Source organism: Burkholderia sp. AU39826, from assembly GCF_020419965.1.
Taxonomy (GTDB): Bacteria; Pseudomonadota; Gammaproteobacteria; order Burkholderiales; family Burkholderiaceae; genus Burkholderia; species Burkholderia semiarida.
In genome coordinates, this window is the sequence record NZ_JAIZQG010000003.1 from 56,950 (window position 1) to 169,672 (window position 112,723).

Annotated in this window: 104 protein-coding genes and 2 pseudogenes (1 of these 106 cut by a window edge); 48 read left to right on the plus strand and 58 right to left on the minus strand. The window is 67.3% G+C overall.

From position 1 onward, the window contains the following. Both hpnA and LGM42_RS09260 read left to right on the plus strand, forming a co-directional pair. Nucleotides 1-295 carry the 3' end of a hopanoid-associated sugar epimerase gene (gene hpnA / locus LGM42_RS09255; RefSeq protein WP_226232064.1) on the plus strand. It extends 713 nt beyond the left edge of the window, so 295 of the gene's 1,008 nt are visible here — the last part of the coding sequence; the start codon falls outside the window, past its left edge; the stop codon is at nucleotides 293-295. A gap of 108 nt (nucleotides 296-403) precedes the next feature. After that, complete coding sequence (locus LGM42_RS09260) at nucleotides 404-1,807, plus strand: phage tail protein (RefSeq protein ID WP_226232065.1); 1,404 nt, start codon at nucleotides 404-406, stop codon at nucleotides 1,805-1,807. A 122-nt stretch (nucleotides 1,808-1,929) separates the two neighbouring features. Here the strand turns inward: LGM42_RS09260 and LGM42_RS09265 are convergent, their stop codons facing one another. Beyond that, on the minus strand, nucleotides 1,930-3,117 hold the full coding sequence (locus LGM42_RS09265; protein WP_060317820.1) for a glycosyltransferase: 1,188 nt from the start codon (nucleotides 3,115-3,117) through the stop codon (nucleotides 1,930-1,932). A 402-nt stretch (nucleotides 3,118-3,519) separates the two neighbouring features. On the opposite strand from LGM42_RS09265, the gene ispH reads away from it, so the two are divergent. Both ispH and hpnH read left to right on the plus strand, forming a co-directional pair. Beyond that, complete coding sequence (ispH, locus tag LGM42_RS09270) at nucleotides 3,520-4,461, plus strand: 4-hydroxy-3-methylbut-2-enyl diphosphate reductase (RefSeq protein WP_059581714.1); 942 nt, start codon at nucleotides 3,520-3,522, stop codon at nucleotides 4,459-4,461. A gap of 12 nt (nucleotides 4,462-4,473) precedes the next feature. Next, complete coding sequence (gene hpnH, locus LGM42_RS09275) at nucleotides 4,474-5,634, plus strand: adenosyl-hopene transferase HpnH (protein ID WP_006480287.1); 1,161 nt, start codon at nucleotides 4,474-4,476, stop codon at nucleotides 5,632-5,634. 150 nt (nucleotides 5,635-5,784) lie between these two features. On the opposite strand, the gene LGM42_RS09280 is transcribed toward hpnH, so the two are convergent. The 3 genes from LGM42_RS09280 to LGM42_RS09290 form a co-directional block, all read right to left on the minus strand. After that, nucleotides 5,785-6,045: a hypothetical protein gene (locus LGM42_RS09280; protein WP_059581711.1), complete on the minus strand. Its 261-nt coding sequence runs from the start codon at nucleotides 6,043-6,045 to the stop codon at nucleotides 5,785-5,787. 200 nt (nucleotides 6,046-6,245) lie between these two features. Further along, nucleotides 6,246-6,725, minus strand: coding sequence for a hypothetical protein (locus tag LGM42_RS09285; RefSeq protein WP_226232066.1), 480 nt, complete (start codon nucleotides 6,723-6,725; stop codon nucleotides 6,246-6,248). A gap of 223 nt (nucleotides 6,726-6,948) precedes the next feature. After that, nucleotides 6,949-7,326: a hypothetical protein gene (locus tag LGM42_RS09290; RefSeq protein ID WP_059644398.1), complete on the minus strand. Its 378-nt coding sequence runs from the start codon at nucleotides 7,324-7,326 to the stop codon at nucleotides 6,949-6,951. A 488-nt stretch (nucleotides 7,327-7,814) separates the two neighbouring features. Here LGM42_RS09290 and LGM42_RS09295 point away from each other — a divergent pair, with 488 nt between their 5' ends. Together LGM42_RS09295 and LGM42_RS09300 are read left to right on the plus strand one after the other, a co-directional pair. Next, a complete protein-coding gene (locus LGM42_RS09295; protein ID WP_059581700.1) occupies nucleotides 7,815-8,168 on the plus strand; it encodes a DOPA 4,5-dioxygenase family protein in 354 nt (117 codons plus the stop codon). 120 nt (nucleotides 8,169-8,288) lie between these two features. Continuing rightward, a complete protein-coding gene (locus tag LGM42_RS09300) occupies nucleotides 8,289-8,714 on the plus strand; it encodes a nuclear transport factor 2 family protein (protein ID WP_226232067.1) in 426 nt (141 codons plus the stop codon). Between the two features lie 58 nt (nucleotides 8,715-8,772). Here the strand turns inward: LGM42_RS09300 and trhA are convergent, their stop codons facing one another. The 3 genes from trhA to LGM42_RS09315 all read right to left on the minus strand — a co-directional run bounded on the left by trhA (nucleotide 8,773) and on the right by LGM42_RS09315 (nucleotide 11,895). Next, nucleotides 8,773-9,393: a PAQR family membrane homeostasis protein TrhA gene (gene trhA / locus LGM42_RS09305; protein WP_050013387.1), complete on the minus strand. Its 621-nt coding sequence runs from the start codon at nucleotides 9,391-9,393 to the stop codon at nucleotides 8,773-8,775. Nucleotides 9,394-9,597: 204 nt separating this feature from the next. After that, on the minus strand, nucleotides 9,598-9,804 hold the full coding sequence (locus tag LGM42_RS09310) for a YbdD/YjiX family protein (protein ID WP_027781714.1): 207 nt from the start codon (nucleotides 9,802-9,804) through the stop codon (nucleotides 9,598-9,600). 12 nt (nucleotides 9,805-9,816) lie between these two features. Continuing rightward, nucleotides 9,817-11,895, minus strand: coding sequence for a carbon starvation CstA family protein (locus tag LGM42_RS09315; RefSeq protein WP_059581690.1), 2,079 nt, complete (start codon nucleotides 11,893-11,895; stop codon nucleotides 9,817-9,819). Nucleotides 11,896-12,164: 269 nt separating this feature from the next. Between LGM42_RS09315 and LGM42_RS09320 the strand changes: the two are divergent. From LGM42_RS09320 to LGM42_RS09355, 8 genes and pseudogenes are all read left to right on the plus strand, one after another. After that, nucleotides 12,165-12,557: pseudogene (locus LGM42_RS09320) on the plus strand (diaminopimelate epimerase); the annotation flags it as partial. 77 nt (nucleotides 12,558-12,634) lie between these two features. Continuing rightward, entirely contained in the window at nucleotides 12,635-13,519 is an 885-nt protein-coding gene (locus tag LGM42_RS09325) for an RNA polymerase sigma-70 factor (RefSeq protein WP_059581688.1), read from the plus strand. Nucleotides 13,520-13,711: 192 nt separating this feature from the next. Then, nucleotides 13,712-14,191: a carboxymuconolactone decarboxylase family protein gene (locus LGM42_RS09330; protein WP_059581685.1), complete on the plus strand. Its 480-nt coding sequence runs from the start codon at nucleotides 13,712-13,714 to the stop codon at nucleotides 14,189-14,191. Nucleotides 14,192-14,264: 73 nt separating this feature from the next. Then, nucleotides 14,265-14,669: a cupin domain-containing protein gene (locus LGM42_RS09335; RefSeq protein ID WP_226232069.1), complete on the plus strand. Its 405-nt coding sequence runs from the start codon at nucleotides 14,265-14,267 to the stop codon at nucleotides 14,667-14,669. A gap of 109 nt (nucleotides 14,670-14,778) precedes the next feature. Then, on the plus strand, nucleotides 14,779-15,792 hold the full coding sequence (locus LGM42_RS09340; protein WP_226232070.1) for a LysR family transcriptional regulator: 1,014 nt from the start codon (nucleotides 14,779-14,781) through the stop codon (nucleotides 15,790-15,792). Nucleotides 15,793-15,997: 205 nt separating this feature from the next. Continuing rightward, a complete protein-coding gene (locus tag LGM42_RS09345) occupies nucleotides 15,998-16,753 on the plus strand; it encodes an SDR family oxidoreductase (protein ID WP_226232071.1) in 756 nt (251 codons plus the stop codon). Between the two features lie 20 nt (nucleotides 16,754-16,773). Next, nucleotides 16,774-17,289 carry an Ohr family peroxiredoxin gene (locus tag LGM42_RS09350; RefSeq protein WP_060317946.1) on the plus strand — a complete coding sequence of 172 codons (516 nt, stop codon included), beginning with the start codon at nucleotides 16,774-16,776 and terminating at the stop codon, nucleotides 17,287-17,289. Nucleotides 17,290-17,329: 40 nt separating this feature from the next. Further along, the gene (locus tag LGM42_RS09355; RefSeq protein WP_226232072.1) at nucleotides 17,330-18,082 is read left to right on the plus strand and encodes an SDR family NAD(P)-dependent oxidoreductase; all 753 of its coding nucleotides are present in this window, start codon (nucleotides 17,330-17,332) and stop codon (nucleotides 18,080-18,082) included. Between the two features lie 61 nt (nucleotides 18,083-18,143). Here the strand turns inward: LGM42_RS09355 and LGM42_RS09360 are convergent, their stop codons facing one another. Continuing rightward, nucleotides 18,144-18,572, minus strand: coding sequence for a PRC-barrel domain-containing protein (locus LGM42_RS09360; protein WP_059581669.1), 429 nt, complete (start codon nucleotides 18,570-18,572; stop codon nucleotides 18,144-18,146). A 372-nt stretch (nucleotides 18,573-18,944) separates the two neighbouring features. Further along, on the minus strand, nucleotides 18,945-20,075 hold the full coding sequence (locus LGM42_RS09365) for a 3-deoxy-7-phosphoheptulonate synthase (RefSeq protein ID WP_059644416.1): 1,131 nt from the start codon (nucleotides 20,073-20,075) through the stop codon (nucleotides 18,945-18,947). Between the two features lie 350 nt (nucleotides 20,076-20,425). Between LGM42_RS09365 and LGM42_RS09370 the strand changes: the two genes are divergently transcribed. Continuing rightward, on the plus strand, nucleotides 20,426-20,980 hold the full coding sequence (locus LGM42_RS09370; RefSeq protein WP_226232073.1) for a hypothetical protein: 555 nt from the start codon (nucleotides 20,426-20,428) through the stop codon (nucleotides 20,978-20,980). A 55-nt stretch (nucleotides 20,981-21,035) separates the two neighbouring features. Beyond that, nucleotides 21,036-22,301, plus strand: coding sequence for a hypothetical protein (locus LGM42_RS09375; RefSeq protein ID WP_226232226.1), 1,266 nt, complete (start codon nucleotides 21,036-21,038; stop codon nucleotides 22,299-22,301). Nucleotides 22,302-22,344: 43 nt separating this feature from the next. Here the strand turns inward: LGM42_RS09375 and LGM42_RS09380 are convergent, their stop codons facing one another. Beyond that, the gene (locus LGM42_RS09380) at nucleotides 22,345-23,052 is read right to left on the minus strand and encodes a YceH family protein (protein ID WP_059644423.1); all 708 of its coding nucleotides are present in this window, start codon (nucleotides 23,050-23,052) and stop codon (nucleotides 22,345-22,347) included. Between the two features lie 406 nt (nucleotides 23,053-23,458). Between LGM42_RS09380 and LGM42_RS09385 the strand changes: the two genes are divergently transcribed. After that, nucleotides 23,459-24,220 carry an SDR family oxidoreductase gene (locus LGM42_RS09385; RefSeq protein ID WP_226232074.1) on the plus strand — a complete coding sequence of 254 codons (762 nt, stop codon included), beginning with the start codon at nucleotides 23,459-23,461 and terminating at the stop codon, nucleotides 24,218-24,220. 17 nt (nucleotides 24,221-24,237) lie between these two features. Here the strand turns inward: LGM42_RS09385 and LGM42_RS09390 are convergent, their stop codons facing one another. The 3 genes from LGM42_RS09390 to LGM42_RS09400 are packed head-to-tail and all read right to left on the minus strand — an operon-like array spanning nucleotide 24,238 to nucleotide 26,668. After that, on the minus strand, nucleotides 24,238-24,942 hold the full coding sequence (locus LGM42_RS09390; RefSeq protein ID WP_226232075.1) for an MOSC domain-containing protein: 705 nt from the start codon (nucleotides 24,940-24,942) through the stop codon (nucleotides 24,238-24,240). Then, nucleotides 24,939-25,835: a dihydrodipicolinate synthase family protein gene (locus LGM42_RS09395; RefSeq protein ID WP_060317785.1), complete on the minus strand. Its 897-nt coding sequence runs from the start codon at nucleotides 25,833-25,835 to the stop codon at nucleotides 24,939-24,941. Before LGM42_RS09395 ends, LGM42_RS09390 begins: the two co-directional genes overlap by 4 nt. 50 nt (nucleotides 25,836-25,885) lie before the next feature. Then, on the minus strand, nucleotides 25,886-26,668 hold the full coding sequence (locus LGM42_RS09400; protein WP_059644435.1) for an aldolase: 783 nt from the start codon (nucleotides 26,666-26,668) through the stop codon (nucleotides 25,886-25,888). A gap of 146 nt (nucleotides 26,669-26,814) precedes the next feature. Between LGM42_RS09400 and LGM42_RS09405 the strand changes: the two genes are divergently transcribed. Beyond that, on the plus strand, nucleotides 26,815-27,357 hold the full coding sequence (locus LGM42_RS09405) for a helix-turn-helix domain-containing protein (RefSeq protein WP_060317781.1): 543 nt from the start codon (nucleotides 26,815-26,817) through the stop codon (nucleotides 27,355-27,357). 31 nt (nucleotides 27,358-27,388) lie between these two features. After that, nucleotides 27,389-28,126: a histidine utilization repressor gene (hutC, locus tag LGM42_RS09410; RefSeq protein WP_059581643.1), complete on the plus strand. Its 738-nt coding sequence runs from the start codon at nucleotides 27,389-27,391 to the stop codon at nucleotides 28,124-28,126. Between the two features lie 66 nt (nucleotides 28,127-28,192). On the opposite strand, the gene LGM42_RS09415 is transcribed toward hutC, so the two are convergent. The 4 genes from LGM42_RS09415 to LGM42_RS09430 form a co-directional block, all read right to left on the minus strand. Further along, on the minus strand, nucleotides 28,193-29,050 hold the full coding sequence (locus tag LGM42_RS09415; protein WP_060317778.1) for a phytanoyl-CoA dioxygenase family protein: 858 nt from the start codon (nucleotides 29,048-29,050) through the stop codon (nucleotides 28,193-28,195). A 549-nt stretch (nucleotides 29,051-29,599) separates the two neighbouring features. Continuing rightward, nucleotides 29,600-29,998, minus strand: coding sequence for a PIN domain-containing protein (locus tag LGM42_RS09420; protein WP_060317775.1), 399 nt, complete (start codon nucleotides 29,996-29,998; stop codon nucleotides 29,600-29,602). After that, on the minus strand, nucleotides 29,995-30,240 hold the full coding sequence (locus LGM42_RS09425; RefSeq protein WP_060317772.1) for an AbrB/MazE/SpoVT family DNA-binding domain-containing protein: 246 nt from the start codon (nucleotides 30,238-30,240) through the stop codon (nucleotides 29,995-29,997). The genes LGM42_RS09420 and LGM42_RS09425 overlap by 4 nt, the downstream gene beginning before the upstream one ends. 25 nt (nucleotides 30,241-30,265) lie before the next feature. Continuing rightward, complete coding sequence (locus LGM42_RS09430; protein ID WP_226232076.1) at nucleotides 30,266-30,469, minus strand: hypothetical protein; 204 nt, start codon at nucleotides 30,467-30,469, stop codon at nucleotides 30,266-30,268. Nucleotides 30,470-30,656: 187 nt separating this feature from the next. Between LGM42_RS09430 and LGM42_RS09435 the strand changes: the two genes are divergently transcribed. After that, on the plus strand, nucleotides 30,657-31,520 hold the full coding sequence (locus LGM42_RS09435) for a LysR family transcriptional regulator (RefSeq protein WP_226232077.1): 864 nt from the start codon (nucleotides 30,657-30,659) through the stop codon (nucleotides 31,518-31,520). Between the two features lie 218 nt (nucleotides 31,521-31,738). Here the strand turns inward: LGM42_RS09435 and LGM42_RS09440 are convergent, their stop codons facing one another. The 3 genes from LGM42_RS09440 to LGM42_RS09450 form a co-directional block, all read right to left on the minus strand. Then, complete coding sequence (locus LGM42_RS09440; protein WP_060317937.1) at nucleotides 31,739-32,212, minus strand: nuclear transport factor 2 family protein; 474 nt, start codon at nucleotides 32,210-32,212, stop codon at nucleotides 31,739-31,741. Nucleotides 32,213-32,266: 54 nt separating this feature from the next. Then, nucleotides 32,267-33,451: an amidohydrolase family protein gene (locus LGM42_RS09445; RefSeq protein ID WP_226232078.1), complete on the minus strand. Its 1,185-nt coding sequence runs from the start codon at nucleotides 33,449-33,451 to the stop codon at nucleotides 32,267-32,269. 67 nt (nucleotides 33,452-33,518) lie between these two features. Next, a complete protein-coding gene (locus LGM42_RS09450) occupies nucleotides 33,519-34,718 on the minus strand; it encodes an amidohydrolase family protein (RefSeq protein ID WP_226232079.1) in 1,200 nt (399 codons plus the stop codon). A 464-nt stretch (nucleotides 34,719-35,182) separates the two neighbouring features. Here LGM42_RS09450 and LGM42_RS09455 point away from each other — a divergent pair, with 464 nt between their 5' ends. Next, nucleotides 35,183-35,830: a glycine zipper 2TM domain-containing protein gene (locus LGM42_RS09455; protein WP_226232080.1), complete on the plus strand. Its 648-nt coding sequence runs from the start codon at nucleotides 35,183-35,185 to the stop codon at nucleotides 35,828-35,830. Nucleotides 35,831-36,110: 280 nt separating this feature from the next. Further along, a complete protein-coding gene (locus LGM42_RS09460) occupies nucleotides 36,111-36,620 on the plus strand; it encodes a GNAT family N-acetyltransferase (RefSeq protein ID WP_059582180.1) in 510 nt (169 codons plus the stop codon). Nucleotides 36,621-36,684: 64 nt separating this feature from the next. On the opposite strand, the gene LGM42_RS09465 is transcribed toward LGM42_RS09460, so the two are convergent. Continuing rightward, nucleotides 36,685-38,682, minus strand: a complete 1,998-nt coding sequence (locus LGM42_RS09465; RefSeq protein ID WP_060317759.1) for a glycoside hydrolase family 28 protein — start codon at nucleotides 38,680-38,682, stop codon at nucleotides 36,685-36,687. A 261-nt stretch (nucleotides 38,683-38,943) separates the two neighbouring features. Beyond that, nucleotides 38,944-39,519, minus strand: coding sequence for a CS1 type fimbrial major subunit (locus tag LGM42_RS09470; RefSeq protein ID WP_060317756.1), 576 nt, complete (start codon nucleotides 39,517-39,519; stop codon nucleotides 38,944-38,946). Nucleotides 39,520-40,000: 481 nt separating this feature from the next. Here LGM42_RS09470 and LGM42_RS09475 point away from each other — a divergent pair, with 481 nt between their 5' ends. Continuing rightward, nucleotides 40,001-41,362 carry an aspartate aminotransferase family protein gene (locus tag LGM42_RS09475; protein ID WP_060317750.1) on the plus strand — a complete coding sequence of 454 codons (1,362 nt, stop codon included), beginning with the start codon at nucleotides 40,001-40,003 and terminating at the stop codon, nucleotides 41,360-41,362. Between the two features lie 129 nt (nucleotides 41,363-41,491). On the opposite strand, the gene LGM42_RS09480 is transcribed toward LGM42_RS09475, so the two are convergent. Together LGM42_RS09480 and LGM42_RS09485 are read right to left on the minus strand one after the other, a co-directional pair. Then, nucleotides 41,492-42,676, minus strand: coding sequence for a M20 aminoacylase family protein (locus LGM42_RS09480; RefSeq protein WP_060317934.1), 1,185 nt, complete (start codon nucleotides 42,674-42,676; stop codon nucleotides 41,492-41,494). A 29-nt stretch (nucleotides 42,677-42,705) separates the two neighbouring features. Beyond that, nucleotides 42,706-43,938, minus strand: a complete 1,233-nt coding sequence (locus LGM42_RS09485) for a diaminopropionate ammonia-lyase (RefSeq protein ID WP_060968191.1) — start codon at nucleotides 43,936-43,938, stop codon at nucleotides 42,706-42,708. 179 nt (nucleotides 43,939-44,117) lie between these two features. Here LGM42_RS09485 and LGM42_RS09490 point away from each other — a divergent pair, with 179 nt between their 5' ends. Next, complete coding sequence (locus LGM42_RS09490) at nucleotides 44,118-44,594, plus strand: Lrp/AsnC family transcriptional regulator (protein ID WP_060317742.1); 477 nt, start codon at nucleotides 44,118-44,120, stop codon at nucleotides 44,592-44,594. Nucleotides 44,595-44,657: 63 nt separating this feature from the next. Here the strand turns inward: LGM42_RS09490 and LGM42_RS09495 are convergent, their stop codons facing one another. From LGM42_RS09495 to LGM42_RS09525, 7 genes are all read right to left on the minus strand, one after another. Next, nucleotides 44,658-46,382: a tannase/feruloyl esterase family alpha/beta hydrolase gene (locus tag LGM42_RS09495; RefSeq protein WP_226232081.1), complete on the minus strand. Its 1,725-nt coding sequence runs from the start codon at nucleotides 46,380-46,382 to the stop codon at nucleotides 44,658-44,660. 33 nt (nucleotides 46,383-46,415) lie between these two features. Further along, the gene (locus LGM42_RS09500) at nucleotides 46,416-47,555 is read right to left on the minus strand and encodes a porin (protein WP_226232082.1); all 1,140 of its coding nucleotides are present in this window, start codon (nucleotides 47,553-47,555) and stop codon (nucleotides 46,416-46,418) included. 68 nt (nucleotides 47,556-47,623) lie between these two features. Beyond that, nucleotides 47,624-48,829: a 3-(3-hydroxy-phenyl)propionate transporter MhpT gene (gene mhpT, locus LGM42_RS09505; RefSeq protein WP_060011188.1), complete on the minus strand. Its 1,206-nt coding sequence runs from the start codon at nucleotides 48,827-48,829 to the stop codon at nucleotides 47,624-47,626. A 215-nt stretch (nucleotides 48,830-49,044) separates the two neighbouring features. Next, complete coding sequence (locus tag LGM42_RS09510; protein WP_413227409.1) at nucleotides 49,045-50,952, minus strand: feruloyl-CoA synthase; 1,908 nt, start codon at nucleotides 50,950-50,952, stop codon at nucleotides 49,045-49,047. Beyond that, entirely contained in the window at nucleotides 50,949-52,397 is a 1,449-nt protein-coding gene (locus LGM42_RS09515; protein WP_226232084.1) for an aldehyde dehydrogenase, read from the minus strand. The genes LGM42_RS09510 and LGM42_RS09515 overlap by 4 nt, the downstream gene beginning before the upstream one ends. A gap of 70 nt (nucleotides 52,398-52,467) precedes the next feature. Next, a complete protein-coding gene (locus LGM42_RS09520; RefSeq protein ID WP_059581593.1) occupies nucleotides 52,468-53,298 on the minus strand; it encodes a p-hydroxycinnamoyl CoA hydratase/lyase in 831 nt (276 codons plus the stop codon). 229 nt (nucleotides 53,299-53,527) lie between these two features. After that, the gene (locus LGM42_RS09525) at nucleotides 53,528-54,067 is read right to left on the minus strand and encodes a MarR family winged helix-turn-helix transcriptional regulator (protein ID WP_081083365.1); all 540 of its coding nucleotides are present in this window, start codon (nucleotides 54,065-54,067) and stop codon (nucleotides 53,528-53,530) included. A gap of 366 nt (nucleotides 54,068-54,433) precedes the next feature. On the opposite strand from LGM42_RS09525, the gene LGM42_RS09530 reads away from it, so the two are divergent. Then, entirely contained in the window at nucleotides 54,434-54,751 is a 318-nt protein-coding gene (locus LGM42_RS09530; protein ID WP_226232085.1) for a hypothetical protein, read from the plus strand. A 73-nt stretch (nucleotides 54,752-54,824) separates the two neighbouring features. Here the strand turns inward: LGM42_RS09530 and LGM42_RS09535 are convergent, their stop codons facing one another. From LGM42_RS09535 to LGM42_RS09565, 7 genes are all read right to left on the minus strand, one after another. Beyond that, on the minus strand, nucleotides 54,825-55,727 hold the full coding sequence (locus LGM42_RS09535; RefSeq protein WP_226232086.1) for an SMP-30/gluconolactonase/LRE family protein: 903 nt from the start codon (nucleotides 55,725-55,727) through the stop codon (nucleotides 54,825-54,827). Nucleotides 55,728-55,777: 50 nt separating this feature from the next. Then, nucleotides 55,778-56,803: an L-arabinose ABC transporter permease AraH gene (gene araH / locus LGM42_RS09540; protein WP_059581586.1), complete on the minus strand. Its 1,026-nt coding sequence runs from the start codon at nucleotides 56,801-56,803 to the stop codon at nucleotides 55,778-55,780. A gap of 30 nt (nucleotides 56,804-56,833) precedes the next feature. Beyond that, nucleotides 56,834-58,384: an L-arabinose ABC transporter ATP-binding protein AraG gene (gene araG / locus LGM42_RS09545; RefSeq protein WP_059581583.1), complete on the minus strand. Its 1,551-nt coding sequence runs from the start codon at nucleotides 58,382-58,384 to the stop codon at nucleotides 56,834-56,836. A gap of 20 nt (nucleotides 58,385-58,404) precedes the next feature. After that, on the minus strand, nucleotides 58,405-59,418 hold the full coding sequence (locus LGM42_RS09550) for an arabinose ABC transporter substrate-binding protein (RefSeq protein ID WP_059581581.1): 1,014 nt from the start codon (nucleotides 59,416-59,418) through the stop codon (nucleotides 58,405-58,407). Between the two features lie 91 nt (nucleotides 59,419-59,509). Further along, nucleotides 59,510-60,439: a Gfo/Idh/MocA family protein gene (locus LGM42_RS09555; RefSeq protein WP_059581578.1), complete on the minus strand. Its 930-nt coding sequence runs from the start codon at nucleotides 60,437-60,439 to the stop codon at nucleotides 59,510-59,512. 25 nt (nucleotides 60,440-60,464) lie between these two features. Continuing rightward, a complete protein-coding gene (locus LGM42_RS09560) occupies nucleotides 60,465-61,394 on the minus strand; it encodes a dihydrodipicolinate synthase family protein (protein ID WP_059581575.1) in 930 nt (309 codons plus the stop codon). Between the two features lie 115 nt (nucleotides 61,395-61,509). Further along, on the minus strand, nucleotides 61,510-63,261 hold the full coding sequence (locus tag LGM42_RS09565; RefSeq protein ID WP_059581572.1) for an IlvD/Edd family dehydratase: 1,752 nt from the start codon (nucleotides 63,259-63,261) through the stop codon (nucleotides 61,510-61,512). A gap of 114 nt (nucleotides 63,262-63,375) precedes the next feature. Between LGM42_RS09565 and LGM42_RS09570 the strand changes: the two genes are divergently transcribed. Continuing rightward, complete coding sequence (locus tag LGM42_RS09570; protein WP_060317723.1) at nucleotides 63,376-64,326, plus strand: LysR family transcriptional regulator; 951 nt, start codon at nucleotides 63,376-63,378, stop codon at nucleotides 64,324-64,326. An 18-nt stretch (nucleotides 64,327-64,344) separates the two neighbouring features. Here the strand turns inward: LGM42_RS09570 and LGM42_RS09575 are convergent, their stop codons facing one another. Beyond that, nucleotides 64,345-64,821 (minus strand): OsmC family protein, encoded by a 477-nt coding sequence (locus LGM42_RS09575; protein WP_226232087.1) that lies wholly within the window; start codon nucleotides 64,819-64,821, stop codon nucleotides 64,345-64,347. A gap of 130 nt (nucleotides 64,822-64,951) precedes the next feature. Here LGM42_RS09575 and LGM42_RS09580 point away from each other — a divergent pair, with 130 nt between their 5' ends. Next, complete coding sequence (locus LGM42_RS09580; protein WP_226232088.1) at nucleotides 64,952-65,593, plus strand: GntR family transcriptional regulator; 642 nt, start codon at nucleotides 64,952-64,954, stop codon at nucleotides 65,591-65,593. 26 nt (nucleotides 65,594-65,619) lie between these two features. On the opposite strand, the gene LGM42_RS09585 is transcribed toward LGM42_RS09580, so the two are convergent. Then, nucleotides 65,620-66,645 carry a LacI family DNA-binding transcriptional regulator gene (locus LGM42_RS09585; RefSeq protein WP_226232089.1) on the minus strand — a complete coding sequence of 342 codons (1,026 nt, stop codon included), beginning with the start codon at nucleotides 66,643-66,645 and terminating at the stop codon, nucleotides 65,620-65,622. Nucleotides 66,646-66,834: 189 nt separating this feature from the next. On the opposite strand from LGM42_RS09585, the gene LGM42_RS09590 reads away from it, so the two are divergent. The 5 genes from LGM42_RS09590 to LGM42_RS09610 all read left to right on the plus strand — a co-directional run bounded on the left by LGM42_RS09590 (nucleotide 66,835) and on the right by LGM42_RS09610 (nucleotide 73,182). Continuing rightward, nucleotides 66,835-67,983: an ABC transporter ATP-binding protein gene (locus LGM42_RS09590; RefSeq protein ID WP_226232090.1), complete on the plus strand. Its 1,149-nt coding sequence runs from the start codon at nucleotides 66,835-66,837 to the stop codon at nucleotides 67,981-67,983. 9 nt (nucleotides 67,984-67,992) lie between these two features. Beyond that, entirely contained in the window at nucleotides 67,993-69,984 is a 1,992-nt protein-coding gene (locus LGM42_RS09595) for a beta-galactosidase (protein WP_226232091.1), read from the plus strand. 66 nt (nucleotides 69,985-70,050) lie between these two features. Continuing rightward, nucleotides 70,051-71,310 carry an ABC transporter substrate-binding protein gene (locus LGM42_RS09600; protein ID WP_226232092.1) on the plus strand — a complete coding sequence of 420 codons (1,260 nt, stop codon included), beginning with the start codon at nucleotides 70,051-70,053 and terminating at the stop codon, nucleotides 71,308-71,310. A 54-nt stretch (nucleotides 71,311-71,364) separates the two neighbouring features. Beyond that, nucleotides 71,365-72,309, plus strand: coding sequence for a carbohydrate ABC transporter permease (locus LGM42_RS09605; RefSeq protein ID WP_226232093.1), 945 nt, complete (start codon nucleotides 71,365-71,367; stop codon nucleotides 72,307-72,309). A gap of 21 nt (nucleotides 72,310-72,330) precedes the next feature. Next, complete coding sequence (locus LGM42_RS09610) at nucleotides 72,331-73,182, plus strand: carbohydrate ABC transporter permease (RefSeq protein ID WP_006482683.1); 852 nt, start codon at nucleotides 72,331-72,333, stop codon at nucleotides 73,180-73,182. A 246-nt stretch (nucleotides 73,183-73,428) separates the two neighbouring features. Here LGM42_RS09610 and LGM42_RS09615 read toward each other — a convergent pair whose 3' ends face one another. Further along, complete coding sequence (locus tag LGM42_RS09615) at nucleotides 73,429-73,812, minus strand: hypothetical protein (protein WP_060011169.1); 384 nt, start codon at nucleotides 73,810-73,812, stop codon at nucleotides 73,429-73,431. Nucleotides 73,813-73,984: 172 nt separating this feature from the next. Further along, the gene (locus LGM42_RS09620) at nucleotides 73,985-75,412 is read right to left on the minus strand and encodes a DEAD/DEAH box helicase (RefSeq protein ID WP_226232094.1); all 1,428 of its coding nucleotides are present in this window, start codon (nucleotides 75,410-75,412) and stop codon (nucleotides 73,985-73,987) included. 51 nt (nucleotides 75,413-75,463) lie between these two features. Here LGM42_RS09620 and LGM42_RS09625 point away from each other — a divergent pair. The 7 genes and pseudogenes from LGM42_RS09625 to LGM42_RS09655 all read left to right on the plus strand — a co-directional run. Continuing rightward, nucleotides 75,464-75,760, plus strand: a pseudogene (locus LGM42_RS09625) (hypothetical protein); the annotation flags it as partial. A gap of 25 nt (nucleotides 75,761-75,785) precedes the next feature. Further along, a complete protein-coding gene (locus LGM42_RS09630; RefSeq protein ID WP_059581533.1) occupies nucleotides 75,786-76,190 on the plus strand; it encodes a GlcG/HbpS family heme-binding protein in 405 nt (134 codons plus the stop codon). Between the two features lie 39 nt (nucleotides 76,191-76,229). Beyond that, a complete protein-coding gene (locus tag LGM42_RS09635) occupies nucleotides 76,230-78,404 on the plus strand; it encodes a malate synthase G (protein WP_226232095.1) in 2,175 nt (724 codons plus the stop codon). 573 nt (nucleotides 78,405-78,977) lie between these two features. Then, nucleotides 78,978-80,546, plus strand: coding sequence for a sensor domain-containing diguanylate cyclase (locus LGM42_RS09640; protein WP_059581528.1), 1,569 nt, complete (start codon nucleotides 78,978-78,980; stop codon nucleotides 80,544-80,546). Between the two features lie 207 nt (nucleotides 80,547-80,753). Further along, nucleotides 80,754-82,139: a cache domain-containing protein gene (locus tag LGM42_RS09645; RefSeq protein ID WP_226232096.1), complete on the plus strand. Its 1,386-nt coding sequence runs from the start codon at nucleotides 80,754-80,756 to the stop codon at nucleotides 82,137-82,139. 31 nt (nucleotides 82,140-82,170) lie between these two features. Continuing rightward, entirely contained in the window at nucleotides 82,171-82,815 is a 645-nt protein-coding gene (locus LGM42_RS09650; protein ID WP_059581523.1) for a response regulator, read from the plus strand. Nucleotides 82,816-83,162: 347 nt separating this feature from the next. Then, entirely contained in the window at nucleotides 83,163-83,381 is a 219-nt protein-coding gene (locus LGM42_RS09655; protein WP_081083364.1) for a hypothetical protein, read from the plus strand. A gap of 253 nt (nucleotides 83,382-83,634) precedes the next feature. Here the strand turns inward: LGM42_RS09655 and LGM42_RS09660 are convergent, their stop codons facing one another. After that, nucleotides 83,635-84,231, minus strand: coding sequence for a phospholipid-binding protein MlaC (locus LGM42_RS09660; RefSeq protein ID WP_059581520.1), 597 nt, complete (start codon nucleotides 84,229-84,231; stop codon nucleotides 83,635-83,637). 327 nt (nucleotides 84,232-84,558) lie between these two features. On the opposite strand from LGM42_RS09660, the gene LGM42_RS09665 reads away from it, so the two are divergent. Together LGM42_RS09665 and LGM42_RS09670 are read left to right on the plus strand one after the other, a co-directional pair. Beyond that, nucleotides 84,559-87,192, plus strand: a complete 2,634-nt coding sequence (locus LGM42_RS09665) for an MMPL family transporter (protein WP_226232097.1) — start codon at nucleotides 84,559-84,561, stop codon at nucleotides 87,190-87,192. Beyond that, a complete protein-coding gene (locus LGM42_RS09670) occupies nucleotides 87,185-88,189 on the plus strand; it encodes a VacJ family lipoprotein (protein WP_060317685.1) in 1,005 nt (334 codons plus the stop codon). The genes LGM42_RS09665 and LGM42_RS09670 overlap by 8 nt, the downstream gene beginning before the upstream one ends. Nucleotides 88,190-88,671: 482 nt before the next feature. On the opposite strand, the gene LGM42_RS09675 is transcribed toward LGM42_RS09670, so the two are convergent. The 7 genes from LGM42_RS09675 to LGM42_RS09705 all read right to left on the minus strand — a co-directional run bounded on the left by LGM42_RS09675 (nucleotide 88,672) and on the right by LGM42_RS09705 (nucleotide 95,662). Next, nucleotides 88,672-89,265: an N-acetylmuramoyl-L-alanine amidase gene (locus tag LGM42_RS09675; protein WP_226232098.1), complete on the minus strand. Its 594-nt coding sequence runs from the start codon at nucleotides 89,263-89,265 to the stop codon at nucleotides 88,672-88,674. Nucleotides 89,266-89,279: 14 nt separating this feature from the next. Continuing rightward, nucleotides 89,280-89,762, minus strand: coding sequence for an Hcp family type VI secretion system effector (locus LGM42_RS09680; RefSeq protein WP_226232099.1), 483 nt, complete (start codon nucleotides 89,760-89,762; stop codon nucleotides 89,280-89,282). Nucleotides 89,763-90,258: 496 nt separating this feature from the next. Then, nucleotides 90,259-90,915, minus strand: a complete 657-nt coding sequence (locus tag LGM42_RS09685) for a phosphorylase (protein ID WP_059581508.1) — start codon at nucleotides 90,913-90,915, stop codon at nucleotides 90,259-90,261. A 54-nt stretch (nucleotides 90,916-90,969) separates the two neighbouring features. Further along, nucleotides 90,970-92,943, minus strand: a complete 1,974-nt coding sequence (gene shc, locus LGM42_RS09690; RefSeq protein WP_060317681.1) for a squalene--hopene cyclase — start codon at nucleotides 92,941-92,943, stop codon at nucleotides 90,970-90,972. Nucleotides 92,944-92,955: 12 nt separating this feature from the next. Next, nucleotides 92,956-94,209, minus strand: coding sequence for a hydroxysqualene dehydroxylase HpnE (hpnE, locus tag LGM42_RS09695; protein ID WP_226232101.1), 1,254 nt, complete (start codon nucleotides 94,207-94,209; stop codon nucleotides 92,956-92,958). 13 nt (nucleotides 94,210-94,222) lie between these two features. After that, complete coding sequence (gene hpnD, locus LGM42_RS09700; RefSeq protein WP_226232102.1) at nucleotides 94,223-95,071, minus strand: presqualene diphosphate synthase HpnD; 849 nt, start codon at nucleotides 95,069-95,071, stop codon at nucleotides 94,223-94,225. Between the two features lie 258 nt (nucleotides 95,072-95,329). Continuing rightward, entirely contained in the window at nucleotides 95,330-95,662 is a 333-nt protein-coding gene (locus tag LGM42_RS09705) for a hypothetical protein (RefSeq protein ID WP_059581495.1), read from the minus strand. Nucleotides 95,663-95,867: 205 nt separating this feature from the next. Here LGM42_RS09705 and LGM42_RS09710 point away from each other — a divergent pair, with 205 nt between their 5' ends. Beyond that, nucleotides 95,868-96,752, plus strand: a complete 885-nt coding sequence (locus LGM42_RS09710) for an alpha/beta fold hydrolase (protein ID WP_226232103.1) — start codon at nucleotides 95,868-95,870, stop codon at nucleotides 96,750-96,752. A gap of 15 nt (nucleotides 96,753-96,767) precedes the next feature. Here the strand turns inward: LGM42_RS09710 and LGM42_RS09715 are convergent, their stop codons facing one another. From LGM42_RS09715 to LGM42_RS09725, 3 genes are read right to left on the minus strand one after another with little or no spacing between them, the layout of a single operon-like run. Continuing rightward, complete coding sequence (locus LGM42_RS09715) at nucleotides 96,768-97,709, minus strand: GGDEF domain-containing protein (RefSeq protein WP_059581488.1); 942 nt, start codon at nucleotides 97,707-97,709, stop codon at nucleotides 96,768-96,770. Next, complete coding sequence (locus tag LGM42_RS09720; RefSeq protein ID WP_059581485.1) at nucleotides 97,706-98,332, minus strand: chemotaxis protein CheC; 627 nt, start codon at nucleotides 98,330-98,332, stop codon at nucleotides 97,706-97,708. Before LGM42_RS09720 ends, LGM42_RS09715 begins: the two co-directional genes overlap by 4 nt. Beyond that, entirely contained in the window at nucleotides 98,325-98,693 is a 369-nt protein-coding gene (locus LGM42_RS09725; protein WP_011548759.1) for a response regulator, read from the minus strand. Before LGM42_RS09725 ends, LGM42_RS09720 begins: the two co-directional genes overlap by 8 nt. Nucleotides 98,694-99,166: 473 nt before the next feature. Between LGM42_RS09725 and LGM42_RS09730 the strand changes: the two genes are divergently transcribed. Next, nucleotides 99,167-101,416: a hybrid sensor histidine kinase/response regulator gene (locus tag LGM42_RS09730; protein ID WP_059644560.1), complete on the plus strand. Its 2,250-nt coding sequence runs from the start codon at nucleotides 99,167-99,169 to the stop codon at nucleotides 101,414-101,416. A gap of 62 nt (nucleotides 101,417-101,478) precedes the next feature. Here LGM42_RS09730 and LGM42_RS09735 read toward each other — a convergent pair whose 3' ends face one another. Then, nucleotides 101,479-102,033, minus strand: coding sequence for an NADPH-dependent FMN reductase (locus LGM42_RS09735; RefSeq protein WP_059581481.1), 555 nt, complete (start codon nucleotides 102,031-102,033; stop codon nucleotides 101,479-101,481). Nucleotides 102,034-102,403: 370 nt separating this feature from the next. Here LGM42_RS09735 and LGM42_RS09740 point away from each other — a divergent pair, with 370 nt between their 5' ends. Together LGM42_RS09740 and LGM42_RS09745 are read left to right on the plus strand one after the other, a co-directional pair. Then, nucleotides 102,404-103,003, plus strand: a complete 600-nt coding sequence (locus tag LGM42_RS09740; RefSeq protein WP_059581479.1) for an RNA polymerase factor sigma-70 — start codon at nucleotides 102,404-102,406, stop codon at nucleotides 103,001-103,003. Continuing rightward, nucleotides 102,981-103,196, plus strand: coding sequence for a zf-HC2 domain-containing protein (locus LGM42_RS09745; protein ID WP_089465883.1), 216 nt, complete (start codon nucleotides 102,981-102,983; stop codon nucleotides 103,194-103,196). The genes LGM42_RS09740 and LGM42_RS09745 overlap by 23 nt, the downstream gene beginning before the upstream one ends. A 153-nt stretch (nucleotides 103,197-103,349) precedes the next feature. Here the strand turns inward: LGM42_RS09745 and arsC are convergent, their stop codons facing one another. Further along, the gene (gene arsC, locus LGM42_RS09750; RefSeq protein ID WP_060317925.1) at nucleotides 103,350-103,706 is read right to left on the minus strand and encodes an arsenate reductase (glutaredoxin); all 357 of its coding nucleotides are present in this window, start codon (nucleotides 103,704-103,706) and stop codon (nucleotides 103,350-103,352) included. A gap of 1,098 nt (nucleotides 103,707-104,804) precedes the next feature. Here arsC and parA point away from each other — a divergent pair. Together parA and LGM42_RS09760 are read left to right on the plus strand one after the other, a co-directional pair. Beyond that, the gene (parA, locus tag LGM42_RS09755) at nucleotides 104,805-105,467 is read left to right on the plus strand and encodes a ParA family partition ATPase (RefSeq protein ID WP_059581476.1); all 663 of its coding nucleotides are present in this window, start codon (nucleotides 104,805-104,807) and stop codon (nucleotides 105,465-105,467) included. Between the two features lie 23 nt (nucleotides 105,468-105,490). After that, entirely contained in the window at nucleotides 105,491-106,552 is a 1,062-nt protein-coding gene (locus tag LGM42_RS09760; protein WP_226232104.1) for a ParB/RepB/Spo0J family partition protein, read from the plus strand. Nucleotides 106,553-106,644: 92 nt separating this feature from the next. Here the strand turns inward: LGM42_RS09760 and LGM42_RS09765 are convergent, their stop codons facing one another. Next, nucleotides 106,645-108,012: a replication initiation protein gene (locus tag LGM42_RS09765; protein ID WP_059581471.1), complete on the minus strand. Its 1,368-nt coding sequence runs from the start codon at nucleotides 108,010-108,012 to the stop codon at nucleotides 106,645-106,647. A 1,822-nt stretch (nucleotides 108,013-109,834) separates the two neighbouring features. Here LGM42_RS09765 and LGM42_RS09770 point away from each other — a divergent pair. Next, nucleotides 109,835-111,016, plus strand: coding sequence for a DNA-binding protein (locus LGM42_RS09770; protein WP_059581468.1), 1,182 nt, complete (start codon nucleotides 109,835-109,837; stop codon nucleotides 111,014-111,016). Nucleotides 111,017-111,152: 136 nt separating this feature from the next. Here LGM42_RS09770 and LGM42_RS09775 read toward each other — a convergent pair whose 3' ends face one another. Continuing rightward, a complete protein-coding gene (locus LGM42_RS09775; RefSeq protein ID WP_226232105.1) occupies nucleotides 111,153-112,172 on the minus strand; it encodes a tyrosine-type recombinase/integrase in 1,020 nt (339 codons plus the stop codon). A 102-nt stretch (nucleotides 112,173-112,274) separates the two neighbouring features. Continuing rightward, entirely contained in the window at nucleotides 112,275-112,652 is a 378-nt protein-coding gene (locus LGM42_RS09780; protein ID WP_059581462.1) for a DUF2471 family protein, read from the minus strand. Nucleotides 112,653-112,723: the final 71 nt, after the last annotated feature.

Here is a 112,723-nt window from a genome sequence, read left to right on the forward strand (position 1 = left end):
GAACCTGCCGCTGCAGCAGATGCTCGCGGACATCGCGCAGATGACGGGCCGCAAGGCGCCGACGATCGCGCTGCCGCGCTGGCCGCTGTATCCGCTCGCGGTGGGCGCCGAAGCGGTCGCGAAGTTCACGAAGAAGGAGCCGTTCGTCACCGTGGACGGGCTGCGGATGTCGAAGAACAAGATGTATTTCACGTCCGCGAAGGCCGAGCGCGAGCTCGGCTACCGGGCGCGCCAGTATCGCGAAGGGCTGCGCGATGCGCTCGACTGGTTCGGCTCGGCGGGCTACCTGAAGTAACACAAAGCGGCGCACCTCGCGCCGCTTTGCGCACTTTGTTACACGTCGCGCACGGACCGGCATCGGCGCAGCGGTTAAAATCGCGGGTCTTACGCAGAGAAGACACGCATGAACCTCAACGATCAGATCGCTTCGCTCGCCACGGGCGTCGATCAGCTCCTCCACGATCACCACGCCGCACAGCAGGCGGCACGCAGCGCGGAAGCCTTCGCGCGCGCCGCCGCGGCGGAAGCCCGGGCTGCCGCCGAGCGCCACGCGGCGGCGGAAGCCGAAGCGAAGGCCGCCGCGCAGCGCCACACGGCCGCCGCCGCCGATGCCGAAGCCGCGCAGCGGCGCCATGCCGATGCCACCGCCGTCGCCGAGGCGGCCGCCCAACGTCATACCGATGCCGCCGCGCAAGCCGAAGCCGCTTCGCAGCGCCATGCGGAAGCCACCGCGCTGACCGAAGCGCTCGCGCAACGTCACGCGGATGCCGAGGCCGCATCGCAGCGGCACGCGGCGGCGATCGCCGAAGCCGAGGCCGCCGCGCAGCGTCATCACGCTGCCGCGACCGAAGCCGAAGCGGCCGCGCAACGTCATGCGGCGGCGACCGCCGAAGCCGAAGCCGCCGCGAAGCGCCACGCGGAAGCGACCGCCGAAGCCGAGGCCGCCGCACAGCGCCACCGGGCCGCGATCGCCGAGGCCGAGGCGCTCGCCCAGCGTCACACGCAGGCGCTCGCCGACACGCAGGCCGCCGCCCGGCGTCACGCCGAAGCGACCGCCGAGGCCGAAGCCGTCACGCAGCGCCACGCCGAGGCGATCGCCCAGGCCGAAGCCGCCGCGCAACGCCACGCCGAGGCCACCGCCGAAGCCGAAGCCATCACGCAGCGCCATACCGAGGCGATCGCCCAGGCCGAAGCGGCCGCGCAGCACCACGCGAAGGCCATCGCCGACGCCGAGGCGCTGGTCGAGGCCGTGGTCCAGGAAGCCGCGACGAGCGCAGCGGCAACCGCCGTGGCGGCTGAAGTCGTCGAGCCGGCGGTGGCGCCGCCAGCGTCCGTGAACGCGGCCGCGTCGGCCGTGGCTGAAACGGTCGGGACGGTCGAAGTGGTCGAAGCAGCCGGCGCGCCGGCCGATGCCGAGACGGCACCGATTCCGACCACACAAGCCGAAACCGCGGTTGAAGCCGAAGCCGCCGCGCCGGCCGACAAGGCGACGCTGCACGTGTCGCGCCCGTCCCAGAACGAACTCACGCTATCCATCAACGGCCAGTCGATCACGCTGCATCCCGAGCAACTGGGCCAGTTGATCGAGGAGCTCGCGCATGCACGCGCGTCGATGCAGCCGGAGCCGCCGCCCGGCATTCCGGCCGGCTGGCGTTTCGTGACGACGAAGAACCCGATGATGGCCGTGCAGAAGCAGGCGAACGGCGACCGCCTGCTGGTCGCGCGCCACACGGGCTACGGCTGGGTGCCGTTCACGTTCTCGCCGGACGTCGTGATCCAGATGTACATGATGCTGACGCAGCGGTAAGCGCCGGCATCGGCCGGCAACCGGCCGGAAAACACACAGCCCGAATCGGCTTGCGTCGATCCGGGCTGTGTGTTTTCAGGGGGCCGGTTTATCGGTACGGCGGCGGCATCCGCCGGCGTGGGTCAGCGCTCCACCGGCGCCTGCACGCGCGCTTTCCACTGGCCGCCCTTGCCGCGCCAGTAACGCCACGCGGACGCGAACGTCGCGCCGACGTAGAACAGCGCGACGAGCGGCAGCGCGGGCGCCCACAGCGGCGAGCGCCGGTAGTAGCGCAGCATCGGCGCATACGCGGCGCACATCGACGCCCACGCGAGCCAGGCCGGCCATGCGCGCGCGCCGTAGGCCAGCGCGGCGACGGGCGGCACCAGATAGATGATCGTCATCCCGAGCAGCGTGCCGGCCAGCAGCAGCGGCGAATAGTGCAACTGCGTGAACGCGGTGCGCGCGATCATGTTCCAGATGTCGCGCCAGCTGTCGTACGGGCGCAGCGACACGCTGCGATCGGCGAGATCGAGCCGGATCGGATGGCGGCCGCCGCCGCGATGCTTGATCTGCGCGGCAAGGCTGCAGTCGTCGATCAGCGCGCCGCGAATCGATTCGATGCCGCCCGCTTCCTCGAGCGCCGTGCGCTTCACGAGCATGCAGCCGCCCGCGGCGCCGGCCGTCCGGTTGCGCGGGTTGTTGATCCACGAGAACGGGTACAGCTTCGCAAAGAAGAACACGAACGCCGGAATCAACGCCTTTTCCCAGAACGAGTCGCAGCGCAGCCGCACCATCAGCGACACGAGATCGCGATTTTCGGCCTGCGCGCGCGTGACGAGCTGCGCGACGGCGTCGGGCGGATGACCGATGTCGGCATCCGTCAGCAACAGGTAGTCGGCCGGCAGGCCAAGCGTCTGCACGGCCGCGATCCCCTGCGATTGCGCCCACACCTTGCCCGACCAGCCGGCCGGCAGCGGCTTCGCGCTCAACACCGTCAGCCGGTCGGCGCGGTTGATCGCGAGCGCGGCCGCGCGGGCCGCGTCGGCGGTGCCGTCGTCGCTGTGGTCGTCGACGATGATCAGATGAAAGTCGCCCGGATAGTCCTGCTCGAGCAGCGAAGTCGCCGCGCGGGCGATCACGTCGGCTTCGTTGCGCGCCGGCACGACGGCCACGACGGCCGGCCAGCCGGCCTCGGCCGCCGCGCCGCGGGCGTCGGGCGGCAGCGGCCGCGCGGGCTGCGCGCGCCAGAAGCCGCCGCGCGCGACGAGCAGCACGATCCAGATCACCAGCGACAGGCCGGACACCAGGAAGGCGATCGCGAGCATCATCGGCCTGCCCCCTGCCGGGCACCGGCGCGTGCGACATCAATAAGGGTCTGGAACAAAACACCCGGCACCGCAGGGGCGGACGGGCAATACGCGTAAGAATCGACGGTCATCGAATGGCCTTGAAATGAGCGCGATGGCGGGCAGCCGGAGCGGCCGCCCGCGAAACCGCGCAGTTTACCGGGTTCCGCGCGCGCCAGCGCCGACGCGGCTCTCCCGCAATTGCAACGGTGTCGATACGGCACCGAAGCAAGGACGGCCCGATAGGGTTAAAATGCGCGATTAATTCGGGGTTCCGGGGCCTGGCCGGCCGGTTCGTTCCTGCCTTCATAACATCAAGCCGGGGCGAGCAAGCGCGTGCCAGCGCCTCGAACCCCGGCGTCTGTCGTCGGAGTTCGCTCACCTATGCGAGTCATCCTTGCCCAGCCCCGCGGCTTTTGTGCGGGGGTTGTCCGTGCGATCGAGATCGTCGATCGCGCGCTGCAACAGCACGGTGCGCCGGTCTATGTGCGTCACGAGATCGTGCATAACCGGCATGTCGTCGAAAATCTGCGTAATAAAGGGGCACGATTCGTTGAGGAGCTCGACGAGGTGCCGCACGGCGCTGTCGCGATCTTCAGCGCGCACGGTGTCGCCCAGACGGTCGAGCGCGACGCGCAAACGCGCGGGCTCGACGTGCTCGACGCGACCTGCCCGCTCGTCACGAAAGTGCACGTGCAGGGCCGCCAGTACGTCGCGGCGGGCCGCCGGCTGATCCTGATCGGCCACGCGGGCCACCCGGAAGTCGAGGGCACGATCGGCCAGATTCCGGCCGAGGTGATCCTCGTGCAGAGCGAGGCCGAAGTCGATACGCTGACGTTGCCCGTCGACACGCCGGTCGCGTACATCACGCAGACCACGCTGTCGGTGGACGACACGCGCGGCATCATCGAAGCGCTGCAGCGCCGGTTCACCGACCTCGTCGGCCCGGACACGCGCGACATCTGCTATGCCACGCAGAATCGCCAGGCCGCCGTGCGCGAGCTGAGCGAACAGGTTGACGTGCTGCTCGTCGTCGGTGCGACGAACAGCTCGAACTCGAACCGCCTGCGCGAGATCGGCACCGAAAGCGGTGTGCCGAGCTATCTCGTCGCCGACGGCTCGGAAGTGAAGGCCGAATGGTTCGCGGGCGTGCAGACGGTCGGCCTGACCGCCGGCGCGTCGGCGCCCGAGGAAATGGTCGAGGATGTAATCGGCGCGCTGCGCGCGCTGGGGCCCGTCGAGGTCGCGACGATGGCGGGCCGTGAAGAAAAAGTCGAATTCAAGTTGCCGGCGAAGCTCACGCAAGCTGTCGCCCGCGAAGTTTAAGGAGGACATCCCTTGTCTATTCCGCTGCTCCAGCAAGTCCGTGTCGGCGCCTACATCGTGCGCCAGCACCTGTCCGGCAACAAACGCTATCCGCTCGCGCTGATGCTCGAGCCGCTGTTCCGCTGCAACCTCGCGTGCAACGGCTGCGGCAAGATCGATTATCCGGATCCGATCCTGAACCAGCGTCTTTCCGTCGAGGAATGCCTGCAGGCCGTCGACGAGTGCGGCGCGCCCGTCGTGTCGATCGCCGGCGGCGAGCCGCTGCTCCACAAGGAGATGCCGGAAATCGTCAAGGGCATCATGAAGCGCAAGAAGTTCGTGTACCTGTGCACGAACGCGCTGCTGATGGAAAAGAAGATGGACGACTACCAGCCGAGCCCGTATTTCGTCTGGTCGGTCCACCTCGACGGCGACAAGGACATGCACGACCATTCCGTGTCGCAGGAAGGCGTGTACGACAAGGCGGTCGCGGCGATCAAGGAAGCGAAGCGCCGCGGCTTCCGCGTGAACATCAACTGCACGCTGTTCAACGATGCGATCCCCGAGCGCGTCGCGAAGTTCTTCGACACGCTGGGCCCGATCGGCGTCGACGGCATCACCGTGTCGCCGGGCTACGCGTACGAGCGCGCGCCGGATCAGCAGCACTTCCTGAACCGCGACAAGACGAAGAACCTGTTCCGCGAAATCCTGAAGCGCGGCGAAGGCGGCAAGCGCTGGTCGTTCAGCCAGTCGTCGCTGTTCCTCGACTTCCTGGCCGGCAACCAGACGTACAAGTGCACGCCGTGGGGCAACCCGGCGCGTACGGTGTTCGGCTGGCAGAAGCCGTGCTACCTGGTCGGCGAAGGTTACGTGAAGACCTTCAAGGAGCTGATGGAAACGACGGAGTGGGACAACTACGGCGTCGGCAACTACGAGAAGTGCGCGGACTGCATGGTCCACTGTGGCTTCGAGGCCACGGCCGTGATGGACACGATCTCGAACCCGCTGAAGGCGCTGCGCGTGAGCCGCAAGGGCATCAAGACCGACGGCCCGTTCGCACCGGACATCTCGATCGCGAAGCAGCGTCCGGCCGAGTACGTGTTCTCGCGCCACGTCGAGATCAAGCTCGAGGAAATCCAGCGCGCCGGCAAGGGCAAGCTGCAGAAGCCGGCGAAGTCGGCAACGGCCGCTTAAGCGCGTTTCGCCGCGCGGCGGTTCGCGCCGTCGCAGCGGCCACGCATCGAAGCAGCGCCACGGAGTTCGCTCCGTGGCGCTTTTGTTTTGTCGGACGCCGTGTGACGCGTGGCGCTTGCACGTGTACGTGCGGGGGCGAACGTCCGTTGCCTAGCTTCGCGACTCCGCCGCGGCGATCAGTTGCCACGCGGTCGGCCCCGGATCGAGCAGCGGATCGGACGGCGGGTCGAGATCGTGCCGATGCGCTTCCTCCGACGGCAATCTCTGTGATTTCGCGATGCCGATTTCGTCGCCGCAGACGGTGCATCGGTAGATGCCCGCCACCGTCACCTCGCTGCCCGGCGGCAGATTCTCGCTGAATGCGCGGCCACTTCCGCACGTGAAGTAGCCGCCGCTCCTGTATAGCGCCATCGCTCCTCCTGACCGAAAACGAATGCGTTCGCGTCGACACGCATGATCGCGGCGTTCGCCGCGAACGTCGCGAACGTCGCGAACGTCGCGAACATGGATCGTCGTCGCCCGGCCACACCGGGTTCCAGTCATGTCATTAGACGGCGCGCGGCCGCGCGATGGAATCGGACACGTATGAAACGCGGCCGTCGGCCAGCCGTTCAATGCAGAATGGCCGGCTCCCGCATCTTCGTCGCGGCCTGCGCGACCAACCCCGGCTGTTCGGCGGAAGCGAACGTGCAGACATAACGCCACAGCTCCGCCAGCCGATGCCGCGTGAGCGTCGCGACGCACGCGTCGTTCGCGGCGAGCACGCGTTCGAGCACCGCGCATTCGTCGGCGTGGAGCGTCCATGCACCGCCTTGCGCGGCGCGCGCCGCGCTTGCGTCCAGCACGCGCTCCGCGTCGACGCACAGGGCGATGGTCGCATCGGGGGAGACCGCATCGTCGAGCGCGAGGAAGACCAGATACACGCTCGTGCGCAGCCGCATCAGCAGCGCTTCGCTACCGTGCTCGCCGCGCAGCGCGACCAGCGCCATGTGGCATTTCAGCGAGATGTCGCGTGCATGCGCGAGCGGCAGCGGCAGCAGCCATTCGCGCGTCAACGGCGGATGGCGCCGGCCTTTTCGGGCAGCCTTCATGATTCGCCCTCGCTCGCGCATGCGTCGTTCGCCGCCGCCCCCGGCCACGCGCTGCGGCACGCGCGCGCGCAGCGGCCCGCGTCGCGCAGGGCGTGCGCCCGACGTCGCACGCCGCGCACATCGGCGCGCCGCCGCGTCGCGCACGCTTGCGGCAGCCTGCGTATCGCCAGCTCACGCAACACGCCGAACAATCGGTTCGGGCACGCCATGTCCGTCTCCCGCATCAAAACGTGTTGTCGCCCTTCAGGTAGTACGCGGTTTTCACGAAGAACGCCTTCACCGGATGGCCGCTCTGCGCGTCGCGGGCCGCCCGCGCTTCCATCGCGGCCTTCTCGTCGCGCCACCGGTCGGGCATCGGGTTGTTCACGCGCTCGAGCGCACGCTGCATCGCGAGCGGATAGTTCTGGTTGCCGGCCGTCGTCGCGCGATAGCCGGCGCGCGTCATCTGCATGAGCTGCGCATCGGTTTCGGCACGCGCCGCCGACCAGGTCAACGGCGCGGCATGCGGCATGTCGCCAGCGCCGATCGACTGCGCGAAGCTCACGGCGGGCAGCGCAACGAGTGCGCAGGAAAGAACGGCAACGGGAACGAGGGATCGCATAATGGCCTCCAGATGGTTGTCCCCGCATCGATCCAGCATCGATGCGTTGAAATCATCGTATGTCGGGCCGCATCCCGGTTGAATAGCCGAATCCGCAATTGTTATTTTCAGCCGCGCATTCGGCGCATGAGCCGCGTCATTCGCGAATCCATTCGAAACGGAATTTCTTTATTTCATTCAACGATCTGATCGGATTCTTACCGGCGATCCGGCTCGGCGCACATTCCGCTCTTTCAATTTCCGAAATGACGTGTTGCCGGCGCGATGCCGGCCGGCGCGCCTGCAGACAAGGCTTTGGCGTGATGTCGCGCACGCGGATACCGCCGAAACGATTTCATCCGATCAGCCGATTCTTCTGATGCAGGACAAATCGTCCGCGTCGGCCTGCCGGATCGGGACACGACGCATGCCGCAAGGACGCGCGATAATCACGCATCGGCCGTTTCGCACGGCATGTCAGGTGTTTTCATTTTTTATCGAATCTCTCCATGGTCGCTCTCGACATTACCGCCATCGACAGTTGGCACGCGCACGTCTATTTCGATGCGGCGAGCCGCGACGCGGCCTGGGCGTTTCGCCAGGTCGTCGACGCGCGGTTCGGCGCGGTCATCGAACTCGGCCGCTTTCACGAACGCCTCGTCGGCCCGCATCCGGCGTGGTCGTACCAGATCGCGTTCGGCGCCGCGCGATTCGACGACATCGTGCCGTGGCTCGTGCTGAACCACGGCGCGCTCGACATCTTCGTGCATCCGAATACCGGCGACGACCTGCGCGACCATCGCGATTGCGCGATGTGGATCGGCAAGTCGTATACGCTGAATCTCGACGCGCTGGCCGGCTAACGGCCGGCGCGCCCTGCCGCCTTCGCCGCGGCGAGGCATTCACGTTTCGGGTCGTCGTGAAACGTCTGGCGGCGGCGCGCCTCTACAGTGGTTTCCGTGATCGACTTCCGGAAACCCGCGATGACACCCGCAGACGCCCACGCCGACGCCCGGCGCATCCATGAAGACTGGCACGCCGCCGTCGTCGCCCGCGACCTCGACGCGCTGATGTCGCTGTATGCCGACGACGCGGTGCTCGAAACGCCGCTCGTCGTCGCCACGCGGCCCGCGCACAGCTCGGGCGTGCTGCACGGCAAGGCCGCGATCGGCGCCTTCCTCGCGGCCGGCCTGCGCGATCCGGACAACCGGCTCGGGCGCTGGTACCGGACCGGGCTGTTCTTCTCGAACGGCCGCCAGCTCGTCTGGGAGTACCCGCGCGCAACGCCGGACGGCGACCAGGTGGATCTGGTCGAAGTGATGGATCTGCGCGACGGGCTGATCGCGCATCATCGTGTGTATTGGGGATGGGCCGGGTTCAACGCGCTGCGGGCCGCCTCGCGCCCGTAACGCATGCTCGGGCCGGCTCGCCACGCGCGGGCATCACCTGCCCGACGCTCCATGCCGCTCACGCGACATACATCGCGACACTGACGAACTGGCACAGGCTGCCGGCCAGCACGAAAAGGTGCCAGATACCGTGCCCGTGGCGGATGCGTTCGTCGTTGATGAAGAAGTAGATTCCCGCGCTGTAGATCACGCCGCCGGCCACGAGCCACGCGGTGCCCACGGGCGGCAGCGCATGAATCAGCGGACGCACGGCGACGAGCGCGAGCCAGCCCATCAGCACGTACAGGATCATCGACAGCAGGCGCGTGCGGCGCCCGAGCGTCAGCTCCTGCACGATGCCGAACACGGCGAGCCCCCAGCTCACGCCGAACAGCGACCAGCCCCACGGGCCGCGCAGCGTGACCAGCGTGAACGGCGTGTAGCTGCCGGCGATCAGCAGGTAGATCGCGGCATGGTCGCATTTCTGCAGGATCGCCTTCAGGCGCGGGTTGCGCACGCTGTGATACGCCGTCGAGATTGCGTAGAGCAGGATCAGCATCGCGCCGTACACGCTGAAGCTCACCACCTTGTACGGGTCCCCTTCGAGCGCGCCCATCGTCACGAGCGCCACGAGGCCGGCTACCGACAGCACCGCGCCGACGAGATGGGAAATGCTGTTGAAACGCTCACCGACATGCACGACGTGTTCTCCTGCGGTCCATCGGGAAAAGAGGGAGCCCTATGATACCGGCGGCCGGATAGCCCGTGCTGCGCCCGGGCAAACGGCGTGCAAGCGCCATGCGCCGCGCGCCGCCGGCCGGCGCAAAAAAAAACGCCGCGACATCCATCGCGGCGCTTCCGTTTCGATACCGAACCGATTCGTCAGGTCATTGCAACGGCCGGTTCAGCAACACTTCCCTGCTCCCGACCCGTACCGCGCATTCTGACGCTCGCGAAAGAATTCCTCGTACGTCATCGGCTCGCGGTCCGGATGGGTTTCGCGCATGTGCGCGACGTAGGTGTCGTAGTCGGGCAGGCCGACCATCAGCCGCAACGCCTGCCCGAGGTAACGCCCCGCGCTGCGCAGGTCGCTGCCGAGATCGGTAAACATCGCGGCCTCCCGTTATCGTCCGCTGCCGAGCGCCTGCGCGGCCGGCATTGCTTCGTACGGCGTCTCGCGCACGGTCGGCTTCGATTCGCGGCGCGCGCGCAGCACGGCGAGCAGGCCGTACACCGCGATGCTCACGACGACGAAGATGAACAGCCCGGCCAGCGCCGCATCGATGTAGTCGTTGAAGATGATCCGCTTCATCTGCGCGATCGACTTCGCCGGCGCGAGCACCTTGCCTTCGTCCACAGCGGCCTGCAGCTTCGCGGCGTGCGCGAGGAAGCTGACCTTCGGGTTCGCGTCGAAAATCTTCTGCCAGCCGGCCGTCAGCGTGCAGATCAGGAGCCACGCGGTCGGTACGATCGTCACCCACGCATAGCGCTCGCGCTTCATCTTGAACAGCACGACGGTGCCGAGCACCAGCGCGATCGCGGCGAGCATCTGGTTGGAGATGCCGAACAGCGGCCACAGCGTGTTGATGCCGCCGAGCGGATCGACCACGCCCTGGTACAGGAAGTAGCCCCATGCGGCCACGCACAGCCCGGTGGCGACCAGGTTCGCGGGCAGCGACTCGGTGCGCTTGAGCGCCGGGTGGAACGTGCCGAGCAGATCCTGCAGCATGAAGCGGCCCGCACGCGTGCCCGCGTCGACGGCCGTCAGGATGAACAGCGCCTCGAACAGGATCGCGAAGTGATACCAGAACGCCATCATCGCTTCGCCGCCGATCACCTGGTGCAGGATGTGCGCCATGCCGACGGCCAGCGTCGGCGCGCCGCCCGCGCGCGCGATGATCGTCGTTTCGCCGACGGCCTTCGCGGTTTGCGTGAGCATGTCGGGCGTCAGCACGAAGCCCCATTGCGTGACGGTGTTCGCGACCGCTTCCGGCGTCGAACCGAGCACGGCCGCCGGCGCGTTCATCGCGAAGTAGATGCCCGGCTCGATCACGCACGCGGCGACCAGCGCCATGATCGCGACGAACGATTCCATCAGCATCGCGCCGTAACCGATGAAGCGCGCGTTGGTTTCGTTGTCGATCAGCTTCGGCGTCGTGCCCGACGAGATCAGCGCGTGGAAGCCCGATACGGCGCCGCACGCGATCGTGATGAACAGGAACGGGAACAGGTTGCCCGACCACACCGGGCCCGTGCCGTCGACGAACTTCGTCAGCGCGGGCATCTTCAGTTCCGGTGCGACGACCAGGATGCCGATCGCGAGGCCGAGGATCGTGCCGATCTTCAGGAACGTCGACAGGTAGTCGCGCGGCGCGAGCAGCAGCCACACCGGCAGCACCGATGCGACGAAGCCGTAGCCGATGAGAATCCACGTGAGCTGCGTGCCGCTGAACGTGAACCATGCGGCAACCGTGGGCGAGGCGGCCACGTTCTGGCCGAACGCGATCGCCGCCATCAGCCCGATGAAGCCGATGATCGACACTTCGCCGATGCGGCCCGGGCGGATGTAGCGCGTGTAGACGCCCATGAACAGCGCGATCGGAATCGTCGCGGCGACGGTGAACGTGCCCCACGGCGAATTCGTCAGCGCCTTCACGACGATCAGCGCGAGCACCGCGAGGATGATCACCATGATCAGGAACGCGCCGAACAGCGCGATCACGCCGGGCACCGTGCCGAGTTCCATCTTGACGAGGTCGCCGAGCGAGCGGCCGTCGCGGCGCGTCGAGATGAACAGCACGATGAAGTCCTGCACGGCGCCCGCGAACACGACGCCGGCCAGGATCCACAGCATGCCGGGCGTATAGCCCATCTGCGCGGCGAGCACGGGGCCGACCAGCGGCCCGGCGCCGGCGATCGCGGCGAAGTGATGGCCGAACAGCACGTACTTGTTGGTCGGCACGTAGTCGAGGCCGTCGTTGTACTTGACCGCCGGCGTCATGCGCAGCCCGTCGAGCTGCATGACCTTGCTGGCGATGAAACGGCTGTAGAAGCGATACGCGATCAGATACACGCAGACTGCGGCGATCACGATCCAGAGGGCACTGACGCGCTCGCCGTGTGCGAGTGCGATCGTGCCGAATGCGAACGCGCCGAGCAGCGCGACCGCGATCCAGAGCAGGGTACTGGAAGCCCGATTCATGGCGTCTCCTGGTCTCCAATGTGTTTTTGAGTGGATGCGGCCCGAAAGCCGAACCCGCGTGACGTCGATGCGTCGTGCCGCAGCCTCGCAGAGGCCGCGGCGATGGGCCGTAGTATTCCGCGCGACGGGGGCCGCTTACAAGCGGATAACTACGTATGAGGATCTACGTAGAATTACGTAGTCGCTGTCACATACCCGCCGTCAGGCCACGATTGCTCACGACCGGCGAGCCACGTACAGTATTCGCCTGCCCCCATTCCGGAACCGCCATGCCGATTGCATTTCAGAAGATGAACGCGAATGATGATGACTTCGTCATCGTCGACCTGCGTGGTCAAGGGCACGATCCCGCGCATCGCGTCGATCGCGATCTCGTGCGACGCATCGGCGGTCGGCATCGCGGCATCGGCTCCAACCCGCTCGCGGTTGGGTCGGATTGCGACGATGCGGCCGCCCGCGTCGCGTTCCGGAACCCCGACGGCTCGGCGCTCGATACCTGCGGCAGCGCGACGCGCGGTGTCGCGTGGAAAAAGCTGATGCGGGAAACCGGCGCGGCGTCGGTCGTGCTGCGCACGAATCGCGGGCGCCTGCACTGTTCCCACGATACAGACGGGTTGATCGAGGTCGAAATGGGCGCGCCGCGGCTCGGCTGGCAGGACGTGACGGTTCGATGGAACAGCGCCGGTGGCGTGTTCCTGAGCGGGCACGTGACGTTCGGGTTCAACGGGGCGTGGCTGTGATGACCGACGACGCACAAACCTTCCACGCGTTGCGCCCGCGCCTGCAGAAGATCGCGTACCGGATGCTCGGCTCGATCGCGGACGCCGAGGACATCGTGCAGGACGTGTGGCTGCGCTGGCACGACGCGGCGCGCGAGCGCATCGAGAACGCCGAGGCCTGGCTCGTCGCGGTCACGACGCGGACGTCGATCGACCGCCTGCGCGCGGCGAAGCTCCGGCGCGAGCACTACACGGGCATCTGGCTGCCCGAGCCGGAACTGGGCGAATCGCCTGCCACGCCGGAGGAAATGACCGAGCGCGCGAACGACGTATCGGTCGCGTACCTGCTGCTGCTCGAACGGCTGACGCCGGAAGCGCGCGCGGCGTTCCTGCTGCGCGAAGTGTTCGATGCCGACTACGACGAGATAGCCGATGCGATCGGCAAATCCGAAGCCGCGTGCCGGCAGCTCGTCAGCCGCGCGAAGGCCCAGTTGCGCGACGACGACAGGCCGCGCCACGTCGTGCCGCGCGAAAAGCACCGGCAATTGCTGCAGAGCTTTTCGCACGCGCTCGCGCAAGGCGATTTCCCGTCGATCCAGGCGCTCCTCGCCGAAGACGCGATGCTGATCGGCGATGGCGGCGGCAAGGTCCAGAGTTTCCCGAAACCGCTGGTCGGCGGTCGCCGTATCGCTCAACTGTTCTATGCGACGTGGTTGCGCTGCGGCAGCGGTGTCGAGATGCGGCCGGTCGTGCTGAACGGCGAATGGGCGATGCTGCGCTTCATCGCAGGGCAACTCGAAGCGGCGATGTCGTTCGAGACCGACGGCGCGCGCATCGGCCGGATTCTCGTGCAGCGCAACCCCGACAAGCTCGCGCGGATCGCGGCCGCCTGCGCGGCCGGCTGACGCGCGCGTCCCCGCGCCGGCGCCGGCCGCGCCCGCCGTCGAGCGCGGATTGATGCAGCGCGCGCAACACGATGCGTCCCTGTGCGTGGCTACCGCGTACCGGCGCACCCTCCTAAGATGATTTCGCGCGGCGCCCTGCCGCCCACGACACCCGCACCACGCGGGCCAGCCTCTTCGTCGCCAGGAGAAATCATGACGCAGCGTCTCAACTACATGCATCAATCGCCCGAGCTGTTCAAGCAGTTCCTCGAACTCAGCAATTTGCTGCGCGGCAGCGCGATCGAGGAATCGATCCGCGATCTCGTATCGGCCCGTGCGTCGCAGCTCAACGGCTGCGCGTTCTGCCTCGACATGCACGTGAAGGAAGCGCGCCTTCACGGCGAGCGCGAGCTGCGCCTGCACCATCTGGCGACGTGGCGCGAATCGACGCTGTTCTCGCCGCGCGAGCGGGCCGCGCTGGCCTGGACCGAAATACTGACGAAGCTCCCCGAGCACGGCGTGCCGGACGACGTCTACGATCGCGTGCGCGGCCAGTTCTCCGAAAAGGAATTGTCGGACCTGACGTTCGAAGTGATGGCGATCAACGGCTGGAACCGCGCGAATGTGGCGTTCCGCACCGCTCCGGGTTCGGCCGACAAGGCTTACGGCCTCGACAAGGCCAATCTCGCCTGACGCCCTCGCCCGGTCGCGGGCGCCCTTCTTCGCCGCCGGCGGCCTGCCGGCGGCGGTCACTGGAATACATCCGATGATTCGCTTGAAACATGCCGTCACATCCGCGCTCCTGGTCGCGGCCGCCACCGCCGGCGCCGCCCATGCGGCGCCCTCGGCCATCGTCACGACGCTGATGACGAAGCCGCTCGACGACTATCCGGGCAAGGAAGCCCAGATGATCTCGGTCGAATACCCGCCCGGCGCGGTCGACCCGGTTCACCGCCACCACGCCGACGCGTTCGTCTATGTCGTCGAAGGCTCGATCGTGATGCAGGTGAAGGGCGGCGAGCCCGTCACGCTGAAACCGGGCCAGACCTTCTACGAGGGCCCGAACGACCTGCACACGGTCGGACGCAACGCGAGCCAGACCCGGCCCGCGAAGTTCATCGTGCTGTTGTTGAAGGACAAGGGCGCGCCCGTGCTCGTGCCGGAAAAATAGCCGGCTCGCACGCCGCCGCGACCTTTTTGAAAAAATGCGGCGGGCGGTGTCACAGGCGGCAGCGCTGAAACGTCTAGTCGCATACGGACACCACGATTCCAGCGCCACCATGCCCGACACCTCCATCCGCCGCCCCGATGCCGACGACCCGTTCGCGCGCAGCTTCTCGACCTGCTACGCCGGTGTGGTCACGTTCCTGGCCGTCGTCACCGAGGGCAGCTTCGCGCGCGCCGCCGACCGCCTCGGCGTCGGCCGCTCGTCGGTCAGCCGCCACGTGCAGCGGCTCGAGGACCGGCTCGACGCACGCCTGTTCCAGCGCACCACCCGCAGCATGTCGCTGACGCGCGAAGGCGAGCTTTTCTACGAAAACTGCCGGCCCGGCATCGAGCATCTGGCGCAGGCGCTCGAGGACATGCGCGAGCTGCGCAGCGGGCCGCCCAGCGGGCACCTGCGCATCGGCGCGACGCCGGGCTTCGGCCGCAAGGTCATCGCGCCGCTGCTGCGCGACTTCCATGCGCAGTATCCGGACATCACGCTCGAACTGCTGCTGAACGACCGGCCCGTCGATTTCTCCGCCGACCGCATCGACGTCGCGTTTCGCGACGGCCGCATGGAGGACAGCGCGATCGTCGCGCGCCGGCTGATTCCGATGCAGATGATCGTCTGCGCGTCGCCGTCGTACGCGCATCAGCACGGCTTGCCGCGCCACGTCGACGATCTCGGGCGGCATCGCTGCATCAACCTGCGCACCGCATCGGGCCGCGTGACGGAATGGGAATTCAGGATCGACGGCGTGACGCAGCAGCGCCAGATCGCCGCGCATCACACGTTCAACGACATCGATCTCGTCGTGCAGGCGGCGCTCGACGGGCTCGGCATCGCGCAGTTGCCCGCGTACCAGGTGTGCGACCTGCTCGCCGACGGCCGGCTGGTGAGCTGTCTCGGCCAGCACGCGCCGGACGACGGCGGCCACTATCTCTGTTACCTGAGCCGCAAGCACCTGCCCACGCGGATCCGCGTGTTCATCGACTACATGATCGAACAGACGCGTGCGCGCGAACTGCACTGCCCGGCGACGATGACGACCATGACGACGACGGCGCCGCTGGAGGCGGTCGATTGATGCATTCGCGGCAACATGGTGAGGGCTTGCAGGACACTGGCGGATCGCGCGGCGCATGCCTACGATGCGGGCTGTTCGGCAGGCACGCGCATATGGCGCGGCGCCGCTCGGCAAGGCGGCGGCCCAATCGCGCGAACGCGATCGGCGCCGGTTTCGGCAGGTTCAAGCGGCGCGCATGTCGCGCGCCCGTTCAAGGAGAGCAATCGTGAAGATCGTCGTCATTGGTGGTACCGGCCTCATCGGCAGCAAGGTCGTCAGGAACCTGATCGCACGCGGCCACGACGCGGTGGCCGCAGCGCCGTCGACGGGCGTCGATACGATCACGGGTGCGGGGCTGGACGACGCGCTCGCCGGCGCGGAGGTCGTGGTCGATCTCGCGAATTCGCCGTCGTTCGAGGAAGCGGCCGTGAAGGCATTCTTCGAGGCGTCGGGACGCAACCTGTTCGCCGCGGAGCGTGCGGCCGGCGTGCGCCATCACGTCGCGTTGTCGGTCGTCGGCACCGACCGGTTGCAACAGAGCGCGTATTTCCGCGGCAAGATCGTTCAGGAAAACCTGATCCGCGAAGCGGGCGTGCCGTACACCATCGTGCGCTCGACGCAGTTCTTCGAATTCGTCGGCGCGATCGCGCAGGCTGGCGCGCAAGGCGACACGGTCCGCTTGACCACCGCGCACTTCCAGCCGATCGCATCGGACGACGTCGCGGCCGCCGTGACCGATTTCGCGCTCGATGCGCCGCGCAACGGCATCGTCGAGATCGGCGGCCCCGAGCGCGTGCGGATCGCCGATCTGGTCGAGCGTTTCCTGTCGGCCACGCACGACGCGCGCACGGTGACGCGGGATGCGGGCGCCGACTACTTCGGCGCGGTGCTGCAGGACGACACGCTCGTGCCGGCGCCCGGCGTGCGCCTCGGCGCGACGACCTTCGACGCGTGGTTCCGGCAGCATGCGCTCGCGCGCTGACCACCGCCGGATCGCACACCATGACGCCGCTGCGCCCGCCGCCGCTGTCGCTGCTCGACCGGTATCGCGGCCGAGAACCGCAGACGCTGTACTCGACGACGGTCACCGTCACGGGCGGCGAGGCCGAGCACGGCCGCGCATCGGGCGTCGCGCGTTCCGACGACGGGCGCCTGGAGGTCGCGCTGCGCCTGCCGTCCGCACTGGGCGGGCCCGGCGACGGCCCGAACCCGGAGCAACTGTTCGCCGCGAGCTATGCGGCGTGTTTTCACGGCGCGCTGAGCCTGCTGGCCGCACGGGCGGGCGTAGCGATCGCCGGCGCGTCGGTGTCCGCATCGATCGACTTCTGCCGCGATCCGATGGACGGGTTGTTCATGCTGAACGCGAACATTCGCGTGCGGCTGCCGGGCGTCGAACGCACGTTGGCGGAAGAACTCGTCCGCAATACGGAGCGTTTCTGTCCGTATACGAAGATGGCGCACGAGGGCATCAGCCACATCGTGGCGCTTGCGCCGGCGGACGACGCGCCCGAACGCTAGACGGCGCGAACGTTCCACCCATCGTTTTCACGAGGAAGTCATGCAGTCATTCGACAACAAGGTGGTCCTCATTACCGGCGGCGGCGCCGGCATCGGGCGGGCGGCGGCCGTCGCGTTCGCACGCGAAGGGGCGCGCGTCGTCATCACGGGCCGCCGCGAAGAGGCGCTTTCCGCCGCCGCGCGCAGCGCGCCGGGCATCGACTACGTGGTCGCGGACGCCGGCAATCCGGCCGACGCCACGCGCACGATCGACGAAACGGTCGCACTGGCGGGGCGGCTCGACGTGCTGGTCAACAATGCGGGCGCGGGGGCGATCCTGCCGCTCGAGTCGGCGACCTTCGACGCGATCAGCGCGATCTTCCGCGTCAATACGCTCGGGCCGTCGATGCTCGCGACCGCCGCGCTGCCGCATCTGAAAGCGGCGCGCGGCAGCATCGTCAACGTGTCGAGCACGTTCGGACACAAGGCAGCGGCGCTGTTGTCGCACTATGCGGCGAGCAAGGCCGCGCTCGAGCATCTGACGCGCTGCTGGGCGCTCGAGCTCGCATCGGCGGGCGTGCGCGTGAACGCCGTTGCGGCGGGCCCGACGGAAACGGACTTCCTATCGGAACGGATGAAGCTGTCGGAAACCGACATCGAAGCGATCAAGGCGCAGGAGCGCGCGCGCATTCCGCTCGGCCGGCGTGGCGAGCCCGCGGACGTCGCGAGCTGGATCGTGTCGCTCGCGTCGCCGCAGGCGGCATGGATGACGGGGCAGGTAATCACGGTCGACGGCGGGCTCGACGCAACCTGACCGTCGCCGGAACGCGCGTCACCCGTCGCGACGGGCGACGCGTGACGCGCGAGATGGCGGATCAGTGCTTTTCGTCGACCTTCTTCGGCTTCGGCGGCGACGGCACCTTCGCGTACTGGAACGCCGGCGTGGCCTTCAGCGCCTCCTTCGTCGCGCCGGGCAGGTAGATGTTGCCGTTGCGCACGTCGAGCGACGCGATCGGCACCGCGACGTCATGCGCGGCCACGCCGAGGAAGCCGCCGGCCGACACGATCGCGGCGGACACCGAGCCGTCCGGCGCGACGATCAGGTCGCGCACCTTGCCGACCTTCTGGTTGTCGTCGTTGTATACGGTCTTGCCAAGCACGCTCTTCTTCACGCTCCAGCCTTCGAGCAGCGCCTGCGACTGCTCGACGGTCACGCTGATCGGCTGCGCGCCCGCGATCTGCGCGTGCGCGCTGACGCTCGAGGCGAGGACGGTTGCTGCGATGAGGGTCTTGTAGAACTTCATGTTTCATGCACTCCGGTGCGGTTGTTGTGGATTCCGGGCGCGAAGCGGGCGCAACGGCTGATCGGTGGGCGCCCCGCGGATGGCCGCCCCGCGCTTCGTCGGTCGCGTGACGGCCGGCCGCACCGCCACTGCGCGTGTGCGTGGCGGACCGGCGTGGCCGGACTGCGGCGAGCAACACGTCTTTCATGGTAGCGGCATTCGCCGGATCGTGCGTTCACGATGCAACACGGCAGATGGGGCAAGCCGGATCCGGATCAACGATCGTGCGGACAAGTGGAGCGAGCGGCCCCGAAAAATGGCGCCGCGGCCTGCCGATCGGGACAACCTCACGGATGAATATCCAGCCTTCGCGGCGCATCGGACCACGCGGCGTCACGCATTGCGCGAATACACTCGCCGGTGCCGCACGGCGTCGGCCAGCACGTCGAGCACAGGCTCCGTCTGCGTCCAGCTCAGGCACGCATCGGTGATCGACACGCCGTACTTGAGCGGCACGCCGGGCTTCAGGTCCTGTCGGCCGGCTTCGAGATGGCTCTCCACCATCACGCCGACGATCCGATGCTCGCCCTGCCCCAACTGCCGCGCGAGATCCTGCGCCACCTCGATCTGCCGCTCGTGCGACTTGTTCGAGTTCGCATGCGAGCAATCGACCATCACCTGTTCGCGCAATCCGGCCTTGCGCAGCACCGCGCAGCTTGCTTCGACGTGCTCGGCGTCATAGTTCGGGCCGTTCTTGCCGCCGCGCAGGATCACGTGCGCATCGTCGTTGCCGCGCGTCTCGAAGATCGCGGCCATCCCCATCTTTGTCATCCCCATGAACGCATGGCTCGCGGCCGCGGCGACGATCGCGTCCGACGCGACCTGCACGCCGCCGTCGGTGCCGTTCTTGAAACCGATCGGGCAGCTCAGCCCCGACGCCAGCTGACGGTGGCTCTGGCTCTCGGTGGTGCGCGCGCCGATCGCGCCCCACGCGATCAGGTCGGCGATGTACTGCGGGCTCAGCAGGTCGAGGAATTCGGTCGACGCCGGCAGGCCGAGCGCGTTGATGTCGAGCAACAGTTGCCGCGCGGCGCGCAGCCCTTCGTTGATGCGGAAGCTGCCATCCAGGCGCGGATCGTTGATGTAGCCCTTCCAGCCGACCGTCGTGCGCGGCTTCTCGAAGTAGACGCGCATCGTGATCAGCAGGTCGTCCTTCAACGCGTCGGCGGCCGCCTTCAGCCGGCGTGCGTAATCGAGCGCCTGGTCGTGATCGTGGATCGAGCACGGGCCGACGACGAGCAGCAGGCGATCGTCGCGGCCGTGCAGGATGTCGCCGATCGCGCGGCGCGTGTCCTCGACGAGCGTCTGCGTGGCGGCCGGCACCGGCAGTTCGTCGAGCAGCAGCGCGGGCGAAATCAGCGGGCGCACCGCGCCGATGCGCACGTCGTCGATGCGCGTGGTGTCCTGCGTCGCGTCGGCGCTGCCTACCTCGCGATCGTGGGAAGGATTGTCGAGGTTCTGCATGGTGATTCTCCGGGGGACGTCTGTCTGGAATGATGGGCAGGCTCGATTATGGCACTCGCGCGAGACGGTAGCGGCTTGCGGCGGGGGAAGGCGGGCGGCCGCCGCGGGAAGGCGGCCGACGTCAAAACGGGGCAAAAAAGGCGTGTCGCAAGGGTTCGCCCGCCGTCCGCCGCGTTGCGCGGCGTGGTGACGAGCAAGGCGGCCTGGCCGTTCGGCCGAGTGTTCGCGTGCGGACGAAGTACCGTACGATCGCAACTGTCCGGTAGCGAAGCGGCCCGTCGGATGACGTCCGCCGCTTCGCGTACCGCTTGCCTGCGACCACGCGTTCCCTGCCCGACCGACACATCACGATGACCGTCTCCGAATTGCTCCGCGCCATCCGCCGACCCTATGCCGATCTGCTCGCGAAAGCGGCCACGCAACCGGCGGTCGTCGTCGAACCGGCCTACCGGCGGGACGACGGCACGCTGGCCACCGAAGGTCCGCTCGCGCTGCCGTGCCGCGCCGATACCATCGCCGCCGAAGGCGAATCGGTCGGCGAGCCCGCGATGGTCGACTCGGCCACGCAACTGGATTTCGAGCCGTTCGCGTTCGAGCTCGAAACGGCGGCCGTGTCGATCCGCCCGTTCGTCTGGGACTGGGCCGCGGTCGAAGCCAACGGTCTCGACGAAACCGCTGCCAACGACGCCTTCAAGACGTGGTTCCTCGCGTGGTTCGACGGGGACGACGAGAACACGCCAGCCGAGGATGGATTGCACGGCATCGTTCACTACCTGTCGGAACCGGTTCGCACGGAACAGGGCTGGCGCATCCACGCGGATCTCGGTTCCGCGCCGGAGACGGCCGTCGAGGATCTGCTGTTCCGGCTCGTCGATGCCGGCGCGACGCGGATCAGTGTCGGTTGACATGCATCTTCATCATTCACGCACCGTCATGAAAACCATCCTGTCGTCGCACGTGATGCGCCCGTTGATCCGAAGCGCGTGTGCGCTGATCGCGCTGCACGCGAGCTTTGCCCATGCCGCGCCGCGCACCGTCTATGAAGGAACGCTGCAAGGCGCCGGGCCCGTCGTGATGGAACTCGACGATCGCCCGGCCGCGGACGGCTCGATCACGGGCCGCTATTTCTATGCGCAGTTCGGCGTCGATATTCCGCTGCGAGGCAAGCCCGCGCAACTGGTCGAGCCGCTCGTGCGTTCGCAATTGCCGGACGATGTGCGCAGCGCGTCGAAATACAGCGGGCAGCCCGATTTCGATCACAGGGCGGCCACCTGGCAGGGCACGCGGGACAAAGATGGCTATCGCGGCCGTTGGATCGATGCGCGCTCGGGCAAGACGCGGCCCTTCGCGTTGCGCCGCGTGGCTGCATACGATCCCGACGCGGTTGCACCCGGCCCCGTCGAAGCGATTGGCGCGCTCGTGGCGGGCGGTATCGGCAGCGGCGTCGCGCGCAGTGAGGACATCGACATGCAGCACGCGCCTTATGCCACATTGAAGCTTGCCGGGCACGCGCAGCCGGTCGGCTCCGAAGTGGGCGACGGTACGGTTGCGTACCGAATGTGGCGCGACCCGCGCACGGTGCTCGCGTATCCGCGCCTGAGCCGCCATCCCGACCCGGCCGTGATGGCGCGGACCAATCGTCTGCTCGAACAGCGGCACTGGCAAATGAATCTCGCTGCGCTCGAATGCGCGTCGACGCGCTATACCGACGACGGGCCGGCCGCCGGAACGCTGGGCAGCTACGACGACGAGAGCGTGACGGTCACGTGGCTGTCGCGGGCGGCGCTGGGGATCGTGGAAGCCGGCAGCACGTACTGCGGCGGCGCGCACCCGGACAATCACTACGATCCGGTCACGTTCGACCTGCTGCGCGGCACGTATCTCGACTGGAATCGCGTGATCGACGCGGCTGCGCCGGCCGAAGACCATGAATCGGCAACGAGCGCCGCGCTGGCGAAGTTCATTGCGCGGCTGCGCGACGGAACCTCACCGGGCACACAATCGACGGACGGCGAAGGCGATTCGCTATCGTGCGCCGACGTGTTCCCGCAATATCTGGCATTCGAACTCGATGCGCCCGGGAAGCTGTCGTTCGTCGTATCCGGGATCGGTCACGCAATGGGCGCCTGCCTCGGGCCTCAGCTCGACGCGCCTTTTGCCGCGCTCGCGCCGATCCTGAGACCGGGCGGTGCGCGTTACCTCGTCCCGGGCGTCAAGCTGAAGTAACGCGGCGGTGCGCACGCTCCGCCGTCATGGCATCGGCAGACGATCAGCCCGCGTCGCCCGGCGCGTCTGCGTCGATGCCGAGTTCGCTCGCCATCCGCTGAACCAGCGCATTCAGTCGCGCCACTTCGTCCGCCAGGCGCTTCTGCTCGGCCTTCAGCGCTTCGAATTCGGAAGGCGGCACCGAATCCGCGCCGCCTGCATCCGCGCTCGCGAAGTCGGCCATGTTCACTTCGCCGCACATCAGGTGCATCCAGCGGTTCTCGCGCGCGCCCGGTGCACGCGGCAGGCGGACGACGAGCGGCTGCGCGCGCGCGGCGAGTTCGTCGAGGAACGCCTCGACCGACGAGATATCCGCGAAGCCGTGCAGGCGCGCGCTGTTCAGGCGCAACTCCGCGGCCGTCTGCGGGCCGCGCAGCAGCAGGATCGTCAGCAGCGCGATCGCCTGGCTCGGGATGCCGAGCACGCGGTTCATGTTGTGCTCGAAACGCGGCACGCGGCTGCTGCTGCCCTCCATCACGAGGCTCAGGTGCTTCAGCCCGTCGAGCGCGGTCGTGACTTCGTCCTCGCTCACGTTCATCACGGGCGAGCGCGCGGTTTTCTGGTTGCAGCCGGCGGTCAGCGCGTTCAGCGACAGCGGATAGGTATCCGGCACCGTGTGCTGTTTCTCGACGAGCACGCCGAGAATGCGGGCCTCGAGGGGCGTGAGTTCGCGAAGGGCGCGGGGCGTGGGCGTATCCGGCGTGGTGTTCATGGGTGGCGTCGCAGCGTGCAGCAGGTGAAGGGAACGGTCGCGGCCCGCGCGGCATCGCGCACGGGCGAGGCATATGATAGCTCGCGACGCGTGTCCCGGCGCCGCTCGCCGCCCCCGCGTGCGCGCGTGCCGCAGCGGGCTTTCGTCCGACGTGGCGGTGCGCCCGATGGCACGCGGCGCCACGCGGCGATGCATGCGCGCGCCGCACCGCCGATTCATCGTCCACGCGCGCCCGGGGCGTTTGCGCGATGCGCATGCCGGCGCTACGATATGCGTTCATCCCGATACTCGCGGCGCCGCGCGCGACCGTCTTCGCACGCCACACCACGCATGACTCGCCGAACGCGCCGCCGCCGTGCCGCGCGCCGCTCGTCACTCCTGCTCATCCCCTCACCGGTTCACCACCATGACTGCATCTTCTTCCGCACACGTGCGCGCCATCGTCACCGGACACACACGCGGCGTCGGCGCAGCGCTCGCCGAACAACTGCTGCAGGAAGGCATCGTCGTGCTCGGCGTGTCGCGCAGCCGTCATCCGTCGCTCGCGTCGCAAGCCGGCGACCGCTTCGCCGAAGTCGAACTCGATCTGTCGGACACGACGGCCGTCGCCACCTGGCTGGCCGGCGACACGCTGCGCGGCTTCGTCGACGGCGCGTCGCTCGTGCTGCTGTTCAACAACGCGGGCATCGTCGATCCGATCGGCCCGCTCGCCGCGCAGGACCCGACGATCGTCGCCCGCGCGGTCGGGCTGAACGTCGCCGCGCCGCTGATGCTGTCGGCCGCGCTCGTGCAAGCCGCAACGGCCTCGACCGAATGCCGGATCGTGCATCTGTCGAGCGGCGCGGCCCGCAACGCGTATGCGGGCTGGAGCGTCTACTGCGCGACCAAGGCCGCGCTCGATCACCATGCGCGCGCCGTCGCGCTCGATGCGAACGGCGCGCTGCGCATCTGCAGCGTCGCGCCGGGCGTCGTCGATACCGGCATGCAGGCCACGATCCGCGCGACCGGCGAAGATCGCTTCCCGATGCGCGGGAAATTCGACCAGTTGAAGTCGAGCGGTGCGCTCGCCACGCCCGAAGCGACCGCCCGACAACTGATCGGCTATGCGTTGAGCGACGCATTCGGTGCCGAGCCGACGGCCGACGTGCGCAACCTGCCGACGAAGTAAGCGCCGGACGCGGCCCATCATCCTTCGAGCCGCTTCGTCCAGTCTTCGACCTGCCGCTCCGTGCGGCGCCTGTCGAGCATCTTGCGCCAGCCGGGCGGCAGCAACGGCACGTCGCACAGCGCATCGAGCGCCGCCATGTCGAGCGTGCGCCGATACAGCACGTCGAGCACCGCCGACAGCGGCCATTGCGGGTAGCGGCGCTCATGCAGCGCCAGCACATCGCCCGGTGCGACCCAGCCTTCCTGCAGCACGCGGTAATACCAGCCGGTCCGGCCGCTTTGCTGCACGAGCGCCGCCATGCGCGGATGATCGAAGCGCGCGTTGAGCTTCCAGCACGGCTGTCGCGACTGCGAGACCTGAAGCACCGAGCCGCCCAGCGTGAACACGTCGCCGAGACACACGTCGTGCTCGGTGATGCCGCGCGTCGACAGGTTCTCGCCGAACGCACCCGGCCGGGCGAGCACGTCGCGCGCGCCAATCTGCGCGGCCCACCACGCATAGTGATCGTGCGCATAGTGGTGGACGGCCTTGTCGGGGCCGCCGTGATGCCGCGTATCGGCCTGCGCGTCGCCGGCAAACCCGAGCGCGCCCAGCCACAGACGCGCCTCCGTCGGCTGCTTGTCGATCGCGCTCGCGTACGGTGTGCCGGCAAGCGGCCGGCTCGCGCCGATCCGCACCGCGCCGATGGCGACCGCGATCGCCGGCCGTGCGTCGTCGCTCATCCCGCCACACCGTCCGGCAGCGTCGCGAGCAGGCGCTCGAGCTCGCGCGTGCGTGCCTCGCCGAGCGGCAGCAGCGGCCGTCTCGGTTCGCCCGCGTCGAAGCCGCGCAGCCTCAGCCCGGCCTTCACGGTCACCGGCAACCCGCCGTTGACGATGAACTGCAGCAACGGCAACTGCGCGTGAAAGACCGATCTGGCGCGCGCGAGATCGCCTGCGCGCATCGCATCGAACAACGCGAGCGGCAACGCGGCATTCAGGTTCGGCGCAGCCGTGCACCATCCGGCCGCGCCGGCGGCCAGCGCGGCAAGCGCCATCGGATTGCTGCCGTTGTAGAACGGGATCGTCCCGTCGCTCAATTGCGCGAGCCGATGCATCCGGCCGATGTCGCCGGTGCTTTCCTTGACCATCGTCACGTTGTCGACGGCCCGGCAGATCGTCACGATCAGGTCGGGCGACATGTCGACGCCGCTCGTCGCCGGGTTGTTGTACAGCATGACCGGGATGCCGATTGCGTCGCCGATCGCGCGATAGTGCGCGACGATCTCGTCGTTGCCGAGCTTCCAGTACGACACCGGCAGCACCATCACCGCATCGGCGCCGGCCTGTTCGGCGAAGCGGGCACGGCGCACCGCGCCCGCCGTGGTGAGATCGGAAATCCCGACGACGGTCGGCACGCGCCGGCGCACCGCGTCAATCGACGCGGCGGCGACGGCCTCCCATTCGGCGTCGGACAGGTACGCGCTTTCGCCGGTGCTGCCCAACGGCGCGATCGCGTGAACGCCGTCGGCGATCAGGCGTTCGATCAGCGCGTCGAGCGCTTTGAGATCGACGCCGCCGTCGGCGGAGAACGGCGTGACCGGGTAGGCAATGATGCCTTTCAGCAGGATGGACACGATAGGTATTCCTCAATGATGATCTGACGGAGTTGAAGCGATGCACCGATTCACGCGACGCAATCCCGATGCGTACGCAACGCGCGGCGCGCGTAGTAGTCGAACGTCACCGCATCGCGTTTCGGCTTCGAGATCCAGTCGTGCGCTTCACGCGCCAGCGCCGGCGGTACCGGCCTGATCTCGCCGGCCGACATCGCGAGCAGTTGCAGCTTCGCCGCGCGCTCGATCAGCAGCGCGAGGATGCAGGCCTCCTCGATCGTCTTGCCGACCACGAGCTGGCCGTGATGCGCGAGCAGGATCGCGCGCTTGTCGCCCAGCGCCTTCGAGATGATCTCGCCCTCCTCGTTGCCGACCGGCACGCCCGGCCAGTCCTTCAGGAACGCGCAATCGTCGTACAGCGGGCAGGTGTCCATGTGCGACACCACGAGCGGCTGCTCGAGCATCGACAGCGCCGCGACATGCGCCGGGTGCGTGTGGATGATGCAGTTCACGTCCGGGCGCTCGCGATAGATCCACGTATGGAACCGGTTGGCCGGGTTCGGAATGCCTTCGCCGTCGACGACGTCGAGATCCTCGTTGACGCGCAGCAGGTTCGCGGCCGAGATCTCGTCGAAGCCGAGCCCGAGCCGCTGCGTGTAGTACGTGCCGGCCGCGTCCGCGCGGCAGGTGATCTGCCCGGCCAGACCCGAGTCGTGGCCCGCGTCGAACAAGATCCGGCACGTGAGCGCGAGCTTTTGCCGCGCGGACCAGCCGCTGTCGCCCACCTCGTTTTCGAGCCGCCGCTCCGCCAGCGCGACCAGCGCTTCCTTCGTCAAATTCAGCGTTTCCGCCATGTTCGCCTCCTGAATGAACCGGGCCTGCCGCGCCGCTCGCGACCGTCTCCCGGGGTGTCCCACGCGATACGCATGACACACGATACACCGAATGACACATTGTGTCATGCGTTACAATCGGTTTTTCGAAGGACACCTGGCGCACCATGACGATTCGCCTGAAACTGCTGAGAAAACAGAAGGGCTGGACGCTCGACGTGCTGGCCGACGAAACCGGTCTCACGAAGAGCTACCTGTCGAAGGTCGAACGCGGCCTGAGCATGCCGTCGATCGCGGTCGCGCTGAAGCTGTCGAAGGCGCTGAACGTCGACGTCGAGCAACTGTTCTCGGAAAGCCGCAACCGCGAACTGATCACGGTCACGCGCGCCGGCGAGCGCACCGCGATGGGCGCGGCGGCCGACAGCCATGCGCACCGCTTCGAGAGCATCGCGGCCGGCGTCGCACCGAAGAAGATGCTGCCGTTCGTCGTGCATCCGCCGCACGAATTCCTCGCGTCGACGTTCCGCGAGCACGAAGGCGAGGAATTCCTGTTCGTGCACAAGGGCCGCGTCGAAATCGAATTTCCGAACGAGACGGTGCAACTCAGGGCCGGCGATTCAGTCTATTTCAACGCGCTCATCCCGCACCGCACGCGCAGCCTCGGCACCGCGCAGGCGGAGATCCTGGTCATCGTCAGCCACGACGACTAGCCTCGTCCCTTCTTCGCGCAAGGATCTTCCGATGGTCACCAAGGCCACCGCACCGTTCCAGCAGATCAAGACGCTCGTTCGCCAGAACGTCGAGTCCGGCGACTGGCGCCCCGGCGACCGCATTCCGTCCGAGCTCGATCTCGCCGCGCAGTTCGGCGTCGCGCGCATGACGGTCAACCGCGCGCTGCGCGAGCTGACCGAGGAAGGCGTGCTCAAGCGCATCGCGGGCGTCGGAACCTTCGTCGCCGAGGTGAAGCCGCAGTCGAACCTGCTGATGATCGCGCATATCCGCGACGAGATTCGCGCGCGCGGCCACGAGTACCGCTGCCGCGTGCTCAGCCAGTCGCGCGAGCCCGCGTCGTTCGACGTCGCGGCCGCGTTCGGCCTGCCGGTCAACACGCCGGTCTTTCACGTGGTGTGCGTGCACGAGGAAAACGGCCGCCCGATCCAGCTCGAGGACCGCTACGTGAACCCGGCCGCCGCGCCCGGCTTCATCGATCAGGATTTCCAGACCGAGCCGCCGTCCGAGTATCTGTACAACAACGTGTCGCACGACGAACTGGAAATCGAGCACGTCGTCGACGCATCGCTGCCGACCGGCGAACAGGCGCGGCTGCTCGACATGCGCGCCGACGAGCCGTGCCTCACGCTCACGCGCCGCACGTGGACGGACGGGCTGCCCGTCACGTTCGTGCACTTCCTGCATCCGGGCAACCGCTACCGGCTCGGGTCGCGCTTCAAGCCGGGCGCGGGGCGCCACCCGACCTGATCGCTTGTCGCACGCCCCAGACGCACGGCGGCCGTTTCGTCACGAAACGGCCGCCGCGTTCGTTATCTACACTGCTCCGATCGCACCCACCTGCCCCGCGTCGCGCGACCACACGACCGGAAACAACGGGTGATCGAGCGGCGCGCCGGCGGCCAGTTGCGCCGCGAGCCCCGGGAAATCGGGCGAGGTTTTCCAGCGGCGCGGCGCGTGACGGATGTCGTCGCCGACGAAGCGCAGTGAAAACGCGCGCCGGCGGTTCTGCGTGCCGCCCGACGCATGCAGCGTGAGCATCCGGAAGCACACCATGTCGCCGGGTTCGAGCGCCCAGCGGCGGATCGGAAAGGCGGCGCGATCGGCTTCGATGTCGGGCAGGTCGGCGAGGCTGCCTTCCGGGAACCACTTCGCCTCCTTGTCCATGAACGTGCGCGGCATCAGCCACGGGCCGCGGTGCGAGCCGGCGACGAATTCCAGCGTCGATTCGAGCGGCACCGGGTCGACCGGAATCCACATGCTGACGTTGTCGTCGCCTTCGATGTTGTAGTACGGCTGATCCTGATGCCACGGCGTGCGCTGCCGCGTGCCGGGCTCCTTCACGAGCAGGTGGTCGTGATGCAGCCGCACGGTGTCCGTGCCCATCAGCGCGGCGGCGACAGACGGGGCCGGCGAGCGCGCGATGAAGTCGCGATACGCGTCGTTGTGCTGCCAGTTGCAGAAATCCTCGAAGAACCAGCCCGGATCGTCGGGCCGGCTCGCGACTTTCGCGCGTTCGCTCGGCTGCGCGAGGTTCGCGTCGATGCCAGCCCGCAGCGCAGCCACTTCGTCGGGGGAAAAGATGCCTTTGATGCAGACCGCGCCTTCCTCGCGGAACGCGGCGATCAGTTCGGGCGTCACGGCTTGCGCGACGCGATCCGGGATACTCGTCATGGTGTGCCTGTCGGTCGAATGAGTGGCGGGGTCACTGTGCCGAAGTCAGTTGCCTTGCGCCGTAGGTGTCGACACGAGCGGCGCGAACGCCGGCGCGGTAACGAGGAGCGTTGCGGTGCGGGTCATGGCGTGTCCTTGAAAGTCTCGACGCGGCGGGCGACGCCGGCGTCCGGTGGAGGCGCTGCGACGGGATGCCGGCGCTGGGCGCGAAAGACGGGGGCTTCGATGAAACTGCGATGCAGTCTAGACTGCTAAATTTTCGAGCGCAAGCGGGGAAGAACGGGGCGAAGCGAACCGAGGGCAAGCAGCGACCGGAGTGGTAGGACGGCGCTCGATCCACAGCGCCAATGCCGGGATATTCGGGTGTTTACCCTGTACCGCGCACGCTCGTCACGGAGATGGCCTTTTCGGATATCCGTGGCGCGGCGATGTCGATACGAATGATCGGCGCGAAGGGGGTTCAGCGCGGTATTGACGCCGCGCCCTATACCGCCTGGCAGGCCGCTTGGTACGGCCGCAGCGTATTGCGCCTTTCGGCGTGGGCGACGACTACTTGATCAACTGCATTCCGGCGACCTTCGAGGCCGTCACGTCGAATGTAGCCGTATATTCGCACTCGGCTGCGAACCCCGAGCGCTCAATCAGACAATCCGAGAAGTCCGCCTTCGCGGACGCCGCGAAAACACGAAGCGCCTTTCGCACCGTATCGGCACCTTCCACCATGAGTTCCTTCGTGCCGATCATCGAGTCGATGATGTCCTTCATCTGCTCGCGCTCGACGCCGTAGCAGCGCCCGAGCACCCACACGACCTCGACCAAGGCGACCTGTGAAACATACCCCGGCCGCTCAGCCGACAGGGACTCCATCAGCGCCGTCGCCTTCTTCGATTGCACGACATCGTCCTGAGCGAAGTAGCGGACCAGCACGTTCGTATCCAGTCCGATCATCGCCCGGATGCTCCCTGCTCGGCGATGGCCCGATTCATGTCCTCGATCGATACCGGTTTCGCGGGCTTCTTCACGATTCCTTTGAGCGACGCAAGCGAGTGCGTGGCCGGAATGAGTTCATACCGGCCCGTTGCCTCGTTGAAGCTGAATTCAATCCGGTCTCCAGACTTCAAACCAAGCTGATTGCGCACGTCCACGGGAATCGTGACCTGCCCCTTTGAAGTGATCGTTGCTGCCGTCATGATGGCACCTCCTTGACTCCTTACTTTACGGTAAGGAAAGTCGCAAAGCAAGGGCCGTGCTGCCGCCTGTCCGCGCGCCGCGCTCGAGCAGCATCCGCCCTTCGCCCGCGTCGCCGCGGTCGGCCGCGCTGCGCATTCGGCCTTCCAGCGCGCCGCCGGCGGCGGCCACCGCCGACGTGAGCGCGGTCAATGCAAACGAGCCGATGATCGCGATCCGTTTGAACAACATCCGGTTTCCTCCTGGCGTGCCGGCGCTCGCCGACGCGCGGCCGATACGACGGGTCGAGCGCCCCGAGAACGCCGCGAAATACCGCGCCCAGGTCGGGCGAAACCGCGATTGCCCGCGCCGTCCGGTCATGTTAAAAGTCGTCGCACGCATTTGGAAATGAAATGCTCTTATCCATATAAGTGCAGAAATGAATAGACCCCTGTTCGACATCGATCTGCTGCGCGCGCTCGTGATGGTCGCCGATTGCGGCAGTTTCACGACGGCGTCCGCACGGCTGCATTCGACGCAGTCGACGGTCAGCCAGAAGGTGCGCCGGCTCGAGGAAATTGCCGGCCACCGCCTGCTCGACCGCGGCACGCGCGACGTGCGGCCGACCGACGCGGGCGTGACGGTGCTCAGCTACGCGCGGCGCATGCTCGCGCTGAACGACGAGATGCTGGAAGCGCTGTCGGGCGCGACGGTCGCGCTGACGATCCGGCTCGGCGTGCCCGACGATTTCGCGGCGGGCCGCACGACGCACGCGCTCGCGGCGTTCAGGCGCGAGCATCCGCAGGTCAAGCTCGAAGTGACGTGCGGGCTGAGCCGCGACATCAGCGCCGCGTACGATCGCGGGGAACTCGACCTCGTGCTGATCAAGCAGCGGCGCGACAGCCGCGAGGCCGTCGTGCGCTGGCCGGAGAAGCTGCGCTGGATCGACAGCGCGAAGCATCCGTCGATCGATCTCGACCCGGTACCGCTCGTCGTGTTCCCGCCGCGCGGGCTCTATCGCGACGACATGATCAAGGCGATCGAGGAGCGCGGCCGCCGCTGGCGGATCAGCTTCACGACGTCGAGCCTGAGCGGCATCCAGGCGGCCGTCGCGGACGGGCTCGGCATCAGCGTGCTGCCCGCGCGCGTCGTGACGGACGAGCATGTGGTGCTGACCGCGAAGCAGGGCTTCGCGCCGATCGAGCACATGGACATCGCGATCCTGCACCGGCCGACGGCCGACCCGATGGTCGGCGCGCTGACGAAGACGCTCGCGAAGATGCTGGAACTCGAAGGACGCTAGGGTCTGTTTACATCCGGAACGCCCATGCGAATGCCCGAAATCGCTCGTCCCCAAGGGGACTTCCTTGCGGGGCGCAGGCAAGGAGGAAGGAGCGCCGTTTGGCCGAGCCAAACAAGTGACGCGCGACGCCGCCATGCGGGCGATTTCGGGCATTCCCCTGGAATGATTTTTGAATTTGGGGTGGCCACGAGAATGGCCCCTGGGCAACGCGGATCGCGTCAGAACATCGTGTTGCCGTTCGCTGCCTGCTCGGGCACCGGCTGGTTGACGTCCCAGTGTTCGACGATCTTGCCGTGCTCGAGCCGGAAGATGTCGATGATCGCGCTGCCGCGCGTGCCGGGTTCGCGCACCGCGTGCACGTGCAGGATCACGTAATCGCCGTCGACGAACGCGCGCTTGATCTCGCTGTGCGACTGCGGATATGTGTCGCGCAGAAAGGCGACGAACTTGCGGAAACCGTCGCGGCCGTCGGCCGCGTTCGGATTGTGCTGCACGTAGCAATCGCCGACGTACGCGAGCGCGGCGTCCGCGTCCTTCTCGTTCAGCCCTTTCTCGTAGAACGCGAGCACCGCGCGCCGGTTGGCTTCCTGCTGCGCGTCGGCCGGGCCGGCCGCCACCGCATGCGCGGCGCTCACGGCGAACAGGGCCGCCGCCATCCATCGTGCGGCCCGTGCCGCGGTCGTGCGTCGCATCGTCATCTCCCGAAATCCGGCCGAAAGCCCGATCATACCGGCGCGACGCGGCGCTCAGACCAGCGCGCCGTCGCGCGCGACGACCTTCCCGGACGATACGACGAGGCGCCGCACCGGCCGCGCGACGACGGCCTGGGCGAACGTCAGCGCATCGACGAGCACGACGTCCGCGCGATTGCCCGGCTGCAGCCCGTAATCCGCGAAGCCGCAGCCGCGTGCCGCGCCGTGTGTCACGCAGTCGAGCGCGACTTCGAGCGCATCGTCGCGGCGGAAATCGTTGCGCATGCCGATCAGCATCGCGCGTTCGAGCATGTCGGGCGAACCGTACGGCGTCCACGTATCGCGCACGCCGTCGTTGCCGCCGATCACGGTCACGCCCGCCGCACGGCACGCGGCCACCGGCGGCACCGGCACCGCCGCCGGCGCGGTCGTGACGATCGCGACGCCGAGCGCCGCCATCCGCGCGAGCAGCGCATCGCGCTCGCGTTCGGCGATATCGCCAAGGCAAAAGCCATGGCTGATCACGACCTTCCCGTGCATCCCGTGCGCGGCCGTGCGCTGCAGGATCAGGTCGAGCGAGTACGCGCCCATCGAGCCGCGCTCGTGCAGATGGATATCGAGCCCGCGGCCGTGGCGCGCGGCGATCGCGAACAGCACGTCCACCGCCTCCACCGGATCGCCTTCGATCGCGCACGGATCGAGCCCGCCGAGCAGGTCCGCGCCGGCGTCGAGTGCGTCGGACAGCAGCGCATCGGTGCCCGGCCGCTGGAGCACGCCCGATTGCGGAAACGCGACGATCTGGATCTCGACCTGCCCGCGCAGCGTCTCGCGCGTCGCGAGCACGCCGTGCAGATGGCGCAGCCCGGCTTCGGTATCGACGTCGACGTGCGTGCGGATGCGCGTCGTGCCGGCCGCGAGAAACGCGCGCGCCAGCGCCAGCGAGGCGGCGCCCGCGTCGTGGCCGCTCGTCGCGCGATAGTGGCGCTCGTTCTCGATGCGATCGACGAGGCGCGGCCCGACCTGGTTGCGATACCACGGCATCCCCCAGTGGGTCTTGTCGAGGTGCGTGTGGCCTTCGACGAGGCCGGGCAGCGCCAACGCGAGCGCGCCGTCCTCGATCGCGCAGCCGGCGGGCGCGTCGAGCGACGGACCGACGCGCGCGATACGATCGCCTTCGATCAGGATATCGACCGCGGCGTCGGCGCGCGTGCGCACATTGCGGATCAGCAGGTTCGTCATGTCGGCTCCGGTCGGGTCGGTCGGTGCAAGGCGGACACGGCGGGTGCCGCGCCGCCGGTCGGGCCGGTCAATGCGCGAAGCGCAGCGACGGCGTGAGCGGTGCGCCCGTATCGCTTTCGCCGCGGCGGAATACCCAGCGTTCGGCCGGCACGCCCGCGACGGCCGCCGCCGCATTCGGCGCGCGCACCGCGACGAAGCTCGCGTCGCAGCCGACCGCGATTCCGTAGTTCTCCTTGCCGATCACGCGAGCGCCGGCGTGTGTCGCCATGTCGAGCGCGATGCCGAGCGCTTCGTCGGTGTAGAAACCGGAGCGGTAGCCGACCATCATCGCGCGCTGCAGCATGTCGCCGTTGCCGTACGGCCACCACGCGTCGCGGATGTTGTCGTTGCCTGCGAACACGTGCACGCCCGCGTCGCGCAGCCGTCGCACCGGCGGGAACGCGCAGTCGCCCGGCGCATTCGTCAGGATCGACACGCCGGCTTCGGCCAGTGCCGCGGCGGTGCGCTGCACGTCGTCGTCGCTCACCTGGCCGAGCGCGTACGCATGGCTCACGTTCACGCGCCCGCCGAGCCCGGCTGCGCGCGTGCGCGCCGCGATCCGCAGCAGTTGCGCGATGCCCGTTTCGCCCGGCTCGTGCAGATGGATGTCGATCTTCGCGCCGCGCTTCTCGGCGATGCCGAACACGATGTCGAGCTGGCCGTCCGCGTCGCCGTCGAGCGTCGTCGGGTCGATCCCGCCGACCACGTCCGCGCCTTCGCGCACGGCTGCGTCGAGTATCTCGGCAGTGCCCGGGCACGTGATCACGCCGGCCTGCGGAAACGCGACCAGTTCGATGTCGACGACGCCGCGCCATCGTTCGCGCGCGGCCATCACGGCGTGCAGGTTCGACAGGCCGGTCGTCGCATCGACGTCAACGTGGCTGCGCATCGCGATCGTGCCGAACGCGGCGGCCTGCGCGATCAGCGCGTTCGCACGCTCGACGATCGGCGGCGCGGCCGCGAGCTGGCGCTTCTCGACCGCGAGCCGCTCGCGCAGCGAGCCGACCGGTTCGTGCGGCACCCAGCGATCGCCGACGAAGCTCTTGTCGAGATGGATATGGCCGTCGACGAAACCGGGCAGCACGACGCGGCCGTCGAGGTCGATCGTCTGCGCGCCGGGCGCGGCGGCGCAATCGGCGCCGATCGCGGCGAAGCGGCCGTCACGGACGACGAAGTTGACGGGCTGGCCGCCGGCGTCGACGGCGTTGAGGAAGAGTCGTTCGGTCATGGCTTGATAGGTGGAGCGGTCGCGGCGCGACACCGGCGCGGACAGGGGGAGGAACCGCGGCCGGCGCGGCGCGACCGTTGGCAAGGAATCCGGCCACGATATCGGACGCCGCTGCGCGAGGCCAATTAAATGTCGCGATGCCGCGCATTCGATTTCCCGATGCGCGGCGCGCAGGGCCGCCGGGCCGAGCGCGGGACAGGTTACGCCGGCCGTGGAAACGGCTGGAATGTCGGCGGCCGCGCATGGGCCGCATCGCCCACCCGCGGGTGCCGGGAAGCCGCGTCGCGCCGTTGCGCGCGGGGGCTTCGACGCGCCGCCCAGCCGGCGATTTACGCGGCAACAGACTTTACACGTTGTTACCCGGCCGCACCGGACGCGCATCCGCCCATTCCTTATACTCACGCCGAGTTCGCCACCCATGACGGGAATCCATCGGCGGACACGTTGCCGATGCAGGAAACATCATGATGCGCATGCCTTCCACGAAGACCGTTCTGTTCGCCTCGCTCGTCGCCGTGGCGGCGCTTCCGCTCACCGCCTGTGTCGCGCCGGGCTACTACGGCGCGCAGCCCGGCTATCCGCAGCAGCAATACGCGACGCCCGGCTATGCGCAGCCCGCGTATTCGCAACCGGGTTACGTGCAGCAGCAACCGGCGTATCCGAATCAGGCGCCGCAACCGTACGATCAATACGGCAACCCGTCGCAGTACGGATCGCAGCCTTACGACCAGTACGTCAATCAGCAACAGCAATACGCGAACCCGTACGGCACGCAGTACGGCACCGTGTCGAACATCCAGCCGGTCAGCAGCTCGGTCGGCCCGTCGGGCGTGGCCGGCACCGTCGTCGGTGCGCTGGTCGGCGGCCTCGTGGGCAACCAGTTCGGCCGTGGTCACGGCCGCGATGCGGCAACCGTGATCGGCGCGCTCGGCGGGGCGGTGGCCGGCAACCAGATCGGCCAGCAGATGGGCGCCGCGCAAGGCCCGAGCAGCTACCGGATCGACGTGCGGGTCAGCGACGGCTCGATGCGCTCGTTCGACGTGCAGTCGCCGGGCAACCTGCGTCCGGGCGACCGCGTGCAGATCAACGGCAATCAGCTGTCGCGCTATTGATGCCGCCGGCGGGCGCGTGAGCCGATCGCGCGCACGTCGTTTGTTTGACGTCGTGCGCCAGACCGGCGCGACGGCGCATGCGCTTGACGCGCTCCCGCCTTGATGGCGGTACGACGTACCGCCATCACTGTCTTGTCCGTTCACGATCGTGCGCGCCACGCGCGCGACGCACCGCACATCGCCACGCGGCATCCGGATTCCTATTAGGATAAGCACGATGCATCCCGCGACCGCGGCAGCGGCGCGCCGGCATGCGCGCCCTCGACCGGAATACCCCCCGATGACGATCACGATCCGCCTGCTTGACGCCGCCGACGCGGCGCAGTTCCAGACCGTCCGCCTGCGTGCGGTCGACACCGCGCCCACGTCCTTCCTGCCGACGCTCGACGAAGAATCGCAGGTGCCGGTCGACGAATTCGCGAAGCGCCTCACGCCGACGCAGGTTCAGGCCGTGTTCGGTGCGTTCGACGGCGACACGCTCGTCGGCATCACCGGCGTACGCCGCGACGCACGCACGAAGATCGCGCACAAGGCGACGATCTGGGGCGTGTACGTCGACGCCGCGTATCGCGGGCAACGCATCGCGCACGCGCTGCTCGACAGCGCGACCGCGCATGCGGCTCAGGCGTGGGGATGCAGCCAGTTGATGCTGTGCGTGAACGAGGTCAACCGTACCGCGGAGCGACTGTATGCGTCGCAGGGGTTCGTGCGGTTCGGCACGGAGCCGCGCTCGATGTTCGTCGATGGACGCTTCTACGACGAGCACTACATGATCAAGACGCTGGCGTAACCTGATGGCGTTCGCGTGCGGGCACCGGCCGGTTGCACGCGAACGCCGCGGCGCGTTGCCTTTCTCACCGCTTGTCGGTGATCGTCGTGTCGACGACTTGCCCGGCGATCGTCACGTTCGTCAGCGCCATGGCGCTCACGTTGAACGCGTAGATCGGCCCCGGCGACGTGACCGTCGGCGTGCCTGACGCCACCGGCGTGCCGAAGTCGCAGTTGCTGATCGTCACGCCGGAGATCGGCTGCACGGCCGGCGCCGGCGGCGTACCGTTGTAGTCGAACGCGACCGGCCCCTGCGCGACGATCGCCTGGAAGCACGATGCGGTCACGCCGTTCAGCGTCACGTTGCTCGCCGTCACGTCGGCGATCGTCACGTTCTGTACGACCGGCGGCCGCGTGCGCACCGCGTCGTTCGCCGGCTGGTAGTCGCAGTCGAACGTGACGATGCCGCCCTGCGCGGCCGACGGGTTGCCGGCCGACGGCGTGACCACGCCGAGCGGCACGCTCGCGTTGATCGGACTGCCGGCGAGCAGCGCACTGCCGTAGCCGCCGCCCTTCAGCGTCACGCCGTTCGGCAGCGTGACGCCCTTCACGTGGAAATCCTTCACGTAGCCGCCGCGGTTCATGTTGGTCTTCACGCGAATCGCGATGTTCAGCGGATTGGTCTGCCAGTTTGCGTTCAGCATCGACAGGTTGGTCGCATAGATCTGCTCGACGCCGCCGCCCATCTCGCTGCCGAGCGTGATCCCGCCGTGTCCGCTGTTCATCGTGCAGTTGCGGATCAGGTGCCGCTTCGCGGGCCCGTATTCGGTGTCGCGGTCCTTGCCCGACTTGATCGCGATGCAGTCGTCGCCGGTGTTGAACGTGCAGTCCTCGCAGAGCACGTCGGTGCATGCATCCGGATCGAAGCCGTCGTTGTTCGGGCCGATGCTGTTGGTCGTCACGCCGCGGATCACGACGTTGCGGCTCGCGGTCGGATGATGCTGCCAGAACGGCGTGTTCTGCGTCTGGTAGTTCGCCATCAGCACGTTCGTGCAGCCGATGAATTCGACCATGCACGGCCGCAGGTAGTGGCCCAGTCCGAAAATCCGCTTCTCCACCGGCACGCCGGCCTCGGACAGCGCGGGCAGGTAGTTCTGGTCCTGCTGCCACGGCGTGACGGGCGACGTCAGCATCGCATAGAGCGCGTCGGGAATCGCGGGCGCGACGATCCGCAGGTCGACGTTGTTCGGGTTCGCGCCATTCTGGGCCGGCACCGCCGCGCTCGCGCCGTATGCGCCGGACGTACCCTTGTAGGTCCACCAGCAGACGCTGTTCGCGCCGCTGCCGGAGAACGGCGTCATTGCCTGCCCGTTGAGCACCGACGTCGGACCTTCGCCGGTCAGCGCGATGTTCGTCGCGTTGCGTGCGTAGACGGGCGCGCCGTAGTTCAGGCAATCGTTCGCCTGCCAGCGGCTGTAATACAGCCGGCCGTTCGCGCCGCAATCGACCGGGCCGTCCTTCGCGTAGTCGGCCGGGTTCGGGCTGAAATAGATCGTGCAATTCGCGCTCAGATGGAACGTGACGTTGCTCTGCAGCACGATCGGCCCCGCGCAATACCAGGTGCCCGCCGGCACGACGACCCGGCCGCCGCCTTCGCGCCGGCACGCGTCGATCGCCGCGAGAAACGCCGGGCGCGAATCGAATGCGCCGGGCGCGGTCGTCAGTTCGGAACCGGGGCTGACGGGCGATTTCGCGACCGGCCACGGCGACGTCTGCGCGACCGTCGCGCACCGGCGCGCGCCGTAGTGCGTCACGTCGAAGTCGCGACCGTGCCGCGCGAGCCGCGACACGTGCGCGAGCGACGCGGCGATGCGCGCCGCCGCGCCGTGCTCGCCCCATACGAGATCGACCGCCGACGCATGGGGCGTCGTGCCCGCCGCCAGCGCCCGGGTGGCCGTCAACGGCCCACCGAACATCGCGCCGCTGGCGAGTGCGCCGGTCCAGCCGATGAAGGCGCGGCGCGATACCCGTTTCGGGGTGGATGATCGGACGGGCGAAGACGAACGGCGGCGAGGGGCGGCCATGGGCACTCCTTCAGGGTAAGGGTATCGATGCGCCGGGCGGCGGATCATGATTTATACGTCGTCGTACTACATCACGCAGTCTAGACGCGATCGATGGAAGACACGTATTTGTCGTTTACCCTGTTTTCTCCGACATCGTGTGCGGTATGTGTGCGCACACTCACCTCGCCCAACTAGCCTTTAGAGATATGTTGTCGTATGTTTATGCGCAACAACTCTAACTGAATCGCCGGGCCGACGATGTGCTCCGAGGCGATTTTCCTACTCGCCCGCTATCGCAGTCGGCGCCGTCGCCGGCTCGCGTCCCGCCGACGCAGCCGGCTCGAACACCAGCATCAGATCGCCGCGATAACTTCCGTGGGCCGGCGGCGCCGCGCTCGCGGCCGGCGCTTGCGCGCTGACCTTCAGCATGCGGGTTTCGTCGTAGCCGTCAAAGCCGTCGCGCCCCCGCGTCGTCGCCACGAGCGCGTGGGCGGCGCCGGGCGCGATTTCCGCGCTGCTCGCCTTGCCCGTCAGCACGACCTTCGCATGGGCCATGTCGTCGCGACCGTTCGAGAACCGCAGCGGCTGCAACAACGTGACGTTGATATCGGGATTGGTCGTGCGTACGCGGATCGGCAGCGCCGCGGCGAACGTCTGCTGCTTGCCGTCCGTGTCGTTCAATTCGACCAGGCCGTATGCGGCATCGTCCGGCTGCGAAACGAACAGGATGTCGCCGATGTGCGCGGTCAGGCGGATCGTCTTGACGACCGCTTGCGGCGACGTCTGGCCCGCATGGGCGACCTCGATCAATGCAATGCTCACGGCGAGTGCGACGAGATGTCTGGAGGTCTTCATGGTGTGGTTTCGCATCCTGATGGTTAAAATCCGATCGTCGAAAAACGGCTCACTTCACGCACCCAACTCCCACCATTACGGAAAAAATCCGGAATTCCTTTATCTCGAAATTAGCCGGCAAGATTGCCGCGGAATTCAATGCACCAATCGTCCGTGCAATCGAACGGGCCGGCCGGTGCCGATCCCGACCGTGCCGAGGCCGCGTCGCCAGGCCCCACGCCTGAATGACGTCGATGCCGCACTCGGCCTGCAGCAACGATAGGTCGGGCGCGGGAGGATAAAAATCCATGCAAACCTTCACAACCCGCATCCGTTTCCGTTCACCAGTGCTATCTCAAAATCAAATGGAAATCGCCCGAAAATCGCGCTACCGCGCGGGCCGCGTCGCGCCCGTCGCCCACCCGCCTCGGTAATTCCGCCTCTGTTCAGCCCCCCGCTGCCCGCGCTATCGTTTCCCATTCCCACAGCCCAGGAGCTGCCTTTGCCTACCCGCCACGGAGTCGACCTCATCCGCGCCCGCGCGCTGTTCGATCGCGAGCGCCGCGCGTTCACCGAAGCCATGCCGGTTTCCCGCGCGCTGTCCGCGGAAGCGTCCGAGCATCTGCTGTTCGGCGTGCCGTTGCACTGGATGCAGGACTGGTCGACCCCGTTCTCGCTATACGTGAAGGAAGCGCGCGGCGCGACGTTCACCGACGTCGACGGCCATCGCTACGTCGATTTCTGCCTCGGCGATACGGGCGCGATGTTCGGCCATGCGCCCGAACCCGTCGCCCGCGCGCTCGTCGAGCAGGCCACGCGCGGCTACACGACGATGCTGCCGAGCGAGGACGCCGCCTGGGTATCGCGCGAACTCGCGCGCCGCTTCAAGCTGCCGATCTGGCAATTCGCGCTGAGCGCGAGCGACGCGAACCGCTTCGTGCTGCGCTGGGCGCGCGCGGCGACCGGCCGAAACACGATCGTCGTGTTCAACGGCTGCTATCACGGCACGGTCGACGACGTGTTCGTCGATCTCCTCGACGGCCGCCCGGTGCAGCGCGACAGCCTGCTCGGGCAGTCGTACGATCTGCTGGCGAACACGCGCGTCGTCGAATTCAACGATCTGGCCGCGCTCGAAGCGGCGCTTAAGGACGGCGACGTCGCATGCGTGCTCGCCGAGCCCGCGATGACGAACATCGGCATGGTGCTGCCCGACGCGGGCTTCTGGGAGGCCGCGCGCGAACTGACGCGCCGCCACGGCACGCTGCTCGTGATCGACGAGACGCACACGATCAGCAGCGGCCCCGGCGGCTACGCGGTCGCGCACGGTCTCGAACCCGACATGCTGGTGGTCGGCAAGCCGATCGCGGGCGGCGTGCCGTGCGCGGTGTACGGGTTCAGCGCCGAATTCGCGGAGCGCGCGAAAGCGGCGAAGCTGAACGCGCCGCCCGGCCATTCGGGCATCGGCACGACGCTCACCGCGAACATGCTCGCGATGCACGCGATGCGCGCGACGCTCGCCGAAGTGGCGACCGACGCCGCGTATGCGCACATGTTCGCACTCGCCGCGCGGCTCGCGACGGGCCTCGAACAGGCGATCGCGAAACACGGGCTGCCGTGGTGCGTGACGCGCATCGGCGCGCGCACCGAGTTTCAGTTCGCGCCCGTGCCGCCGCGCAACGGCACGCTGGCCGGCGCGCAGCTCGACAGCGAACTCGAGCACATCGTGCATCTGTACCTGCTGAATCGCGGCGTGCTGATCACGCCGTTCCACAACATGATGCTCGTGTGCCCGCAAACGACGGCGGACGATGTCGACCGGCTCGTCGCGCAATTCGATGCGTGCCTGGGCGAACTGGCCGGTTGATCGAATACGACGACGGAGGATTCTCGGCGCGCCGGCAAGCCGGTGCGCTCGCGCATCGATGCGGCGTCGATGACGAAGTGGCGCCGCGCACGCAGCGAACCGAATACGCAGCGACCCGCACCCGCCCCGCTACGCGGCCCGCAACGCGCGCCGCGCCACCTCCGCGAAATACCGCGCGCCAACCGGCAGGATCTCGTCGTTGAAATCGTACGCCGCGTTGTGCAGCGGCACGCCGCCCTGCCCGGCCGCCTCGCCGTTGCCGATGAACACGAAGTTGCCCGGCACCGCCTGCAGGAACGCGCCGAAATCCTCCGAGATCATCATCGGCTGCACGTTGGCGTTCACCGCGTCGGCGCCCGCGACGTGCGCGGCGGCCTGCACGGCCGTATCGACCCATTCCGGCGAGTTCACCGTCGGCGCGAACTCGTGCGTGTACTCGAACGTGCAGGTCGCGCCGTGCGTGCGGCAGACCCCTTCGGCAATCTCGGCCATCCGCGTCTCCAGCAGCGCCTGCACATCGCGCGAATAGCTGCGCGTGTCGCCCTTGATCGTCACGGTCGACGGCAGCACGTTGCGCAGCCCGTCGGTGATGAATTCCGTGCACGACACCACCGCCTGCTGGCCCGGGTCGAGATTGCGCGACACGATCGTCTGCAGCGCGAGCACGATCTGCGCGCCGATCACGATCGGATCGATGCCCATGTGCGGCCGCGCCGCATGCGTGCCGCGCCCGTCGATCCGGATCACGAAATTGTCTTCGCTCGCCATGATGCCGCCCGCACGTGTCGAGAACGTGCCCGCGCGCATGCCCGGCATGTTGTGTGCGCCGAAGATCGCGTCGACCGGAAAGCGTTCGAACAGCCCGTCGGCCATCATCGCCTTCGCGCCGCGGCCATGCTCTTCCGCCGGCTGGAAAATGAAGCGCACCGTGCCGTCGAAATCCTTGCGCTCGGCCAGCAGCCGCGCGGCGCCGAGCACCATCGACATGTGGCCGTCGTGACCGCACGCATGCATCTTGCCCGGCGTGCGCGATACGTGTTCGCGGCCCGGCGCGTGCTCGGCGATGTTCAGTGCGTCCATGTCCGCGCGGATGCCGATCGCGCGCCGGCCCGTGCCGGCCGTCAGGTTCGCGACGAGCCCCGTGCCGCCGATTCCGCGATGCACGTCGAGCCCGAGCGTCGTCAGGATCCGCGCGACGTAGTCCGACGTGTTCACTTCCTCGAATCCCGTCTCGGGATACTGGTGCAGATGGCGGCGCCACGTCTTCAATTGGCCCTGCAGCGTGCTTTCGTCGATTGTGTCGATCGTGTCCATTGCGTTCGCCTCGTCGGTCGTCATGTCGTTCAGGCCGCCACCGCCGCGCGGCTCAGCCAGTCGCGCTGGCGCGCGAGCACCGCATCGGCCGTCTCGCCGACGCAATGCCGGTACACGGACGGCGCGGTCGCCCCTTCCGTGTTGATCGCCAGCACGCGCGCGCTCGCATCGAGCCCGACCTGCCGCGCGCGCGCCGGGTCGCGCATCAGCACGGCCAGCCCCGCGATGCCGGCCGCGCCCGACTCGCCGGCGACGAGCGGCACGTCGCGTTCGCTGCCGGCCGCGAGGCCGCGCATTGCCTGCACCGCGTCTTCGTCGTCGATCAGCATGAAGTGGTCGATGCACATCTCGAGGAAATCCCACGCGAGCGGCGATGCCTCGCCGCACGCGAGCCCCGCCATCACCGAATCGACGCTGCCGGTCGCCTTCGTCGCGCGCCCGGCCAGCGCGCTCTGGTACAGGCAATCGGCCTGGCGCGGCTCGACGACGACGAAGCGCGGCCGCTGCACGCCGTCGCGCTCCCACAGGTAGCTCGCGACGCCCGCGGCGAGGCCGCCCACGCCGCCCTGCAGGAACACGTGCGTGAACGGCCGCCCGTCGTCCTCCGCCGCCTGCGCGGCGGCTTCGGCTGCGATCACGCCGTAGCCCTGCATCACGTCGCGCGGAATCGCTTCGTAGCCGTCGTACGACGTATCCGACACGACGTACCAGCCGTTCGCCTGCGCGAGCTGCGCCGCGCAGACGACCGATTCGTCGTAGTTCCCCGCGATGCGCACGATCCGCGCGCCGTAGGCCGAGATCGCGCGTTCGCGCTCGGCGTCGACGTTCGCGTGCAGCACGATCACGCAGCCGCAGCCGATCGCGCGCGCGGCGGCGGCCAGCGCGCGGCCGTGATTGCCGTCGGTCGCGCTGATCACCGTCAGGTCGGCCAGCTCGGACGCGTAGCGGCCCGTGACGAGCCCCTGCGGATCGAGCGCCTGCGTGCGCCGCAGCCGCTTCACGAGCCGCACCAGCGCGATCGGCGCACCGAGCGCCTTGAAGCTGCCGAGCGGCGAACGGCACGACTCGTCCTTCACGCTGACGCTCGCGACGCCGAGCCGCGCGGCGAGATCGGGCAGCGCACGCAACGGCGTGCGCGCATTGCCGACGAGCGGCCAGTGCGCGAGCCACGCACCGCTTTCGTCGGCCGACGCGATGTTCATCACGCGGCGCAGCGCGTTCGGGTAGGCGGTGCGCGACGCGCGCGGGTTGGCGATGAGCATGACGGAAGGCTCCGGATCGGGACCGCGCGGGCGGCGGTCGGGTGGGTCGGATCGGGCAGGCGCGAGTTGCGCTTGCGGTCGGTTGGGAAAATAATATTGCGTACGCTGGTCAAAAAAATCGCCAAACTTACGACCTGAACGCAAAAATTTCTCATTCTTTCGAAGCTTCACGCGCCATCATGACGACCTCTCTCGATCCGTTCGATCGCAAGCTGCTGATGGAAGTCCAGCGCGACGCGCAGACGCCGCAGGCCGAGCTCGGCGCGCGCGTCAACCTGTCGACCGCCGCCGTGAACCGGCGGCTGCGGCGCCTCGCGGAAGCCGGCGTGATCGAGCGCTATACGGCCGTCGTCGCGCCGGACAAGGTCGATCATCCGCTGACGATCGTCGTGAACGTGGAGGTCGAAAGCGAGCAGATCGACCAGCTCGACGCGATGAAGCGCGCGTTCGAGCGCTGCCCGCAGATCCAGCAGTGCTACTACGTGACGGGGGAATGGGATTTCGTGCTGATCCTCGCGGTGCGCAACATGGATCAGTACAACGCGCTCACGCGCGAGCTGTTCTTCGCGAACAACAACGTGAAGCGGTTCAAGACGCTCGTGAGCATGAGCCGCGTGAAGGTCGGGCTCGACGTGCCGGTCGATGCCGGCGAGTGAACGCAACGACGAAACGGCCGGCGCGCGACTGCATGCGCCGGCCGCTTCCCGTCGACGGCTACGTCAACGACAACTGAAGCTCGCCGCCGAATTCACGTCGCCCGCGCCGTTGTAGCGCGCGACCTGCGGATACGGACACAGCGGCCGCGTGCGCCCCGCGCCCCACGATGCGGGCACTTCCGCGTTCGGCACCGCGTTCGTCGCGTCGCGCGCGGTCGCCACGATCGCCGCCGGCGCCTGCCCTTGCTCGACCCATGCGACGAGCGGGGTCAGCATGTCGAACTGGTCGGCCGCCGGCCCGCCCGAGCAGTGGTTCATCCCCGGCACCGGATAGAAGCGTGCAAAGCTCGACGCATCGCCGCCGTTCGCCTGCGCGACCTGTGCGTACCAGTCGCGCGTGTCGTTGAACGAGAACACCGGGTCGCCCGTGCCGTGATAGACGAGCAGCTTCGCGCCGCGCGCCTTCAGCGCGGCGAGGTTCGTCTCGTCGGGCGGCGTCATGAACGACCATGATGATTGCGTGTACGTGCCGTTCGTCGCGAAGATCGCCGGCGCGTCGTTGTCCATGTCGAAACCGAGCGCGAAGCCGGCGAGGTTCGCGAGCGTCGCGGCGGTTTTCGGCGGCGTCATGAACGTGAACGCCATCGCCGCCGGATCGAGCGCGATCGAATTCGACTGCTTCCACGCGGCCCAGCCGCTGCCGGCCACGCCCGGATCGTACGGAAAGCTCGCGTACAGCGCCGTGCCCGCGCTGTTGCGCGCGCCGGCGAACACGTTCGCCAGCGCGGCTTTCTGCGCGGGCGTCAGGCAGGCGCCCGTGCGCGTGCCGTTCGCGCAGGTCGGGATATCGGCATCGATGCTGAAGTGCGCCTGGCACGCGGCGACGTCCTGCACCATCCCGTCGGCCGCGCCGTCGAGCGCATCGCATTTGTCGAGGATCTTCGCGCCGACGAACTGGCGCTCCGCATCGTTGAAACCACTGCGGATATCCGGCAGCCCGTTCGCCCCGGTGGCCGACGCGATCTTCGCGAACTGCTGCGCGCCGTACATCTCGCCGATCGCCGCCTTCGGCAGATGGAAGCCCGGGTCGCCCGCGATGATGCCGTCGTAGTCGGCTGGGTTGCGCACCGCCGTGACCATCGCGTGGCGGCCGCCGTTCGAGCAGCCACCGAAATAGCTGCGATCGGGCGCCTTGCCGTACGCGAGCCGGATCACCTGCTTCGCCATCGGCGTGAGCGCATCGACGGCGCCGTAGCCGTAGTCGATCCGCGCCTGCGGATCGAGGCCGAACAGCGGATTCTGCGCGGCGCTGTGCCCGGAATCCGAGCTGATCACCGCGAAACCCTGGTTCAGTGCATTGGTCAGCGGCCCGCCGCCGCCGATCTCGCCGGTCGCGGTCACGACGTTGCCGTCGAGCCCGCCGTTCGCCTGGTAGAAGAAGCGGCCGTTCCATGCTTTCGGCAGACGCATCTCGAAGCCGATCGCATAGGTGTTGCCGTCCACCGCGCTCACGCGCTGATTCATCTTGCCGGCGATCACGCAGTGCTCGGCGACCGGCTTGCCGGCCACCGTCAGCGCGCCGGCCGCCGCAGTCGTCACCGACGTAAACGACGTGTTCGCATACGCGAGCTTCGCGGCCAGCGCGTCGCACGTTTGCGTCATCGCGGCCGGCGTCGCGGCGCTCAGGTGCGTGGGCGCGGCGCCGATCGAATCGTCGCCGCCGCACCCGGCGAGCATCGCGGCGGCGGACAGCGGCGCAATACAGAGGAATGCAGATTTCGTGTTCAAGATAACTCCCGTTCGGTTCGTCACGCCGGTGAATCAGAACATGTGCCGCACGCCGACCATCGCGCCGAGCTGCCCCATCCCCGCGCCGGGCGTCGTGCCGGGCCCGCCGCCGCTGACCGAGTAGCGCGCATGCGCGCTGTTCCACAGATACGACGACTGCGCGTAGACGGCCGTGCGCTTGGTGAGCAGATAAGTCGCGCGCAGCGTGGCCATCGTCGCGCGCGTGTCGTGCGCGGTGTTGACGATCCGGTAGCCTTCGCCGTCGACGATGAAATCGGGCTTCACCGCATACGACGCGCCGACGAAGAACAGGTCCGAATGCGCGCCGGGCGCGGCCGGCGAACCGGTCGACACGCGCCGCCCGATCCAGCCCGCGCCGATCTTCGCGCCGGCCGCCTGCGCATACGCGCTCACGTGCGTGCGCGCATCCTTGCCGCCGCTGCTCGTGAACGGGACGGGCGCCACGCCGTCGAAGAAGTTGGCGGCCGCGCCGGTGCCGCCGCGCTGTTCCTCGTACGATGCCGCCGCGCCGAAATACGCGCTGTCGTACTTGAGCATCACCGACCAGTTGCGGCACTGCACCGCGTCGCCGGGCACCTGCCCCGCGCACGTGCCCTGCCCCGGCGAATTGCCGGTGCCCGCGCCGTCGCGGCCGAACGAATACGCGGCGCCGAGCGTCACGCCGCGATACGTGCCGACGTAAGTCACCGCATTGTCGGCGCGGCCGTTCGGCACGTATGCGTCGAACGAGCCGAGCCCGTAGATGTCGGGGCCGATGATGTCCGCACCCTGCAGCGCGAGATAGGTCATCGTGTACTGGCGGCCGAACGCGAGCGTGCCGAAGCCGCTCTTCAGCCCGACGAACGCCTGCCGCCCGAACAGCCGGCCGCCCTGCCCGAGATCGCCGCCGCGCACGTTGAAGCCGCTTTCGAGCGTGAACACCGCCTGGTAGCCGCCGCCGAGATCCTCGGTGCCGCGCAGCCCCCAGCGCGACGGCAGTTCGCCCGTCACGCCCGGCATCCGCACGACGTGATCGCCGGCCGCGTTCGCGTGCGACACGAACTCGACGCCCGTGTCGATGATCCCGTACAGCGTCACGCTCGACTGGGCGTGCGCGCCGGTCGCGGCCAGCGCGCATGCGCTGGCCGCCAGCAAGGCTTTGGTGTGCTTCATGATGAATGTCTCCAGACCTGTGTCGATATCGCGCTCTGTCGGCGCTGGTGGGTTGAAAGCAACGGAATTCAGTCGTGTGCCTGCGGCCGCCGGATCAGCACCAGCGCGGCGACGGCGGCGACCAGCGTGACGGGGATGCTCGCGCCGATCACGACGGGCGCGCTGCGGCCCGCGGCCAGCAGCGTCGCGGCCGCGAGCGGCCCGACGACGGAGCCGAGCCGGCCGACGGCGACCGCGGAGCCGACGCCGGTACCGCGCATCGCGGTCGGGTAGTACATCGCGGCAAGCGCGTACAGCACCGACTGGCCGCCGACGACGAACATCCCGGCGGCGAACGCGGCCGCCGCGAGCGACGCGAAGCCGGGCGCGGCCGCGAGCGCGGCGAGCGACAGCACGATCCCGACGTACATGCCGCCGACCACGCGCGATGCGCGCATCCGGTCGAGCGCCGCGCCGATGCCGAGCGCGCCGAGCCCCGCGCCGACGTTGAACGCGATCTGCACGAGGCCGACGTGCGCGCGATCGAGCCCGCGCGACGCCATCAGCGACGGCAGCCAGTTCAGCAGGAAGTACAGGACGATCAGCGTGCAGAAGTAGCTGACCCACAGCGCGACCGTCGACGTCGTGCGGCCGTCGCCGAACAGCGTGCGTGCGACGCTGATGCGCGCGGCCTGCGTGCCGGCGACGTCGAGATACGCGCGCGATTCCGGCAGGCACCACACGAGCAGCGGCACGAGCAGCAGCGGCCCCACCCCGCCGACGTAGAAGATGTGCCGCCATTCGGTGTCGCCGGCGAGCAGCACGCCGATCAGCGATGCGATCACGCCGCCGAACGGAATCCCGCAGTACATCGTCGCGACCGCGCTGCTGCGCGAGCGCGGCTCGACCGCTTCGGACGACAGCGCGATCAGGTTCGGCATCGCGCCGCCGAGGCCGATGCCGGTCAGCACGCGCACGACGACGAGCATCGCGAACGTCGAGACCTGCGCGGTCGCGATCGACAGCAGTCCGAACAGCACGACCGATGCGATCAGCACGCGCTTGCGGCCGATCCGGTCGGCGAGCCGCCCGCCGAGCATCGCGCCCGGCAGCAGCCCGAAGGTGCCCGCGCTGAACGCGATGCCCATCTGCGACACGCTCAATCCGAATTCGCGCGCCATCCGCGGCGCGGCGACGCCGACCGACTGCAGGTCGAGCCCTTCGAGAAGGGCGATCGCGAAACACAGCGCGAGCGTGGTCGCGACCGTGGATTTTTCGGCAACGTAAGTGTTCATGTCTCCATTCCCATGTCTTTGTGGTCGGTCGGCCCTGCAACGGCCGCCGCGCGCCGCCGCCGGCCAGTGGCGGTTCGGCGCGCGAGGTGTCGTATGAACGGCCGCCTTTATCAGGCAGCCTGATTCACTGGCCGCGAAAGTGCCTGCCGGTGTCGTGGCCGGCCGGTCGTTGTGCCTGCGTGCTGCTTACCGCTGTAACTGCTCGCGCGTGCTGCTCACGCGTAAATCACGTCGGGATCGCGCCGCGCCGGGTCGTACAGCGCGTCGATCGTCGCCGCGCGATGCTTCTGCACGGCCGCCTGGTTCAGCGATCCCTTGTCGGTCACTTCGCCGAGATCGAGCGACGGCGGCGTGTCGATCAACCGAATCCTCGCGACGAACGTCGAACCGCCGCTCGCGTTCCGGTTCAGCGCGGCCAGCCACGCCGCGAACGCCGCACGCACGGCCGGCGCGCGCAGCACGTCGGTCACGGACGCATCGGCGGCGAGCCCCGCCAGCGCACGGCATGCATCGACGCGCGGAAACACCAGCAAGCCGATGTCGTCGCGATTGATCCCGGTGACGACCACGTCCTGCACGTACGGCGCGCCGCTCGACACCGCGTTCGCGCGCAACGGCCCGACGCTGACGAACGTGCCGCTGCTCAGCTTGAAATCCTCGGTCAGCCGCCCGTCGAACATCAGCCCGAGCTCCGGCCGCTCCGGATCGGCAAACACGCCCGCGTCGCCGCTGCGGTAGTAGCCTTCTTCGTCGAACACGTCGCGCGGATCGACATCGGCATGCCAGTAGCCGCGCATCACGTTCGGCCCCTTGAAGCGCAGTTCGTGCTTGCCGCCGCACGGCACGAGCTTCGCGTCGCAGCCGGGCGCGGGCAGCCCGATATAGCCCGCGCGCATCAGCGGCCCGGTCGTGAACAGGCACGACGGCGACGCCTCCGTCATCCCGAGGCCGGCCATGATCCGGATGCGCTCGCCGCAATGCGCTTCGGTCACGCGGTCGAGCCGGTCCCACGCGGCCTGCGACAGCCCCGCGCCGCCGAAGAAATACAGCTTCACGCGCGAGAAGAACGTGTCGCGCAGTTCGGCGTCGCGTTCGAGCGCGGCGGTCAGCTCCTCCCAGCCCTTCGGCACGTTGAAGTAGATCGTCGGCGCGATCTCGCGCAGGTTGCGCACGGTTTCGTCGAAGCGGCCGGGCATCGGGCGGCCATCGTCGATGTAGAGCGTGCCGCCGTTGTACAGCGCGATGCCGAGGTTGTGACTGCCGCCGAACGTGTGATTCCACGGCAGCCAGTCGACCAGCACCGGCGGCTCGCGCGTGAGCTCGGGCATCGTCTGGCGCAGCATCTGCTGGTTGCTGCACAGCATCCGGTGCGTGGTCGGCACGGCCTTCGGCAGCTTCGTCGAGCCGGACGTGAACAGGATCTTCGCGAGATGATCGGGGCCGACCGCCTCGTGGATCGCGTCGATCGTGCGCGGGACGGTGGCGAGCAGGCGCGACAGCGGCACCGCGCGGGCCTTTCCGTCCTCATCGGCATCGGCATCGCGCGCGACGATCAGCACCGCATCGGCCGGCAACGTCGCGTCGAGCGCACGCGCGAACGGCGCGCGTTCGGCGACGAACACGGCGCCCGGCTTCAGCACGCCGAGCGTGTGACGCAGCTTGCCGTAATCGGTCGACACCAGCGAATACGCGGGCGAGATCGGCGAGTACGGCACGCCGGCCAGCATCGCCGCGAACATCAGTTGCAGATGCTCGAGATCGTTGCCGGACAGCACCGCGAGCGGACGCTCGGCCGACAGCCCGAGATCGACGAGGCCCTGGCCGAGCGCGCGCGCGCGTTCGAGCATCCGCGCGTAGGTGATCTCGATCCAGTGCCCGTCGGCGCCGCGCCGCGCGGCCAGCACGCGGTCGGGGTGCGCTTGCGCGCCGCGCACGAGGCAGTCGGTGATGCGCGTCGGGTAATCGCCGAGCGGCTCGCGCGAGCGCAGGTACCAGGTGCCGTCGTCGGCGCGGCGAATCTCGGCCGCGCCGACCGCGACGGCGGCCGCGCGATAGCGTACGCCGCCGGCGTGTTGGCCAGCCTGAAGCGGCGCCTTCTCTGCATTCATCGTCGGCTCGCTCATATCGGATAGTGGCGCGGCGTGGTCTGCACGGTGATCCAGCGCAGCTCGGTGAATTCGGCGATCGACGCGCGGCTGCCGAAGCGGCCGTAGCCGCTCGCCTTCGTGCCGCCGAACGGCATCTGCGCCTCGTCGTGCACGGTCGGCCCGTTGACGTGGCAGATCCCCGATTCGATCCGGCGCGCGACCGCCATCGCGCGGGCGATATCGCGGCTGAACACGCTCGCCGACAAGCCGAACTCGCTGTCGTTCGCGAGCTCGACCGCTTCGTCGTCGCTGTCCGCGCGCAGGATCGCCACCACCGGCGCGAACGATTCCTCGCGATACAGGCGCATGTCGCGCGTGACGCCGTCGACGATCGCGGGCTGCATCGTCGCGCCTTCCACGCGGCAGCCGAGCGGCAATTGCGCGCCCAGTGCGCGCGCATCCTCGACCAGCGACGCCGCGCGCGCGGCGGCCGACGCATCGACCATCGTGCCGAGCGGATGGCCGGCCAGCGGATCGCCGGCAACCAGCGTGCGCGCCTTCGCGGCGAGCCGCTCGACGAGTGCATCGGCGATCGGCCGCGCCGCGATCACGCGCTCCGTCGACATGCAGATCTGCCCCTGGTTGAAGAATGCGCCGAATGCGATCGCGTCGACCGCCGCATCGAGATCGGCATCGTCGAGCACCAGTACCGGCGCCTTGCCGCCGAGTTCGAGCAGCACCGGTTTCAGGTGCGCGGCCGCGTGGCGCGCGATGATCCGGCCGACGTGCGTCGATCCGGTGAAGTTGATCCGCTTCACATGCGGATGCGCGATCATCCGCTCGACGAGCTCGGGCGCGTCGGCCGCCGCGTGCGTGATCACGTTCACCACGCCCGCGCCGAGCCCCGCCTCGTCCAGCACCGCGCCGATCAGCGCGTGCACGCCCGGGCACGCCTCGGACGCTTTCAGCACGACCGTGTTGCCGCATGCGAGCGGCATCGCGAGCGCTCGCGTGCCGAGGATCACCGGCGCGTTCCACGGCGCGATGCCGAGCACCACGCCGCACGGCACGCGCATCGCGAGCGCGAGATTGCCCGGTACGTCGGACGGGATCACGTCGCCGGCGATCTGCGTCGTCATCGACGCGGCCTCGCGCAGCATGTTCGCCGCGAGCGTCACGTTGAAGCCGAGCCAGCCCGGCGTCGCGCCGGTTTCGGCCACGCCCGTCGCGACGAACGCGTCGATGCGCGCGTCCATCAGGTCGGCCGCCTTCAGCAGCAGCCGGCGGCGCTCGGTCGGCGCGAGCGCCGCCCATGCGGGGAACGCGCGGTGCGCGGCGTCGATCGCCGCGTCGGCATCGGCCAGGCCGGCCGCCGGTGCGCGCGATGCGAGCGCGCCCGTCGCGGGGTTGAAGCGGTCGAAGGTGCGGCCGTCGCGAGCGTTGCACCACTCGCCGCCGATCAGCATCCGTCTGTCGGTCATGTCGTCTCCTGCCCTGCCTGTCTCTTGCGGTTACGTCCGCGGTTATATCGGCGGCTGCGTTCGCGCCGTATCAGCGCTTGTATGCCTGCAGGCCCGGCTTGATCGTCTTGTCGTCGAGGAACTGCTTCAGCCCCTGTTCACGGCCGCGTTCCGGATCGCGCAGCTGCGCCTGGTCGAGCTTCGCATACAGGTAATCCTCGCACTGCTCCCACGTGAGCTCGCGCGAACGCTTGAAGCCGTGTTTCGCCGCGCGCAGCACGACCGGGTTCTTGTCCATCAGCCGCGCGGCGAGCGCGATCGTCGCGTCGCGCAGGCCGGCGAGCGGCACGCTGCTGTTCACGAGGCCCATCTCGGCCGCTTCCGCGCCGGTGAACGTGTCGCCGGTCATGATGTAGTGCAGCGCGCGGCGATGCCCGACGGTGTCCGCCATCGCCTTGCTGACGAGGTTGCCCGGCGGGATGCCCCAGTTGATCTCCGACAGCCCGAACACCGCTTCGTCGGCCGCGATCGCGAGATCGCACGCGACGAGCGGCGAGAATCCGCCGCCGAAACACCAGCCGTTCACCATCGCGATCGTCGGCTTGTTGTACATCCGCAGGCGGCGCCACTGCCATTCCGACGCGTCGCGGCGCACCTTTTCCTGCAGCGCGTCGGAGCCGCCGTCGATCTCGCGGAAGTATTCCTTCAGATCCATGCCGGCCGTCCACGCGGCGCCCGCGCCGGTCAGCACCAGCACCTTCGCTTCGTCGTCGAACTCGACCGCGTCGAGGACTTCCAGCATCTCCCGGTTCAACGTCGGGCTCATGGCGTTGCGCTTCTCCGGGCGGTTCAGCGTCACCCACGCGATGCCGGCCTCCACTTTCAGTTCAACGGTCTGCCAGCGGTTGTCGTACTTGCTCATGTCTGTTCCTGTCGTTCGTTCCTGTGCGATTCGGTGCGCAGCATCCCTGCTGCGGACGACTTCATTTAATATCAGGCTACCTGATATTGCAAGCGGCATGAGCGCCGGTGTAAACCCGGAGCGGAAAGCGGGAAAACGGAGGAATCGGGGAACGGTCAGCCGCCGGGAGGCGGGGAAGCGAAGCAGACGCGCGCCGCCCGGGCCGCGCGTCGTGAAGGGTCGGAGCCGATCAGCCGCGCAGGTTGCGCGAGAACAGTTCGAGCGCGCGCTGCACGTGCGCGGCGTCGTCGGCCGAGATGTCGCCGAGCATACGCATTTCGAGCGGGCGCAGCACGGCTTCGCATTCACGCAGCATCGCCGCGCCGGCGTCGGTCAGCTTCAGCAGGATGATGCGGCCGTGCGACGGGTCGGCTTCGCGCGTGACGAAACCGCGCGCGGCCATCACGCTCATCACCTCGTTCGCCGATTGCGGCGTGATCCACGAACGTTCGGCCAGTTGCGCGTTCGACGATGCGCCGCGCGCCTCGAGCACCGACAGCGCCGTGTATTGCGCGAGCGTGATGCCGAGCGGTGCGAGCGCGTCGGTCATGTGACGGCGCAGCAGCCGGTCGAGGCCGCCGATCACGTAGGTCAGGCGCTGCTGCACGCGCGGCTTCGGCTTGTCGCCCGGGGCGCGGGCGGCGCTTTTCGCGGCGTTCTTTACGGCGCCTGCCGTGGCGCTCGTCGCGGCGTTTTTCGGATTCGCGGGCTTGGTCGAGGTGGGACTCATGGCGCGTGCTGGATGGAATTGCGGGCCATCTTACCAGCAGGTCGGGGGCGAACGCATAGTAGCGATCTCACTCTCAGCGTACCTCCATGTTCTCAGTTTCCTCGTATAAGTACGAAATTATCGATCAACACACCAATTAAATTACCAAAAATAATCGATTGGCATATTTAAAATGGTTCGTCATTTCGCGATAAGGTATAAGAAGAGCATCATTTCAATCTTCACTGGGCGAAGTGCCCGTGATACTGGATCCAACAATGGCTAATATAGGACGAGATATTCAGATTTGCACCCCTCGAATCATTGCGCTAGCCATTCTCGTGTTTTTGGTGACTGGCCTTTCCATTCACATGACCAGGCCAAATTATGGCCAATGCGATTTTTTTTGAAAAAGAACTAAATGGGGGCAAGAAGGAATTTGGAGGCGTGGAATATTATGCAAAATTGTGCGGCGCGAATATTCGGAACGGACATGAAGTGAGACTTCAGCTTTTCGATGGGAGTGGAGAATTGCGCGCTCAACGCTATTTTTCATACTACGTAAATTCGGCAACCGAGCGAGAATTGGTAGATGGGGTGGGCGGGATCGTATATTACGATAGCTCAAGCAGTGATGTGATGCAGTTGCTTGCGATTCCGCCCACCAAATGGGATTGGATTCGCGCCCGATTACCTTTATTTTAATTGTGGTGATTGTGCGTGAAAGAAAAGCCCCCGAACCTTCACAAGCCAGGGGCTTTCATTTTTCTGCGTCACTTCATCCGGTACGCGTGCCCGCAAACCGCGCCGTCGGCAACCCCGCATAGCGCGTCTGCGCGACGAACACACCACCCGCGTGCGCATCGCCGGCCAGCGCGTCATCGCTCAGGTCAACACGCGCACTCGTCACATACAGCCTGCCTTCGCCATCGATCGCCACGCAGCTCGGCTGCGCGGTCGGCACCGCCACGCGGTCCGTCTCGACACCGTCGGCCCCATAACGCACCACCCTTCGCCCGCCCCACTGCGCGTTCCAAAGCCCGCCGTCGCGATCGACGATCGACCCGTCCGGATCGCCATCGGCATCGGTCAGCCGCGCGAACGGTCTCACGTTCGCGACATCGCCGCCCGCCCGGTAATCGCACACGAAAATCTCGCGCACCAGCGAATCGCAGAAATACATCTTCGTGCCGTCCGGCGAGAACCCGATGCTGTTCGCGATCGCGGCCGGCGGCAGCGCAAGCCGCTCCAGCGTGAGATCGGCATTGAGCCGATAAAACCCGCCGACCGCGCGCGGCGGATCGCCCCCCTCATCCTTCATCCCGAACACGAACGCGCCGAACGGATCGCAGCGTCCGTCGTTCAGCCGCGTCGGCAACTCGGGTTCGACGTCGACGATCCGCGTGAACGCGCCGCTGCGCAGATCGAAGAACGCAAGATGCGTCGCGAGCCCGACGAGCAGCACATCCGGATCGTCGGTCAGCGCGAAGCACGCGAGCCGTTCGGGCATCGCCCATTGCACGAGGTCCGAACCGTCCGCGCGGCAGCGCCACAGCTGCGCGCCTTCGATATCCACCCAGTACAGCGCGTGCGTCCTGTCGCACCACGTCGCGCCTTCGCCGAGCGTGTTGCGGCTGTCGGCCAGCAGCGTCGCCGACGCGGCCGGATGAGTCTGTTGCATGCCGTCTCCCGATATTCGTCGTATTTGCAGGCGGCCGCGCGTGGTCGACATCAGATCTTCATCGCGCGCCGCTGGTTGCGACGATACTGGTCGAACAGCACCGCGAGCAACAGAATTCCGCCGCGTATCAGATATTGGTAAAAGGTCGGCACGTTCAACAGGCTCATCGCGTCCTGCACCGAGCCCATGATCAGCACGCCGACCAGCACGCCGGAGATCGTCGCGACGCCGCCCGTCAGCGACACGCCGCCGAGCACGCACGCGGAGATCACGCCAAGTTCGAGGCCGACCGACGTCTTCGGATCGCCGAGGCTCATCCGCGACGCAAGCATCACGCCCGCGAAGCCGGTCACGAGCCCCTGCAGCACGAACACCGTGATCTTGATGCGCATCACCGGCAGCCCCGCGAGCAGCGCGGCCTCGCCGTTGCCGCCGACGGCCAGCACGTTCTTGCCGAACACCGTCTTGCGCAGCAGGAAGCCGAACACGACGAAGCCGACGATGTTGCTCCAGATCGGAAACGAGATGCCGAGGAACGACCCGCCGCCGAGATCGAAGAAGCGCTCCTCGGAGATCATCACCGCGTCGCCGTTCGACGTGATGAATGCGAGGCCGCGCACGACTTCCATCATCGCGAGCGTGACGATCAGCGAGTTGATCCGCCAGCGCGCGATCAGCACGCCGTTCACGAGCCCGACCGCACCGCCGGCGAGCACGCCGGCCGCGATGCCGAGCACGACGCTGTGCGTCGCGGTGATCAGCGTCGACGCGACGACGCCGGAAAACGCGACGATCGACGCGACCGACAGGTCGACCTCGCCTAACGCGAGCACGAACATCATCGTCACCGCGATCGAGCCGATCAGCGTGACCGACAGCAGCAGGCCCTGGATGTTGCGCGGCGTGAGAAAGTCCGGCACGGTCAGCGACAGCACCGCGAACAGCACGAGAAACACCATCACGATGCCGGAACGGTTGATCAGCTGCCACACGCCGCCGCGCGGACGCGCGGGCGTGGCCGCGGCGGCGGCATCCGGGGATGGGGAGGTACGTTGGGGTTGCATTGCCTGGCTCATATCAGTTGCTTTCCGGTTGACTGCTCGCCGCTAGCGCGGCAGCGCGAGCTTGATCAGCGCGTCGGGCGTCGCGTGCGCCTTGTCGACCTCGCCCGCGATCCGTCCTTCCTTCATCACGATGATGCGGTCCGACACGCCGATCACCTCGGCCAGATCGCTCGACACGAGGATCACCGTGCGGCCCGCTTCCGCGAGCTCGTAGAACAGGTTGTAGATTTCCGCGCGCGCGCCGACGTCGATGCCGCGCGTCGGCTCGTCCATCAGGAACACGTCGATGCGCTCGGCCAGCCAGCGCGCGATCACGACCTTCTGCTGGTTGCCGCCCGACAGCGCGCCGATCGGCGTGTCGCCGTCGCGGGTCTTGATCGCGAGGCGCTCGATGTATTTCTGCGCGAGCTCGCGTTCCCGCCGCCCGTCGAGCAGCACGCGCGCCGGGCTGAAATGACGGCGCACGCTGATGTTCAGGTTGTCGGCCACCGACGCGATCGCGACGATGCCCTCCTGTTTCCGGTCTTCCGGGCACAGCGCGATGCCGGCGCGCACGGCGTCGCGCGGGCTGCCGAACGCGACCCGCTTGCCGTTCAGCTCGACGTGCCCCGCGCTCGGGCGCGCGGCGCCGTACAGCAGCTTCATCAGTTCCGAGCGGCCCGCGCCGACAAGCCCGAAGAAGCCGACGATCTCGCCGCGCCGCGCGGTGAACGACACGGGCTCGGCGAGCCCCGGCCCCGTCAACCCTTTCGCCTCGATCAGCACGTCGCCGGCCGTGCGCGGCCGGTAGCCGTACACGTCCTCGATCGAGCGGCCGACCATGCAGCCGATCAACCGGTCGCGGTCGAGATCGGCGACGGAATCGAACGTGTCGATGCGGCGGCCGTCGCGAAACACGGTCACGCGGTCGCACAGTTCGTACACTTCCTCCATCCGGTGCGTGACGTAGATGATCGCGCGGCCTTCCGCGCGCAGCGCGCGGATGATCCGGAACAGTTGCGTGGTCTCGCGCGCGGACAGCGAGCTCGTCGGCTCGTCGAATGCGATCACGCGTGCGTCGCGCATCAGCGCCTTGCCGATCTCGATCATCTGGCGCTGGCCGATCGACAGATACTTCACCGGAATACCCGGATCGATATGCTCGCCCAGCCGCTCCAGCGCATCGAGCGCGCGCGCGGCGAGCGCGCGCTCGTCGACCACGCCGGCCCGGCTCGGCAATTGTCCGAGCATCAGGTTCTCCGCGACCGTCAGTTCGGGCACCAGATGCAGCTCCTGGTAGATGATCGCGATGCCGGCCTCGAGCGCCGCGCGGGTCGACGCGAAGCGCTGCACCGTGCCGTTCAGCGTCAGCGTGCCGGCCTGCGGCTGGTTCACGCCGGACAGCACCTTCAGCAGCGTCGATTTCCCCGCGCCGTTCTCGCCCATCAGCCCGTGCACTTCGCCCGCGCGCACCGACAGCGACACCGTGTCGAGCGCACGCACGCCCGGAAACGTCACGGTGATGCCGTCGAGCGCGAGCAGCGCGCCGCTCGGCGGCGTGCCCGCTTCGGCGCCGTGGCCGGCGGACGCGGCCGTCATCGTCTGCATCGTCATCGCGTTCTCGCCTCGCCCGCTCAGATGCCGAGCTCGGCGCGCACGGCCTGCCAGTTCGTGCGCGTCATCAGCTTGCCGCTCGTCTGCGTGTCGGCCGGCGGCACCTTGCCGTTGCGGATCCAGTCGACGAGGTTCTGCGTGCTGTCCTTGCCGTGGTTCGTCGAGCTGACCGCGATCGTCCCGTAGAAGCCGGTCGGCTCCTTCTTCTGGAATTCGGCGAACGCCTCGCCCGCACCGTTGATGCCGACGCCGATCACGTCGGCCGCCGGGATGTGCAGCTGTTCCGTCGCGCGCACCGCGCCGAGCACGGTTTCCTCGTTCAGCGCGTAGATCACCCATTTCTTCACGTTCGGATGGCGGGCGAGCACGGGTGCCGCCGCGCTGAAGCCGCCTTCGTCGTCGGTCGTCTTCTGCGGCGCGTCGAAGATGTTCTCCTTGCGGAAGCCGTTCGCGAGCAGCGCCTGCGTCGCGCCGTCGGTGCGCAGCTTCGCGGTCGGCAACTCGTAATTGGTGATCCGCAGCGCGCCGACTTCTTCGGGCTTCCAGCCGCGCCGCTTCATTTCGTCGGAGATCGCCTGGCCGACCTGGTTGCCGATCTTGGTCGCCGACATCCCGAGGTGCGGCACGTTCGGCAGCGGCTTGCCACTCGAATCGACGAGCTGGTCGTCGACGGTCACGAACTTCATGTTGTAGCGCTTCGCGCGCGACGCGATCGCCGGCCCGAGGCGCACGTCCGGCGCGCAGATCACGAAGCCCTGGGCGCCTTGCGAACCGAGGTTGTCGATCGCGGCCAGCACCTTCTCGCCGTCCGGCGTGCCGATCTTCACGACCGAGAAGTTCTCCTTCTGGCCGAGCGCGGACGCCGCGTTCTGCTCGTTGATGAACCACGCCTGCTCGGGCATCTTCACGAGGAAGCCGATCTTCAGCGGCGCGTCGGCGTGCGCGGCGCCCTGCATGCCGAGCGGCGCGATGCACAGCGCGGCCAGCAGCGCGCGCAGGGTATGTCGACGGATCGTGTGAGTCGTGCGGTTCATGTGGTGTCTCCTTTGTGTCGGCCGATGCCGTGATGTGTGTCCGTAATCAATCGTTCGTCGTGCGCGCCCGAGGCGGTGCGCGCACGCAGGTTCAGCGGCCGAACGCGTCGGTCTGCACGCGTCGGCCGAACAGGAAGGCGTCGGCGACGAGCCGCAGCGGCCGCACGTCGACGTCGCTTTCGCCACGCGCGATCAGCGCACGAAAGTGCGCATACAGCGCCGGATACTCGCGTTCGGGCCCGATCTCGACCGGCTCGCCCGCGATCGACAATTGCGCGCCGCCGCGGCTGATCGCGAGCACGCCGTCGGCCGTGTCGACCGCGATTTCCCATTGCTCGACCGGGCCGTGCCGCCAGTCGAATTCCGCGCGCACCGGCACGCCGTCGGTATCCGCGCAATCGAGTTCGGCCGCGATCGGCGTCTGCACGTCGCTCGGCACGATGAGCGTCGCCTCGCGCAGCACGAGCTCGCGCGGCAGGATCCGCGTGACGATCGACAGCGCGTTGATGCCCGGATCGAACACGCCGAGGCCGCCCGGTTCCCAGATCCACTGCTGCCCCGGATGCCAGCGCCGCACGTCTTCCTTCCAGCGCACCTGCACCGCGCGGATCGTGCGCGTTGCGAGCCACGCGCGCGCCGGTTCCACCGCGCTCGCGCAGCGCGAATGCCAGGTCGCGAACAGCGTGAGGCCGCGCTCGCGCGCCAGCGCGTCCAGCGCGGCCACTTCGCCGAGCGTCGCACCCGGCGGCTTCTCGAGCATCACGTGCTTGCCGGCCTCGAGCGCGGCGCGCGCCTGCGCGTAGCGCACCTGCGGCGGCGCGCACAGCGACACGGCGTCGAGCTCGGGCTCGGCGGCGAGCAGCGCGTTCAGATCCGGATAATTGCGCACGCCGTTGACTTCCGCGTGACGGCTCGCGCAGGCAGTCAACGCGAAGCCCGGTTCGGCGGCGATCGCCGGCAAATGCTGGTCGCGGGCGATCTTGCCGATCCCGATCACGCCCAGCGAAATTGGATTGCTCATCGTGCGTCTCTCCTTCGCGAATCGCTCAGCGCGCCCAGCGCAGCACGAGCGGATCGAGCCGGCGCGCGATCGCGAGCAGTTCCGCGCGCGTGTCCGGGTGCAGTTCCGGCATCGGATGCCGCGGCCGCTCGCACGCGATCACGCCGCCGGCGCGCATCAGCGCCTTCGCGGTGAGGATCCCGGACTGGCGGTTCTCGTGATTGATCAGCGGCAGCCACGTCTGGTAATGCGCGAACGCATCGTCGTGCCGGCCTTCGCGGAACGCTTCGAGGATCGGCCGGATGCCGTCCGGAAAGCCGCCGCCCGTCATCGCGCCGGTCGCGCCCGCATGGAGATCGGCGAGCAGCGTGATCGCTTCCTCGCCGTCCCACGGCCCCTCGATCGCGTCGCCGCCGAGCCGGATCAGCTCGCGCAGCTTGTTCGCGGCGCCGGGCGTCTCGATCTTGAAGTACGCGACCTGTTCGATCTCGCGCGCCATCCGCGCGAGGAACGGCGCGGACAGCGGCGTGCCGCTCGCGGGCGCGTCCTGGATCATGATCGGGATGTCGATCGCATCCGACACGCGCGCATAGAACTCGAAGATCTGCGCCTCCGGCACGCGGAACGTCGCGCCGTGATACGGCGGCATCGCCATCACCATCGCCGCGCCGAGCTGCTGCGCGCGCAGGCTGCGCGCCGCGCACACCTGCGTGCCGTAGTGCGACGTCGTGACGATCACCGGCACGCGGCCGGCGACGTGTTCGAGGATCGTGCGCGTGAGCACGTCGCGTTCGTCGTCGGTGATCGCGAACTGCTCGGAGAAATTCGCGAGGATGCACAGGCCGTCCGACCCCGCATCGATCATGAAGTCGACCGCGCGCTTCTGGCTCGCGAGGTCGAGCTCGCCGGTGTCGGTAAACGTCGTCGGGACGACGGGAAAGATGCCGCGATAGCGCGGCGTGCTGCTCGATGTCATGGTTCGCGTCCTGCTTCGGCCCGGTTGTCGCCGGCCGTCATGCGTTCATGGTTTCATGAAGCGCGGGCCGGGAAGGCCCACCATCGGCGGCGGCGCACGTCGCGCCGCCCGCCGCTCAATGCGAATGGCTCGGCACGTCCGCGCCGCGCGTGCCGACCAGGAAGTCGAGGTCGCACCCCTCGTCGGCCTGCAGCACGTGATCGATATACAGCCGCGCATAGCCGCCCTTGCCGAGCTGGCCGGCCACGCCCGGCGCCGCGGTCGGATCGACGTCCGACAGGCGGCGCTGCAGTTCTTCATCCGTGATGTCGAGATGCAGCGTGCCGGCCTCGCAGTCGAGTTCGATCCAGTCGCCGTTGCGCACGGCCGCGAGCGGGCCGCCCGCGGCCGCTTCCGGTGCGACGTGCAGCACGACCGTGCCGTACGCGGTGCCGCTCATCCGCGCATCGGAAATCCGCACCATGTCCTTCACGCCCTGGCGCAGCAGCTTCGGCGGCAGCCCCATGTTGCCGACCTCGGCCATGCCCGGATACCCGCGCGGCCCGCAGTTCTTCAGCACCATCACCGAGCTCGCGTCGATGTCGAGCGCTTCGTCGTTGATCGTCGCCTTGTAGTGGTCGAGGTTCTCGAACACCACCGCGCGGCCGCGATGCTTGAGCAGTTCGGGGCTCGCCGCCGACGGCTTCAGCACCGCGCCGCGCGGCGCGAGATTGCCGCGCAGGATGCGGATGCCGCCGTCCTCGATCAGCGGCCGGTCGAGCGGGCGGATCACTTCTTCGTCGTAGTTCGGCGCTTCGCGCACGTTGTCCCACAGCGACTTGCCGTTGACCGTCAGCGCGTCCGGGTGCGGCAGCAGCCCGCCTTCGCCGAGCCGGCGCAGCACGGCCGGCAGCCCGCCCGCGTAATAGAACTCCTCCATCAGGAAGCGCCCCGACGGCATCAGGTCGACGATCGTCGGCGTGTCGCGGCCGATGCGCATCCAGTCTTCCAGCTCGAGCGGCACGCCGATGCGACCGGCGATCGCCTTCAGGTGGATCACGGCGTTGGTCGAGCCGCCGATCGCCGCGTTCGTGCGGATCGCGTTCTCGAACGCCGCGCGCGTCAGGATCTTCGACAGCACGAGCCCTTCGAGCGCCATCTCGACGATCCGGATGCCCGACATGTGCGCGAGCACGTAGCGGCGCGAATCGACGGCCGGAATCGCCGCGTTGTGCGGCAGCGCGACGCCGAGCGCCTCGGCCATGCACGCCATCGTCGACGCGGTGCCCATCGTGTTGCAGGTGCCGGCCGAGCGCGACATGCCGGCTTCGGCCGACAGGAAGTGATGCACGTCGATCTCGCCGGCCTTCAGCGCTTCGTGCAACTGCCACACGGCCGTGCCCGAACCGATGTTCTTGCCTTCGAGCTTGCCGTTCAGCATCGGGCCGCCCGACACGACGATCGCCGGCACGTCGCAGCTCGCCGCGCCCATCAGCAGCGCGGGCGTCGTCTTGTCGCAGCCGGCGAGCAGCACGACCGCGTCGATCGGGTTGCCGCGGATCGCTTCCTCGACGTCCATCGATGCAAGATTGCGCGTGAGCATCGCCGACGGCCGCAGGTTCGATTCACCGTTCGAGAACACCGGGAACTCGACCGGGAAGCCGCCTGCTTCCGAGATCCCGCGCTTCACGTGCTCGGCGAGCTTGCGGAAGTGCGCGTTGCATGGCGTCAGTTCGGACCACGTGTTGCAGATGCCGATGATCGGCCGGCCGTCGAATTCGTGATCGGGAATGCCCTGGTTCTTCATCCAGCTTCGGTACATGAAGCCGTTCTTGTCGTTCGTGCCGAACCATTGAGCGGAGCGCAGCCTGGGTTTTGTTGCCGACATCGTCAGTCCTGTGGTGACGGGATACCGGCGCAGTCTAGGCAGAATTTTGATAACTGGCTAATGACGATTTAGGCGATTACGATATCGATTCCGATATCGATATAAACCCGTACGATGACCGAAGCCAGCCCGTGGGGCAACCGCGCCCGCCTGAAGACGCGCCAGTTGCTGCTGCTCGTCGCGCTCGCCGACGAAGGCAGCATTCACCGCGCGGCGGCCGCGCTGAACATGACCCAGCCGGCCGCGTCGAAGCTGCTGCGCGAGCTCGAGGAATCGATCGGCGCGGTGCTGTTCGAGCGCCTGCCGCGCGGGATGCGGCCGACCCTGTACGGCGACGCGCTGATCCGCCACGCGCGCGCGGCGCTCGGCAGCCTCGACCAGGCGCGCGAGGAACTGGCCGCGCTGAAGGCCGGCCATCTCGGCCACGTGGCGGTGGGCGCGATCACGTCGCCGGGCCTGCGGCTCGTGCCGCCGGCCGTGGCGGCGGTAAAGGGTACGCATGCGGGCCTACACGTGTCGGTCGAGATCGATACCAGCAACGTGCTGCTCGAACACCTCGCGCAGGAAAAGATCGACATCGTGCTCGGCCGGCTGTCCGCCGAACACGACAAGCTGCGCCTGCGCTACGAGCCGCTGACCGGCGAGTCGGTGGCCGCCGTCGTGCGGCCCGGCCACCCGCTGCTCGCGCACGCGCCGCTGGCGCTCGCCGACGTGCAACGCGCCGCGTGGGTCGTGCCGCCGGCCGGCAGCGTGCTGCGCCACCGCTTCGAGCTCGTGTTCCAGCGCGCGAGCCTCGCGCCGCCGGCGAACCTCGTCGAAACCTCGGCGCTGCTGTTCATCACGCAACTGCTCGAACAGAGCGACATGATCGCGGTGCTCGCCGAGGACGTCGCGCACTACTACGCGCGGCACGGGATCGTCACGGTGCTGCCGCTGGAGATGGATTGCCGGATGGACGATTTCGGGATCATCACGCGCACCGACCGGCTGCATTCGCCGGCGGTGGCGGTGATGGTCGAGGCGATTCGGGCGGCGGCGGGGGAGGTTTACGGCGCCGTGCTGTGACGGCGCACCCGCGGTTTCCTACTCCGCGGCAAACTCGATCACCGGCTCGCAACGAATCGGAAAATTGACCGAATTCGCGATATAGCACTTCGCATGCGCATCGTGATGCAGCCGCTCGGCGAGCGCGCGATCGTCGCCCGCCCGGATCGTCACCCGCGGGCGCAGCACGATTTCAGTGAAGCGCCCGGCTTCAGCGCTGTCGACCATCGTGCCTTCCGCGTGGTCGACGTAGGCCAGCACGCGGATGCCGGCCTCGGCGCACAGATGCAGATACCAGAGCTTGTGGCATGCCGATGCCGACGCGAGCAGCAGGTCTTCGGGGTTCCAGCGCGCGGCATCGCCGCGGAACGCCGGGTCCGACGAACCGGGGATATCCGGCTTCGAACCGGCCCGGATCACATGATCGCGGCCGTACTCGCGATAGCCGGACGTGCCGGTGCCGCGATTGCCCGTCCACTCCACCGCGACGCGATACCGGTGTTCGCCAGATGCCATTTCGCTCTCCATTGATGTTGGTTGCCCCACCGGGCCGAACGCCGTTGCGTGCAGCCCGTCGATGGTCGCCATTGTGGCACTGGATGGTCGTTTGGTATACCATTATACCAAAATTAGCGAACAGGCACGCATGGAAGCCAAACTCGACTCCACGGCGGACGCGATCGCCGCGTCGCTGCGCGACATGATCATCAACGGCGAGCTGGCGGCCGGCGAGCGGCTCGTCGAGCGCGACCTGGCCGAGCGGTTCGGCATCAGCCGGATCCCGATGCGCGAGGCAATCCAGCGGCTGGAGCGCGAAGGTTTGCTCGATATCTTCCGGAATCGCGGCGCGGTCGTGCGCATGCTGAGCGCATCGGACGTGCAGGAAATCTACGATCTGCGCGTGCTGCTCGAAGGCGATGCGATCTACCGCAGCGTGAAGCGGCTCGACGACGAAACGCTCGCGCGCGCCGAGCTCGTGCATCGGCTGCTCGGCGATGCAACCGCGCCGCGCCGGCAGGGCGAGCTGAACCGTGAATTCCACGCATTGCTGTATTCGTGCTGCGGCAACGCGCGGCAGTTGAAGTCGATCGCCGAACTGCGCGGCCAGGTCGAACGTTACGAGCGCCTGCAGGCCACGCTGCTCGCGGACACGCCGTCGTTCCAGGTCGAGCACGAAGCAATTCTGCAGGCATGTCGCGAACGCAATGCACGCGCGGCACGCGTGATGACGGTCGCGCATCTCGAGTCGGCAAGAAACATCGTGCTGCGGCTCGTCGAAGGCGGCTGAGGCGGCGCACGACCGCCCGCGCCTCGCTATGCCGCGTGCGGTACCGGCCCGGTCGTCCCGCGCACCGCCAGCGTCGGCGGTGACGCGACCCGCACGCGCGATGCGTCTCCGCCCTGCCCGCCCGCCTCGCGCAGCGTATTGAGCAATTCGACCGCGAGGCCGGCCGCCTCGGCGGTCGGGATCGCGACGGTCGTCAGCGTGGGCCGCGTGTCGCGGGCGAGATGGATGTCGGTGATGCCGACGATCGACAGATCGTCGGGCACGCGCCGGCCGCGATCGGCGGCCGCATGCATCGCGCCGATCGCCGGCAGGTCGTTGGTCGCGACGAGCGCGGTCAACCGCGGGTGCGCATCGAGCAGCCGGCCCGCCGCACGCAGCCCGCCTTCGATCGAATCGCGCTCGGCCGCGACGATCGACGCGTCGAGCCCCGCGTCGCGCATCACGTCGACGAAGCCGTCGTAGCGCGCCGCCTGCACGCCGCTCGCCGCGCCGCCGACGATCACGCCGATCTTCTCGTGACCGAGCTCGAGCAGATGCCGCGTCGCGATCCGTCCGGCCTCGCGGAACTCGATCGCCACGCACGGCAGACCGTCGGGCGGCGCGTCGGGCCGCTCCCACAGGCACAGCACGACCGGCACGCCGCGCCGCGCGACGTCGAGCAGATCCGGCAGGTGCAGGTTCGCATTGGTCACGAGAATCCCCTCGGAGATCGTGCCGGCGATCTGGTCGAGATACGCGCGCCCCTGCAACGGGTCTTCATTCGTATTGCAGACGATCAGGAACTGCCCGTTGCGGCGCACCGCGCGCTCGACCGCCAGCGCGAACTCCGGATAGAACGGGTTCGCGATACTCGATACCATCAACGCGACCGTCGGCGCACGGCCTTCCGCCAGCGCCCGCGCAGCGAGATGCGGCCGGTAGCCGAGCGCGTCGACCGCTTCGAGCACGCGCGCCCGCGTCGCGTCGCCGACCCGGCCGCGGCCGCGCAGCACGTTCGACACCGTCGCGGCCGTCACGCCGGCGCGGCGCGCCACTTCTTCCAGTGTTGCCATCGTTTGCCCACTATATGAGACGTCGATCCAGTATTTGCTTCGCTCGCCGAAGCGGCGCACTATCGCCGCACACCTTGCCGCCCGACCGACGGGCGCGACTCGGCCGCGATCGCATCGCCTCTTTTTTTGATCGCGATGATTAAGCGCTTAATCAAGCAGGATGGCGCATTAAAACATGGAGCGGAGACAATGGCGAGCATCTCGATGCGGCGCGTGCAGAAAGCCTTCGGCGAGCACGCGCCGGTCATTCGCGACGTCGATCTGGAGATCGGCGCGCACGAGTTCTGCGTGTTTCTCGGGCCGTCCGGGTGCGGGAAATCGACACTGCTGCGCATGATCGCCGGGCTCGAGGATCTGAGCGCGGGCGAGCTGTCGATCGACGGCCGCCGCGTCGACGACGTGCCGGCCGCCGAGCGCGGCGTCGCGATGGTGTTCCAGAGCTACGCGCTGTTTCCGCACATGACGGTGTACGAGAACATGGCGTTCGGGCTGAAGCTCGCGCGCGTGCCGAAGGCCGAGATCGACCGGAAGGTGCGCGACGCCGCGCGCATCCTGCAGCTCGACGCGCTGCTCGAGCGCAAGCCGAAGGCGCTGTCGGGCGGCCAGCGGCAACGCGTCGCGATCGGCCGCGCGATCGTGCGCGAGCCCGGCGTGTTCCTGTTCGACGAGCCGCTGTCGAACCTCGACGCGGCGCTGCGCGGCCAGACCCGCGTCGAAATCGCGAAGCTGCATCGGCAGTTCGAGCGCGCGAGCGTCGTCTACGTGACGCACGACCAGACCGAGGCGATGACGCTCGCCGACAAGATCGTGCTGCTGCACGCCGGCGCGGATACCGCGCGGCACGGCAGCATCGCGCAAGTGGGCGCGCCGCTCGACCTCTATCACCACCCTGCCAGCCGCTTCGTCGCCGGCTTCATCGGCTCGCCGCGCATGAATTTCCTGCCGGCCGTCGTGACCGCGTGCGACGCGCGGCGCACGAGCGTCACGCTCGTGCCGTCCGGCGAAACCTTCGTGCTGCCGCGCGACGGCTCGGCGCTCGGCGCCGGCACGGCCGTGACGCTCGGCATCCGCCCCGAACACCTGACGCTCGGCGCCGCGCCCGACGCGACGACGCTCGCGCGCGACGTCGTGCTCGTCGAACGCCTGGGCGAACAGACCTACGTGCATCTCGATCCGCCCGGCGGCGCACCGCTGATCGCGAAGGTGCCCGGCGACGCGCAGGTGTGCACCGGCGAACGCGTGCACGTGCACGCGCCGGCCGCGGCCTGCCACCTGTTCACCGAAGACGGCCGCGCGGTGCCCGCGCGCGCCGACGTTCACGTTCACCACTACGCATAAGGATCGGGCATGCGCCTCGGAGTCTGTTACTACCCGGAACACTGGCCGGAATCGATGTGGGCCGACGATGCCCGCCGGATGAAAGCGCTCGGCATCGAGCAGGTGCGGATCGCCGAATTCGCGTGGAGCCGCATCGAGCCGTCTCCCGGCGAATACGACTGGGGCTGGCTCGACCGTGCGGTCGACGTGCTCGGCGCGGCCGGCCTCGAGATCGTGATGTGCACGCCGACCGCCACGCCGCCGAAATGGCTGGTCGACCGCCATCCCGACATTCTCGCGATCGGCGCCGACGGCCGGCCGCGCGCGTTCGGCTCACGCCGCCACTACGATTTCTCGTCGCCGACCTATCTCGAAGCGTCGCGCCAGATCTGCACGGCGGTTGCCGAACGCTACGGCCGCCACCCGGCCGTGCGCTACTGGCAGACCGACAACGAGCTGGGCTGCCACCAGACGGTCGTCAGCTATTCGCCGGCCGCGCTCGTGCGCTTCCGTGCATGGCTGAAGGCGCGCTACGGCACGATCGATGCGCTGAACCGCGCGTGGGGCACCGTGTTCTGGAGCATGGAGTATCGCCATTTCGACGAAGTGGACGCGCCCGTGGGCACCGTGACCGAAGCCCATCCGTCGCATCGCCTCGACTACCGGCGCTTCGCGTCCGACGAGCTCGCGCGCTATCACCGGATGCAGGTCGACGTGATCCGCGCGCACTCGCCGGGCCGGCCGGTCGCGCACAACTTCATGCAGCTGTTCACCGAGTTCGATCACTACGAGGTCGCGCGCGACCTCGACGTCGCGACGTGGGACAGCTACCCGCTCGGCGCGCTCGAGGAGCTGTGGTTCGCGCCCGACGTGAAGGCGCGCTGGCTGCGCACCGGCCATCCTGATTTCGCGTCGTTCAATCACGATCTCTATCGCGGCATGTCGAAGCTGCCGTTCTGGGTGATGGAGCAGCAGCCGGGCCCTGTGAACTGGGCGCACTGGAATCCCGCGCCGCTGCCGGGCATGGTGCGGCTGTGGAGCTGGGAAGCGTTCGCGCACGGCGCGGGCTGCGTGTCGTACTTCCGCTGGCGGCAGGCGCCGTTCGCGCAGGAGCAGATGCACGCGGGCCTGAACACACCCGACAATCAGCTCGACGAAGGCGGCCGCGAAGCGCGGCGCGTCGCGCAGGAAATCGCCGCCGTGCTCGACGCCGGCGCGGATGCCGACGCGAACGGCGCGGTGCGCGCGCCCGTTGCGCTGGTCTTCGACTACGAGGCGAAGTGGCTGTTCGAAGTGCAGCCGCAGGGCGCCGATTTCCACTACCCGCGGTTCGCGTTCGAGTACTACTCGGCGCTGCGCTCGCTCGGCCTCGACGTCGACATCGTGTCCGCGCATGCACCGCTCGACGGCTATCGGCTCGTCGTCGTGCCGCCGCTGCCGATCGTGCCGGACGATTTCGCGTCGCGGCTCGCCGCATCGGGTGCGCACGCGGTGTTCGGCCCGCGCACCGGCTCGAAAACCGCCGACCTGCAGATTCCGCCGGCGCTGCCGCCCGGCCCGCTCGCGTCGATCCTGCCGGTGCGTGTGTGGCGCGTCGAATCGCTGCGGCCGAACCTGACCGAACGGATCGACGGCACGCTGCGCGACGGGTCGCCGCTCACGGGCGCGGCGCGCCACTGGCGCGACTTCGTCGAGTTGCACGACGACACGCGCAGCGTCGTGCACGCGCGCTTCGCCGACGGCCATCCGGCCTGCCTATCGCACGGTACGCTGCATTACTGGGCCGCGCTGTTCGACGATGCGACCACCGTGCGCCTGTTCGCCGATATCGCGGCCGAGGCCGGCCTGGCCCCGACGCCGCTCGGCGACGCCGTGCGCGTGAGCCGCCGCGGCGGCCTGACCTACGTCTTCAACTACGGCGACACACCGCACGCGATCGACGCGGTACCGCCGTCGGCGTTCGTGCTCGGCGCCGGGCAGGTCGAGCCGCAAGGCATCGCCGTGTATCGAAGCCGTTCGTAGCAACCGCCCCGGCGCGAAGACGCGCCGGTCACGCACAAACAACGACACACAGGACTGGAGACACTCATGACCCATCGCCCCCTTCGCGTCGCTGCCCGCCTGGCGACCGCCGCCGCCATCGCATCCGCATCGTTCGGCGCCGCGGCGCCCGCCGGTGCCGGCACGCTGACGATCAACATCGCGTTCAAGGGCGCGAGCCAGCGCGCCGTGTGGCAGTCGACGATCGAAGCGTTCCACAAGGCCCATCCCGACATCGACGTGAAGCCGACCTTCGTCGACGAGGAAGCGTACAAGGTGCAGCTCCCCGCGTGGCTCACGACCGTCGCGCCGGACGTCGTGAACTGGCACGCGGGCGAGCGGATGGCGTACTACGCGAAGCGCGGGCTGTTCGAGGATTTGAGCGGCGACTGGACGAAGAACGGCTGGGACGCGATGTACGCGTCGACGCGCAGCGCCTCGTCGTACAACGGCAAGCAGTACGCGGCGCCGACCGTCTACTACTCGTGGGGGCTGTTCTACCGCAAGGACCTGTTCCGCAAGGTCGGCATCGCCGACGAGCCGAAGACGTGGGACCAGTTTCTCGATGCGTGCAGGAAGCTGAAGGCGGCCGGCATCACGCCGATCGCGATCGGCGGCCGCGACGCGTGGACGCTCGCCGGCTGGTTCGACTATCTCGACCTACGCCTGAACGGCAACGCGTTCCACCAGCAGCTGATGGCCGGCGACGTGCCGTACACCGACCCGCGCGTGAAGAAGGTCTACACGACGTGGAAATCGCTGATCGATGCCGGCTACTTCATCGACAACGCGCTGTCCTACGATCTCGACGGCGCGCAGCCGTTCCTGTTCCAGGGCAAGGCCGCGATGATGCTGATGGGCACCTTCATCGCGGCGGGTTTCCCGCCCAACGTGAAACCGGAAATGGGCTACTACCGCTTCCCGATCATCGACCCGAAGGTGCCGACCGCCGAGGACGGCCCGGTCGAATCGCTGCACATCCCGACCAAGGCGAAGAACAAGGCCGACGCGCACACGTTCCTCGCATTCGTCGAAACGCCCGAGATCGGCGCGAAGCTCGCCGAAGGGCTCGGCTCGCTGTCGGCCAACAGCAAGTCGCCCGAGCCGGCCGATCCGATCTCGCGCATCGGCTTCCGGATCCTCGCCGACACGAAGGGCGGCGTCGCGCAGTTCTACGACCGCGACATGACCAAGGAAATGGCCGACGAGGGGATGAAGGGCATGCAGCAGTTCGTCGCGAATCCCGCGCAGCTCGATACGGTGCTCGCGCAACTCGAACAGACCCGCAAGCGGATCTACAAGAAGTGATCGCGTGACCCAACCGGCGGCCGCGCGCCGCCGTGTCCGTTCAGGAGGCTTGCCGTGTCCAGTCCGACCACGTCCACCCCGCGCGACGGCACCGCGCCGCCGTCGCGCGGCTCGTCCGCCAGTGCATGGCGCGCCCGCCGCCCGTCGCCCGCCGTGCGGCGGCAACGGCGCGCCGCGTGGCTCTTTCTCGCGCCGGCCTGCGCGATGGTTGCCGTCTATGTGATCTGGCCGATCCTGTCGACGCTGTCGCTGAGCCTGTACAACTGGGACGGGATGACCGAGCGCACCTTCGTCGGCCTCGCGAACTACGCGGAGCTGCTGCATGCGCCGACGTTCTACACGGCGCTGCGCAACAACGTGATCTGGCTCCTGCTGTTCATGCTCGCGCCGCCGCTCGGCCTCGCGCTCGCGCTGTACCTGAACCAGGCGGTCGGCGGCATCCGGCTCGTGAAGTCGCTGTTCTTCGCGCCGTTCGTGCTGTCGGGCGTGGTGGTCGGCCTGATCTTCTCGTGGTTCTACGATCCGACCTTCGGCCTGCTCGCGCTGCTCGCCGGGCACGGGATCCCGGTGCTCGGCGACGCGCGCTACGCGACGTTCGGCATCGTGTTCGCCGCGCTGTGGCCGCAAACGGCGTACTGCATGATCCTGTACCTGACCGGCCTCACGTCGGTCAACCCGGAACAGATCGAGGCCGCGCGGATGGAAGGCGCGCACGGCTTCGCGCTGTTGTGGCACGTCGTGCTGCCGCAACTGCGGCCGACCACGTTCATGGCGATCGTCGTCACCGTGATCGGCGCGCTGCGCAGCTTCGACCTGATCTCGGTGATGACGGGCGGCGGCCCGTTCGAAAGCTCGACCGTGCTCGCGTATTACATGTACGACCAGGCGATCAAGTACTACCGGCTCGGCTATTCCGCGTCGATCGCCGTCGTGCTGTTCGCGATCATGCTCGTCTACATCGTGTTCCAGTTGCGCCGCATGCTGCGCAACGAACAGTGACCTTTCGGGAGTTCACTCATCATGTTTCCGACACCCGTTGCCCACTGGAAGCCGGTATCGCGCCGGCTGTACAAGCTGTCGCTGCCCGTCGCGCTCGTGATCTGGCTGCTGCCGATGATCGCGGTGTTCGTCACGTCGGTGCGCTCGACCGAGGAACTCGTCGAAGGTCACTACTGGGGCTGGCCGCGCCGCTTCGCGATGATCGAGAACTATCGCGACGCGCTGACCACGTCGCCGATGCTCCATTATTTCTGGAACAGCGTGCAGATCACCGTGCCGTCGGTCATCGGCTCGATCGCGCTCGCGGCGATGGCCGGCTTCGCGCTCGCGACCTACCGGTTTCGCGGCAATACCGCGCTGTTCGGCACGTTCGTCGCCGGCAACTTCGTGCCGGTGCAGGTGCTGATGATTCCGGTGCGCGACCTGTCGCTGCGGCTCGGCGTATTCAATACCGTCGAAGCGCTGATCCTGTTTCACGTCGCGTTTCAGACGGGGTTCTGCACGCTGTTCCTGCGCAACTTCATCAAGCAGTTGCCGTTCGAGCTGATCGAGGCGGCGCGCATCGAGGGCGCGGGCGAATGGACGGTGTTCTGGCGCATCGTGCTGCCGCTGATCCGGCCGGCACTGGCCGCGCTCGCGATTCTGGTGTTCACGTTCGTGTGGAACGATTACTTCTGGGCGCTGTGTCTCACCCAGGGCGACGAGGCGGCGCCGATCACGGCGGGCGTCGCGGCGCTGAAGGGGCAATGGACGACGTCGTGGAATCTCGTATCGGCCGGGTCGATTCTCGCCGCGCTGCCGTCGGTCGCGATGTTCTTCGCGATGCAGAAGCACTTCGTCGCGGGGCTCACGTTCGGCGCGACGAAAGGCTGAGCGCGCGCCGATCGCGTTTTCGGATCTCCCCCTCCGCATCGTGAGGTTGCCCGCTTCGGCGGGCTTTTTTCATGCGTCGCGGGTTCGGTGGATCTCGTTTGGCAACCCTGGCCCGCCGTTCAGCTTCAACACCGTCCACGAATCGGATGAGCGAGAAGACTGATATGAACGGCGAGCGTCCGATACGTGGTGCGGAGCCGACCTTCACAACGGCGCGCCCAACGTACCGGCGAATGACAGGCCCGGTCAGAGATCTCCGCGCACTTCACCCGTTCCCAGCGCGTTCCGCTGCCGGTTGACTTCCGCCCACAGTTCATCGCTGTCGTCGTCGCGCAGCACGACCATCCAGTCCAGTTGATCGTCGGTCACGCCGAAGTACTCCAGAATTTCCCGCCGAACCCCATCGATGAACTGCGCGTATTCCGGCGTGGCCTGCGCTCGCGCGTGCAGGGCGTCGTATTCCGCATCGTCCACGCCGCCGCCGTGCTCGTCGATATAGCGCGAGATCCACTGGTCTCGTTCGTGGTCGTAATCGGCTTCGGCGCGCATCGCTTGCACGGCCGTGTAGAAATCCAGTTGGGCAAACGCGGCGATCGCCGCCGTTGTCGCCTCGTCGAATGTCGTCGTCATTCCATCTCTCACTTCAGTCATCGCACATCATCGGTCATGCCGCGAAGCTTCTATCGCGGGCGGTTTCGGGTCGCTCACGAGAAACCCGGCAGCGCTGTTCCGAACCACCCGTATGCGTTCACGGCATCGGACGGCTCCATCGTATCGGGCACGTCGAAAGCGAAGGATCGGGCTATCTGGACGGTTTGCCAGGTTTGCCGCGACCACCCGCGGCCTTTCCCGCCGCCGGTTTGCCGCGCGGCTTGCGCACGCTGAACGGGCTGCCGACGGTGTAGTCCGTTCCCGTGCCGACGGCTGGTTTCGCCTGCTGCGCCGCGGGCTTGCGCTTGCCTTCGCTCCGTTGCGCGGGCGGCTTCTTGCCCGGCGCCTGCCTGGCGACCGGCACGGCTTGCGGCACTTTGGGCTTCTTCGGCTTTTTGGGTTTCTTGATGATCTGACCCGTCGCGCTGGTTTCCGGCACGCGGTGTTCGGCTTCGAAACCCGGCTCTTCTTCCCGACGCAGCGTCTGCCGGATCAGCGCTTCGATCGCGGCCAGTTGCGGCGCTTCATCGGCGCACACGAGGGACACGGCCACGCCGCTCGCGCCCGCTCGGCCGGTACGGCCGATACGGTGCACGTAGTCTTGCGCGACGATCGGCAGATCGACGTTGATCACCAGCGGCAGATCGTCGATATCCAGCCCGCGCGCCGCCACATCGGTGGCGACCAGCATCTGCACTTCACCCGTCTTGAAGCGCTCCAGCGCACGCAAACGCGCGGGTTGCGGCTTGTCGCCGTGGATCGTATCGACCGCATAGCCGGCTTTCTCCAGCATGAGCGCCAGATAGTCGACGCCATTGCGGGTCTTGACGAACACCAGCGCGTGTTCCCACTTGTTTTGGGCCACCAGGTGCATGAAGAGCTCTGGCTTGTTCCGCTTGTCGACCGTCACCACCCACTGCTTGATCTTGCTGGCCGTGGCGTTGGGCGGGCTGACGCTGATATCGACCGGGCTGCGCAGAATGCTCGCGGCCATCTTGCGGATTTCGTCCGAAAACGTGGCCGAGAACAGCAGCGTCTGGCGCCTGGCGGGCAACGCGGCAAAGACCGCGTCGAGTTCGCGCGCGAAGCCGAGATCGAACATGCGGTCGGCTTCATCGAGCACGAGCGTCTGCACCTGATCGAACTGCACGGCGTTCTGGCGATTGAGGTCGAGCAAACGGCCGGGCGTCGCCACGAGCACGTCGACGCCCTTGCGCAGCTTCATCATCTGCGGATTGATGCTCACGCCGCCGTAGGCGGCCAGAAATCGCAGATCGAGGCCTTTGCCGTACTCGACGAAGCTTTGCAGCACCTGCTCGGCCAGTTCACGCGTCGGCACCAGCACCAGCACGCGCGCACGGTTGCTGGATACCGCCGGGCCGTGTTGCGCCAGCCGTTGCAACAGCGGCAGCGCGAAACCGGCCGTCTTGCCGGTGCCGGTCTGTGCGGCGGCCATGACGTCCTTGCCGCCGAGCACGGCGGGAATCGCCTTGGCCTGCACCGGCGTGGGTGTCTGGTAATTGAGGCCCTGCAGATTACGCAGCAACGGCTCGATCAGGCCAAGCGAGGCAAAAGACATGGACGTGTTCCGGGCTAAAACCGCAATTCTAGCGGTTACCGCGCCGGCCAAGCCCCGCCCGCTCACGTCCGGCCGTCGAGCCACAACGTCGACGCGTGGTGGCCCGCGATCGAAGCCGGCGCGGCAGCGATCGCCACCGACCGCAAGCGGCGGCGGCAAGTTCATGAAGGAATACGGCGGCCTGTCGCGCTCCGACCCCGCCCATGCGGAGAAGGCGCGCGGGCGTCGGCGCGCTCGCGGCCGGACCTGATTGTCACCGCCAACGTCGGCTGCCAGACTCATCGGAATGGCGCGAGCCGCACACCCGTGCGCCACTGGATCGAGCGCGTCGACAACCGGCTGGTGGACCGGCCGCCTATTCCGGAGGGAAGCCATGCAAACGAAGCCCGAACTCGAACTGGCCGATGCCGAGCGCATGCTCGCCGCGGCCCGCGCGGAAGCGGAACGCCACGGCTGGGCCGTGTCGATCGCCGTCGTCGACGACGGCGGCCACCTGCTCGCGTTCGCGCGGCTGAACGGCGCATCGCCGGCCAGCAGCTGCATCGCGCAGGACAAGGCGCGCGCGGCGGCGCTCGGCCGTCGCGAGACGAAGGCGTATGAGGATATGATCAACGGTGGCCGCACCGCGTTTCTGAGCGCGCCGCTGACGGGGTTGCTCGAAGGCGGCGTGCCGGTCACGGTCGGCGGCCGGATCGCGGGCGCGATCGGCGTGTCTGGCGTAAAGTCCGAACAGGACGCGCAGATCGCCCGCGCCGGCACACAGAGCGTCGCGGAATAACCAGCCAAACCGCGCGCATTTTCCCCGGGAAGATTCACGATGATCGACCAAGCAGGACTGCAAGTCGCGCCAGCGCTGAGCCAGTTCATTGAAAACGAAGCGCTGCCGGGCACCGGCATCGACAAGGCCGCGTTCTGGAGCGGTTTCTCGGCCCTGGTGCACGACCTCGCGCCGCGCAACCGCGAGCTGCTCGCCGAACGCGACCGCCTGCAGCAGGAACTCGACGCGTGGCATCGCGCGCACCCCGGCCCGGTACGCGACCATGCCGCGTATCGTGCATTCCTCGAACAAATCGGCTACCTCGTGCCGGTCCCGTCGAACGTCGCCGCCGCCACCGCGAACGTCGACAGCGAGATCGCCACGCAGGCCGGCCCGCAGCTCGTCGTGCCGCTGTCGAACGCGCGCTATGCGCTGAACGCCGCGAACGCGCGCTGGGGCAGCCTGTACGACGCGCTGTACGGCACCGACGCGCTGCCGGAAGACGGCGGCGCCGAACGCACCGCGGCCTACAACCCGACGCGCGGCCAGCGCGTGATCGACTACGCGCGCGACGTGCTCGACAACGCCGCGCCGCTCGCGAGCGGCTCGCACCGCGACGCGCTGCGCTACCGCGTGCAGGACGGCCAGCTCGCGGTGGAAACCGCGAAGGGCGACGTCGGGCTCGCGCAGCCTGCGCAGTTCGTCGGCTACCAGGGCGCGGCCGATGCGCCGTCCGCGATCCTGCTCAAGCACAACGGCCTGCACCTCGAGATCCAGATCGATGCATCCACGCCGATCGGCCGCGCCGATCTCGCCAACGTGAAGGACGTCGTGCTCGAAGCCGCGGTCAGCACGATCATCGACTGCGAGGATTCGGTCGCGGCGGTCGACGCGGACGACAAGGTCCAGCTCTACCGCAACTGGCTCGGCCTGATGCAGGGCACGCTGGTCGAGGAAGTCGCGAAGGGCGGCAAGACCTTCACGCGCCGGCTGAACGCCGATCGCGAGTACACGACGCCCGCCGGCGGCACGCTGTCGCTGCACGGCCGCTCGCTGCTGTTCGTGCGCAACGTCGGCCACCTGATGACCAACGGCGCGGTGCTCGACCGCGACGGCAACGAGATTCCGGAAGGCATCCTCGACGGCGTCGTCACGACGCTGTGCGCGCTGCACGACCTGAAGGCGAAGCGCAACTCGCGCACGGGCTCGATCTACATCGTGAAGCCGAAGATGCACGGCCCGGCCGAAGTCGCGTTCGCCGACACGCTGTTCGCGCGCATCGAGGATCTGTACGGCCTGCCGCGCAACACGCTGAAGATGGGCATCATGGACGAGGAGCGCCGCACCAGCGTGAACCTCGCCGCGTGTATCGCCGCCGCCGCCGCGCGCGTCGCGTTCATCAACACCGGCTTCCTCGATCGCACCGGCGACGAGATGCACACCGCGATGGAAGCGGGCCCGATGATCCGCAAGGGCGACATGAAATCGTCGGCGTGGATCCAGTCGTACGAGCGCAACAACGTGCTCGCGGGCCTGTCGGCCGGCCTGCGCGGCCGCGCGCAGATCGGCAAGGGCATGTGGGCGATGCCGGACCTGATGCACGCGATGCTCGAGCAGAAGATCGCGCATCCGCGCGCCGGCGCGAACACCGCATGGGTGCCGTCGCCGACCGCGGCGACGCTGCACGCGCTGCACTACCACCTCGTCGACGTGCAGGCCGTCCAGCAGGCACTCGAGAAAACGCCGTACGCGAGCGAGCGCGACGCGCTGCTCGAAGGGCTGCTGACCGTGCCGGTCGTCGAGCGCGCCGCGTGGAGCGAGGCCGAGATCCTGAGCGAGGTCGAGAATAACGCGCAGGGCATCCTCGGCTACGTCGTGCGCTGGGTCGAACAGGGCGTGGGTTGCTCGAAGGTGCCGGACATCCACGATGTCGGCCTGATGGAAGATCGCGCGACGCTGCGCATCTCGAGCCAGCACATCGCGAACTGGCTGCGCCACGGCGTGATCACCGAGGCGTTCGTACTCGACGTGTTCAAGCGGATGGCCCGCGTCGTCGACCAGCAGAATGCCGGGGATCCGAACTATCGCCCGATGGCGCCCGATTACGACCGGTCGACCGCGTTCAAGGCCGCGTGCGCGCTCGCGCTGCAAGGCACGTCGCAGCCGAGCGGCTATACCGAGCCGCTGCTGCACCGGTTCCGGCTCGCGTTCAAGGCGCAGCAGCACGGCGCATGAACCTGCGCATGCGGGCTCGTCCCGCATGCCGGGCGCCGCATGCCGGTGGTACACCGGCCTTGCGAAACGGGCGGCCCTCGCGGCTGCCCGTTTTCACATGGGTATTCACCCGACCGTTGAAACCGATAATCAGCGCATATCGCGCGCTTTCGCGTGCGACGCCCGCCCGCCGTTAATCCGCCGATCCGCCGGTATCCGCGGCCGGAAGCCGCGCGAACTTTCCCGCCGCACCGCAATGCCTTGCTCAGCAACGATCCGCCCGATATTTGCAAGCGCGGGATTACCCCATAATTTGACCCCGATCAACCGGTCGCAACATTTTCCGCGCACGCAAACACGCGCGTTATACTCCGTGGCATTCGCATCGCGCGATTTGTCAGATCGTCGAATTGCAGCCGATGTTACCTGTGAATATCGGGTTTATCTGGCCGCGGTTGTCGATAATCGGTGCCCGTTTTCTCCGCTGGACGGAAGGTATGCACGGGCAGGGCTGCGCACCGGGTCGCCACCGGTAGCCATACGAACAATCGCATCGGCACGCCGCCCGGCGACGATGCCCCCCATCCACGGACCATGGCCGAAACCAACTACGCAATGCCCAGCGAATCCGGCGTGACGAGCCGTATCGCCGCTCATCTGCGCCGGTTGTTGCTGCCGCACCTGATCTTCTACACGGGGCTGCTGATCGCGCTGATCCTGCTGCTCCTGTGCGCGATCGTGCTGTACGAAGGCCGTATCGACGCGCGCGACCGCTCGCGCAGCATGCAGCAGAACCTCGCGCTGATGGCGGCGTGGGACATCGAACGCAACATCGAGATCTATTCGCTGTCGCTGCAGGCGGTCGTCGACGGCGCGAACGACCCCGAGGTCGCCAGGCTGCCGATGCCGCTGCGCCGCCAGGTGCTGTTCGACCGCTCGACGACGGCCAAGTACCTCGGCGGCATCTACGTGCTCGACGCGAAAGGCGACATCGCGGTCGACGGCATGAGCGACGTGCCGCGCAAGGCCAACTTCGGCAACGAGCCGTACTTCGCCGTGCACCGCGACCGCCCCGACGTCGGCCTGTACGTCAGCCCCCCGTATCATTCGCGGCTGCGCGGCGGCTCGCCGAGCATCGCGCTCAGCCGGCGGATCACGCGGCCCGACGGGTCGTTCGGCGGCGTCGCGGTGATGTCGATCCGGCTCGAATATTTCCAGAACCTGTTCTCGCGCCTGTCGCTCGGCGATCGCGGCTCGGTCGCGCTGATCAACACGGACGGCAGGATGGTCGCGCGCGAGCCGTACGACCCCAGGATCGTCGGCCGCGACATCAGCCGCGCGAGTACGTTCCGGCAATTCATGACCGCCAGCGAAGGCAGCTTCGCCGACACCGCGTCGATCGACGGCGTGCGGCGCCTGTACGTGTTCCGGCACCTCGATCACCTGCCGCTCATCGTCATGGTCGCGCGCTCGGAAGCGGACACCTACGCCGCGTGGTACGACCGTGCGATCCCGATCGGCTCCGCGATGGTGGCGCTTGCGATCGGCTTCGTCGGCCTGTCGCTGCTGCTCGACGTGCAACTGCGCAAACGCCATCGCGCCGAAACCGAGCTGCAGGCGCTCGCGCGCACCGATGGCCTGACGGGCCTCGACAACCGCCGGATGCTCGACGTCACGCTCGCGCGCGAATGGCGGCGCGCCGCGCGCTCGCAACATCCGCTGTCGCTACTGTTCATCGACGTCGATTACTTCAAGCACTACAACGACACGCAGGGCCACCAGGCCGGCGACGACGCGCTCGCCGCGGTCGGCCACTGCATCGCCGGCTGCCTGCGCCGCCCGGCCGACTATGCGGCGCGCTACGGCGGCGAGGAATTCGTCGTGGTGCTGCCGGACATCGATAGCGACGGCGCGGCGACGATCGCCGAAACGATCCGCACCGGCATCCTCGATCTCGGCATCCGGCACGACGCCGGCACGGTCGGCCGGCTGACCGTGAGCATCGGCGTGACGACCAGTTATCCCGAACGCGACGACAACATCCAGGCCGCGCTGAAGCTCGCCGACGATGCGCTGTATCGGGCGAAGGAAGGCGGGCGCAACCGCGTCGTCGTGCAGACGGCGGCCACGCCGCCCGTCGATCTCGAATCGCGGCGGGCCTGAGCGTACGGGCAGCGGCGGGGCAGCCGCCGTCCGCCTGCAAAATCGCCGACAATATCGGCTCGATACGCGGCCGCGCGGCCGATGCGCCCGGCCGGCCCGCGCCTGTCGGCAGCGCCCCGGCCGCGCCTGGCCGGCCGCGCCTGGCCGGCCGCGCCTGGCCGGCCGCACCTAGCCGGCCGCGCCGCTTCACGGCCGCTTCGCACCACCATGAGACTCAAGGCAAAGATCTTCCTTCTGGCCATCGTGCCGTTCCTGCTCACGATCGCCGGCATCGGCTTCGGCGTGCGCCACCAGGCGACGTCACTCGCGCGCACGCAGCACGCGACGATCCAGGCCGCGTACCTGTCGAGCAAGGAAGTCGAGCTGAAACACTACGTCGAGCTCGCGACGAGCGCGATCATGCCGCTCTACGACGCGAGCGGCCGCAATGCGCGCGACGACGCGCTGCTGCACACGCAGGCGCTCGCGATGCTGCAGAAGATGGATTTCGGCCCCGACGGCTATTTCTTCGTCTACGACCTGCACGGCAATTCGCTGATGCATCCGCGCGAGCCCGAGCGCGTCGGCCACAACTTCTGGTCGATGCGCGACCCGCAGGGCGCGCTCACCATCCAGAAGCTGATCGGCGCGGCGTCGCAGGGCGGCGGCTACGTGCGCTACGCATGGCAGCGGCCGTCGACGGGCCGCGTCGCGCCGAAGCTCGGCTACGTCGTCGCGCTCGAGCGCTGGGGCTGGATGGTCGGCACCGGCATCTATCTCGACGACGTCGACACCGCGCTGCAGCGCATCGACGCGCGCGCGTCCGCGAACATCGAGCGCACGATGAGCTGGCTGACCGCGATCGCGCTCACCGGCGCGGCGGCGATCGCCGTGTGCGCGCTGGTGCTGAACGTCAGCGAGTCGCGCAGCGCCGACGCGAAGCTGAAGCTGCTCGCGCAGCGCGTCGTCGAATCGCAGGAGCAGGAACGCGCGCGGCTGTCGCGCGAGCTGCACGACGGGATCAGCCAGATGATGGTGTCCGCGAAGCTGATGCTCGAATCCGCGCTCGCGCGCTTCGAGCGCGGCGCGTCGCGCGTGCCGGAAGCCGAGCAGGCGCTCGCGTCGGGCGTCGGGCGGCTCGGCGACACGCTGCGCGAAGTCCGGCGCATCTCGCATGCGCTGCGGCCGTCGATGCTCGACGATCTCGGCCTCGCGGCCGCGCTCGAACAACTCGTGCGCGAGCTCGGCGCCGAAAGCGGCATCGACATCGGCTATACGCAGGTCGCGCACAGCGGCACGCGGCCGCTGCCCGAAGCCGTCAATACCGCGCTGTTCCGGATCGCGCAGGAAGCGCTGAGCAACATCGTGCATCATGCGCGGGCGTCGCGCGCGGCCGTCACGCTGGACGTCGGCGCGCAATCCGTCACGCTGACCATCGCCGACAACGGCTGCGGCTTCGACGCCGAACGCTCGCAGGCCGACGCGAGCCGCGGCATCGGCCTGCGCAACATGCGCGAACGCCTCGACGCGCTCGGCGGCACGCTGACGATCACGTCGCAGGTCGGCCACACCGTCGTGGCCGCGCGCGTGCCGCTGCGGCGTGCCGCCGCCTGAGCACGCGCACCCTAACCGGAGACTTTTGCCCATGAGCGCCCCCGATACCGCCCGGCCCGCCGCGCGACTGCTGCTCGTCGACGATCACCCGCTCGTGCGCGACGGCTTGCGGATGCGGCTCGAAGCCGCCGACCTGTCGGTAGTCGGCGAGGCCGGCAACGCGGACGAGGCGCTCGCGCTCGCCGCGTCGCTCGAACCCGATCTCGCGCTGATGGACGTCGGCATGAACGGAATGAACGGCATCACGCTCGCGGGCGTGTTCCACGAGCGCTTTCCGGGCATTCGCGTGCTGATGCTGTCGATGCACGACAACATCGAATACGTGACGCAGGCGGTGCGCGCCGGTGCGAGCGGCTATCTGCTTAAGGATTCGCCCGCGAGCGAGATCGTGCGCGCGATCGGTGCGGTGCTGGCCGGGCAGACCTTCTTCAGCGAAGGGCTCGCCGCACGGATGATCCAGGCCAGCGCGACGGCGTCGCCGCTGGACAGGTTGACGCCGCGCGAACGCGACATCCTCGACATGTTGGCCGAAGGGCTGTCGAGCAAGCAGATCGCGCAGCAGACGGGGCTGTCGGTACGCACGGTCGAGACGCATCGGCTCAACCTGAAGCGCAAGCTGGAGATCGAAGGGCAGGCCGAGCTGATCAAGTTCGCGGTCGAGCATCGGCGGCGGTAGGGTGACACCGGGGCGGCTTGCACCCCCGCGCCAAGACCGTCGCGCGAACGGCCACAAACCCGCAGCGCGCAATACGCCAGCGCGTCTGCCTTGCGCCACGCGCAATTCGCTCGTCCGATTTCATACTTGTCCAATCGCCCCCTCGCTGGATAGATGACACTATTCCGGTGGCCACGACATTCGAATCGAATGCCGGTGGCACGCGAACGGCCATCTACGTGCCCTACCGCCTTCAATTGCATTTGAAAATGCATCCCGAAATATTCGACGCGGAAAATCCGGCGCGTGCAATGTATGCGCGCAAAGGGCTCGCGTGTACTCGCCGCCGATATAGCTGAGGTCGCAACGTGAAACTGGGTTCGTACGCGTGGTGGAAGGACCGGTTACTGCTTTTGCTGGTTGCGTTTTTGTGCGCCGGGCTGGCGAGCGCGTTTGCCCGAATGTCGGGAAAGAATGCACCGACGATCATCCTGGCAATTACCGTCTTCGCGCTGCTTATCGATAACCGCAGGCTTCCCAAGGCGCTGCGGCAAGTCACCGACGAAAATCGACGACGCGAGCCGTGAGGGGGGCATGCCGCACGGCGGCCATTCATGCCATGGCAAGGCAGCCTGCTGGATGACGGAACCTGCCGTCCGGCACTTTGCCGAACGGATTGTCACCGCAGACTCGCAGCGTCCGGCCCGGCATCGATCGGCTTGCGCCGAGGCGGGCGGGTATTGCCCGGCCACGGCGCAATGTGAAACGCCCCGGCAGCATCCGCGTCCGGGGCGTCATGGTTTGCGAGCCGCATTTCAGTCGCGCATCGCTCGGCAGCCGTCAATTCGTCCGCGAGTTGTGCTTCTGCAGATACGCGATCAGGCCGTCGATCCCGCCCGCCGCGAGCTGGCTCTTGAACTGGCCCTGGTAGACCTGGATCAGCCACGCACCCGACATGTCGATGTCGTAGATCTTCCAGTCGTTGCCGACCTTGCCGAGACGATAGCCGACCGACTGGCTGTCGCCCGGCGTCGTCACCGTCGACTGCACGAGCGCGTCGGCGCCCGATGCGCCGCCCGGCTTGAACGAGAACTTCGCGTCCTGGTTGCCGAGCTGCGCGAGCGACGCGGCGTAGGTGCGCGTCATCAGCAGCCTGAACTGCTTGTACAGCTCCTGCTGCTGTTGCGGCGTGGCCTGCTTCCATGCGTCGCCGACCGCGATGCGGGTCGTGCGCTCGAAGTTCGTCACGGGCAGGAAGCGCTGCTCGACGACTTGCGTGATTTTCGCCATGTCACCGCCGCGCGCGGCCGGATCGGCCTTCATCGCATTGACGGTGCCCTCGACCGCCGTGCGGACGACATCGACCGGCGCGCTCTGCGCGAAAGCGGAAACCGACACGGCGGCCGCCGCGACGAAAGCAAACAGATGACGTTTCATACGAATTTCGCACTCGATGGAAAAAAACGGCCGGCTCTTTGCATCGGCCGGTGGAGCAAAGTATACCGGGCCCGACGCCCCGGTGCCGCCCGGTGACCGACTGTTACCTTTCAGCGCCGTTTGTCACAGGCGCTTGGCCGCATGTCGGCGCGTCGCCGCGCCCCATTATGTAAATATCCCCATACAAATGAACCGACCGCGCACTCCGATTGCCACGCCGGAAGCAAATATCCTTCCCGCCCCGAATCTCCCCACCGTCACGACCGTCGCCGCGCCGCGCCGGTATACTTGGCTACTTTGCCCTAGCCAGCCGCTCCCCACCGCCACATGGTGACATCTCTCATCGTCCGACTCGTTGCGTGGTCGGTGCGCCGCCCCGTCTGGGTCGTCGTCCTGTCGCTCGTCATCGCCGCCTTCAGCGGCGTCTACGTCGCGCAGCATTTCAAGATCAACACCGACATCAGCAAGCTCGTCGATGCGGAACCGCAATGGGCCGCGCTCAGCCAGGCCGTCGACAAGGCGTTCCCGCAACGCAACGGCACGATCCTCGCGGTCGTCGAGGCGCCCGCGCCGGAGTTCGCGACCGCCGCCGCGCATGCGCTGGCCGAAGCGCTGCAGAAGGATGCCGCCGCCGGCCGCATCGGCCCGGTCGCGGAACCGGGCGGCGGGCCGTTCTTCGAGCACAACGGGCTGCTGTTCCTGTCGCCGCAGGAAGTCTCCGATACGACCGCCCAGCTCGCGAGCGCGCGCCCGCTCGTCAACGAACTCGCGAAGAACCCGAGCCTCACGGGGCTCGCCACCACGCTGTCCACCACGCTCGGCCAGCCGCTCCTGACCGGCCAGGTGAAGCTGCCCGCGATGGCGAAGCTGCTCGCGCGCAGCGCCGCGACGGTCGACGACGTGCTGGCCGGCAAGCCGGCCGCGTTCTCGTGGCGCGCGCTGGTCGACAACGATGCCGCGCGGCAGCCCGCGCGCGCGTTCGTCACCGTGCAGCCGGTGGTCAACTACGGCGCGCTGAAGGCCGGCGCGGCAACGAGCCAGGTGATCCGCGACGCGGCCCGGTCGCTCGATCTCGACAAGCGCTACGGCGCGGCCGTGCGCCTGACCGGCGAACAGCCGCTCGCCGACGACGAATTCGCGTCGGTCGAAGACGGCGCCGCGCTCAACGGCGTGCTCACGCTGCTCGCCGTACTCGTGATCCTGTGGCTCGCGCTGCGCTCGAAGCGGATGATCGGCTCGGTGCTCGTCACGCTGTTCGTCGGCCTCGTCGTGACGGCCGCGCTCGGCCTCGCGATGGTTGGCTCGCTGAACATGATCTCGGTCGCGTTCATGGTGCTGTTCGTCGGCCTCGGCGTCGATTTCTCGATCCAGTACGGCGTGAAGTACCGCGAGGAACGCTTCCGCGATCAACGCATCGATCACGCGCTGATCGGCGCCGCGCACTCGATGGGCATGCCGCTCGCGCTGGCCACCACAGCGGTCGCGGCGAGCTTCTTCTCGTTCATTCCCACGGCCTATCGCGGCGTGTCCGAGCTCGGCCTGATCGCGGGCGTCGGGATGTTCGTCGCGCTGCTGACCACGCTCACGCTGCTGCCCGCGCTGCTGCGCCTGTTCGCGCCGCCGGGCGAATCGAAGACACCGGGCTTCCCGTGGCTCGCGCCGGTCGACGATTATCTCGATCGCCATCGCAAGCCGATCCTGATCGGCACGCTGGCGGTCGTGATCGGCGCGCTGCCGCTGCTCGCGTTCCTGCATTTCGACTTCAACCCGCTGCACCTGAAGGATCCGAACAGCGAATCGATGGCGACGCTGCTCGCGCTGAAGGATTCGCCGGAAGCCGCCGTCAACGACGTCACGCTGCTCGCACCGTCGCTTGCCGAAGCCGACGCGGCCGCGAAGCGCCTCGACGCGCTGCCCGAAGTGGGCCGCACGACCACGCTGTCGACCTTCATCCCCGCCGACCAGCCGGCCAAGCGCGCGGCGATCGCCGCGGCCGCAAGCGAGCTGCTGCCCGCACTGACGCAGCCGGCCGCGCCGCCCGCGACCGACGCGCAGCGCGTGGCCGCGCTCAAGCGCGTGTCGGACCTGTTGAGCTATGCGGCCGAAGATCACCCGGGCCCGGGCGCGGCCGCCGCGCAGCACCTGTCCGCGTCGCTCGCGAAGCTCGCAGCCGCCGACAGCGCGACGCGCGACCGTGCCGAACGCGCGTTCTCCGATACGCTGCGCATCGCGCTGAACCAGCTCGCCGCGCTGCTGCAGCCGGAGGACATCACGCGCGAATCGCTGCCGCCGCAGGTCGTGCGCGACTGGGTCGCGCCGGACGGCCATGCGCTCGTGCAGATCTCGCCGAAGGTGCCGAAGGGCGTCGACCCGAACGACGACACGATGCTGCGCCGTTTCGCGAAGGCCGTGAAGGCCGCGGAGCCGGGCGCGACCGGCGGGCCGATCTCGATCCTGCATTCGGCCGACACGATCATCAACGCGTTCCTGCATGCGGCGCTGTGGTCGATCATCTCGATCACGATCCTGCTGTGGGTCACGCTGCGCCGCTTCGGCGACGTGCTGCGCACGCTGGTGCCACTGCTCGTGTCGGGCATCGTGACACTCGAGATGTGCGTCGTGCTCGGCATGTCGCTGAACTTCGCGAACATCATCGCGCTGCCGCTGATGCTCGGCGTCGGCGTCGCGTTCAAGGTGTATTTCGTGATGGCGTGGCGCGCGGGGCAGACGGGGCTGCTGCATTCGAGCCTCACGCACGCCGTGCTGTTCAGCGCCGCGACGACGGCGACCGCCTTCGGCAGCCTGTGGCTGTCGCATCATCCGGGCACGTCGAGCATGGGCAAGCTGCTCGCGCTGGCCCTGACCTGCACGCTGATCGGTGCCGTGGTGTTCCAGCCCGTCCTGATGGGCAAACCGCGCGTCAAGCGCGCCAAGAACCAATCGCAAGGAATCAATGAATAAGGTGCGAATCATTGCGGCGACCGTCGCCGCCAGCGCGATGCTGACCGGCTGCGCGACGGGACCGAACCGCAATCCCAACGACCCGCTCGAGCCGATGAACCGGGCGATGTACAAGTTCAACGACACGGTCGACACGAACATCGCCCAGCCGATCGCGAAGGGTTACCAGAAAGTCACGCCGACGCCGGTGCGCACCGCGATCAGCAACTTCTTCTCGAACCTCGGCGATCTCGGCAACATGGCGAACAACCTGCTGCAGTTGCGCATCACCGATGCGACGCAGGATCTGATGCGCGTGGCGATGAACTCGCTGTTCGGCGTCGCCGGCCTGATCGACATCGCGACGCCGGCCGGGCTGCCGAAGCATCACCAGGATTTCGGGCTGACGATGGCGCGCTGGGGCATGCCGTCCGGCCCGTACCTCGTGCTGCCGGTGTTCGGGCCGAGCACGATCCGCGACGGCGTCGGCCGCGCGGTGGACGTGCGCTTCAACCTGCTGAACTACATCGAGCCGGCCGCGCGCAATCCGATGTACATCGCACAGTTCATCAGCGCGCGCTCGGACCTGCTCGGCGCGACCGACCTGCTGAAGCAGGCCGCGCTCGATCCGTATTCGTTCGTGCGCGACGCGTACCTGCAGCAGCGCAAGTCGCTCACGTATCGCGGCCAGTCGGCATCGGCCGCGGCGCCGAACTACAACGAGCCGGGCGAAGCGGGCGCCGTGCCGGCCGCGACGCCGGGCGTGCCGGGGCTGCCGAACTACGAGGATCCGGGCGATGCGGGCGGCACATCGGGCGCCACGCCGAACAACGCGCCGGCGGCACCTGGATTGCCGCAGTACGACGATCCGGGCGCGGACAGTGCGATGCCGGCGAGTACGTCTGCTGCGGCACCGGCGGCGGCATCGTCGGGCGCCACCACGGCGCCGGCCGCCAACGGCGCGCCGATCGCGCCGGCGATGCCGACGCTGCCCGCGAGCGCTCCGGCCGCGCAGTAACGCCGCAACGGCGGCCGCGCACAAACGAAGAGCGCTGCATGATGCAGCGCTCTTTTTTTTCACACCGGGCCTGGCAACCTAGCATTCCCCAACGTCGCCCAGCCCATAAGTACAAGCAAACGGGTCGTACCATTTATTGTTTTTATAAAAAAGCGTTACTGCATCGCCTCTCGTGAAGATAAATGTAGCAACGCCACTTGAAGATAGATCCCACTTCCCCGAACTGCCGTCATCGAATTTCAAAGTTCCCGCCGCATAACACGAAGAATACCGTTCGTGAGAAAACATATATCCCTCGACCGGATATGCCCTCGTGAAGAAATTCCTGATCTGCTTGACCGTGGGTCGAAATCTCTTACAGACCTCCAACGCATCAGCCTCTCTGCTCTTCCCGGATTCGAGAATCTCGATATCCCTCACCCCTCTCGCCTGCGACGAGGAACAGAACAAGAAAATACACACAAGAAAAAAATACCTACACATCAATCCCATTTTGCAGTTCCCGCTTCAGTTTCCCTCTTGTACGACACCTCAGGATGCCTGTATATCTCGGAAAAAGATATTCCCAATGTTTCGCAAAGCTCCTTTACGAGCCACCTCAATGAATCATTTTGCCTGTCATTTACCACTTCGTATATTTTCGTTTCTCTATCCATTCGACCGACGATTTCTATCCCAATAGAGTCCGCATTTCCCGGATACCTATCCGGAAAACCCTTCCCATACTCCACCCCCGATAATTTTGCATATTTCCCTGCCATGCCAGACACCCTTTTAAATTCGGATGGACTACACTTTCTTTCCATAAGACACCGAGATTTGAGCAACCCGACATGGTTGGTTCTCTTGTACACTGAAGCGGTTTGATATATGGTTCCACTCTTGTCTATCAGGAAGTGCGCTCCATTTGCCCCACTTACTGCATAGCTATTAAACGTACTATCAGCCGTGGTCCCGTCAGTTTGGTGAACAACGATTCCATTGACCTTAGCCATCGCGCTTCGCTCAATTGTCGAAAAAATCCTGACCTCGATGCGCTCCGCATCGACATGGCCTTGTTTTGAAATAAACAGCATTGCGCCCCCTTTCGTTAAATAGTCATGTTGGCCTTGATGTCGTAGCCCATGCTCACCGTTCCGCCATTTCCTCCCCGCGAGTTCTGAACCAGATATTCCTGTCTCACTTGGGAGAAGGATAGTCGAACCTCCTCGCGCGGAATTCTCATATTGGTGGTGCTAACCTGACTAACCTTGGTAACAAGTACGTCCTCCATCGTGACCCTGAGGTATTCGAGCGGCGTACCGCCAGCTTTGCGCATAACCAGCACCGCACGCTCAATATGCCTTCCTGTCAGGCAGCACTGGATAAGATTCGGTGTGGCACGGTCGATGTAGTGCTCGAAAGTCAGGTCGTCGACGATACTTCTGCCTGCTCCGCCACCACTTCCCATATGCATATTGGATTGCTGACTCACCGACCAATCCCACGTCAGCACTTCAATTTCATTCGAGTGATCTGCATCGAGCGATTCGCCCGCTATGTCCGTCAGCTTCAAGAAAATGTCCTGCGCCATTCGCCTCTCTCGCTCGGTAAATAAGAAAACCAAATCAACTCGAACGATGAAAGATGGGGCCCGACGCGTCAATCAGACAAAATCGAAAAGCAGGATCCAATTGCGTCGACGCACAGCCCACCGGAATGAGTCCGTGGGCACGCGCTTATACCGGGATGAACCTGGAGCAAAGGAAGCTCACCGGGGTATTGACTGCCGATGAGCGACGGGATATCGGATGGTTGAGCGCCGACGGGTTACACAATGGCAAATAGTGCCCACCATACCGACGCACAAGCGCGAACACACTCTGCGTACGATGCCCGCGCGATTCCCGTTCGAGATTCGGGAATCTCATACGGATGGCTGTTCCGGAGACACCCACTCCGCTGCGGCTGCCATGCCGGTGCAGGCGCGCGCCGACTTCATGCGCTCGCGGCTGCGGCGCGGCAACGACAGTGCGTCGGTTCCGCGCGATCGAATGGGGAAGAAAGAAGTGAAACGCGGCGAACGCCGCTCAGACGATCCGCATCGCGCCTGCCCGCTCGAACGCGTGGCGCGCCTGGATCAGCGTCGTGCGCGCCGCACGCGCGTCGCTGGCGACCTGCAGCAAGGGGCCGAGCTGCGACGGCTGCTTCAGCAGTTCGCGCAGGATCGGCAGGATCGCCGTGCTGCCGTCGTCGCGCAGGCCGGCCGTCGCCGCACGCGGCAGCGTGCGCCACGCCGGATCGACGATCGCGCGGCACACCGCGAACGGCACGCCGCGCGCGGCCGCGAACGCGGCGGCGATGTGCGACTCCATGTCGACGGCCAGTGCACCCTTCGCATGATGCAGCGACGCCTTGTCCTGTTCGCTGACGACCGGCGCACCGACGGCCGCGATCGTGCCGCGCGTGACGCGCGCCCACACCGGCGTGTCGTGCAGCGCGGCGACGAGCCGCGTGCTCCAGCCCGCATCGGTCTCCACGCGGCCGAACGGCCCGTCGATCGCGTTCGCGATCACGAGCGCGCCGGGCGTCAGGTCGGGCGCGAGCCCGCCCGCCGTGCCGAAGCTCACGATGCCCGCGCAACCGCGCGCGGTCGCTTCGGTCAGCGCGCGCTCGAGCCGGTCGGCCCGCGCGGCGAACACGGCCTCGACGCCTTCACCGCGCGCGATGCGCGCCTCGAACGCCATCCCGGTAACCGCGATGACGGACAACGTGCCATTGTGCTGCGTCGTCGGCACGCGTTACATCCCGACCGTCACGCGCGTCGCATTGGCGCGCTTCAGGTTGCGGTAGCGCGCGAGCGCCCACAGCGGGAAGAACTTGCGATAGCCGTGGTAGCGCAGGTAGAACACGCGCGGGAAGCCCGTCGCCGTGAAGCGCGTCTCGTCCCACAGGCCCTCTTCGTTCTGCTGAGCGACCAGGTAGTCGACGCCGCGCGCAACGGCCGGGTTGTTCACTTCGCCGGCCGCCATCAGGCCGAGCAGCGCCCAGGCCGTCTGCGACGCCGTGCTCGGCGCCTGCTCGTAGCCGCGGTAGTTCAGCTTGTAGCTGTCGCCGTCCTCGCCCCAGCCGCCATCCTTGTTCTGGATCGACAGCAGCCACTGCGCCCCGCGCTTCATGCGCGGATCGTCCGGCGTCAGGCCGGCCGCGTTCAGCGAGCACAGGGCCGTCCACGTGCCGTACACGTAGTTCATCCCCCAGCGGCCGTACCAGCTGCCGTCCGGCTCCTGCTCCTTGAGCATGTAGTCGAGCGCACGGCGCGCCGGCTCGCTGTTCAGCGGCGTCTCGCCGAGCTGCGACAGCATCGACAGGCAGCGGCCCGACACGTCGGCAGTCGGCGGATCGAGCAGCGCGCCGTGATCGGAGAACGGAATGTTGTTCAGGTAGTACTGCGTGTTTTCCGGTTCGAACGCGCCCCAGCCGCCGTCGCTGCTTTGCATGCCGACGACCCATTCGCGCGCACGCGCCATCGATTCGCGATACGTGTCCGACTGCGTGAGCTTCTGCGCGCGATCCATCGCCATCACGACCACGGCCGTATCGTCGACGTCCGGGTAGTGCGCGTTCGCGTACTGGAACGCCCAGCCGCCGGGCCGCACGTTCGGGCGGCGCGAGATCCAGTCGCCGCGCACGTCGAGGATCTGCAGCGGGCGCAGCCATTCGAGGCCGCGCAGCACGGCTGCCTGCGCACGCGCGTCGCCGGTCTCGAGCAACGCATGCGCGACGAGCGACGTATCCCATACGGGCGACAGGCACGGCTGGCAATACGCTTCGTCGTCGTGCACGACGAGCAGCTTCTCGACCGACTTGCGCGCGAGCGCGCGGTTCGGATGATCTTCCGCGTAACCGAGCACGTCGTACATCATCACCGCGTTGGCCATCGCCGGATAGATCGCGCCGAGGCCGTCCTCGCCGTTCAGGCGCTCGTCGACGAACGACACGGCCTGACGGATCGCGCGTTCGCGCGTATAGCTCGGGAACAGGCCGTCGACCGCGCGCAACGCATGGTCGACCACGCGGAAGAACGCGAACCAGCCCGGGCTCTGGTGGCCCTGGCGCGGCAGCAGCCCGGCGTTGACGGGCGGGTCGATGAACAGCTCGTCGATGCGCACGCCGCGCGGGTTCTTCGCGAGCGGACGCTTCGCGTTCAGCACGAGCAGCGGCACGATCACGGTGCGCGCCCAGTACGACACCTTCGACAGGTGGAACGGGAACCACTGCGGCAGCAGCATGATCTCGACCGGCATCATCGGCACCGCGCGCCACGGGATCGCACCGTACAGCGCGAGCTGGATGCGCGTGAACACGTTCGACATCTCGGCGCCGCCCATCGCATGGATCGCGCGGCGCGCGCGCTGCATGTGCTCGGCATTCTCGTCGTCGCCGATCACCTTCAGCGCGAAATACGCCTTCACGCTCGCGCTGATGTTCGGCGCGCCGTCGGTGAACAGCGGCCAGCCGCCGTCGGCCTGCTGGATGCGGCGCAGATACTTGCCGATCTTCTGTTCGAGCTCGAGGTTCGGCGTCTCGCCCAGATAGTGGACGAGCAGCACGTATTCGGCGGGAATCGTCGAATCCGCTTCGAGTTCGTAGACCCAGTGTCCGTCCGGTTGCTGCGCCGCGAGCAGCGCGTCGGTCGCACGCGCGACAGCCGCGTCGACGCCGGCCGGCACGGCGCCGGCGGACAGGGTAGCCATTTCGGTGAGATCGTTCATCGGTCCCTCTGTTTATTGCGTCTGGAGCACGTCCGCGGCCAGCTGGCCGGAACGGATCGCGCCCTCGATCGTGGCGGGCAAGCCGGTGGCAATCCAGTCGCCCGCGAGTACAAGATTGGTCCAGCGCGTACGCACGGCCGGACGTTTCATTTCCTGCGACGGCACCGCCGCAAAGCCCGCGCGCGGCTCGACGACGAGCTGCCACGCGGGAATGGCTTGCGGGTTCGCGCCGGTCACGCGCGCGACGTCTTCCCAGATGCGCCGCGCGAGCGTGTCGCGCGGCATGTCGAGCCAGCGCCCCGCATCGCGGATCGTCGCCACGAGCTGGCCGTCGCCGGTACGCACCGCGTCGACGACGCCGTTGACGACGGTCGTCTGCAACGGATTGCCGGCCGACGATTCGACCGCGAAATACGCGGTCACGACCGCGCTGAACGTGTCGGGCGCGGTGAGTTCGGGCACGAGCGGCTGCGCGACCTCGGGCGGCACGGCCAGCACGACCGCGTCGCCCGGCGCGAGATCGATGCGCTCGCCGCCGACCGACACCGCGTCGACCGCATTGCCGTGCGCGCCGAATTCGAACGCATCGAGCCGCGAATTCAGGCGGATCTGCGCGCCGCCGTACTGCAGCATCCGCAGCGCCGGTTCGACGAACGCGCTGCCGAGCCCGCGGCGCGCGACGAGCGGACGGCAGCCGGGGCCGCCCGCGGCGAACGTGCCGCACAGCGCGGCGCGCGCGAGCTCGGCGCTCGCGTGGCGCGGCTCGATATTCAGCACCGCGAGGAAAAACGGTCGCAGCCAGCGATCCCACAGCACGCCGTCGCATCGCATCGTCTGCGCAAGCGAGCGGCCCGTGCGGGCGAACGCGAGCGGAGCCAGCGCGAGGTAGTCGAGCGGCGTCGTGCCCGGCGCGCGCGACGCGGCATCGAACAGCCACGACGGCCAAGGGCCGTTGCCGAAGCGTAGCGTCCAGCGCTGCTGCGACGCGATGTCCATGACCGGGAATTCCGCCAGTGCGGGCCCCGCGAGCTGATCGGCCGCGCCGATCGCGCGCAGGTAGCGCTGCGTCGCGGGCTGCCCCGCGAAAACCGTGTGCAGCCCGCTGTCGAGCGTCGTGTTCAGCGTCCCGTCGAACCACGAGCGGCAGCGGCCGCCCGCGTGCGCATGCGCGTCGTGCAGCACGATGCGCCGCCCGCGACGTTGCAGCTCGACCGCGGCCGACAGGCCCGCGAGTCCTGCGCCGATCACGTGGACGGTTCTGGGCATCGCGTCGGTCGACTCAGAACAGCGCGTAGCGCGCGGCGATCATCAGCATGCGCGCCTTCGGCTTGCGCAGCGGTGCGCGTGGCGCGGCAAAGCCGCGTGCGATCGCGGCGTCGAGAATGCAGCGATACGCGCCCGACATGATGCGCGGCGCCTTCACCTGCGCGCGCGGACAGGTGTCCATCACCGCGTCGGCCTCGCGGAAGTGCTCGAGCGCGCGCTCGACGAGCGTTGCACACACGCGCGGCAACGCCGGATCGCGCACGATCGTCGCCGGATCGGTGATCGCGATGCCTTCGCGCGCGAGCAGCTCGCGCGGCAGGTAGCAGCGGTTGATCGCCGCGTCGTCGTCGATGTCGCGCAGGATGTTCGTCAGTTGCAGCGCACGGCCGAGGTGGTGCGACAGCGTGATCCCTTCGGCTTCCGGCATCCCGAAAATCCTCACCGACAGCCGGCCGGCCGCGCTCGCCACGCGATCGCAGAAGAGGTCGAGCGTCGGCTCGTCGGGCGCGCAGATGTCTTCCACCGCGTCCATCGCCATCCCGTCGATCATCGCGTGGAAATCGGCGCGCTGCAGGTTGAACGCGCGGATCTCGCGATCGAGCGCGGCCAGGTGGCGCGGCGGGCGGCCGGCGAAGCATGCGTCGATGTCCGCGCGCCAGCGATCGAGGCCCGCGTTGCGCTCGGCGCGCGGCAGGTCGCTGTCGGCGATATCGTCGACCGCGCGGCAAAACGCGTAGACCTGGAACATCGCATCGCGCTGCGCGGCCGGCAGGATGCGCATCGCCAGATAGAAAGAACTGCCCGATGTGACGGCAGCGGCGTCGGTTTCTTGTTCGTCCACGACGGAATGGGAAACGGCCAAGACGAGCTCCACGGAGACACCCACGCGGGGCGATTGAAGAAGCCATGCCCGGCTGGGATGGTCAGGGCGTCGAATGCGAGCGAGATATGCGAACGATCGACGCAGACAGGCACAAATTACCGGCCGGAAGCCGGAATTGGCCGAAAGTATAGCAATCTTTGAAGGTCGATGGCGGACACGCGCCGGGTCTGGCGGGGTGTCGAGCGCCGCCGCCAGGGCGGTGCGGCCGGCCTTCGCGAAGGGATGCCGCGCGGCGCGTCAGCCGTAGACGATGTCGCGCTGCAGGTCGAGCGCGATGAGCCCCATTTCACGCGTGAGCTGCAGCATCGACCGGCGCTCGAGGCGCGAGCCCATGAAGCTCGTCACGCGGCCGTCGGGCTCGGCGGTGAACTGGAACACCGCGCCGCCCGTGCCGAACCACGCGCCGGGCACGTCGGGCGATTCCTGCCAGTCGATCTGCTCGAACACGCGTGCGATGCCCGCGCGCACGAGTTCACCTGGGCCGATCGGCGGCGCGATGTCGCCCAGGTCGTCGAGCGAATAGGGGCCGGGTTTGTCCGGCTTCCGATAGAAGAGGTAGTCGACGTTCATGGGGTGCAATCGCAGGCAAACCGACAAATTAGCGCGCTTCGGCGCAAATTCAAATCAGATCAGGACGAAATGTGGCCTGTACGAGACAAATGGCCTGTATCGCGACGGCCGGTGCGAACCAGCGCTGGCTCGGGCCCGGCGTTCATGCCGGGCGGCGCGCGGCTTCGTCTAAGATGAACACCTTTCTCGAAAAAACACGGACACCATGGAGACGAACGACACCGCCACCCCGCAGTCCGATCATCCCGTTTTCGTGCTCGTGCACGGCGCATGGCATGGCGCGTGGTGCTATGCCCACGTGGCGGCCGCGCTCGCCGCGCGCGGCTACCAGTCGATCGCGCGCGACCTGCCCGCGCACGGCATCCATGCACGCTTTCCCGCGTCGTATCTCGCGCGGCCGCTCGACAAGGACGCGTTCGGCGCCGAGCCGTCGCCGGTCGCGAACACGACGCTCGACGACTACGCGACGCAGGTGATGCAGGCCGTCGACGACGCGTACGCGCTCGGCCGCGGCAAGGTCGTGCTGGTCGGGCACAGCATGGGCGGCCTCGCGATCACGGCGGCCGCCGAACGCGCGCCGGAGAAGATCGCGAAGATCGTCTATCTCGCCGCCTTCATGCCCGCGTCGGGCGTGCCGGGCCTCGACTACGTGCGCGCCCCGGAAAACAACGGCGAGCTGCTCGGCCCGCTGATGCTCGCGAGCCCGCGCGTGGCCGGCGCGCTGCGCATCGATCCGCACAGCGGCGATGCCGCGTATCGCGAATTGATGAAGCGCGCGCTGTACGAAGACGTGCCGCAGGCCGACTTCGATGCGGTCGCGAACCTGATGAGTTGCGACGTGCCGGCGGCGCCGTTCGCGACCGCGATCCCGACGACTGCCACACGCTGGGGCGCGATCGACCGTCACTACGTCAAGTGCCTCGCCGATCGCGTGATCCTGCCCGCGCTGCAGCAGCGCTTCATCGACGAAGCCGACGCGTTCGCGCCCGGCAACCCGACCCACGTGCACCAGCTCGACAGCAGCCACTCGCCGTTCGTGTCGCAGCCGGCCGTGCTGGCCGGCGTGCTCGCCGACATCGCGAAAAGCTGAGCGGGGCGGGCGCGGTCAGTCGGCGTACGCGACCGACCGATCGCGCCCGAGCCGCTTCGCGCGATAGAGCGCGGCGTCGGCCTCGTTCACGAGCACGTCGCAGGTCGACGCGCCGGCTTTCGCGCACGCGCCGCCGACGCTCGCCGTGACCGGCACGCTGACGCCCTCGGCGTCGACCGGCACGCTGCCGATCGCCTCGCGCACCTTGTCGGCCACCCGCATCGCCTCGTCGAGATTCGTGCACGGCAGCAGCAGCGCGAATTCCTCGCCGCCGAAGCGGCCGAACGTATCCTGCGCGCGCACGATCGACGCGACGCGGCGCGCCGTCTCGCGCAGCACGGCGTCGCCCACCGCATGCCCGAAGCGGTCGTTGATCGTCTTGAAGTGATCGAGGTCGAACAGCAGCACCGACAGGTCGCCGCCGTAGCGCTGCCAGCGCGCGAATTCGTCACCGAGCCGCACCTCGAAAAAGCGCCGGTTCGCGATGCCGGTCAGCCCGTCGAGATTCGCGTGTTCGCGCAGCTTCGCGACCGCTTCCTCGCGCTCCCGTTGCATCACGCTCACATGCGTGACGTCCGAGATCGTCACGCATACGGCCTCGACGTCACGGCCGCGCGTGAGCGGCATGAACGTGCAGTCCTGCTGCATGTAGTCGACGCCGCCCGTGATCGGCCGGTCGTGCTCGAAGCGGAACAGGTAGGGCCGCTGCTCCCACGAGCTGAACGCGAAGCTGCCGAGCTGGAACACGCTCTCGAGCTTGCGCGACAGCCATGCGCGCGGCAGATCCGGAAAGCGGTCGAACAGGTTGCGGCCGATCACGTCGGCGGCGGGAATGCCGCTGTGGTCCTGCATGAAGCGATTCCACATCAGGACGGTCATCGAACGGTCGAGCACGAACAGGCCGAAGCCGACCCGCTCGATCACGAGGTCGCTCAGCGACGGGGCGGCGGCCGTCATAGCGCGGACAGCAACGCGTCGAGCGCGTCGCCCATCAGCCGGATCGAATCCTCGGCCATCAGCATCACGAAATGCGCGCGGAACGTGTGGTCCTCGAGCCCGAAGTTCACCTCGAGCAGCAGCGCGACGCTCCACCCCAGTTCGTTCGGCTGGAAGACGTCGTCGAACGACACGTTCGCGCCGAGCAGCCCCGGCGGAAAGAACACGGGCTTGCGGCCGAGTTCGTCGAGGATCGACGCGACGCAGGCGCCCATCAGCACGTTCGCGACGTCGAACACGAGCTCGTCCGGCGTCGCCATCCCGCCATACACGCCGTCGCCGAACGTGCGGTCGACGACCGACATGAGCCGCGCGACACCCGCCGTGCGGCACAGCACGATCGCCTCGCCCTTGATGTCGGAACGGAAGCCCTGGCGCACGGCGGTCACGTTGTCGTGAATGCCTGTCATCTCGCGCAGCGCGTCGCTCGCGTCGGCCGCTTTCACGACGCGCACGCGCGGCACCGACAGCTCGATGAAATGTCCGAGCAGCAACGCCAGCCGCGCGGCGGCGCGGCCCATTGCAAGGTTGGCGATCTCCTGCAACGCGTCGCGTTGCTCCGCCGTGAACACCGATTCAGGCATACAACCCATACTCCTTGAGAATGGGCAGCAATGCCTCCGACGTCACGGGCTTGGCAACGAATGCGATCGCGCCCAATTCACGCACGCGTGCTTGCGCCTGCGGCTGGATATCGGCGGATACCACGATCACGAACGTGTTCAGATCTTCGTGGCGCAGTGTTTCCAGGACCTGATATCCGCTCATGTCGGGCATCGTCAGGTCCAGAAACATCACGGAAGCTTTGCCGTCACGATAGAGCGCCAAGGCCTCGCGACCATTCGCTGCATACGCGACGTCAACGTCCCAATCCCCCGGCAGCGCCTTTGTCAGCAGTTTGCGAGCGAGCAGCGAATCGTCGGCAATTACAATCGGCAAAGGCATGGGGCGATGCGGTATACGGAATGGTCTCTCTCGCGTTAACGACCGCGCGGCGCACTTCTTTAGGTGCCATGCGTTTCGGGCGCGGGCAACCGCCTTGCGGCCGCGCACGGGGCGCCGCGACGCAGGTGCGCGCGACGCACCGCGCGGCAATCGCCGGCGGGCGCATGTATCTGTCATAGGGAAAGCAAGGCGCGATTCTCGGAGTAAACCGGAGGCGATGCAACTCGCCATATTCACCATTTCGAACAGAATCGATCCGATCGCGCGCCATTCCGAAAACAGGCGCGACCATTTTCGAGATAAGCACGCAAAATTTTTCCTTGTGTACGTTTGCGCTGCCGGATTCGTCGCGTTTTCAATCTGACGGTTTACCTCTGTCACATACGACAGGATTGCGCCCGTACGGCGCCGCGCGGCGGGCCGCCGCAACTCGTTTATGATGGCAGACACCTCCGCTTCACCCGCTTTCCTCGATGACGTCCGAACGGCCTGCCGACTCTCGCGCTCCCGCCCCCGCTCCCGCCGATGACTGGCAGGACGACGGCAGCTACGCGTCCGGCGCGCCCGAGCACGATTTCGCGGTACGCCGCGTGACGCTGATCGTGCTGCTCGTCGCGGCGATCGTGCTGCCGTGCATCTACGTGGCAGTGATGGCGTACAACGACCTGAAGGCGCGCGAGGCCGCGGCGAGCGACGTGACGATGCGCACCGTGCGCGTCGCCGAGGAGCATGCGCTCAAGGTGTTCGACCTGAGCGAAACGCTCGATGCGCGCATCGTCGACCTCGTGCAGGACATGGACGACGCAGCCGTGCGCAGCAGGGAATCCGACATCCACGAAGCGCTGAACACGATCGGCGGCGGCTATCCGCAGGTGGCCGCCGTGTCGATCTTCGGCGCGAGCGGAATGCTGCTCGCCAACAGCCTCTACTATCCGGCGCCGTACGCGTCGATCGCGAACCGCGACGACTTCGCCGGCATCCGCGACGGCAAGGTCATCGAACACATCTCGCGGCTGATGATGGGGCCGCTCAAGCTCGAGAACATTCCCGTATTCAACACGGGCGTCGCGCGACGCCATAGCGACGGTTCGTTCGCCGGCATGGTGTCGATCGCGCTGAAGTCGTCGTATTTCAACGCGTTCTACCGCGACCTGCTCGGCGGCGCGAGCACGCCGATGACGATGGCGCTCGCGCGCTCGGACGGCGCGGTGATCGCGTCGTATCCGCCGCCGCCGTCGCTCGCGCATACCGATCGCTCGGTCACGTTCGGCAATGCGCACAACGATCCGCGCGCGGGCGTCGTGCGCGTGCGCCACGACGGTGCGAGCAGCGAGATCGTCGCGTATCGCCAGGTCGGCAGCTACCCGGTCTTCGTGACCTGCGCATACCGCACGTCGGCGATCTGGCATGAATGGTACGAACACCTGAGCGTGCTGTTCATCTCGATGTTCGCGCCGTCGGTCGCGCTGTGGTCCGTGATCTGGCTGTCGCTCAAGCGGCTGAAGGCGGAAGAGGAGGCGTGGGACCGCTGGCAGGCCGAAGCGTCGATGCGGCGCTCGATCGAATCGGCGTACCGGCAGTCGCGCAAGATGCAGGCGCTCGGCAATCTCGTCGGCAGCGTCGCGCACGACTTCAACAACCTGCTGATGATCATCTCCAGCAACGTGCAGATCGCGCGGCGGCGCGGCGTCCAGCATCTCGACAAGGAGCTCGGCGCGATCGAACGCGCGCTGAAGAACGGGCAGTCGCTCACGCGCCAGCTGCTCGGCGTCGCGCGCAAGCAGCCGCTGCACAACGAGACGATCGACATCGGGCAATGGCTCGGCACGTGCCGCGAACTGCTGAAGACGTCGCTCGGGTCGAAGTCGTCGCTGGTCGTCGCGATCGAGCCGGGCGTCTGGCCGATTCGCGTCGATGTCGCGGAGCTTGAGCTCGCGGTGATCAACCTCGCGGTCAACGCGCGCGATGCGATGACGACCGGCGGACGCTTCACGGTCGGCGCGCGCAACGTCACGCTGCGCCGCGAGGACGGCTTCCCGCTGACGGGCGAGTTCGTGCAGATCTCGCTCGACGACACGGGTTCGGGCATGGCGCCCGACGTGCTCGCCCGCGCATTCGAACCGCTGTTCACGACGAAGGCGCAGGGAATGGGGACGGGGCTCGGCCTGCCGCAGGTATTCGCGTTCTGCGAACGCTCGGGCGGCCTCGCGACGATCGACAGCGCGGTCGGCGCCGGCACGTCGGTGCGTCTGTACCTGCCGCGCGCGCGCGCCGAGGACGTCGTCGCACGGCCGGCGGCCGGCGCGCACGATGCGGGGAACGGCACGCTCGCCGGCCTGCACGTGCTGCTCGTCGAGGACAACGGCGAAGTCGCGGCCGGCACCGAAGCGCTGCTGTCGCTGCTCGGTCATCGCGTGACCTATGCGCCCACCGCCGACGACGCGTTGCGCCTGATCGAGGGCGCCGCGGCGAACGACGCGTTCGACCTCGTGATTTCGGACATCCACATGCCGGGCCGCATGAACGGCATCGACCTGGCCGAAGCGGTCGAGAAGCGGCCGGGGAAGCTGCCCGTGATTCTCGTCACGGGCTATGCGGAGGAGCTCGACCGCACGCGCACCGTCAACGTCCGCGTGCTGTCGAAGCCGTTCGATATCGCGCTGCTCGACGAGATCCTGCTGGGCATCCGCGAAGCGCGCGACGCACGACACGCCGGCGCGTGACCGGCCGCGTGCGGGCCGGCGCGACTGCGTGAACCGGCGCGGCGGCGATCAGGCCAACGACATCACGCCGATTTCAGCAGGCGCACCCAGCCCGCGTAGCGATCGACGAAGCCCTGCAGGAACTTGCGCGTGTCCTCGCTGACGATCTGCCCCTGGTCGTCGATGCGCGCCGGATCGTGCTTGATGAACATTTCGGGCTGACCGAGCGTCTTCACGTCGAGGTACGCGAGCACGTTGCGCAGGTGCTGCTGCGCGAGTGCGGTGCCCGTCGCGCCCGGCGACGTGCCGAGCACCGCGCCCGGCTTGCCCGACCACGAATTGGAACCCCACGGGCGCGAGCCCCAGTCGAGCGCATTCTTCAGCACGCCCGGAATCGACCGGTTGTACTCGGGCGTGACGAACAGCAACGCGTCGGCGGCTTCGATCGACTGCTTGAAGCGCTTCGCGACTTCCGGGAAATTCGCGTCGTAGTCCTGGCTGTACAGCGGCAGCTCGCCGATCTCGACGAACTCGAACGAAAAATCGGCGGGGGCGAGCGAGATCACGGCGTGCGCGAGCGCACGGTTCGTCGAAGCGCTGCGCAGGCTGCCGACGACGACCGCAATTCGATAGGACATGGCATTCTCCTTCCGGTAAGTGAGGAATCGGAGCGATTGCTTCCGAATGGGCGACAAAGGTCTGTTTATAGGCAAGCCAGCCCGCGAGCCGTCCGACGGGGCCGTCCGGCCGACTTTCCACAAGGTTTTCCACAGAAATTGTGGATAACTCGAGCGTTATGTTCCGACGTTACAGTTTGCCCGCCGCGCGGCGTCTTCGACATGCGAGACGAGAGGTTCGGCAAGCATAGCGCAGCGCGGCGGCCGGCTTCATGAAATCGCGACGGAACATGGCGTTGCAGGGCGGCACCGCAACCAGTAAGCTGCTCGCACCGCGATGCGCCCGTTCCGTGACGCATGCGCGATCGCTTCGAAACACGACAACCCACGCATGCCGTCCGCATACGACGACCCCGCCTATCTCGCACAACTGCGGCACGATCTGCTGCGCTTCGCACGACTCCAGCTTCGCGATGCCGACGCGGCCGAAGACGCCGTGCAGGAGGCGCTGGCCGCCGCGTGGTCGCATGCCGGCGAGTTCGCAGGGCTATCGGCCCACAAGACGTGGGTGTTCGCCATCCTGCGCAACAAGCTGATCGACGTGCTGCGCGCGCGGCAGCGGATGGTGAGCCTGACCGCGCTCGATGCGGAGCTCGACGGCGAATCCGTGCTCGATCGCGAACTGTTCAAGGACAACGGGCACTGGGCCGCGCATGCGAAACCGCGACCGTGGCCGAAACCCGAGACGCTGTTGCAGCAACAGCAGTTCTGGATGCTGTTCCAGGTGTGCCTCGACCATCTGCCGGAGCAGATCGGACGCGTGTTCATGATGCGCGAATTCCTCGACGTCGAGATTCCGGACATCTGCAGCGAATTGACGCTGACGACGAATCATTGCAGCGTGCTGCTGTACCGGGCACGCACGCGCCTGCGAACCTGCCTGAGCGAAAAAGGACTGACGACCGAAGATGCTGCCGGGGAAATGTACTGACGTGACGCGACTGCTGTCGGATGCGCTCGACCGGCCTCTGACACTGCACGAGCGCCTGCGGGTGCGTGTGCATCTGCCGACCTGCAGCGGATGCCGCGCCTATCGCGGGCAGATCGCGCTGTTGCGGACCGCCGCGAAAGCGGCGGCGGGGCGGGAGCCGGATGATGATGACGGGCCGGCCGGCGGCGGCTAGGGCGTGTTCACGCCCGAGGCGCCGCGATGTCGGCGTATCGTTCCGGTGACGGCTGGCGGGCGGCCTGGAGGTTGCGTCGGCCTGGATGCCGTTGCGCGTGCCGGGCCGGGCTGGGCCGCATCGATGCAATAAGAAAAATACGCCGGACAAGAATTATTCGAACAACGCCTTCACGGACTCGGGCGGTCGACCGATAGCCGCCTTGCCGCGATACACGACGATGGGGCGCTGCAGCAGGATCGGATGAGCGACGATCGCCGCGTAGGCTTCGGCGTCGGTCAGATCCGCGCGGGTCAGATTCAGCGTCTTGTACGGCTCCTCGCCGTCGCGCAGCATGTCGCGGACCGGCCGGCCGAGCTGCTGATGCAGCGTTTCCAGTTCCTCGACGGTCGGCGGCGTCTTCAGGTACTCGACGACGGTCAACGGCGTGCCGGCGGTATTCAGCGACTCGACCAACGCAAGCGTCTCGCGGGACTTCGAGCATCGGGGGTTGTGGTAGATCGTGATCATCATTCAAGCCTGGGTGGGGGAGCCCTGTATTGTAGCCACTCTGCATTGAGGGGCTTGGTGGTGTGGTTCAGCCGAGACCGGGTGGCGTTCCTTTCGACAAGTGGCTGAGACGGTTCGGTTTAGCGACGCGCTGTGATGGAAGAGCGTGTCTCCGGTGTTTGAAAACGCTTCAAAGAGCCGTTGTTTATGCGCATAAAGCTAGAACACCTGGTTCGCGGGATCCCGGACTGCGATTAGCCCAGCAATGGTCGCAGAGGCTGTCCGATGGTGGAAGGGGTGCGGGATTGCCCGGCGCGTCGAGTGGTTTATGCGCATAAAGCCCGCGATTTTCGGCCGAGGCGACGCGCGATTCCGGGCGTGGACGTATGCGACACAAGGCGGCAGAGGGCGATCGCTGTATCGATAAGACACCCCAGCGCGACATCATCGGCCGCCTGCCTCCGGGCAGGTTTATGCGCATAAGGCCGGCGATTGTCGGGCGAGGCGCGGCGTGACTCAGGCCGTGAGCGATACCGGCACGAGACGGCACCGGGCGATCGCTGCAAGCGACAGACCGTCCCGACGCGACATCATGGATCGCCTGATTCGGGCGAGGTACCGGCTGCGGCCCTTCATCGCGGGTCATCGTTGCGTCTGGTTTATGCGCATAAACGCTGCGGGCCGACAGAATGTCCCCCTGAATGCCCGTTCACGGACGCAACGCAGGGACGCGCATTCGTCTCGGAGCTCGCTCGCCGACGCCCGGCACGCTCCGAGCCGAGTTCATCGCTTCGTCCTCTGCGAAGTTTATGCGCACAAACTCCCCGACTCGCCGACAGTCCTATCCGCCCCGGAAAGGGCAGAGCACCCGCGATATCCCAGTGACGAACAGATGCCCGACGATGTAGCGCGTGAAGATCCCACCCACGCAGCCCATCCCCCTCTATCTCAGCTTCGCCACCTCCAACACACCGCCCCAATGAGCTACCCATCTTCACCACTTCGTTTATGCGCATAAACCGATCGTCCGAATGGCCAATGCGTCGTTGTCGACCGACAATTTCATTGAAATTCAAATATCGTCCTGTAGAATTCCAACGACCAAAACAGGAGTGAAAATTGGCCGCGGAAATTATTGCAGTCACTCAACAAAAAGGTGGCGTCGGCAAAAGCACGATTGCCATGCATCTCGGCGCCGCGTTCCATGAAAAAGGGAAGCGCGTCCTCGTCATCGATGCTGACCGTCAAAACACGCTGGTTCACTGGTCGAGCGCATCCGGCGACAGCGAAAACGGCATCCCGTTTCCGGTCGTCAATCTTGCCGAAGCCGACGGCCAGATCCATCGCGAGATCAAAAAGTTCATCAACGATTACGACATCATCGTCGTGGACTGCCCGCCGTCGATCACCGAGAAAGTCTCGGGTGTCGTCCTGCTGGCCGCATCAATTGCCGTGATCCCGACATCGTCGTCGCCGGCCGATTACTGGTCGAGCGTCGGGCTGGTCAAACTGATTCAGCAGGCGCAGGTGATGAACGAAGACCTCCGCGCGGTCTTCCTGCTGAACAAGACCGAAGAGAAACGCATGCTGACCCGCGAGCTCAAGCGTGCACTCGAGGAACTCGGCTTTCCGTTGCTGAAGACGCAGATCCCGACTCGGGAAGCGTACAAGCAGGCGATGGCGCTCGGTCAGACCGTGCTGCAAATGAACGATCGTGGCGGCAAGCTGGCCGCCTCCGAAATTCGCGCATGTGCCGACGAAATCGTCGCCATGCTGCCCTGACTTTATGCGCACAAAGGAGTCACATGAAACCCTCCCAATTTGCCAAAGGATTCCAAGCGCGCCCGGATATCACGACGAGCGAGAAGCGCACGGCGCTCGATCGGCTCAATGCGATCGACGGCATCGTCAAGTCCGAGACGCCGACCCCGGTGTCGACCAAATCCACGAAGAAGGACATCGCACCGCCGCCAGCTCCGGAATTCACGATCGACCCGTCGATCGACGAATCGCAGCAATATCGCGCGTGGCGTCTCGAGAATCGCTATGCCCCGGGGCAGGTGATCGAGTTGCCGTTGAAGGCGATCAAACATAGCCCGTTCAACCCGCGGCACTTCTATCTGAAATCGTCGATTGCCGAACTCGCGGTGAATCTTGCGAAGCAAGGGCAGCAGCAAGCGATCCACGTGATTCCGGATTACGACAACCCGGGCACGTATTTCGTCAGCGATGGTGGCCGCCGCGTGCGGGCGCTGAAGGAAGCGAACAAGGAGTCGGTCAAGGCGATCGTGATCGACGTGCCGATCGGCATCCAGAGCTACAAGCTCGGCTATGACCTCAACGTTCAGCGCGATTCGCAGACGGTGTTCGACAATGCCGTCGTGTGGCGCCGCTTCCTCGACGACAAGCATTTCCAGAGCCAGAAAGAACTCGCCGAGCATCTCGGCCTCGACGAGTCGACGGTGGCTGTCGCGCTGTCGATCGGCAAATTGCCGGAAGCGATCATGCAGGAAATGGTCGCGCGCCCCGATCGCTTCGGATCGAACATGGCGTATCAGGTCGGCCGCTATCACAACGCGCGCGGCACCGAGGCGACGCTGCGGCTGATCAACAAGATCGTGTCGGACGACCTCAGCACGCGCCAGGTGTCGGACATCGTCAAGGGCCGCGTCGCGGCACAGGAGACGCCGAAGGCCGCGGGCCGTCAGCGCTACGCGCAGCGTCTCGAGATCAAGCTCGGCGGCAAGTCGGTCGGCGATCTGAAATCGTATGGCGAAGACCGCATCGAACTGCGCCTGCGCGGCCTGCCGAAGGACAAGCGCGACGCGATCCTCGAGCAACTCGAGCGGATGCTGTTGTCGGAGTAATGGAAGCGGCCGGCAGAGCCTGACACGGGCGCCGGCCCCGCCCGACCAATGGATGGGACCGGCGGCGGCCCGTCAGCGGGCCTGAGCAGGCCTCAAGCGGCCCGCGACTGGTTCAGCGTGAACGACAGCAGATCGCCGTCCGTCGGCTCGCCCCAGGTCTTCTGGGCCAGCCAGTCGAAAAAGGCCGTCTCGGCCAGCTTGGAATCGAGGCCGCGCTTGCGCCAGTCGTCGCGCAGATGCGAGCCCATCGTCGGCAATGCCTCGGATTCGAACGACTCACGCGCCACTTCGCGCTCCGCGTCGCCCTGCTCCTCGTACAGCACCTTCGCTTCCTTGCGGCGGAACGCCGCGAACTCGCTCAGCAGGCGAGCCTTCAGATCGTCCGGCTGCGCAGCCGCAGCCTTCGCGGACGGCGTGCCGGCAGGCAGCGCGTCGACCGACTCGACCGGCGGCGCATAACCCTTCTTCAGCGCGTCCTTGAACAGCGCCGGCGCGCTGCGCACCGGCGGCAGCGTCGTGCTGCGCATCCGCTGCTCGGTCATCTGCAATGCGGCGCGAATCCGGTTTTCCTCGCTGTCCGCATAGAGTGTTTGTGCTTCCTTCAGCGGGATCCCGAGTTTCACCATCCGGTCGACCAGCGTGCTGTCGAACACGTTCGGGTGTTCGTCGAGCGCGAGCATCGGCTGCTTGCGTTCGGTCACGCGAAACTGGATCTCGGCCACCCGACGCCCTTCGCGGTGCTCGATCAGTTCGACGAAGATGTTGGTGACCGCATTGACTTCCGCGATCGCGGGACGCAGGTAGTCGCGCTTGAAGTACTTGTACTCGCGCTTCGCTTCGTCGCCGGCTTCCGTGTCGGGCGTGCCCGACAGAATCGGCCGCCACCATTCCCACGGCTCGCGCATCGTCAAATGGCTCGGGTTCGTCAGGTAGCGCACGCAGATCTCGTACAGCGCGAGCCCCGCGCTGCTGCGCAGCTGGCTCTGGAACTGCAGGCTCAGGCGCGCATACTGGACCGGGTCGAGCAGCTTCTTCTTGATCTTCGGCGCGAACGAGAATTCGACCCATACGCGGCGGGTGGTCGGATCCTCGAGAATTTCCGCATCGGCAATCAGCGTGGAGATCCCCCACTTGCGGCCCGGCTTCTGGCTCGACGTCCCCGTGCTCCATTCGACCTGCACCGACACCATGCGACGCAGGTGTTCCTTCACCAACGCGGTGTCGTTCGAATCGAAAGCGGAGTTGGCAACGATGTCCGACAGCAGCGCGCGATACGTATCGCCCGAATCGTCGGCCTGCTGCGCGACGGCCAGCAGGACATTGAACAGCTTGCGAGTGAGGAGCGTGATCTTGCCGCTCTTCGGCTGAATGGCGATCGCCTCGACGGCCTTTCGCAATTCGGCTGAACTGGCACTCACCACATCCACATCGGTTTTCTTGGCGCGCTTCGTCGTGGCCATACGTCGGGTCGGAGGAGAAGTTTCCCGGAAGGATAGCGCCTGCGGTGATGTGCGTCCAGAACGACATGCTCACCATAGCCGGTGAAGCGCGCCGGCAAAACGGCACTCACCCGAACCCCTCCCGAAAACGCTCACCGGTCGGCCAGGGCGGCGTTCCGGACTCTTCCAGACGTGCCGCGGCATGCGCCGATTCACAGAATTTCCCCTGTGCGCGACACGTGCGGAATTGGCTCCCGTATCGGCTCACCTTTCGATTTGTCGTAATTTTACGACTGCGCAGCCGTGAGTTCGACACAGGCTTGCGACTGCACCTCACCGCCCGTCCGCGACTGAGGCACACCGGCCTGTATGCATGTACAGGCACGGCTCGCGAGGAAGTCGATTCGGCTCCGACATAGGGGAAAGCACCGCGGAAACCGGCACGCGCGGCCCGAACAACGCGTGATTGGCTGGCCCGGGCGCGCATTGTACAGCGCGCAAATCGTATCGGGTCCCGAAAATACTCACCTCGAGCACAGCAGGTCGATTCGTCCGGATACCGATAAATGCCCGACGGACGCGGGACCGAGCGCCAACGACTCCCGAAAACGCTCACCTTACCAATCAAATGCGGCACTGCGGCGGGCACGGAAATGGCTCCCGAAAAACCTCACCGTAACCGGCGCGGTATCAAAAACTTCAATTTCTTCCGATACTTATGCACAGAAGGCATTTGGCTGTGCATCGACGCGATCTCCCGGAAAGCCTCACCTTTCGGCCGGAATCCTTCATAGGACGACCGTAGGCCCGCCCCCGAAAAATCTCACCTGTGCCAAAAAGTGGCACAGCAAAAACGAGATTTCTTCCAGTCCTGGCGGGCTTTTCGGCGAATTCGACCGGTTCCGGGTCCTGAAAAGCCTCACCTTTGCCCATTTTTCGAGCAGATATCTCTCCCGGAAAATCTCACCTTTCAGCCAAGCCACAGCCTGTGATCCATGCCCCGAAAAAGCTCACCTTGCGCGCAAAGGGGCAGGAAGGCCCGGATTTTCCTCCCGAAAAACCTCACCTTTGGGGCATCACAGGCACCGGAGAGCACTTTTGCTGTGCAAAATGGCGTCCGGTTCCCGGAAATCCTCACAGCAAATTCCCGCGAGGTCCCGTGAAATCTCACCTTTCACCCAATCTGCCCAAAAGATGGGCAGAATCGGGGCGCGAAACAGGTCCCGCAAATTCTCACCTATGTCTGCACAGGCAGAAAACTGTGCGGTCAGGCGCAGTGCGGGTTCCATGGCTGTACGGCCCCGAAAACCCTCACCTTTGGGAAAACTCGTGTTTTACTGTGATCCCGAATCCGCTCACGACCCTTCCTGCAACGGCTCACGCAGCTCCCCGAACCCCATCACGTCAGCTCCCGCAGAAGATCACCTTGGCTCCCGTAAAACTTCACCTTGTCGGCCGGAAAGCCTTGTGCCACAAGGCTTTGCCGTGGCGTTAACGTTTTTAACTAAGGGTTCAAGGGTGTTTACTTCTAATACTCTCAAGACATCGGTTGACGAGTTTTCCACAGATACCCCGACCCCTGAACACCCACGGGCCATCGGGTCCGATGTCATGTGAAACAAATACCAAAATTCGGGGTCCGCTGAAAAACGCTTGCCGAACAAAGACTTGGATGATTTTCTTCGCTTTGTTTCACGGAATCTGAGGCCACCTTCAGCCAAACGCGTTCGCAGCGCTGATTTCGGTGCAAAACGACGTAAATTCACAACGGACCGTCGAAATAAGTATCAAGAAATACGTGTTTCGTTATGATTGCAACACTTCATTGCCTGCGAGTGTTGTCATGACCCTGGACGAAATGCGTCAAGTCATTCGGGAAGAACTGGAATCGCTGCGCGCAAGCGGTGCACGGCGTCAGGAATTGTCGCTGCATGCGTGCAAGCGCCTGTTTTTCGATCTCGGCATCCGGCCGTCGGCGGCCAACGTGCGCGATCTCACCCAGACCGGCAGCGCCAGCGACATCCCGAAAGACATCGACCACTTTTGGGAGCGCATCCGTTCCGCCTCCAAGATCAGGCTCGACGGCGCGGCGATCCCGAAGGCCGTCGAGGAAAAGGCCGGCGCATTGCTGGGCGCACTTTATGAAGAGGCGTTGAAAGCGGCGCGCGACAGCCTCGATGGCGACCGCGAGCAGGTTCGCGCCGACGTGGCCGCGGCCGAACAGCGGTTGCGCGACGCAACCGTCCGCCAGGAAACGCTTGAAGAAGCGCTCGCGCGCGGCGAAGCGAGAAACGAGCAATTGCAGGCGCGGGTGACCGAACTTGAGGTCCAGCTTGCGTCGCAGACCACGCACGGTTCGGCAAGCGAAGCAACGTTGCTCACCACAGTCGCCCGACTGGAAAAGGAACTGGCCGCGGCTGCCGGCCGCCTCGATGCCGAACAGGCCCAGAATGCCGCGTTGCGCGACCGCATCGATGCGTTGCAAGCCGAATTGCAGCAGCGCACCGAGCACTATGCGCAGCAAATCAAGGATGCGGTGGCCGAAGCCGAACGCCGCGTCAAGCCGATGCTGGTCGAACTGGACGCGTTGCGCAGCATGGCGTCGACCTACCAGAGCGGGTTGCGCGACGTTCAGCGCAAGGAGTTCGATTTCCTGCAGCAATTGAGCTCGGCCAAGGCGCGCGCCGACCGGCTCGAAGAACAGTTGCGTACCCAGAGCGACGAACTGGACCGCGCGATGCGCGACGCGAACGCGTTGCGCGCGAACCGCGGGATGAATCCGGAAATCGCGGCGCTGCTCCGGCGCCTGGCCGATGCCGGACAACTCGATGCGAACGCGTATGCCGCGATCGGCACCTCGCTGGATCACGAGATTCCGGCGCCGGCCCGGTGCCCGCATTGCGACGGCGAGCCGGAACTGTCACACGGTGACGACGGCTTTGAAGTCGCGTGCCCCGAATGCGAGCACGCTTCGGGCCCATGGCCGTCCCGTTTTGAAGCCGCCGCGCGTTTCGCGCAGACTTGACCCGGAAGCCGGCGACACCGCACAGGTGAGAATATCCGGGAGACTTGAGGTGAGGTTTTTCGGGAGCTGTGAAATGGTGAGGCTGCGCCACGCAAGGCTGCTCACGGATCGTTTTGCGTGAGCAGCCGTTTCCCGATCAGTGAGTTTCGTCACGCTCGGACGCGTCACCGTTGTCGTCGGCCAGCCCGTCGCGCCAGTTCTTCCATGCGCGATGCAGGCGATTCGACGAGATCGGCCGCATGAAGCCCAGCCATTTGCCGACCCGCTCGGGCGGGACGTCGTGCTCGAACAGTTCGGCCGCGTACGTATTGCGCAATGTTTGCGGGCTTGCGCGCGCGGTGCGTGACGACGTGAGCCCGGCCGATTCGACGATCGCGTCGATCGCGCGCAGCATCGTTGCCTTGTGCATCGGCCGCCCGGCATGCGACGCGGGGAACACGAGTTCTCCCGGAATCTCCTGGCGTTTGCGTTCGGTGAGCCAGGCTTCGAGCAATGCGATCGCGAACGAGGCGAGATGGGTTTCGCGCGCGTAATCGGGATGCGTCGACTCGATCCGCAGCGACGTGCCGCTCGTATTGATGCAACTAATCGTAAGCGCGCGCGCTTCCCCGGTTTTGATGCCGGCGCCGAGAAACGCGGCAACGAGCGCGCGGTCGCGACGCTCCTTCCAGTACGCGGCGCCCGATACGCCGATCGGCGAGAACAGATACGCGAGCAACGTCGCGCGTTCCGCCGGCGTGAGGAAGCCGGTCGGTTCGTTGTCGCGGGCCTTGCGCCAGTTCGCTTCGCCATCCTGAGCAATGAACCGGGCGGGATTGGTCGATGCGTATTCGGTGCGGCGGATATGGTCGAGCACACGCTCGATCAGCCTTAAATAGCGCATCCGCTGTGTCTTCTTGATCGGCAACTCGCCGACGAAGTTCGCGATGGTCGGCGTATCGACCGTCGCCAGATTCTTTTGATGCGCACGCATCCACGCGAGAAACGCGCCCCATTGCGCGCGATAGACATCGGCCGACGAGCGGCGATAGTCCTGCATCGCGAGCCACGCGTCGAACGCGGCTTCGGGAGAGACGACCCAGTCGGATGCGTCGCGGTCGAACAGATCCTTTTCTTCCACACGCGCGGCGGTGTCGGGAGAGGCGGGAAGGGACATGGTGTTAATTCCGTTAGTTGCGTATATCGTAGCCCTTTTCGCAACGTATCGGGCAGCACGCGGGTGAACCGGCCGCCATGCATCGCGGCCGGGGCTCGGCCATCAGTCGCCCCACGCCTTGGACGGGCGGTGAGCGCGCACGGGCCGCGCGGTGTCGTGCGTGGTTGCTGCGGCTTCGTACGCGAGAACGGCGAATGAAAAGACCGCGGGCAGCGCGTTCGAACGCCCGAAGTCGATCGGATCGTCGGTTTCGGGAAACGTCATGTCGGACGGTCGTTCGAACAGTTGCCGCATGCCGGCGTCGTGCCGGCTCGCAAAGCCGAGATCGGCGAGCGCTTCGGCTTCGATCGCGTGCAGCAGGCGCCATGTCAGCGGTACGCGCTGACGGATGTAGCGCGCGGCGATATGGCGAACGATCAGTTCGAGGTCGTGCGCGGCAGCCTTGAAGCTGAGCGCGGCCAAATCTTGTTCTTCTGTCATTGCAGGCTCCTGTCGACCGGGGCGGGCGCCTCGGTGCGCCGGCTCCGGCCCATGCATGGCGGAATGTCCGT

Bases quoted from the DNA above. Each gene is read 5' to 3' on its own strand.
- LGM42_RS09260 (WP_226232065.1), top strand. From the start codon at position 404: ATGAACCTCAACGATCAGATCGCTTCGCTCGCCACGGGCGTCGATCAG.
- LGM42_RS09265 (WP_060317820.1), bottom strand. From the start codon at position 3,117: ATGATGCTCGCGATCGCCTTCCTGGTGTCCGGCCTGTCGCTGGTGATC.
- ispH (WP_059581714.1), top strand. From the start codon at position 3,520: ATGCGAGTCATCCTTGCCCAGCCCCGCGGCTTTTGTGCGGGGGTTGTC.
- LGM42_RS09280 (WP_059581711.1), bottom strand. From the start codon at position 6,045: ATGGCGCTATACAGGAGCGGCGGCTACTTCACGTGCGGAAGTGGCCGC.
- LGM42_RS09285 (WP_226232066.1), bottom strand. From the start codon at position 6,725: ATGAAGGCTGCCCGAAAAGGCCGGCGCCATCCGCCGTTGACGCGCGAA.
- LGM42_RS09290 (WP_059644398.1), bottom strand. From the start codon at position 7,326: ATGCGATCCCTCGTTCCCGTTGCCGTTCTTTCCTGCGCACTCGTTGCG.
- LGM42_RS09295 (WP_059581700.1), top strand. From the start codon at position 7,815: ATGGTCGCTCTCGACATTACCGCCATCGACAGTTGGCACGCGCACGTC.
- LGM42_RS09300 (WP_226232067.1), top strand. From the start codon at position 8,289: ATGACACCCGCAGACGCCCACGCCGACGCCCGGCGCATCCATGAAGAC.
- LGM42_RS09310 (WP_027781714.1), bottom strand. From the start codon at position 9,804: ATGTTTACCGATCTCGGCAGCGACCTGCGCAGCGCGGGGCGTTACCTC.
- LGM42_RS09315 (WP_059581690.1), bottom strand. From the start codon at position 11,895: ATGAATCGGGCTTCCAGTACCCTGCTCTGGATCGCGGTCGCGCTGCTC.
- LGM42_RS09325 (WP_059581688.1), top strand. From the start codon at position 12,635: ATGACCGACGACGCACAAACCTTCCACGCGTTGCGCCCGCGCCTGCAG.
- LGM42_RS09330 (WP_059581685.1), top strand. From the start codon at position 13,712: ATGACGCAGCGTCTCAACTACATGCATCAATCGCCCGAGCTGTTCAAG.
- LGM42_RS09335 (WP_226232069.1), top strand. From the start codon at position 14,265: ATGATTCGCTTGAAACATGCCGTCACATCCGCGCTCCTGGTCGCGGCC.
- LGM42_RS09340 (WP_226232070.1), top strand. From the start codon at position 14,779: ATGCCCGACACCTCCATCCGCCGCCCCGATGCCGACGACCCGTTCGCG.
- LGM42_RS09350 (WP_060317946.1), top strand. From the start codon at position 16,774: ATGACGCCGCTGCGCCCGCCGCCGCTGTCGCTGCTCGACCGGTATCGC.
- LGM42_RS09355 (WP_226232072.1), top strand. From the start codon at position 17,330: ATGCAGTCATTCGACAACAAGGTGGTCCTCATTACCGGCGGCGGCGCC.
- LGM42_RS09360 (WP_059581669.1), bottom strand. From the start codon at position 18,572: ATGAAGTTCTACAAGACCCTCATCGCAGCAACCGTCCTCGCCTCGAGC.
- LGM42_RS09365 (WP_059644416.1), bottom strand. From the start codon at position 20,075: ATGCAGAACCTCGACAATCCTTCCCACGATCGCGAGGTAGGCAGCGCC.
- LGM42_RS09370 (WP_226232073.1), top strand. From the start codon at position 20,426: ATGACCGTCTCCGAATTGCTCCGCGCCATCCGCCGACCCTATGCCGAT.
- LGM42_RS09375 (WP_226232226.1), top strand. From the start codon at position 21,036: ATGCGCCCGTTGATCCGAAGCGCGTGTGCGCTGATCGCGCTGCACGCG.
- LGM42_RS09380 (WP_059644423.1), bottom strand. From the start codon at position 23,052: ATGAACACCACGCCGGATACGCCCACGCCCCGCGCCCTTCGCGAACTC.
- LGM42_RS09385 (WP_226232074.1), top strand. From the start codon at position 23,459: ATGACTGCATCTTCTTCCGCACACGTGCGCGCCATCGTCACCGGACAC.
- LGM42_RS09390 (WP_226232075.1), bottom strand. From the start codon at position 24,942: ATGAGCGACGACGCACGGCCGGCGATCGCGGTCGCCATCGGCGCGGTG.
- LGM42_RS09400 (WP_059644435.1), bottom strand. From the start codon at position 26,668: ATGGCGGAAACGCTGAATTTGACGAAGGAAGCGCTGGTCGCGCTGGCG.
- LGM42_RS09405 (WP_060317781.1), top strand. From the start codon at position 26,815: ATGACGATTCGCCTGAAACTGCTGAGAAAACAGAAGGGCTGGACGCTC.
- hutC (WP_059581643.1), top strand. From the start codon at position 27,389: ATGGTCACCAAGGCCACCGCACCGTTCCAGCAGATCAAGACGCTCGTT.
- LGM42_RS09415 (WP_060317778.1), bottom strand. From the start codon at position 29,050: ATGACGAGTATCCCGGATCGCGTCGCGCAAGCCGTGACGCCCGAACTG.
- LGM42_RS09420 (WP_060317775.1), bottom strand. From the start codon at position 29,998: ATGATCGGACTGGATACGAACGTGCTGGTCCGCTACTTCGCTCAGGAC.
- LGM42_RS09425 (WP_060317772.1), bottom strand. From the start codon at position 30,240: ATGACGGCAGCAACGATCACTTCAAAGGGGCAGGTCACGATTCCCGTG.
- LGM42_RS09430 (WP_226232076.1), bottom strand. From the start codon at position 30,469: ATGTTGTTCAAACGGATCGCGATCATCGGCTCGTTTGCATTGACCGCG.
- LGM42_RS09435 (WP_226232077.1), top strand. From the start codon at position 30,657: ATGAATAGACCCCTGTTCGACATCGATCTGCTGCGCGCGCTCGTGATG.
- LGM42_RS09440 (WP_060317937.1), bottom strand. From the start codon at position 32,212: ATGCGACGCACGACCGCGGCACGGGCCGCACGATGGATGGCGGCGGCC.
- LGM42_RS09445 (WP_226232078.1), bottom strand. From the start codon at position 33,451: ATGACGAACCTGCTGATCCGCAATGTGCGCACGCGCGCCGACGCCGCG.
- LGM42_RS09450 (WP_226232079.1), bottom strand. From the start codon at position 34,718: ATGACCGAACGACTCTTCCTCAACGCCGTCGACGCCGGCGGCCAGCCC.
- LGM42_RS09455 (WP_226232080.1), top strand. From the start codon at position 35,183: ATGATGCGCATGCCTTCCACGAAGACCGTTCTGTTCGCCTCGCTCGTC.
- LGM42_RS09460 (WP_059582180.1), top strand. From the start codon at position 36,111: ATGACGATCACGATCCGCCTGCTTGACGCCGCCGACGCGGCGCAGTTC.
- LGM42_RS09465 (WP_060317759.1), bottom strand. From the start codon at position 38,682: ATGGCCGCCCCTCGCCGCCGTTCGTCTTCGCCCGTCCGATCATCCACC.
- LGM42_RS09470 (WP_060317756.1), bottom strand. From the start codon at position 39,519: ATGAAGACCTCCAGACATCTCGTCGCACTCGCCGTGAGCATTGCATTG.
- LGM42_RS09480 (WP_060317934.1), bottom strand. From the start codon at position 42,676: ATGGACACGATCGACACAATCGACGAAAGCACGCTGCAGGGCCAATTG.
- LGM42_RS09485 (WP_060968191.1), bottom strand. From the start codon at position 43,938: ATGCTCATCGCCAACCCGCGCGCGTCGCGCACCGCCTACCCGAACGCG.
- LGM42_RS09490 (WP_060317742.1), top strand. From the start codon at position 44,118: ATGACGACCTCTCTCGATCCGTTCGATCGCAAGCTGCTGATGGAAGTC.
- LGM42_RS09500 (WP_226232082.1), bottom strand. From the start codon at position 47,555: ATGAAGCACACCAAAGCCTTGCTGGCGGCCAGCGCATGCGCGCTGGCC.
- mhpT (WP_060011188.1), bottom strand. From the start codon at position 48,829: ATGAACACTTACGTTGCCGAAAAATCCACGGTCGCGACCACGCTCGCG.
- LGM42_RS09510 (WP_413227409.1), bottom strand. From the start codon at position 50,952: ATGAGCGAGCCGACGATGAATGCAGAGAAGGCGCCGCTTCAGGCTGGC.
- LGM42_RS09515 (WP_226232084.1), bottom strand. From the start codon at position 52,397: ATGACCGACAGACGGATGCTGATCGGCGGCGAGTGGTGCAACGCTCGC.
- LGM42_RS09520 (WP_059581593.1), bottom strand. From the start codon at position 53,298: ATGAGCAAGTACGACAACCGCTGGCAGACCGTTGAACTGAAAGTGGAG.
- LGM42_RS09525 (WP_081083365.1), bottom strand. From the start codon at position 54,067: ATGAGTCCCACCTCGACCAAGCCCGCGAATCCGAAAAACGCCGCGACG.
- LGM42_RS09530 (WP_226232085.1), top strand. From the start codon at position 54,434: ATGGCCAATGCGATTTTTTTTGAAAAAGAACTAAATGGGGGCAAGAAG.
- LGM42_RS09535 (WP_226232086.1), bottom strand. From the start codon at position 55,727: ATGCAACAGACTCATCCGGCCGCGTCGGCGACGCTGCTGGCCGACAGC.
- araH (WP_059581586.1), bottom strand. From the start codon at position 56,803: ATGAGCCAGGCAATGCAACCCCAACGTACCTCCCCATCCCCGGATGCC.
- araG (WP_059581583.1), bottom strand. From the start codon at position 58,384: ATGACGATGCAGACGATGACGGCCGCGTCCGCCGGCCACGGCGCCGAA.
- LGM42_RS09550 (WP_059581581.1), bottom strand. From the start codon at position 59,418: ATGAACCGCACGACTCACACGATCCGTCGACATACCCTGCGCGCGCTG.
- LGM42_RS09555 (WP_059581578.1), bottom strand. From the start codon at position 60,439: ATGAGCAATCCAATTTCGCTGGGCGTGATCGGGATCGGCAAGATCGCC.
- LGM42_RS09560 (WP_059581575.1), bottom strand. From the start codon at position 61,394: ATGACATCGAGCAGCACGCCGCGCTATCGCGGCATCTTTCCCGTCGTC.
- LGM42_RS09565 (WP_059581572.1), bottom strand. From the start codon at position 63,261: ATGTCGGCAACAAAACCCAGGCTGCGCTCCGCTCAATGGTTCGGCACG.
- LGM42_RS09570 (WP_060317723.1), top strand. From the start codon at position 63,376: ATGACCGAAGCCAGCCCGTGGGGCAACCGCGCCCGCCTGAAGACGCGC.
- LGM42_RS09575 (WP_226232087.1), bottom strand. From the start codon at position 64,821: ATGGCATCTGGCGAACACCGGTATCGCGTCGCGGTGGAGTGGACGGGC.
- LGM42_RS09580 (WP_226232088.1), top strand. From the start codon at position 64,952: ATGGAAGCCAAACTCGACTCCACGGCGGACGCGATCGCCGCGTCGCTG.
- LGM42_RS09585 (WP_226232089.1), bottom strand. From the start codon at position 66,645: ATGGCAACACTGGAAGAAGTGGCGCGCCGCGCCGGCGTGACGGCCGCG.
- LGM42_RS09590 (WP_226232090.1), top strand. From the start codon at position 66,835: ATGGCGAGCATCTCGATGCGGCGCGTGCAGAAAGCCTTCGGCGAGCAC.
- LGM42_RS09595 (WP_226232091.1), top strand. From the start codon at position 67,993: ATGCGCCTCGGAGTCTGTTACTACCCGGAACACTGGCCGGAATCGATG.
- LGM42_RS09600 (WP_226232092.1), top strand. From the start codon at position 70,051: ATGACCCATCGCCCCCTTCGCGTCGCTGCCCGCCTGGCGACCGCCGCC.
- LGM42_RS09610 (WP_006482683.1), top strand. From the start codon at position 72,331: ATGTTTCCGACACCCGTTGCCCACTGGAAGCCGGTATCGCGCCGGCTG.
- LGM42_RS09615 (WP_060011169.1), bottom strand. From the start codon at position 73,812: ATGACGACGACATTCGACGAGGCGACAACGGCGGCGATCGCCGCGTTT.
- LGM42_RS09620 (WP_226232094.1), bottom strand. From the start codon at position 75,412: ATGTCTTTTGCCTCGCTTGGCCTGATCGAGCCGTTGCTGCGTAATCTG.
- LGM42_RS09630 (WP_059581533.1), top strand. From the start codon at position 75,786: ATGCAAACGAAGCCCGAACTCGAACTGGCCGATGCCGAGCGCATGCTC.
- LGM42_RS09635 (WP_226232095.1), top strand. From the start codon at position 76,230: ATGATCGACCAAGCAGGACTGCAAGTCGCGCCAGCGCTGAGCCAGTTC.
- LGM42_RS09640 (WP_059581528.1), top strand. From the start codon at position 78,978: ATGGCCGAAACCAACTACGCAATGCCCAGCGAATCCGGCGTGACGAGC.
- LGM42_RS09645 (WP_226232096.1), top strand. From the start codon at position 80,754: ATGAGACTCAAGGCAAAGATCTTCCTTCTGGCCATCGTGCCGTTCCTG.
- LGM42_RS09650 (WP_059581523.1), top strand. From the start codon at position 82,171: ATGAGCGCCCCCGATACCGCCCGGCCCGCCGCGCGACTGCTGCTCGTC.
- LGM42_RS09660 (WP_059581520.1), bottom strand. From the start codon at position 84,231: ATGAAACGTCATCTGTTTGCTTTCGTCGCGGCGGCCGCCGTGTCGGTT.
- LGM42_RS09665 (WP_226232097.1), top strand. From the start codon at position 84,559: ATGGTGACATCTCTCATCGTCCGACTCGTTGCGTGGTCGGTGCGCCGC.
- LGM42_RS09670 (WP_060317685.1), top strand. From the start codon at position 87,185: ATGAATAAGGTGCGAATCATTGCGGCGACCGTCGCCGCCAGCGCGATG.
- LGM42_RS09675 (WP_226232098.1), bottom strand. From the start codon at position 89,265: ATGCTGTTTATTTCAAAACAAGGCCATGTCGATGCGGAGCGCATCGAG.
- LGM42_RS09680 (WP_226232099.1), bottom strand. From the start codon at position 89,762: ATGGCGCAGGACATTTTCTTGAAGCTGACGGACATAGCGGGCGAATCG.
- LGM42_RS09685 (WP_059581508.1), bottom strand. From the start codon at position 90,915: ATGGCGTTCGAGGCGCGCATCGCGCGCGGTGAAGGCGTCGAGGCCGTG.
- shc (WP_060317681.1), bottom strand. From the start codon at position 92,943: ATGAACGATCTCACCGAAATGGCTACCCTGTCCGCCGGCGCCGTGCCG.
- hpnE (WP_226232101.1), bottom strand. From the start codon at position 94,209: ATGCCCAGAACCGTCCACGTGATCGGCGCAGGACTCGCGGGCCTGTCG.
- LGM42_RS09705 (WP_059581495.1), bottom strand. From the start codon at position 95,662: ATGAACGTCGACTACCTCTTCTATCGGAAGCCGGACAAACCCGGCCCC.
- LGM42_RS09710 (WP_226232103.1), top strand. From the start codon at position 95,868: ATGGAGACGAACGACACCGCCACCCCGCAGTCCGATCATCCCGTTTTC.
- LGM42_RS09715 (WP_059581488.1), bottom strand. From the start codon at position 97,709: ATGACGGCCGCCGCCCCGTCGCTGAGCGACCTCGTGATCGAGCGGGTC.
- LGM42_RS09720 (WP_059581485.1), bottom strand. From the start codon at position 98,332: ATGCCTGAATCGGTGTTCACGGCGGAGCAACGCGACGCGTTGCAGGAG.
- LGM42_RS09725 (WP_011548759.1), bottom strand. From the start codon at position 98,693: ATGCCTTTGCCGATTGTAATTGCCGACGATTCGCTGCTCGCTCGCAAA.
- LGM42_RS09730 (WP_059644560.1), top strand. From the start codon at position 99,167: ATGACGTCCGAACGGCCTGCCGACTCTCGCGCTCCCGCCCCCGCTCCC.
- LGM42_RS09735 (WP_059581481.1), bottom strand. From the start codon at position 102,033: ATGTCCTATCGAATTGCGGTCGTCGTCGGCAGCCTGCGCAGCGCTTCG.
- LGM42_RS09740 (WP_059581479.1), top strand. From the start codon at position 102,404: ATGCCGTCCGCATACGACGACCCCGCCTATCTCGCACAACTGCGGCAC.
- LGM42_RS09745 (WP_089465883.1), top strand. From the start codon at position 102,981: ATGCTGCCGGGGAAATGTACTGACGTGACGCGACTGCTGTCGGATGCG.
- arsC (WP_060317925.1), bottom strand. From the start codon at position 103,706: ATGATCACGATCTACCACAACCCCCGATGCTCGAAGTCCCGCGAGACG.
- LGM42_RS09760 (WP_226232104.1), top strand. From the start codon at position 105,491: ATGAAACCCTCCCAATTTGCCAAAGGATTCCAAGCGCGCCCGGATATC.
- LGM42_RS09765 (WP_059581471.1), bottom strand. From the start codon at position 108,012: ATGGCCACGACGAAGCGCGCCAAGAAAACCGATGTGGATGTGGTGAGT.
- LGM42_RS09770 (WP_059581468.1), top strand. From the start codon at position 109,835: ATGACCCTGGACGAAATGCGTCAAGTCATTCGGGAAGAACTGGAATCG.
- LGM42_RS09775 (WP_226232105.1), bottom strand. From the start codon at position 112,172: ATGTCCCTTCCCGCCTCTCCCGACACCGCCGCGCGTGTGGAAGAAAAG.
- LGM42_RS09780 (WP_059581462.1), bottom strand. From the start codon at position 112,652: ATGACAGAAGAACAAGATTTGGCCGCGCTCAGCTTCAAGGCTGCCGCG.